Consider the following 115,343-nt stretch of genomic DNA (forward strand, 5'->3'; position numbering starts at 1 on the left):
GGCCGAGCGGCGCGCAATGGCTTCGAGGAAGTCCAGCAGCCGGCCCAGCGTGGCCAGCTGGCTGCCGCTGGATTCCTGCGACGCCTGGATGATCAGCGGCAGCGCCGTGTTGATCAGTCCCTGCAGGCGGTTGCGGCTGGCCTCGGGCATCGATTGCAGGCGCGGCGCCTGCCAGGTGGCGATCAGGCGCTTGGTGGCGTCCTCCGGCTGCTGGAAGCCGAGCGCGGTAAAGCGCGCGACCATCGCTTCGCGGTTGTCCGGATCGGCGCATTCATTGCTCGATTGCAGCGCGATATCGTTTTCGCCACTTTCGGTCTTGTCCGAGAACATTTCGTCGAACTGGCCGGCGACGAACTGGCGGTGCGCCTCCAGCTGCGCCAGCAGCGTCGCCACGTCGGCCAGGCCCATCATTTCGGCGACGGTCTGGCGGTCGGCGTCGTTGGCCGGCAGCGTGTGGGTCTGGGCGTCGTCGAGGTATTGCAGGCGGTGCTCCAGATTGCGCAGGAAGGTGTAGGAAGCCAGCAGTTGGTAGACGATGGCGTGGCTTAACAGGCCTTTTTCGGCGATGATGCGCAGCGTGGTGCGGGTCGAGCGGTCGCGCAGGGCGGCGTCGCGGCCGCCGCGGATCAGCTGGAACACCTGCGCCAGGAACTCGATCTCGCGGATGCCGCCGCGTCCCAGCTTGACGTTGTTGCTGCGGTCCGGGTGCAGGCGCTCCTGGCGGTTGACCTCGGCCCGGATCTGCGCGTGCATATTGCGGATGGCGTCGATCACGCCGAAGTCCAGGTAGCGGCGGAAGCAGAACGGCCGCACAATGCCGTCCAGCGCGGCGATATCCTCGGCCCGCCCGGTGACCGCGCGCGCCTTGACCCAGGCGTAGCGCTCCCACTCGCGGCCCTGCACGATCAGGTAGTTTTCCACCATGCCCAGGCTGGCGGCCAGCGGCCCCGAGTTGCCATTCGGCCGCAAGGCCATATCGACGCGGAACGTGTAGCCATCTTCTGTGATCTCCGCCAAAGCGGCAATCAGTTTCTTGCCCAGGCGGACAAAAAACTCGTGGTTCGACAGGCCGCGCTGGCCGGCGCCGGCGGCGGTGTCGCCATCCTCGCCGTAGACAAAGATCAGGTCGATGTCGGACGAGACATTCAGCTCGCCGCCGCCCTGCTTGCCCATCGCCAGCACAATCATCTGCTGCGGCGCGCCGGAATCGCGGCCGATCGGCTCGCCGTGCGCGGCCGCCATCTCCGCGTGCAGCTCGGCCATGTGTTTCTGGATGGCAAAGTCGGCGAAGCGCGTCATGGTGTCCACCACCTCGGCCAGATTGGCCAGGCCGGCCAGGTCGCGCCGGATCAGCGTGCAGACCAGCAGGTTGCGCAGGCGGCGCATGGCGCGCGCCAGCGGCAACTTACCAGCTGCTTCTTTTTGTAAATATTCTTCCAGGTCGATACGGGCAAGCGATAATTGCGACAATTCATCGGCCTTGGCGGCACGGTCGGGCGCGGCCGCGAGCCAGCGCTGGTAGAAGCGGGATGCCGAAGGCGGGACAGACGGTGAGACGGACGGTGAACTCATAGGGGGATAAGGTAGAATTGCTCCAAAAACCGAGTTTAGCTATTTATTTGACGCATGGCCTGATTTATTAGCGTATTAATGCAAAAACCAGAAGAGGAGACCGTGACAGGCGAAGGCCCGTTGGCCGCGCGCTGGCATCGGCTTCGTGCCGCCTATCGGTTCTGCAACCAGGCCACCCATCACGTGCTGGGCTTCACGCTGAAGCTGGCATTGCTGGCGTATTTCGCCTTCACCATTCTGTTCCTGACCCTGCGCTACGCGGTGCTGCCGAATATCGACCACTACAAGGACGATATCGAGCGCGCCGCCAGCCGCGCGGTCGGCAATCCGGTCACCATTTCCCGCGTGTATGCCTCGTGGAGCGGCTTCCGTCCCAACCTGTTCCTCGGCGACGTGGTGCTGCACGACCGCCAGGGCCGGCCGGCGCTGACGCTGCCGAGCGTCTCGGCCACGCTGTCGTGGTGGACGGCGATGACCGGCACCGTGCGCTTCCACGCGCTGGAATTGCACCGCCCAGACCTGAACATGCTGCGCGACCGCGACGGCAAGCTGTACGTGGCCGGCATCTTCATCGATCCCGACAAGCCGGGCGACGGCAAGGGACTGGACTGGCTGCTGACCCAGCGCCAGATCGTCATCCACGACGGCCGCGTGCAATGGACCGACCGCACCCGCGCGGCGCCGCCGCTGGCGCTCGACAAGCTGACGCTGGTGTTGCGCAACAACTGGCTGCACCATGAATTTTCCGCGCGCGCCACGCCGCCGGCCGGCCTGGCCGCGCCGCTGGACGTGCGCGCCGACTTCACCCACCCGGCCTTCGGCGCGCGCGTGTCGAATGTATCGATGTGGAAAGGCGAGCTGTACGCCGACGTGCGCCGCGCCGACCTGCTGGCATGGAAAGCCTGGATCGATTACCCGTTTGAGTTGAGCAAGGGCAGCGGCTCGCTGCGCGCCTGGATCGGCATCGACCAGTCGCGCCTGACCGAGGTGACCGCCGATGTCGGCCTGAACGACATCACCGCCGTGCTGGGCAAGGAATTGCCGCTGCTCGATTTGCAGCAGCTGAGCGGGCGCATCGCCGTGCGCGAGGACGTCCGGCCGCCGCTGGCGCGCAAGGGCGCCGTCACGCCGCGCTTCGGCGCCCTGGGCCACAGCCTGCAACTGAACAATCTGACGCTGACCACGCGCGACGGCCTGGTGATGGCACCGACCTCGCTGTCCGAAACCTATGTGGCAGCGGCCGGCGCGCGGCCGGAAAAAGTCGAGCTGCGCGCGCGCCAGCTGGATTTGCAAACGCTGGCCGGGCTGGCCGAGCGCCTGCCGCTGAGCGAGCACCAGCACAAGATGGTGGCCGGCTTCGCCCCGCGCGGCCTGCTGCGCAATTTCTCGGCCGAGTGGCAGGGCACGTTCCCGGCCTTGCAGACCTACCGCGTCAAGGGCGAGCTGGTGGCGCTGGGCCTGAAACCGCAGCCGCCGCGCCTGCCGCAGCCGAAGTCGGGCAAGACGCCGGCCATCGCCGGCATGCCGGCCATTCCCGGCTTCGACAATCTCAGCGGCGCAATCGACGCCACCGAGAAGGGCGGCAGCTTCAGCCTCAATTCGCAACAGCTGGTGTTGCAGATGCCGGATTACTTTGCCGAAGCGTCGATGCCGTTCGACCACCTCGACCTCAAGGCGCGCTGGTCGTTCGAGGCCGGCAACCAGCTGCTGTTCCAGATCGACGACCTCGATTTCGAGCAGGAAGGCCTGAAAGGCACGCTGCAAGGTTCGCACCTGCTGTCGCTGGAAGGCAAGGGACCGGGCAAGGCCGACCTGAGCGGAACGCTGACCGGCTTCCAGATCAACCGCATCGGCCGCTACCTGCCGATGCAGACGCCGCACGACCTGACCCGCTGGCTGACCGGCGCGCTCGAAGTCGGCGAGGCCAGCGACGTGACCATCCGCCTGCGCGGCGACCTGGCGCATTTCCCGTTCCATGGCGACAGCAAGGCGCAGGGCGAGTTCCGCGTCGCCGGCAAGCTGAGCGACGCCAGGCTGAACTACGAGCCGGGCTACTACCTGCACGACGGCAAGGAAATCGGCAAGGATGGCAAGCCGCTGCCGCTGTGGCCGCAGGCCGAGCACATCAACGGCAGCTTCGTGTTCGAGCGCGCGCGCATGGAAATTCGCGGCGACACCGCCACCACCGCCGGCGTTGCGCTGAGCAATGTGAAAGCCGTGATTCCGGACCTGACCATCCACGATTCGATGCTGGAGATTGACGGCAACGCGGCCGGGCCGATGCAGGAATTCCTCAAGTATGTGGCGATCAGCCCGGTGCTGGACTGGATTTCGCACTTCACCGACGAAACCCAGGCCAGCGGCAACGCCAGGCTGGCGCTGAGCCTGCGCATTCCGCTGGCGCACGCCATCGACACCAAGGTCAACGGCACGCTGCAACTGGCCAACAACGACATCACGTTGATGAACGATTTGCCGGTGGTGCAATCGGCGCAGGGCAAGATCGAATTCAACGAGCGCGGCGTCAATCTGAACCAGCTGTCGGGCAACTTCCTCGGCGGGCCGGTGTCGATCACCGGCGGCAGCCAGAAGGACAATGCCATCGTCGTCAAGCTCGGCGGTCTGATGACGGCCGACGGCTTCCGCCAGACCTACGCGATGCCTGCCATGCAGCGTCTCGGCGAGCGCTTCGCCGGCGCCACGCGCTACAGCGGCACGGTGACGGTGCGCGACCACCAGTTGCAGATCGCCGTTGATTCCAGCCTCAACGGCCTGGCGCTGGACTTGCCGGCGCCGCTGGCCAAGAGCGCCGGCGACAGCATGCCGGTGCGCTTCCTGCTGAGCGCGGGGCTGACGCCGGACGCGGGCGGCTACCTGCATGACGACATCCGCATCAGCCTTGGCGGCAGCGTGGCGGCGCGCTACCAGCGGCAGAAAATGCCGCGCCAGCACTGGAAGCTGGTGCGCGGCGGCATCGGCGTCAACGCGCCGGCGCCGGAGCCGGACAGCGGCATGGCCTTCAACATCAATATGCGCCAGTTCAACGTCGATACCTGGCTGGACTTCAGCGACGCTGTCGCCGGCGCCGGCGCCGGTGCGGCGGCTTCCGGCGCCTCCGCCACCACGGCCGAGGCCGCCGACTTCACGCAGTATGTCATGCCCGATACCATCGCCGCGCGCGCCAGCGAACTGATCGTTGGCGGCCGCAAGCTGGAAAACATCGTCATCGGCGTCAGCCACCAGAAGGGCAACTGGCAGGCCAGCATCGATTCGACCCAGGCCAACGGCTACATCACCTGGGTCGAGCCGTCCGGCGGCGCCGGCCTGGGCAAGGTGACGGCGCGGCTGTCATCGCTGGTGATTCCGGCCTCGGCCTCGACCGAGGTGCAGGATCTGCTCGACGGCAAGAGCGCCGCCGCCACCATCCCGGCGCTGGACGTGGTGGTCGAGCGTTTCGAGCTGTTCAACAAGCCGCTGGGGCGGCTGGAATTGCAGGCCAATAACGCCCAGCAGGGCAGCGCGCGCGAGTGGCGGGTCAGCAAGCTGGCGCTGGCCAACGCCGACGGCGAACTGAACGGTTCGGGCAAATGGGTCAGCAGGAACGGCCAGCACGACACCAGCCTCAACTTCAACCTGGCGATCCACGATTCCGGCAAGCTGCTGGAGCGCTTCGGCTTTGTCGACACGGTCAAGAACGGCAAGGGCACGCTGAAGGGCGATATCGCCTGGAAAGGCGTGCCGTATGCGCTCGACCTGCCTAGCCTGTCCGGCCAGATCACGCTGAACGTGGAAAAAGGCCAGTTCCTCAAGCAGGACCCGGGCGCCGCCAAGCTGCTCGGCGTGCTGAGCCTGCAAGCGTTGCCGCGCCTGCTCAAACTGGACTTCCACGACGTCTTCTCGGAAGGGCTGGCGTTCGACGGCATCACCGCCAACGCCAGCATCGCGCGCGGCATCGTCAAGACCGACAACTTGAAAATGCACGGCGTGTCCGCAACTGTGCTGATGGACGGCAGCGCCGACATCGCCAACGAAACCACCAACCTGCATGTGGTGGTGATACCGCAGGTCAACCTCGGCACGGCGCCGCTGGTGTATGCGCTGGCGGTCAACCCGGTCATCGGCCTCGGCAGTTTCCTGGCGCAACTGTTCCTCAGTGCACCGGTGATGAAGGCGCTGACATATCATATGCAGGTGTCGGGGCCATGGAAGGCGCCGGTCGTGACCAAGCTCGACGCTACAAAACCAGAACCTACCAAGGGAACGCCATGAACCATATTGTTGCCGCCATTCAAATGATTTCCTCGCCGACCGTCGACCAGAACATCGCCACCGCGCGCCGGCTGGTGACGCAGGCCGCGCAGGACGGCGCCGGGCTGGTGCTGCTGCCGGAATACTGGGCCATCATGGGCCTGACCGACAGCGACAAGGTGAAAGTGGCCGAGCCGCTCGGCAGCGGCCCGATCCAGGACTTCATGGCCGGCCTGGCGCGCGAGCTGAAAATCTGGCTGATCGGCGGCACGTTGCCGCTGGCCTCCGATGACGCGGAGAAAGTCATCAACACCACGCTGGTGTACAACCCGGACGGCGAGCACGCCAGCCGCTACGACAAGATCCACCTGTTCGGCTTCACCAAGGGCAGCGAGTCGTACAACGAATCGAAGACGATTGTGCCGGGCAAGCAGGTCGGCGTGTTCGAGGCGCCGTTCGGCAAGGTCGGCATGTCGGTGTGCTACGACCTGCGCTTCCCGGAGCTGTTCCGCGCCATGGGCCCGGTATCGCTGATCGTGGTGCCGGCCGCCTTCACCTACACCACCGGCATGGCGCACTGGGAGATCCTGCTGCGCGCGCGCGCCATCGAAAACCAGTGCTATGTGCTGGCCGCTGCGCAGGGCGGCATCCACCCGAACGGCCGCCGCACCTGGGGCCACAGCATGCTGATCGACCCGTGGGGCACGGTCAAGGCGGTGCAGGCCGAGGGCGAGGGCGTGGTGCGGGGCGAAATCGATCTCGAATACATGCAAGGCGTGCGCGACAGCTTGCCGGCCCTGAAACACCGGACCATGTGATATCCACTACAATGCCGGTAACACCTAACAGAAAGCATCACCATGAAGCCATTTGAACCGAATCTGTCCACCCTGGCCGTAGCGCGCGATATCCTGCTGACGCCGTTCGGGCTGGACGAGGCCAAGCTGCTCAAGACGCTGGGCGCGATGTTCACCCACAAGGTCGACTACGCCGACTTGTATTTCCAATTTACCAAAAACGAGGGCTGGAGCCTGGAAGAGGGCATCGTCAAGACCGGCAGCTTCTCGATCGACCAGGGCGTCGGCGTGCGCGCGGTGTCGGGCGACAAGACCGCGTTTTCGTATTCGGACGAAATCTCCGAGGCGGCGCTGCTCGACGCCGCCTCGGCCACGCGCACCATCGCCCGCGCCGGCGCCGGCAAGGTGAAGGTGGCGGGCGCCATGAACCATGTCGGCGGCCGCTCGCTGTACCTGCCGCACGATCCGCTGGTGTCGCTGGACGCCACCGCCAAGGTGGCGCTGCTGGAGCGCATCGAAAAGATGGCGCGCGCCAAGGACCCGCGCGTGGTGCAGGTGATGGCCAGCCTGGCCGGCGAATACGACGTGGTGCTGGTGGTGCGCAGCGATGGCGTGCTGGCGGCCGACATCCGGCCGCTGGTGCGCGTGTCGCTGACCGTCATCGTCGAACAGAACGGCCGCCGCGAAGTCGGCTCGTCGGGCGGCGGCGGCCGCTACGATTACGGCTACTTCAGCGACGCGCTGCTGGAGCAGTACGCGGATGACGCCGTGAAATCGGCGGTCGTCAACCTCGACGCGCGCCCGGCGCCGGCAGGCCCGATGACCGTGGTGCTGGGCCCTGGCTGGCCGGGCATCCTGCTGCACGAGGCGATTGGCCACGGCCTCGAAGGCGACTTCAACCGCAAAGGCTCGTCGACCTTTGCCGGCCGCATCGGCGACCGCGTGGCGGCCAAGGGCGTCACCGTGGTCGATGACGGCACGCTGGCCGACCGCCGCGGCTCGCTGAACATCGACGACGAAGGCAATCCGACCCAGTGCACCACGCTGATCGAAGATGGCATCCTGAAGGGCTACATCCAGGACACGATGAACGCGCGCCTGATGAAAATGCCGGTGACCGGCAACGCGCGGCGCGAATCGTTCGCGCACCTGCCGATGCCGCGCATGACCAACACCTACATGCTGGGCGGCGACAAGGACCCGGGCGAAATCCTGGCGTCGGTGAAGAACGGCCTGTACGCGGTGAACTTTGGCGGCGGCCAGGTCGACATCACCAACGGCAAGTTCGTGTTCTCGGCCAGCGAGGCTTACATGATCGAGAATGGCAAGATCACCTATCCGGTGAAGGGCGCTACGCTGATCGGCAATGGTCCCGAGGTGCTGAACCGGGTGTCGATGATCGGCAACGACATGAAGCTGGACCCGGGCGTGGGCGTATGCGGCAAGGAAGGGCAGAGCGTGCCGGTCGGCGTTGGCCAGCCGACGCTGCGCATCGACGGCGTCACCGTCGGCGGCACCGCCTGACCGTCGCTCCCGCGCAGGCGGGAGTCCATGGAACGCATGCTCGGCATGGACTCCCGCCTGCGCGGGAGTGACGGGGGCGGTGACGGGGCTTAGAACTTGTAGGTCGCCTTCACGTAGAAGGTACGGCCCAGCGGATCGGTGAAGCGGGGATCGTAACCGCTCTGGAACGTGGTGCCCTGGTTGGTGTACGGCGGCGCCGTGTCAAACAGGTTCTTGATGCCCACGGTCAGGTCGGTGTTCTTGATGCCGGTGTAGCTGGTCGACAGCGAGTAGGTCGAATACGCTTTAACCTTGTTGTAGTACTGCTCATCCACACCGTTCTCATCCTGGTAGCCGCTCAGGTACTTGTTGGCGAAGGTCGCGCCCCATGCACCTTTCTTCCAGCTGATGCTGGCGTTGTGCTTCCAGCGGAACACCGGCGCGTTGTCGCCGTACACGCCCACATTCTCCACGAACTCGCCGCCGGTTTCGTTCTGGTATTTGTAGCTGTGCACCCAGGTGCCGTCGAACTGGAAGACGAAGTCGCCGGCCGCGGTGCGCGGCAGCTTCCAGCGCAGGCTGGTGTCGATGCCCGAGGTCTTCACTTCACCCAGATTGTCCAGCACGGCGTTGACGTATTGCAGCGTCTTGCCGTCGGCCGAGTAGACGAAGTAGTCCTTGTACTTCTCGTAGTTGTCGAAGATGGTCGATTCGGCCACGGTGCCGATCGAATCCTTGATCTTGATGTTGAAGTAGTCGAACGAGACGCTGACCGCGTTGACCGGCTCGAACACCACGCCCAGCGCGAAGGTCTTGGATTTCTCCGGCTTCAGGTTGGCGTTGCCGCCGCTGCGGATGTATTGCTGCTGCGCGCAGGCGACGTTCGGGTTGGCGCCGGCCACCGCCGTGCCGCCAGGGCACAGCACCGGATCGTCATAGGCGTTGCTGGTGAAGGTCGAGGTGGCCGGGCCGTGCAGGTCGTACAGCGTCGGCGCGCGGAAGCCGGTGTTGTACGAGGTGCGGAACAGCACCTGCTTGCTGGCTTCCCAGCGCAGGCCGACTTTCGGATTGAAGCTGCCGCCGACGTCGTTGTAGTGGTCGTAGCGGGCGGCGATCGACAGTTCCAGCGGCTTGGCCAGCGGCACGCTCAGTTCCGAGTACACGGCCGAGATGTTGCGCTGACCAGCCTGGTCCTGCGCGTCGGCATAGCCGGAGCTCGACGCCTGCGACGCCAGCTCGCGGTTGACGCTGTAGGTGGCCTTGTCGTGGCGGAATTCGGTGCCGACCGCGAAGCCGACCGCTCCGGCCGGCAGCTGGAAGATTTCACGGCTGATCTTGCCGTCGACGCCGACGCTGGTCATCTTGGCGTTCAGGTATTCGCCGCGCAACTGCGCCGCGTCGATGTAGGCCGCGCCTTCCGACGATTGCTCGCCGAACGGATTGAGAATGCCGCTCAACACGCCCGCCTTCATCAGCGAGTCGTTGGTGTAGCCGCCGGCGAAGGCGCTGCTGGCCTTGTTGACCGCGTAGGTCAGGCCGACGTTGTAGTCCCAGCCGGCCACCAGGCCTTCCGACGCAAACACCAGGCGGTCCGAGATCGAGGTGTCGTAGCCCTGGCGCTTGCCGGCCGACACGGTGCGCCAGTTGATGGTCAGGTCTTCGCCGCTCAGGCCGGCGACTGCCGGCACGCCGGCGCTGCCGCCCGGATAGTAGGGGCTGGCCGAGGTCATGGTGATGCCGGTCAGCGGCGACGGCGCGATCGCGCTGCTGTTGGTCGAACGGCTGTGCAGGTATTCGATGGTGGCGATGTCGTCCTGGTTCAGCTTGAAGGTGGCCTTGCCGAGGAAGGATTCCTGCTTGGTCTTCGGAATCGCCTGGATGTAGGTGCTGGTGTCGGTGCGGCAGGTGCCGGTGCTGCTCTGGATCAGGCCTTTGCCGACGCAGCCGCTGGCGTAGTACGGGTTGCCGGTGATGCCGTTGTCCGAGTAGAAGTTGGCCGGCTGCGAGGTGCCGCTGCTGCCGTTGACGCCGCGGTCAGGACGCACGCTGGTGCTGGAGAAGTCGCGCTCGGAGGCGTCCAGCGCGGTCTGCTTGTGCAGGTCGATCACGCCGAAGACGTTCCAGCCATCTTTCTCCAGGTCGCCGTAGCCGCCCGAGATGTTGACGCGCGATTCCGCGCCCGAGCCGCTCGCCTGCGGCTGGAAGCGCTCGGCGCTGACGGTGACGCCGCTGACCGAACGCTTGGTGATGAAGTTGATGACGCCGCCGATGGCGTCGGTGCCATAGATGGCCGAGGCGCCGTCGCGCAGCACTTCGACCCGTTCCAGCGCCGACACCGGAATGATGTTCAGGTCGACCGAGGAACCGTTGAACGGGTGGTTGGCCAGGCGGCGGCCGTTCAGCAGCACCAGCGTCTTGTTGCTGCCCAGACCGCGCAGGTCGGCGGTGGCGATGCCGCCGGTGCCGGAGCCGACCGACTGGCTGCTGCCCTGGGCGCTCTGGTTCATCGACAGCGTGTTCATCACTTCGGCGGCGGTGGTCAGGCCTTGCTTTTCAAAGTCGGCCGCCTTGATGCTGGTGATCGGCAGCGCCGTCTCGGTGGCCAGGCGCTTGATGCTGGAACCGGTCACTTCCACGCGCTGGATCGGCGCCTCGTCGGTCTGCGCCACGGCGGCGTGCATGCCAACCGCCAGGCCGCCGGCAAACAGCACGCGCAAGCTGCGCGACATTGCTCTTTCAATCATCATTATTTTTAACTCCTGCATGGGTATGGGGATGGGTGTTTGCTTTTTGAGCAAAGCGATCAGACCATCGGCAGGAGGTGGAAACAATGACGCATGGATAAGTTTGCTGCAATGCCACAGCGCGCAAAGCGTTACTGCTGTTAAGACGGTTTTTTGCTGTGGACGCGCGCACGCGGCCGCAGGGCGCGGCCCGCCGCCGGACCGCGCCGCTTACATTTGGATACAGGCGCTAAGAACTTAACGCCAAGCCGCAAGGTGTAAATTTTTGTTCAGAATTTGTACGTCGCCCGCGCGTACCAGGTGCGGCCCAGCGGATCGGTGTAGCGCGGATCGTAACCCTGCTGGAAGGTGGTGCTCTGGTTGGTGTAGGGCGGGTCCTCGTCCAGCAGGTTGCGCACGCCCAGCGTCAGTTCCAGATTGCGCAAGCCAGTGTAGCTGCCCGACAGCGACCATGTCGAGTAAGCCTTCACCTGGTTGAAGAATGCCGGCTCAACGGCGTTCTGGTCGGTGTAGCCGGACATAGTGCGGTTGCTCAGCGTGGCGCCCCACGGCCCGAGTTGCCATTGCAGGCTGGCGTTGTGGCGCCAGCGGAACACTGGCGAGGCGTCGGCGTAGCGGCCGAGGTTGACGGTGAACGCGCCGCCGCGCTCGTTCTGGTAATCGTAGTTGCGCACCCAGGTGCCGTCGACCTGCAGCGACAGCGTACCGTAGCTGGCGCGCGGCGCACGCCACAGCACGCCGGCGTCGACGCCGCTGGTCTTCACCTCGCCGAGGTTGTTGGTGATCAGCGAGACCGATTCGAGCCGCGTGCCGGCGGCGTTGTAGGTGAACAGGCTTTGGTACCTGGCGTAGTCGTTGAACACGGTCTGCTCGGCCAGCGCGCTGATCTGGTCGCGCAGGCGGATGTTCCAGTAATCGAGCGACAGCGTCAGCGCGCGCATCGGCTCGAACACCACGCCGGCGCTGAAGGTCTTCGAGCGCTCGGGCCGCACGTCCGGGTTGCCGCCCTGGCGGATGTTCTGCTGCTGGTCGCACGACAGGTTGGGATTGGCGCCGGGCGCCGGCACGCCGCCCGGGCACAGCACCGGGTCGTTCCATGGATCGGAGGAGTTGGTCACCGTCTGCGGGCCGTGGATGTCGAACAGGGTCGGCGCGCGGAAGCCGCGGTTCCACGAGGCGCGCAACAGCAGCGGCGTGAGCGGCTGGTAGCGTGCGCTGATCTTTGGCGTGAAGCTGTGGCCGACATCGCTGTAATGGTCGTAGCGGGCGGCGGCGTTTAGTTCCAGGTCCTTGATCAGCGGCGCGTTGAGTTCGGCGAAGACGGCGTAGATGCGGCGCTGGCCGCTCTGGTCCTGGGCGTCGGCAAAGCCGGAGCTGGAGGCCTGCGACGCCAGCGCGCGGTTGATCTTGTACACGGCCTTTTCCTTGCGCGCCTCGACGCCCAGCGCGAAGCCGAGCGCGCCGCCGGCGAGCTGGTACAGTTCGCGGCTGGCGCGGGCGTCGAAGGCGCTGGCGCGCATGCGCGCGTTCAGGTATTCGCCCAGCAGCAGCGAGTCGTTCAGGTAGGCCCGGCCGGCCGCGCTTTGTTCGCCGAACGGATTCAGCAGGCCGCTGCCGACGCCCTCGACGATGCGCTGGTCGACCACGTAGCCGCCGGCAAAGGCGCTGGCGGCCTTGCTGACCGAGTGGCTCAGGCCGCTGCTGTAGTCCCAGCCGTACAGCACGCCCTCGGCGCTCAGCACCGCGCGGTCCGCCGTGCTGGTCGAATAGTCGATGCGGCGTCCCGTCACCAGGGGCCGCCAGCTGATGTCGAGGTCTTCGCCGCTCAGGCCTGCCACCGCCGGCACGCCGGCGCTGCCGCCCGGATAGTAGGGACTGTCGCCGTGCATGATCAGGCCGATGCCGGCCAGCGGCGGCGGCGCCACGCGCGCCTCGTTGGTGCTGCGCGCGTGCAGCGCTTCCAGCGCCAGCGTGTGGTCCTGGCTCAGCTTGTACGACAGCCGGCCCAGATACGATTCCTGCTTGGTGTAGGGGATGTTGTCGACCTCGCGCGTGAAGTCGTAGCGGCAGGTCGGCGAGCCGCCGACGTTGGGCACCGAGGCCGGCGGCTGGCAGCCGCTGGCGAAGCCTGGATTGCCGCTGATGCCGTTGTCGGAAAAGAAGTTGGCGGGGAAGGGCGTGCCGCTGGTCTGGCTGACGCCGCGGCTGGGTATCACCCCGGTGGCCGAGAACGGCCGCGCGGTGGCCGGCAGCGCCTGCTGCCGGTGCAGGTCCATCACACCGAACAGGTTGAAGCGCTCGGTGGCGAGGTCGCCGAAACCGCCGCTGAGGTTGAAGCGCCGCTCGGCGCCGCCTCCGGACGCCTGCGGCTGGTAGGCTTCCACCGTCACCGCGCCGCCGTTGACCTGGCGCCGCGTGATGAAATTGACCACGCCGCCGATGGCGTCGCTGCCGTACACCGCCGAAGCGCCGTCGCGCAGCACCTCCACCCGGTCCAGCGCCGACAGCGGAATCACGTTCAGGTCGACGCTGTCGCCGAGGATCGGATGGGCGGCGATGCGGCGGCCGTTGAGCAGCACCAGCGTGCGCTGGCCGCCCAGCCCGCGCAGGTCGGCCTGCGACTGGCCGCCGGTGCCGGCGCCGATCGATTGCGCGCTCGACACCGAGGTCTGGTTCATCGGAATGCTGTTGAGCACCTGCTGGGCCGTGGTCAGGCCCTGGCGCGCGAAGTCCTCGGCGCGGATCGAGGTCAGCGGCAGCGCGGTTTCGGCGGCCAGCCGGCGGATCGAGCTGCCGGTGATTTCAACGCGCTGCATCGGCGCGTTGTCGTCGGCCTGGGCCAGCGCCCCGGCGGCGTGGGCGGCCAGCAGCGCGGCCGCGATGGGCAAGAGGATGCGTGTGGTCATCGGGTTTCTCCCTTGAAGTGGGCGCGTGCGGTTGCATGCGCAGCAAGCCAGTCTTGCGGCGTTCAAGCGAGGCGCGTCTGATCTGCGTCAGACGTGCGCGATAAATTGCTTGCCAAATGGCGTAAAGTGTTGTTATAGTCTTCCGACACTTACGGACTTTACATGACCCACTTCTTCTTTACCGGCTGGTTTTACTTTAGCTTCCCAACCCCTCAGGCGGTGGAGTAGCGGCCGGTGCACACGTAGAAGCAAACCGAGTCCCACGAATTCCCGAAAAACCGCCTCCTGTCGAGGCGGTTTTTTTACCCTTTATTTTTTCAGCACACTTGGAGAACAGCATGCCCCGTACCGACGATTTGCGCATCCGCGAGATGAAGGAACTGACGCCACCGTCCCACCTGATCCGCGAGTTTGCCTGCACGGAGGCGGCCGAGCAGACTGCCGCCAACGCCCGCGTGGCGCTGCACCGCATCCTGCACGGCCAGGACGACCGCCTGATGGTGGTGATCGGCCCGTGCTCGATCCACGATCCGAAGGCGGCCATGGAGTACGCGCGCCGCCCGGCGCCGCTGCGCAAGGAGCTGGCCGGCGACCTGGAAATCGTCATGCGCGTGTACTTCGAGAAGCCGCGCACCACGGTCGGCTGGAAGGGCCTGATCAACGATCCTTACATGGATAACAGCTTCCGCATCAACGACGGCCTGCGCATGGCGCGCGAGCTGCTGCGCGACATCAACGAACTGGCCTGCCGGCCGGCACCGAGTTCCTCGACGTGATCTCGCCGCAATACATTGCCGACCTGATCTCGTGGGGCGCGATCGGCGCCCGCACCACCGAGTCCCAGGTGCACCGCGAGCTGGCGTCGGGCCTGTCGTGCCCGGTCGGCTTCAAGAACGGCACCGACGGCAATGTGCGCATCGCGGTCGATGCGATCAAGGCGGCGTCGCAGCCGCACCATTTCCTGTCGGTCACCAAGGGCGGCCACTCGGCCATCGTGTCGACCAACGGCAATGAGGATTGCCACATCATTCTGCGCGGCGGCAAGACGCCGAACTACGATGCGGCCAGCGTGGACGAGGCCTGCAAGGCGATCGCCGCGCAGGGGCTGGCGGCGCGTTTGATGATCGACGCGTCACACGCGAACAGCTCGAAGAAGCCGGAGAATCAGGTGCCGGTGTGCGCGGATATCGCCGGCCAGGTGGCGGGCGGCGAGCAGCGCATTGTTGGCGTGATGGTGGAGTCGCACCTGGTGGCCGGCCGCCAGGATCTGGTGCCGGGCAAGGAGCTGACCTATGGCCAGTCGATTACCGATGGCTGCATTGATTGGGACAGCAGCGTGCAGGTGCTGCAAGGTCTGGCCGCCGCCGTGCGCCAGCGCCGCATCGCGACCCAGGCGCGCGAGGCGGCCGCGAAGTAACACCCGTCATTCCCGCGCAGGCGGGAATCCATGGTCCGCTTGCTGCACACGCAGCATGGATTCCCGCCTGCGCGGGAATGACGGTAATACGCGGGAATGACGGTCAGAAGCTGTAGCTGCCGCGCAGGTACAGCGCGCGGCCGACCGGGTCGGTATAGCGCGGATCGTAACCCTTCTGGAACAGCGTGCCCTGGTTGGAGAACGGCGGCTCCTTGTCCAGCAGGTTCTTGACGCCGGCCGTCAGGGTCACGCCCTTGAAGCCGGTATAGCTGCCCGACAGATTCCACAGCTGGTACGACGGCACCTTGTTCAGGTACTGCTCCTCGACATCCAGATTCTGGTCGGTATAGCCGGTCTTGAACGACTGCGCCAGCGTGGCGTTCCAGTCGCCGAGGCGCCAGTTCAGCGCCAGGTTGTGCTTCCAGCGGAACACCGGATTGTTGGCGGCATAACGGCCAACGTTCTGGATGAACGGGCCGTCGCGCTCGTCCTGGTACTCATACTTGTGCACATACGTGCCGTCCAGCGTGACGGTGAAGCTGCCGGCCTGCGTGCCGCCCGAGCGCAAGGTCAGGCTGACGTCGACGCCATCGGTATGCACCTTGCCGAGGTTTTCCTTCAGGTCCAGGATCGCGAACGGCGAACCGTCCGGATTGCGCAGGAAGCGCGCCTTGTACTTCTCGTAGTCGCCAAAGATGGCTTCCTCCGGCAGCGCGTTGATCTTGTCCTTCAGCTTGATGTTCCAGTAGTCGAGCGCCAGCGTGACCTGCTGCACCGGCTCCAGCACCACGCCGACCGAGAAGGTCTTGGACTTTTCCGGGCTCAGGTTCTGGTTGCCGCCTTGCAGCTTGAACTGTTGCAGGTCGCAGTCGCGCAGCGGATTGGCGATCGGGTTCGACGACAGCACGCCGCCCGGGCACAGGATCGGGTCGTTGTACGAGTTGTTGGTGTCGTTCTTCGATTGCGGCGCGTTTTTCTCGAACAGCGTCGGCGCGCGGAAGCCGGTCGAGGCCGAGCCGCGCAGCAGCACCTGTTTGGCCGGCTGGTAGCGCACGGCCAGTTTCGGATTGGTGGTGCTGCCGACGTCGCTGTAATCGTCGTAGCGCGCCGCAAGGTTGACTTCCAGGTCCGGAATCAGCGGCAGGTTGACCTCGCCGAAGACGGCCTTGATGGTGCGCGCGCCATCGGTCGATTGCGAACCCGACAGGCCGGACGACGCGGCCTGGCCGGCGATGTCGCGGTTGACGATGAAGTCCGCCTCTTCCCGGCGCAACTCGCCGCCGATGGCGACCGCCAGCTTGCCGCCGCCGAGGTCCATCAGCTCGCGGCTGGCCTTGGCGTCGATGCCGGTGTTGCGGGTTTTGCCTTTCTGTACCTGGCCGCGCAGCGCGGTGCTTTCCAGGTAGGTCTTGCCGGCCGCGTCCTGCAGGCCGAAGGGATTGAGGATGCCGTTGAACACGCCGGCGGCGAACTTGGCGTCGTTGACGTAGCCGCCGGTGAAGTATTCCGCCGAGCGGCTTTCCGACAGCGTGAAGCCGGCCTTGTAGTCCCACTGCCTGAACAGGCCTTCGGCGGCGATCGACAGGCGGTCGGCCGCGCCCTTGGAATTGATCTCGCGCGGACCGGCCTCGGTCGGGCGCCAGTTGACCGACAGCGGATCGCCCGACAGCCCCGGCATGGCCGGCACGCCGCCGGCATTGCCCGGATAGTATTTGCTGGTGACCGGCAGCAGCAGGCCGGTCTGCGGCGGCGGCGCCGTGTGCGACACCACGTCGTTCTGCGAGTGCAGGTATTCGATGCTGGCCTGGTGGTCGCCGTTGAGCTTGAAGGTGGCCTTGCCGAAGAACGAGGTCTGCTTTTGCTGCGGCAGGTTGTCGATCTGGCGCGTGTAGTCCTGGCGGCAGGTGCCGTTGCTGGCGCGCGGCACCGACAGCGGCGCGTCGCAGCCGGTGGCGAAGTAGGGGTTGCCGGTGGCGCCCGAGGTCGGATCGAAGTAATTGCCGGGGAAGGTGGTGCCCGAGGTCAGGTTCAGGCCGCGCTCGGGGATGATGCCGGTCTTGGAGAATTCGCGCTGCTGCGAGGTCAGGATGTCGATCTTGTGGTAGTCGAACACGCCGAAGACGTTGTAGCCGTCCTGCTCCAGGTTGCCGAAGCCGCTCGACAGGTTGACCCGCTGTTCGTCGCCGCCGTCCTTGCGCGGCAGGATGGCTTCGGCCGTGATGGTGGTGGTCTGCACCGAGCGCTTGGTGATGAAGTTGATGACGCCGCCGATGGCGTCGGTGCCGTAGATGGCCGAGGCGCCGTCGCGCAGCACTTCGACCCGCTCCAGCGCGCTGACCGGAATGATGTTGAGGTCGACGCTGGCGCCGTCATACGGGTGGTTGGCGATGCGCCGGCCGTTCAGCAGCACCAGCGTCTTGTCGCCGCCGAGGCCGCGCAGGTCGGCGCTGGCCTGGCCGCCGGTCGGCAGGCCGGAACTGTTGCCGCCGACCACATTGCCGGAGCTGAAGCTGGAGCTGTTGGAGGGGATGCGGTCGAGCACTTCCTGCGCCGTGGTCAGGCCCTGCTTGACGAAGTCGTCGGCGCGTATCACCGTCAACGGATTGGCGGTTTCCGATACCAGGCGCTTGATCGAGGAACCGGTGATCTCCACGCGCTGCATGGGCGCGTCGGTTTGCGCTTGCGCCAGGGGCGCGATCAGCCCCAGGCCCAGCATGCCGCCGGTGCAGACCTGACGCACCGAACGGGACAACACAGTCTGTTTCATCATTGCTCATCTCCCTAAGCGATTTGAATCCCGATGATTCAGCAGGGCGATGAGGATGTCAATTATGAAAGGTTATATCTTTGTACAAAAACAACGAAACTACTTTATTACAGCATGTACGGGCCGTGCGAGTAGTGCTTGCCCAGGGTTTCAAACGCGCTGCGCAGGATTTGTTTCCAGGTGCGGCGGGTGGCGGCTGGCTTGGCGATCAGGGTGGCGGCGATGGTGGTCATGAGGTTCTCCTGTGTACTGCGGTGAATGTCGATGGGTGCAGATTACAGGAAACGCAGATATAAATATAATTCTATGTTTGGATATGCGCCATACGTAAAATGGATAACTTGGCGATATGAGATATGCTGGCGGTGAATGAGCCGCCCGTCGTCCCGCGCAGGCGGGAACCCATAGACAGCGTGCACGACGCTCAGCATGGGTTCCCGCCTGCGCGGGAACGACGGGGTTGGCGATCAGAAGCGGTACTGCGCGGTCACATAGTAGGTGCGGCCCAGCGGATCGGCGTAGCGGCCGTCGTAGCCGACCTGGTTGCCGCCGCCCGAGTTGCGGATCGAGAACGGCGGATCGCGGTCCAGCAGGTTGCGCACGCCGGCGGTGATGGTCAGGTTTTTCACATAGTTCAGCTTGGCCTGCCAGTCCAGCGTGGTGTACGAGCTGACGTCGCGCTCCATGCCGACCACGCCGCCGATGCTGCCATCGGCGTTGACCACGCGCACCGCCGCGTCGTCTTCCGTCAGCGGCTTGTCGTGGTAGCCGGAACGGTAGTTCAGCGTCAGCGCATTGCTCAGCTTCTCCGAGGTCTTGAGCGTGAAGATCATGCGGCTGACCACGCGGAACACCACGTCGTCGTAGGAGTTGAAGCGGCCGATCGATTTCTCGGTGCCGACGCCCGGCGTGTCCTGCTCAGCCTTGGTCATATACGTGCCGGTCCAGTTGAGGCTGGCCTTGCCGATCGGCGTCGCCGCGCGGAAGGTGGTGTCCCAGTCGATGCCCTGGAAGTGCGAGGCGGCCAGGTTCAGCGGCGAGCGCACGGCCACCAGCACATTGCTCTTCTGGATAGGGTCGGCGTAGACGGCGATCCACTGGTTGGCCAGCGTCGGGTTGCCGAACAGCTGATCTTGCGAGAAGGTGCGGATCTGGTTCTTCAGCTTGACGTCCCACCAGTCGAGGCCGACCGAGAAGGCGGCGGTCGGTTCCAGGCGGAAGCCCAGCGTCGCCTGTTTCGAGGTTTCCGCCTTCAGCGCCTTGTCGCCGGTGGCCGGGTTGCCGCTGTCGAGCAGGCCGTATTCCGACGAGCCCGGACGGCAGTACACCGCGCGCGGGTCCGGCGCCTTGACCGGGCAGGCGAAGGCGTTGGACGAGCCGGCGTTCTTCAGCGGGTCGGCGATGTTGTTCAGCGTCGGCGCCTTGAAGCCGGTGCCGTAGGAGCCGCGCAGCAGCAGCGCCTGGGTCGGCGTGTAGCGCAGCGACAGCTTGTAGGTGGCCTTGGCGACATCCTCGCCCAGCTTGCCGCCCGGCGCGGCGTTGCCGGCCGAGTCGTAGCTGACGTTGTGTTTCTTCACCGCGTCGTAGCTGTCGTAGCGCACGGCGGTGGTCGCTTCGAGTTCCTTGGTGACCGGCATCAGCAACTCGGCAAACGCGCCCCAGTTGTTGCGGCTGGCGTCGAGCGCCTGCGAGCCGGTGCCGCCGCCGATTTCGACGTCGGTCCAGCCCGGATTGCCGGGGCCGGGGCCCATGGCGATCTGCGACGGGTTGTCCTCGTATTTCTGCTTGGTGAAGTCGGCGCCCACGCCCAGCGCGGCGCTGCCGCCCGGCAGCTCGAACACCTCGCGCGAGGCGTGCGCGCTGACGATGTCGAGGCGCGACTTGATCTCGCCCAGGTCCTGGCGCAGCACGGCCGGCGCCAGGACGGCGGCGGCGCCGGTGGCCGAGACGAAGGGGTTGTATTTGCCGGTGCGCACCAGCTCTTCGAACTTGTCGGCGCTCATGTAGCCGGCCAGCGCCTTGTCGGTCTGCTTGTTCTGCGAGTGGGTGAACGAGGCGCCCACGTCCCAGCCGGCGTAATTGCTGTCGACGCCCAGCACGAAGTGGGCGGCGTCGGTGCGGTACTCGTCGGTGCGGCCGCCGGCGTCGGCGCCGCGGTAGTACAGGAAGGCGTCGGTGGCGTCGGCGGCGTTGATGCCCTGGCTGGCCAGCAGCGGCGCCACCGAGCTGTTATAGGCGCCGATGTAGCTGTTGTTGACGGTCTTGACGCCGGTGACCGGGTCGGTGCTGAACACCGTCAGCGGCTGCGCGGCCGCCGCGTAGCGCGCGGTGTTGGTGAACTTCGACAGTACCAGCTCGCTGTAGGCGGTGGTGTCCTTGCCCAGCTTCAGGCTGCCGTTGGCGAACACGCTGTCGCGCTTGAGTTCGGGCAGCAGCTGCACGGTGGCGGCGTAGTCGAAGCGGCAGGCGCCGCCGCGCGAGAAGGTGTTGGCCTGGGTGCAGCCGTTCTTGGTCAGCAGGTCGGTGTTGAGCACGACGTCGTCGCCGGCGGCGGTCAGCACCTCGACGTTGGCCGGGGTCGAGTTGATGCTGGTCTGCCAGGTCGCGTACTGCTTGCCGTTGTGGCTGAACTGGTGGACGCCGGACTTGGCGAAGTCGCGCTGGCTGGCGTTCAGCTCCTTCTGCTCGTCGTGGCTGTACGAGACCTGGACGTTGAAGCCGTCGGTGTCGAGGTTGCCCCAGCCCTTGCTGATCGAGAAGTTGCTGCTCTTGCCGCCTTTTCCTGCGGCGCGTTGTAGGTGCCTTCGACCACCAGGTCGGTCTGGTTTTTCTTCAGGATGAAGTTGATCACGCCGGCGATGGCGTCGGAGCCGTACAGCGTCGAGGCGCCGTCGGTCAGGATCTCGACGCGCTCGACCGCCGCCAGCGGGATGCTCGCCAGGTTGACCGCGCTGCCGGTGCCGTACGGCGCCATGCGGCGGCCGTTCAGCAGCACCAGCGTGTACTGGGTGCCGATGGCGTGGATGGAGGCGGTCTGCACGCCGCCGCCGCCGCCGTTGACCGAGGCCGACGAGGTGATGAAGCCCTGCATCGACGGCAGCTGCGCCACCAGGTCGGCGACGTTCTGCACGCCGCTTTGCTCGATGTCGGCGCGGCTCAGGGTCTGCACCGGCAGCGAGCCTTCCTTGGCGATGCGCTTGATCGACGAGCCGGTGATTTCCACGCGGGCGACGACGTCGGCGTCGGCCTGCTGGGCGAAGGCGGCGGCATGCATGCCGAGCATCAGACCGCCGGCGCACACCAGGCGCACCGACCGTGCCATAACTGTTTCAACCATCATTGTTTGTCGCTCCCTATCAGTGAAACCGTGGTTATGTTTTATTCCGGACGAGGCCGGTTGAGGGCCATCAAATCACCCGGCATGCCTGACTGTCAACGCGGAAGCTTCCAAAACGGTATTAATGTATGTTCATGGCGATACATTGCGTTACATCTGCGCCACAGGTGCACCAAAATGCGGCGCCCGGGTGCGGCGTGGATGAAAAAGGCCGGCCCCGCCTTGCGGCGGGTCCGGCCTTTGGACCGACTGGTCGGCGGCTCAGCTTAGAACTTGTACGAACCGCTCAGGTAGAAGGTGCGGCCCAGCGCGCTGGAGTACGACGGGTTGTAGCCGATCTGGTGCGAACCGGTATTGCGCAGCGAGAACGGCGGGTCGCGGTCGAACAGATTGTTGATGCCGAAGGTGATCTCCAGCGACTTCAGCGGACGGTAGGCCGTCTGCAGGTCGAAGGTGGTGTAGCTCGGCACGTCCAGCGTGATGTCGTAGCACGCTTGCGCGGCGTCGGCGGTGGTCACCGCGCAGTCGTCGGCGTTCTGGTGCTTGTCGACGTAGCCGTTGCGGTAGTTGGCGCTCAGCGTGTGGGTCCACTGCGCGTTGGCCCACGAGGTGCTGGCCTTGACGATGTTGCGGAAGCTGACCTTGTCATTCGAACCGTAACGGTTCAGGCTGGTTTCCCACTGGTCGTCGGTGCCCGGCGTGGTGTAGCGCGAGCGCAGCAGGTAGGTGCCGGCCAGGCGGTTGGTCAGGCGGCCGTCGAACAGCTTCATCTTCTGGCTGAAGTCGTAGTCGATGCCGCGGTTTTCCACCTTGCCGATGTTGATCGGCAGCAGTTTGATCGCCAGCACGTCCTGGCCGGTCGAGCCGATGTGCTTGGTGGTGAACAGGTTGGCGTACTTGGCCGGGTTCTGGAAGATCAGGCCTTCCGACACCGACGTCACCTGATCGCGGATTTCCACGTTCCACAGGTCGATGGCCAGGCTGGTGCCGCTGATCGGTTCCCACACGGCGCCGATCGACCATTGCTTGGATTTCTCCGGCTTCAGGTCGGGATTGCCGCCCTGGAACACCTCAAACTGGCCGCGGCCGCTTTCGCAGTAGCCGGCCAGCGGGTGGTTGCCGAGGCCGTTGGCGGCGGTCAGCGGGCAGGTGTAGGTGCCGCCCGTTACGCCGAACTCTTCCAGCGGACCGGCGATCTCGGTCATGCTGGCGGCGCGGAAGCCGGTGCCGGTGGCGGCGCGCAGCATCAGGTCGCGGTTGACCGTGTACTTGGTCGACAGCTTGAAGGTGCCGGCGCTGGCGGAATCGCCAACGTCCTTGCCGGCCAGCTTGTCCTTGACGGCGCCGATGTGGTCGAAGCGGCCGGAGGCGGTCACTTCCCACTGCTTGTTGATCGGCAGCAGCACCTCGGTGAAGGCGCCGGCGTTGTCACGCTCGTAGGAATTGTTGTACACCGGGCTGTCGAACAGGATCAGCGCCTGCGAGGCGACGTCTTCCTGGTCGGTCTTGAAGCTGGTGCGGCGGTAGTCGGCGCCGACGCTGATCATGGCGCTGCCGCCCGGCAGGTCGAACAGCGAACGCGAGGCGTGGGCGTCGGCGCCTTTGACGGTGACGGTCTGGGTGTTGTACAGGCCGCTGAAGCCGGTGGCGTTCAGCTGGTCGCGCATGGCCTGCGGCATGTCGCCCTGGGCGTAGGCGAACGGGTCGAAGTTGCCGCTGTCGAGCAGCGCCTGGAACTTGTCGGCCAGCGGGAAGCCGGACAGGTATTTCTGTTCCTGCTTGTTGCGCGACCAGGTCAGCGCGCCATTGACGTCCCAGCCGCCGATGGCGCCGTCGACGCCGGCCACTAGGTGGGTGGCCTTGGTGCCGTACTCGTAGCCGCGGTCGCCCATTTCGTACAGGCGGTACTTGACCGCCACCGACGACACGCCGGCACGCTGTTCAGGCGTCAGGTAAGGCGAGATGTACTTGTTGTACAGCGCGCTGTCGGACGACAGCGAGAAGTCGGCCGGGTACGGCGCGATGCGCGCGGTGATCTTGGCTTCGGTGTAGGCGGCGTCGAAGAAGCCCTTGAAGCCGCTGTTGCCGAGCTTGATGCTGCCCGAGCTGAAGATCGAGTCGCGGCTCGATTCCGGGTTGATCTCGATGGTCGAGGTGTAATCGTAGTAGCACTGGCCGTCGCCGAAGGCGTCGACGTTGACCGGCGCGCACTTGCCGTTGATCAGCGCGTACGGGTTCAGGTTGACGGTGCCGGTCTTGCCGTCGGCGCCGGTGTACTTGACCGAGGCGTTGGCCGGGATGGCGCGCGAGGAGCCGTTCAGGAACTGCAGCGCCTGGCCGGTTTTCGGGTCGGTGAAGTTGATCATGCCGGTCTTGGCGAAGTCGCGCTGCGAGGCCTTGAGCTGCTTCTGCTCGTCGTGGCTGAGGGAGACGAACACGCTGTAGCCGTCGTCGTCGATGTCGCCGAAGCCCTTGCTCAGGCTGACGGAGTTGCTCTTGCCGCCGGCTTTTTCAGGCGAAGCGTACTTGGCGTTGAATTCCCACGGCGCCGCGCCTTTTTCAGGATGAAGTTGACCACGCCGGCGATGGCGTCGGCGCCGTACAGCGCCGAGGCGCCGTCGGTCAGCACTTCGACGCGCTCGATGGCCGACAGCGGGATCGAATTCAGGTCGATGGTGGTGCCGGAGTTGGCCGGCGCGATGCGGCGGCCGTTCAGCAGCACCAGCGTGTAGGACGCGCCGATGTCGTGGATCGAGGCGGTGGTGACGCCGCCGCCGCCGCCGCCGACCGAGTCGGCCGCCACGGAGAAGCCCTGCATCGCCGGCAGTTGCTGGATGAAGTCGGTCACGGTGGACACGCCGGTCTGCTTGATGTCCTTGGCGCTGAAGGTCTGCACTGGCAGCGAGGTTTCGCCGTCGGCGCGCTTGATGCTCGAACCGGTGATTTCGACGCGCTGCATCGGCGCTTGCGCTTCCTGGGCGAAGGCATGGCCCAGGGTCATGGCCAGTCCGCCGGCAAACATTACACGCAGCGAACGGGACAGGATTGTTTCTTTAATCATGTTGCTAATGCTCTCTCTCTTGTTGACAACTTGTGAGGTGGAATCTCACCAATTCTCACAAGGGGCAACATCAGACCATTTTTAAAGCGGACTTGTCAAATTTAATGCGGCTTTTGGTAAAAACTTGTCGGTTTTGTGCTAAGAAGCCAGGCGGCGACGGTTAAGCGCTTTTTAAGTTAAGATAGCCGTATGGCGAATTTAATCCTCTTGCTACAAGAATATGGCGTACTGATCGTGTTCGGGATCGTGCTGATCGAACAACTCGGCATGCCGATTCCCGCGTTCCCGCTGCTGATCGTGGCGGGCGCGATGTCGGTTGACGGCGACACCCACTGGAGCGCCGTGCTGGCGGTGGCCATGCTGGCCTGCCTGATCAGCGACAGTTTCTGGTATCGCGCCGGCCGCTTCTACGGCAAGCGCATCCTCAAGCTGCTGTGCAAGATTTCGCTGTCGCCCGATTACTGCGTCAGCCAGACCGAGGACAACTTCAAGCGCTGGGGGCCGAAGGCGATGATCGTCGCCAAGTTCATTCCCGGCTTTAACGTCATTGCGCCGCCGCTGGCCGGCGCCATGGGCACCCGTCCGGGCACCTTCCTGTGCTTCAGCGTCATGGGCTCGACCTTGTGGGCCGGCACCGGCATCGCCATCGGCGCCTTCTTCCACACCAGTGTCGACCAGTTGCTGGACATCCTCAGCACCATGGGCACCACCGCGCTGATCGTGCTGGGCGTGCTGCTGGCGCTGTTCGTCGCCTTTAAATATGTGGAGCGCAAGCGCTTCCGCCAGTCGGTCGAGATCGAGCGCATCACCATCGACGACTTCAAGCAGATGATGGAGCAGGGGCACGAGCCGATCCTGGTCGACGCCCGCAGCGCCACCGCGCAGATGCTGGACCCGGCGGTGCCGGGCGCGGTGCTGTTCAACGGCGGCGAGCTGGGGCCGCAGATTATCGGGCTGGACAAGGGGCGCCACATCGTCGTCTATTGCAGCTGCCCCAATGATGTCACCGCCGCCCATGTGGCCAAGAGCCTGATCGGGCAGGGCTACCACCGCGCGCGTCCGCTGCATGGCGGGCTGGAGGCGTGGAACGCCGCGTTCCGCCGCGAGAGCTTGTCCGAAAACACCCCCGCCTCCGCCTGACCCCGTCATTCCCGCGCAGGCGGGAATCCATAGAACGCCTCCCCGCATGCGCGGCATGGATTCCCGCCTGCGCGGGAATGACGTGGGGATTGAGGTAGTCATACTACGTTCCAAATCCCATACATGGCGAACTCCTGTAGCAAACTGTACTAAAACTACAAACTTCCGCTTGCTAGTGATGGCAAAAATACCTTAAGCTTAAGCCTCAACTATTTTCGATCCATCATGACTGCTCAATCCGTACAAACGCCTCCTTCCCTGACCACGATTTTTCCGGGTGGCCCGCGTCTGCTGGCGGATGTCGGCGGCACCAACGCGCGTTTCGCGCTGGAAACCGCGCCGGGCAGAATCACCGCGATCGAAGTCCTGCCTTGCGCCGATTACCCGACCCTGGCCGCCGCGCTGGGGGCGTATCTGACCTCGCCGACGGTGGCCGAGGCGGGCGTCACCGGCATCCGCAACGGCGCTATCGCCATTGCCAATCCGGTCACCGGCGACATGGTGCGCATGACCAACCACCACTGGGAATTTTCCATCGAGGCGCTGCGCCGCGAGGTCAATTTCGACACCCTGCTGGTGGTCAACGATTTCACCGCGCTGGCCAGCTCGCTGCCGCAGCTGTCGGCAGCGCAGAAACACCAGGTCGGCGGCGGCGCCGGCGTGCCGGGCACCCCGCTGGGCCTGATCGGCGCCGGCACCGGCCTTGGCGTCTCGGGCCTGATTCCCGGCAAGAACGGCTGGACCGCGCTGCTCAGCGAAGGCGGTCACGTCACCTTTTCGCCGGCCAATCCGACCGAAGTGGCGATCCTGCAATTCGCCTGGAAAGAATTCGAGCACGTGTCGGCCGAGCGCCTGATGTCCGGCGCCGGTATCGAACTGATCTACCGCGCCCTGGCCGATCTCGGCAACGTGCCGGCTGAAAAGCTGAGCGCGGCCGAAATCTCGCGCCGCGCGCTGGCCGGCGAGTGCCCGCTGTGCGACGAAGTGATCGAAGTATTCTGCTGCATGCTGGGCACCATCGCCGGCAACGTCGCTGTCACGCTCGGCGCGCAGGGCGGCATTTATATTGGCGGCGGCATCGTGCCCAAGCTGGGCCAGCGCTTCGACCGCTCCGGTTTCCGCGCCCGTTTCGAGGCCAAGGGCCGTTTCAACAAATATCTATCGGCGGTGCCAACCTGGGTGATCACGGCAGAATACCCGGCGTTCGTTGGCGTTTCGGCAATTTTGTCGGAAAGACTTGCCGGCGCGTAAGCTCAGTTACATTTCGATGACGTCGAAATGCGCGTTTTGTGGTTTTATCAGGTACAATTCGCGTTGTTGGATGAAACGTCTGGCTTCCTGCCCACGTTTCACGTAGAAAGCAATGGTCTTGGCCGTTGCCGGCATGTCCCTCCTTCCCGCCAGGTGCGCATAGGCCTTGGCGTCGGAAAAGCAGCTTCAGCGAGTTACTCCCGCCAGCCTCACTGAATGTGATTGATTTCTTTCGATTTTGCTTATGGATAATCTTGAGGCTAAAAGAGTCCTCGAAACCGCCTTGCTATGCGCTCGTGAGCCGTTATCGATCCACAGTCTGAAAAAGCTGTTTGTCGAACTGGACGACCAGGAACGGCCGCGCGGACCCGGCGTGGGCGCCGACACGATCAAGGAATTGCTGGAAGAACTGCGGCTGGACTGGACCGGCAAGGGCGTCGAAGTCATCAGCCTGGCGAGCGGCTGGCGCTTCCAGAGCCGTCCCGAAATGAAGTTGTACCTGGATCGCCTGAGTCCGGAAAAGCCGCCCCGGTACTCGCGGGCGACGCTGGAAACGCTGGCGATCATCGCCTACCGCCAACCGGTGACCCGGGGCGATATTGAAGAAATACGCGGCGTAGCCGTCAATTCGCAGACGATCAAGATGTTGGAGGACCGTGGCTGGGTTGATGTCATCGGTTACCGCGACGTCGTCGGCCGCCCGGCATTGCTGGGCACGACCAAGCAGTTTTTGGATGATTTGGGCTTGAATTCGCTGTCCCAGTTGCCGCCGTTGCAGCAAATCAGTGATGGTCAGAACGCTATGGAAACGCTGGAAGCGGCTCTGCAAGAGAACTTTGAGAAGCAAGAACAAGGCCCTGCGCCAGATTTAACGGTTGACGCTGAGCACAACCAAGAAACGAATAATGAACAAACCTGATACCCCTGAGACGAACGACGCGGTAGCCGCCGACGTGGCCGCCAAACCTAAGCGCCGTACCAAAGCCCAGATCGAGGCTGACAAAGCAGTTGCGGCCGCAGCCGGCGAGGCGATTGCCAAGCCGAAAGCCAAGGCCGAGCCGAAGACCAAGGCGGAAGGCGAAAGCGCCGAGCCGGTAGCCGCCAACACGCTGGCGCCCGCAAAGAAATCGCGCGCCAAGAAGGCCGATGCCGCCGCCGCGCCGCTGGTGGCGGCCGACGGCGCCGTCGAGCCGGCCGCCAAGCCGGCCAAGCCGCGCGCCAAAAGCCTGCGCCAGCAGAGCAGGCCGCGGAGGCGGCCCCGGTCGCAGCGCCAGTGGCTGCCGCCGAAGCGCCGGCCGAGGCGGGCGAGCGCCAGCGCCCTCGCGGTCCGCGCCAGATGCGCGCGCAGCGCGCGCTGCGCCAGGCCAGCCGCCCGGAAGCGGAGCAGGCCGCCGAAGCCGCGCCAGCGGAAGAGGGCGCAGCCCCGGCCGCAGCCGGCGCGCCACGCGAAGCCAGGCCGCGCCATGAGCAGCGCAATGGCCAGCGCAACGGTAAAAACAACAAGGGCAAGAACGGCAAGCAGCGTGGCGGCCAGCAGAACGGCGCCGCCAAGGGCAATGATGCCGACGCCGCCTTCTCGTATGTCACCTCGGACGCTTTCGATAGCGACGACGGCAAGGGTCGCCAGCAGGCCAAGCCGGTTCGCCGCGACCTGACCTCGGACGACGACGCGCCGAAGCTGCACAAGGTGCTGGCCGAAGCCGGGCTGGGTTCGCGCCGCGACATGGAAGAGCTGATCGTCGCCGGCCGCGTGTCGGTCAATGGCGAGCCGGCCCATATCGGCCAGCGCATCCTGCCGACCGATGCGGTCCGCATCAACGGCAAGCTGATCCAGCGCCGCGTGAGCAAAAAGCCGCCGCGCGTGCTGATTTACCATAAGCCTGCCGGCGAAATCGTGTCGATGGATGATCCGGAAGGCCGCCCGTCGGTGTTCGACCGCCTGCCGACCATGAAGGCCGGCAAATGGCTGGCCGTTGGCCGCCTCGACTTCAACACCGAGGGCTTGCTCCTGTTCACCACCTCCGGTGACCTGGCCAACCGCCTGATGCACCCGCGCTACGGCATCGACCGCGAATACGCGGTGCGCACGCTGGGCGAGCTGGAAGAGGGTATGCGCCAGAAGTTGCTGGCCGGCGTCGAGCTGGAGGACGGCGTGGCGCAGTTCTCGAAAATCGCCGATGGCGGTGGCGAGGGCATCAACAAGTGGTATCGCGTGATCATCGGCGAAGGCCGTAACCGCGAGGTGCGCCGCATGTTCGAGGCGATCGGCCTGACCGTGTCGCGCCTGATCCGCACCCGCTACGGCGCGATGACGCTGCCAAGCAGCCTGAAGCGCGGCCGCTGGGAAGAGATGGAAGAGAACGCGGTGCGCGGCCTGATGGCTGCCTACAGCGTCGAGAAGAAGGTTGGCGACAAGCCGGCCGCCAAGCCGCAACAGCAAGCCAAGCCGGCGCAGAACAAGGGCCCGGAAAAGCGTGGCCGCAACGGCAACCGCGATCAGCACGCTGAGCGCGCCGAGCGTCGCGACGACCGTGATTTCTACGATGACGACGAGGACGACGAAGACGAGCCTAACTTCAACCGTGCCGACCTGAGCAACGCGAACGCGCTGCCGTTCGCCAAGCAGCCGCGCAACGGCGGCCGCGGCCAGGGCGGCGGTTTCGGTGGTGGCGGCGGCAATGGCAGCCGCGGCGGCAAGGGCCGTCAGGGGCAAGGCCAGGGCGGCGCTCAAACGTCCGGCCGTCCGGGCGGCCGCCCGCAGGGCATCGGCGCTTACGCCGGTGGCCGCCCGCTGGGCGAGGCGCCGGCGCCGCGCGCGCAGGGCCAGGGTGGCCGTGGCCAGGGCGGTCAGGGGCAGGGACAGGGGCGCGGCCAGCAGTCGAAGGGCCCGAACCGCGGTCCACGCCAGCCTGATCCGCTGCAAACCACCTTCGGTTTCGGCGCTGCCAGCGGTGCGCCGCGCCGTGGCCAGCAGCCGCGTGGCGGCGCCGCCGATCACGGCATGCCGCGTCGCCGCAAGGGTTGAGAAATACCGGTTTGCGCTGTTGTTTGCCTGTCATGCCGCCGGTGCGGCATTGCAGCGCAAACCAGATAAGGTTATAATGTCTAGCCTAGTAGAAGTTCAGGAATGCATAAATGCGCTGAACTCTTCATCTGGCTAGGTGTTTTAAGAAGATGGGCAGATGCCCATTTTTTTTGTTGAACCGTTTTAAATGGCTTGTTTATGCCTCATATAAACAAGTCTTGAACTGGAGAATTTCTTGCAGCTGCCGGATTTAATTGAAAAGACCGTCACCGGTCTGGGCTATGAGCTGGTTGATGTCGAACGGGCCGAGCGCGGACTGCTGCGCGTGTTTATCGATTTCAGCGCGGAAGATGCCGAAGAAAAAGGTCCGATCACCGTAGAAGATTGCGCCACGGTCAGCCATCAGCTGTCGCACGTGCTGACGGTCGAGAACATTCCTTACGAACGTCTCGAAATCTCGTCGCCGGGGCTGGACCGTCCGCTGCGCAAGCTGGCCGATTTTGCACGCTTTGCCGGCTGCGAAGTCGTCATCAAGCTGCGCGTGGCCATGCCGGGTACGAACAACCGGAAATCGTTCACGGGGGTCCTGCTGGAACCCGAGGGCGAGAATTTGTCGTTGGAATTTGAAAGCAATGAAGGTCCGGCGCAGTTGGATTTCACACTCGCCGATGTGGATAAGGCACGCTTGGTGCCACAGGTGGATTTTAAGGGACGCAAAGCATGAGTCGCGAAGTTTTGTTATTGGTAGACGCGCTGGCGCGCGAAAAGAACGTCGACAAGGACGTGGTCTTCGGCGCGCTGGAATTCGCGTTGGCGCAAGCCACGAAGAAACGCTATGAGGGTGAGGTAGACATCCGCGTTTCGATCGACCGCGAGTCGGGTGAGTTCGAATCCTTCCGTCGCTGGCACGTCGTGCCTGACGAGGCGGGCCTGCAATTGCCGGACCAGGAAATCCTGCACTTCGAAGCCAAGGAACAGATTCCCGACATCGAAGTCGACGACCACATCGAAGAGCCGATCGAGTCCGTTGAATTCGGCCGCCGCTTCGCGCAAGACACCAAGCAAGTGGTGCTGCAGCGCGTGCGCGACGCCGAGCGCGAACAGATTCTGGCCGACTTCCTGGAACGCGGCGATTCGCTGGTGACCGGCACCATCAAGCGCATGGAGCGCGGCGACGCCATCGTCGAGTCCGGCAAGATCGAAGCGCGCCTGCCGCGCGACCAGATGATCCCGAAAGAAAATCTGCGCATCGGCGACCGCGTGCGTGCCTACATCCTGCGCGTCGACCGCAATATGCGCGGCCCGCAAGTGATCCTGTCGCGCACCGCGCCGGAATTCATCGCCAAGCTGTTCGAGCTGGAAGTGCCGGAAATCGAACAGGGCATGCTGGAAATTAAATCGGCCGCGCGCGACGCCGGCGTGCGCGCCAAGATCGCCGTCTACACCGCCGACAAGCGCATCGACCCGATCGGCACCTGCGTCGGCATGCGCGGTTCGCGCGTGCAGGCCGTTACCGGCGAGCTGGGCGGCGAGCGCGTGGACATCGTGCTGTGGTCCGAAGATCCGGCCCAGTTCGTCATCGGCGCGCTGGCGCCGGCCAACGTGTCGTCGATCGTCGTCGACGAAGAGAAGCACGCGATGGATGTGGTGGTGGACGAGGAAAACTTGGCCATCGCCATCGGCCGCTCCGGCCAGAACGTGCGCCTGGCGTCCGACCTGACCGGCTGGAAGATCAACATCATGACGGCCGAGGAATCGGCCGACAAGGCAGCCCAGGAAACGGCCGCGATCCGCGCGCTGTTCATGGAAAAACTCGATGTCGACCAGGAAGTGGCCGACATCCTGGTGGAAGAAGGCTTTGCCAGCCTGGAAGAAATCGCGTACGTGCCGATCTCGGAAATGCTGGAGATCGAATCGTTCGACGAAGATACCGTCAACGAACTGCGCACCCGCGCCCGTGACGCCCTGGTCACCGAAGCCATCGCTTCGGAAGAAGGCCTGGAAGGCATGGACGAGGCGCTGGTCGGTCTGGAAGGCATGGACCGCATCACCGCCGGCAAGCTGGGCCTGGCTGGTATCAAAACGGTAGAAGCGTTTGCCGGCCTGGCTTATGACGAATTCGGCGCCATCCTGGCCCTGTCGTCTGACCGTGCACGCGCACTGATTACGAGTGAATTTGAAGATGTGACCGACGATGAGATGAAGTTGGTTGATGCGAAGTACGACGACCGCGCCAAAGGCTTGCAAGCCAAGGCCTGGAGTCTGACTGAATCTGCAAAGGCTTAATTTGATTATTTTTATCATCTCCGCGACACATAGAAAAGAGGACTGAATGGCGAGTAACAACGTAGCCCAATTTGCCACCGAACTGAAGATGCCTGCAGACCTGCTGCCGACGCAGCTGCGTTCTGCCGGCGTCGAGAAAAGTTCGACGTCAGATCCATTGTCGAAAGATGATAAGGATAAGCTGCTCGATCACCTGCGCCGCACCCACGGCGCCGGCGCTGAAGAGAAGAAGAAAATTACGCTGACGCGCAAGGAAACCACCGAGATCAAGCAGGCCGACGCCAACGGCAAGGCCCGCACCATCCAGGTCGCCGTCAAGAAAACGCGCACCTTCGTGCAGCGCGACGAACCGCTGACCACCACGCCGGCGCCCGCGCCTGCGCCGGTGATCGACGCGGCGGAAGTGGCGCGCCGCGAGGAAGAGGCCAAGAAACAAGCTGAACTGATCGCGCGTCAGGAAGCCGACCTGCGCGAGAAGCAAGAGCGCCTGGCCAAGCTGGAAGCGGACAAGGCCGCCCAGGAAAAAGCCAATGCCGAAGCGGAAGCGGCCGCCAGGAAGGAAGCCGAAGCCGAAGCCAAGGAAGAGGCCAAGCGGGCTGCCGCCGCCAAGGCCGCTACTGCGGCCACCGCTGCCGCTGCCGCGCCGGTAGTCGACAGCGCCGCCGAAGAGGCGAAGAAGAAAGCTGCCGCCGAAGAAGCCAAGAAAAAGGCTGCCGCTGCTGCCGAGCAAGCTGCCGCCACTGAGCGCGCACGCCGGGCCGTGGCCGACGAGGTTGCCCAGATCAAGGCGATGATGAACGCGCCGCGCCGCGCCATCAAGGCGCCGGAGCCGGCGCCGGCCCCGGTCAAGCCGAAAGTTGCCGAAGGCACGCTGCACAAGCCGGCCACCGCCGCCAATGCGGCCAAGCCGGGCGACAAGAAAGACGACAAGAAGCCGGCCGTGGGCGCCGACAAGAAATCGATCAAGTCGGCCAATGTGTCGTCGACCTGGCAGGATGACGCGAAAAACGCGGCGCCCCGGGCGGCAACAAAGGCCGTGGCGGCAACACCGGCCCGAGCACCGGCCGCGACAGCTGGCGCGGCGGCAAGGGCGGCGGCCGTCGTCACCACCAGTCGGATGACCGTGAGAGCAACTTCCAGGCGCCGACCGAAGCAGTGGTCAAGGACGTGCACGTGCCGGAAACCATCACCGTTGCCGAGCTGGCGCACAAAATGTCGGTCAAGGCTTCCGAAGTCATTAAACAGCTGATGAAGCTGGGCCAGATGTGCACCATCAACCAGGTGCTGGACCAGGAAACCGCGATGATCGTGGTGGAAGAAATGGGTCACAAGGCCCATGCCGCCGAAGTCGACGATCCGGAAGCGATCCTGGCCGACCAGGGCGAGCACGCGCACTTCGAAGCGAAGCCGCGCGCGCCGGTGGTGACCGTCATGGGTCACGTCGACCACGGTAAAACCTCGCTGCTGGACTACATCCGCCGCGCCAAGGTGGCGTCGGGCGAAGCCGGCGGCATTACCCAGCACATCGGCGCATACCACGTGGACACCCCGCGCGGCATGATCACCTTCCTCGATACGCCGGGCCACGAAGCCTTTACGGCGATGCGTGCCCGCGGTGCGAAAGCCACCGACATCGTGATCCTGGTGGTGGCGGCCGACGACGGCGTCATGCCGCAAACCAAGGAAGCTATCGCCCACGCGAAAGCGGCCGGCGTACCTCTGGTTGTCGCGATCAACAAGATCGACAAACCGGGCGGCAACGTTGACCGTGTGACGCAGGAGCTGGTGGCCGAAGGCGTGGTGCCGGAAGAATACGGTGGCGATTCGCCATTCGTGCCGGTGTCGGCGAAAACCGGTACCGGTATCGACGGCCTGCTGGAGCAAGTGCTGCTGCAAGCCGAGGTGCTGGAACTGAAGGCGCCGGTGGAATCGCCAGCGCGCGGCCTGGTGGTCGAAGGCCGCCTGGACAAGGGCAAGGGCCCGGTCGCCACCGTGCTGGTGCAGTCCGGCACGCTGAAGCGCGGCGACGTGATACTGGCGGGTTCGTCCTTCGGCCGCGTCCGCGCGATGCTCGACGAGAACGGCAAGCCGATCACCGAAGCCGGCCCGTCGATCCCGGTCGAAATCCAGGGCCTGACCGAAGTGCCGCAAGCCGGCGAGGAAGTCATGGTCATGGCGGACGAGCGTAAAGCCCGTGAGATCGGCCTGTTCCGTCAAGGTAAGTTCCGCGACGTCAAACTGGCGAAGCAGCAAGCGGCGAAACTGGAAAACATGTTCGACCAGATGGCCGAGGGCGAGGTGAAGAACCTGCCGCTGATCATCAAGACCGACGTCCAGGGTTCGCAGGAAGCGCTGGTTGGCTCGCTGCAGAAGCTGTCGACCTCGGAAGTGCGGGTGCAGGTGGTGCACGCGGCGGTCGGTGGCATCACCGAATCGGACGTCAACCTGGCGGTGGCCTCGAAAGCGGTCATCATCGGCTTCAACGCCCGTGCCGATGCGCAGGCGCGCAAGCTGGCCGAGTCGAACGGCGTGGATATCCGTTACTACAACATCATCTACGACGCGATCGAAGAGGTGAAAGCGGCGATGTCCGGCATGCTGGCGCCAGAGAAGCGCGAAACCGTCACCGGTCAGCTGGAAGTGCGCCAGGTCATCCTGGTGTCGAAGGTTGGCGCGATTGCCGGCTGCCTGGTTACCGATGGTGTCGTCAAGCGTTCGTCGTCGGTACGCCTGCTGCGCAACAACATCGTGGTGTGGACCGGCGAGATCGACTCGCTCAAACGCTTCAAGGATGACGCGAAAGAAGTCCGCGCCGGCCTGGAGTGCGGCCTGTCGCTGAAGAACTACAACGACATCCAGGTGGGTGACTCGCTGGAAGTGTTCGAGGTGCAGGAAATCGCGCGTACCCTGTAATCTGCGGGTAGCACAGCAGTATCTGGTAGAGTGGACGGGACCTCCCGTCCACTTGCCGTTTATGGAATCATCATGGCAAAACATAGCAAAAACATCCCACAGCGCGGTTTGCGCGTGGCCGATCAGATCCAGAAAGACCTGTCCGAGCTGATCGCCTTTGAATTGAAAGACCCGCGCGTCGGCATGATCACGCTGGCCGAGGTGCAGCTGACGCCGGACTATGCGCATGCGAAGATTTACTTCACCATGCTGAAGGACGATGCCGAGTCGGTGAAGAATACGCTGGCCGGTTTGAACGCGGCGTCCGGCTATTTGCGCAACCAGCTGGGCAAGCGCTTGCATATTCATACGCTGCCGCAGCTGCATTTTGTGCACGATACGTCGGCCGCGCGCGGCATGGCGATGTCGGCGCTGATTGATCAGGCCAATTCGACCCGCTCGCTTGACGACGGCGAGGAGTAATCAGGCGTTCCATGGATTCCCGCCTCCGCGGGAATGACGAGATTACGCGCCGCTCAGCCCTCCGCAAGCGCGGCGCGACGACTTTAACGTCGCTAAGTTTTCCGCTTACGCGGCAGACGACGACTTTTACGCCGCTCAGTTTTTTGCTTGCGCGGCAATGACGATTTGCATGCCGTCGTTCCCGCGCAGGCGGGAACCCATGCTGAAGTGACTATGAAGCAAACTCATCCAAAAAAATCCGCGACCTGGTGGACGGCGTACTGCTGCTCGACAAACCCGTCGGCCTGTCCAGCAACGACGCCCTGATCAAAGCCAAGCGCGTGCTCAACGCCAAGAAAGCCGGCCACACCGGCACGCTCGACCCGTTCGCCACCGGCCTGCTGCCGCTGTGCTTCGGCGAAGCCACCAAGTTCTCGCAAGACCTGCTGGAAGCCGATAAAACCTACGACACCACCGTCCACCTCGGCCAGACCACCGACACCGGCGACACCGAAGGCCAGGTGCTGGAAAACCGCGAGGTCAATGTCACGCTGGAGCAGATCCACGCCGTGCTGGCGCAGTTCCGCGGCCCGATCAAGCAGGTGCCGCCGATGTACTCGGCGCTCAAGCGCGACGGCAAGCCGCTGTACGAATACGCGCGCGTAGGCATCACGCTGGAGCGCGAGGCGCGCGACGTCATCATCCACAAGCTGGCACTGGTCGCCTACGAGGCGCCGTTCCTGAAGCTGTCGGTCACGTGCAGCAAGGGCACCTACATCCGCGTGCTGGGCGAGGACATCGGCAAGGCGCTGGGCTGCGGCGCGCACCTGAACGCGCTGCGCCGCACGCAAGTCGGCGCGCTGACCACCGAGCGCATGATCACGCTGGAAGAACTGGCCGCGCACGCCGCGCCGCTGACGCTGCTGTCGCCGGTGGACGCGCTGCTGTCGAGCTTCCCGGCAGTGCAACTGAACGCCGACCTCGCCAAGCGCTTCCTTAACGGCCAGCGCCTGCCGCTGGGCAAGGAACCCAGCATCGTTGTGCCGAAGGAACAGGGCAGGGTGCGCGTCTATCTGGACGACAAGCTGCTGGGCACGGCCATGCTCGGCGAGTACAGCATCCTGGCGCCGGAACGATTAATTGCCTTCACGCCGCAATAAAACGATAAAGTTGCAACGCAACATGCTATACTAGAGGGCTTAGCGTACGAATTGTACGCATCTCGCAGTTTTTCCCCAAGATAACTACCATGTCTACTACTAAACGCGCAATTCGCAATATTGCAATCATCGCCCACGTTGACCACGGCAAAACCACGCTGGTTGACCAACTGCTGCGCCAGTCCGGCACCTTCCGCGAAAACCAAGCGGTTGATACCCGCGTCATGGACTCGAACGACCTCGAAAAAGAGCGCGGCATTACGATTCTGTCGAAGAATTGCGCCGTTGAGTACGAAGGCACCCACATCAACATCGTCGACACCCCGGGCCACGCCGACTTCGGCGGCGAAGTGGAACGTGTGCTGTCGATGGTGGACTCGGTGCTGCTGCTGGTCGACGCCCAGGAAGGCCCGATGCCACAGACCCGTTTCGTGACCCGCAAGGCGCTGGCCCTGGGCCTGAAGCCGATCGTCGTGGTCAACAAAATCGACCGTCCGGGCGCGCGCGCCGACTGGGCCATCAACCAGACCTTCGAACTGTTCGACAAACTGGGCGCCACCGACGAGCAGCTGGACTTCCCTATCGTGTACGCATCGGGCCTGAACGGCTACGCCGGCATGGACGAGTCGGTGCGCGGCGGCGACATGAAGCCGCTGTTCGACGCCATCCTGAAATACGTGCCGGTGCGTGATGACAATCCGGACGGCCCGCTGCAGATGCAAATCACCTCGCTGGACTACTCGTCCTACGTCGGTAAAATCGGCATCGGCCGCGTGTCGCGCGGTCGCGTCAAAGCCGGTCAGGACGTCGTGTTCCTGAACGGTCCTGGCGACACCCCGACCAAAGGCCGCATCAACCAGGTGCTGAACTTCAAGGGCCTGGAGCGCGTGCTGGTGGATGAAGCCGTTGCCGGCGACATCATCCTGATCAACGGTATCGAAGAAATCGGCATCGGTTCGACCGTGTGCGCACCGGACACCCCGGAAGCGCTGCCGATGCTGACCGTCGACGAACCAACCCTGACCATGAACTTCATGGTCAACACCTCGCCGCTGGCTGGCCGCGAAGGCAAGTTCGTGACCTCGCGCCAGCTGCGCGACCGTCTGGAAAAAGAACTGAAATCGAACGTGGCGCTGCGCGTGCTGCCAACCGACGACGACACCATCTTCGAAGTGTCGGGCCGTGGCGAGCTGCACCTGACCATTCTGATCGAAAACATGCGTCGCGAAGGCTTCGAGCTGGCCGTCTCGCGTCCACGCGTGGTGTTCAAGATGGTCGACGGCGTGCGCGAAGAACCGTACGAGATGCTGTCGGTCGACGTGGAAGAAGCCAACCAGGGCGGCGTCATGGAAGAACTGGGCCGTCGTCGTGGCGACCTGCAAAACATGGAATCGGACGGCAAAGGCCGTGTGCGCCTGGAATACCGTATTCCTGCGCGTGGCCTGATCGGCTTCCAGGGCGAATTCATGACCCTGACCCGCGGCACCGGCCTGATGTCGCACGTGTTTGATGCGTACGCACCGGTTGACACCTCGAAAGGCGAACTGGCCGGCCGTCGCAACGGCGTGCTGATCTCGCAGGACGACGGCGCCGCCGTTGCCTACGCCCTGTGGAAACTGCAGGATCGCGGCCGCATGTTTGTTGAGCACAACACCCCGGTGTACGAAGGCATGATCATCGGCATCCACTCGCGCGACAACGACCTGGTGGTCAACCCGATCAAGGGCAAGCAGCTGACCAACGTGCGCGCCTCGGGTACCGACGAGGCCGTGCGCCTGGTTCCACCGATCAATATGTCGCTGGAATACGCGGTTGAGTTCATCGAAGACGACGAACTGGTGGAAATCACGCCAAAATCGATCCGTCTGCGCAAGCGCTTCCTGAAAGAGCACGAGCGTAAGAAAGCGTCGCGCGAAGGCGCGTAAGCAGCCTTGCTGCGTGAAATTCGCTAAGTCAAGAAGCCGCCCTCGGGCGGCTTTTTCATTTGCGTTTTCGCTCTTGGTGGGTTACTTTGGTGCGTGGCAGCAAAACCGCATGGAGGATGACCTTGAGTGACGACCAGCGTAATTCCTGGCTGAACAACTGGCCCGGCAATCCCTTGAACCTGGCCCAGCAGGCGACCGACTACTGGGTCGATGCGGTCCAGCGCAGCGTGCTGTTCATGGACGTGCTGCGCGACCGTGGCGACGAGCGCAACCACCGCGCCGAGCAGACCGCGCCCCATGTCCTGACGTTCCAGTTTGACGTCGTGATGGACGGTCGCAAGCTCGACCGCCCGGTCAACTACGGCTTGCTGAAAATCCTGCAGCCGGACGGCGTCGAGCCGCATCCGAGCAAGCGCCCGTTCATCGTGTTCGACCCGCGCGCCGGCCACGGCCCCGGCATTGGCGGCATGAAGCACGACAGTGAAATCGGCGTGGTGCTGAAGGCCGGCCATCCGTGCTACTTCGTCGGTTTTACGCCGCATCCGGTGCCCGGCCAGACCATCGAGGACGTGTGCCGCGCCGAAGCCAGATTCATCGAAAAGGTGGCGGCATTGCACCCGCAGTCGGACGGCAAGCCGGCCTTGATCGGCAACTGCCAGGCCGGCTGGCAGATCATGATGACCAGCGCGCTCAATCCCGACCTGGTCGGGCCGCTGGTGCTGGCCGGCGCGCCGCTGTCGTACTGGGCTGGCGTGCGCGGCAAGAATCCGCTGCGCTACCTCGGCGGCATCCTTGGCGGCACGTGGATGACGGCGCTTGCTGGCGACCTCGGCAATGGCGTCTTCGACGGCGCCGCGCTGGTGGCCAACTTCGAGAAGATGAATCCGTCCAACACCTTCTGGAGCAAGAACTACAACGTTTATTCGAAGATCGACACCGAGGCGCAGCGCTTCCTCGACTTTGAAAAATGGTGGGGCAACCCGGTGCTGCTGAACGCCGAGGAAATCCAGTACATCACCGATTCGCTGTTCGTCGGCAACCGCCTGAGCGACGCCGCCCTGCTCGACAGCGAGGGCCACCGCATCGACCTGCGCAACGTGAAGTCGCCGATCGTGGTGTTCTGCTCGTGGGGCGACGACATCACGCCGCCGCAGCAGGCGCTAGGCTGGGTGCTGGATTTGTACGAGGACGACAATGCGCTGGTGGCCGGCGGCCAGACCATTATTTATTCCATGCACCAGAGCATCGGCCACCTCGGCATCTTCGTCTCGGCCTCGGTGGCCAACAAGGAGCACGAGGAATTCACGGCGGCGATGGACATGATCGACATCATGCCGCCCGGCCTGTACGAGGCCGTGTTCCTCGACAAGGACGAGGAAATGCTTCAAGCCGAGATTGCCGCCGGCGACTTGGCGGCGGGCGATTATGTGATGCGCTTCGAGCGCCGCAACCTCGACGCGCTGCGCGCGCTGGGCGGCAACGATGTGGCCGACGAGCGCCGCTTTGCCACTGTCGCGCGCGTGTCGGAAATCAACAAGGGCCTGTACCAGACCTTCGCCAGTCCGCTCGTCAAGTCGCTGGTGACGGAGGCCAGCGCAGAAGCGTTGCGCGAGGCGCATCCGCTGCGCATGCGCTACACGGCGTTTTCCAGCAAGAATCCGCTGCTGAACGGCATTCCGGCGCTGGCCGAGAAGGTGCGCGCGCAACGCCGGCCAGTGGCCAAGGACAATATCTTCCTGCAGATGCAGGAGGCGTGGTCGAAGCAGATCGTCGATGCGCTCGACCGCTACAAGGAGTTCCGCGATCAGGCCACCGAGAATATCTTCCTCAGCGTGTACGGTTCGCCGGTGTTGCAGGCGCTGGTGGGGCTGAGCACGGACGGCGGCAAGCCGCGCCGCATCGGCCGCGATATTGCACGCGAGGCCGCCATCAACGCCAACCGGGCGGCGGCGGCGCTGCGCACCAAGGAGGGTGGCGTGACGGAGGCCATCATTCGCGGCTTGCTGTACATCTTCCGCAGCCCGGAGATGAGCGCGGCCGACGAGCGCGCGTTTGCGGCGATGCGCCAGCTGCGCTTGCGCACTTCGGATGACGAGGAGATGAGCGTCACCTTGCTGAAGCAGATATTGCGCGAGCAGTATCTGATCTTGCAGGTCGACGAAGAGGCGGCGCTGACCGATCTGCCATTGCTGCTACCGGAAGATCCGGAAGGCCGCGCCGCCGCGCTAGGCATCGTGCGCCAGGTGGCCGGCGCCACCGGCACGCTGACCGGCGAAGCCGCCACGCGGCTGGACCGCGTGGCAGCCATCTTCGGCCCGCAAGCGCCCAAGCTGGCGGTGGTGCGCAAGAAGAAGGGCGGCTAACGCCCGCGCGCCGGCCGGCTGTTGCGGCGGCGCGGTTGACCGCGGGCCGCGCACCCGCGCGGCGAGGCGGCTGGCGTGGACGGCTGGCTTAGCGGCGTAGCTGGCGCAACAGCGTGCCGCTGTCGATGTCGCCGATGGTGGCGCAGCCGGCCATCGCCATGCAGATTTCCAGTTCCTCGCGCAGCAGCTTGAGCATGTGCGCCACGCCCAGCGCGCCGGCCACGCTCAGCGCGTACAGTTGCAAGCGGCCGATGGCCACCGCGTCGGCGCCCAATGCCAGCGCCTTGAAGGCGTCGCTGCCGGACAGGATGCCGCCGTCGTACAGCACCGGGAACTGCGCGCCCACGGCGGCGCGTATCGCCGCCAGCACATCGAGGCCGGACGGCGCGCCGTCGAGGCTGCGGCCGCCATGATTGGAGACGGCGATGCCGCTCACGCCCGCATCGCGCAGCGCCACCGCATCGTCCGGATGCAGCACGCCCTTGACCCACACCGGCAGCCTGGTTGCGTCCATGATCCAGCGGATGTCGTCCCAGCTTGGCGCGCCGCGCATGGCGCCCTGGAAGAAGCGGCTCTCGCCCGGCCCATCGCCGGCAAAGCGCGGCGTCAGGTCATAGCCGCGCAGGTTGACGTTGACGCAGTCGGCCGGCAACTGGAATTGCGCCGCCAGCGCGCGCCGGTTGGCCACCTGGATAGGCGCATCCATCGTCAGCACGATGGCGCGGTAGCCGGCGGCCTCGGCGCGGCGCAGCAGGTGCAGCGTGTCCTCGCGGCGCGGCAGCAGGTAGAGCTGGAACCAGCCGCGCCGCGCGACGGTCTGTTCCAGCGGATACGACGATTGCGTGCTGGCGATCATGCAGGTCTCGGTGGCGTCGGCGGCGCGCGCGGTATCGACCTCGCCGTTGGCGTGCGCCAGCTTGTGGAAGGCCACCGGCGCCAGCAGCAGCGGATGCGCGTAGTCGTCGCCGGCCAATGTGATGCGCGTGTGGCCATGGCTAACATCGCGCAACAGGCGCGGATAGATCGCCCACTGCTCGAACGCCGCCACATTGGCCGCCACGCTCTGGCCGTAACCGCTGCCGCCAGCGATGTAAGCGTAATGCGACGGCGGCATGAAATGCGGCGCCAGCGCGGCGTAGTCCTGGGCGTTGCGGATGTCGGCGGGGATGGCGGTCAGCGGCGAAGAAACGGCTGGTGAGGAGGACATGTTCATCGATGGCGGGCTGCGGAAATCCGAGTATAGCGCGCTGCCCTGTTTTTCCATCGTTAAGCGCTTTTCCCCAGCGGCTTGCGCATGAAGACGCTGTGCGGATCGTCCGGATAATCGCCATACGGGCCGCAGCGCTCGAAACCGCTGCGGGCGTAGAAAGCCAGCGCCTCCGGCTGCTCGGGGCCGGCTTCCAGCAACAGTTCGGGGCAGCCGGCGCTGACAGCCGCCTGTTCCAGCAGCTTGATCAGCTGGCGCGCGGTGCCGGCGCCGCGCGCGGCCGGCCGCACATACATGCGCTTGATCTCGCCATACGCCGGCGTCAGCACCACGGCCGCGCAGCCGAGCGCGTTGCCGTCGAAATCGCGCGCCACGGCGAAGCGGATGTTCGGTTGCAGCAGCGCGCGGATGTCCAGCGCATACACCGAGTCGGCCGGGTAGAGGGCGTACAGGTAGGCGTCGAGCTCGCCGATCAGCGCGTGTACATCCGGCTGGTCCGGCGTTTCAAAAGTGATCATCATGGCAGCCATTATATGTCCGGCCCGTCAGGCCCGGCGGGCTTTTGCGCTATAATGTCGACCCTTCCCGACAACCGTAGTGGCCAATATGACCATCATCACCCCGCCGACCGCCGACCAAGCACCCGTAGTGCCGAGCCGCCGCCTGTCAGTCGCGCCGATGATGGACTGGACCGACCGCCACTGCCGCGTGTTCCACCGCCACATCAGCAAGCACACCTGGCTGTACACCGAGATGGTGACCACCGGCGCGCTGGTCTACGGCGACGTCGAGCGCCACCTGCGCTTCAACGAGGAAGAGCATCCGGTGGCGCTGCAACTGGGCGGCAGCGATCCGACCGACCTCGCCACCAGCGCCAGGCTGGGCGAGAAGTGGGGCTACGACGAGATCAACCTCAACTGCGGCTGCCCGTCGGAGCGCGTGCAGAAGGGCGCGTTCGGCGCCTGCCTGATGGCCGAGCCGCAACTGGTGGCCGATTGCGTCAAGGCCATGCGCGACGCGGTGTCGATCGACGTCACGGTCAAGCACCGCATCGGCATCGACGATGTGCAGAGCTACGACTTCGTCCGCGATTTTGTCGGCCAGGTGGCCGACGCCGGCTGCACCACCTTCATCGTCCACGCCCGCAACGCCATCCTGAAGGGCCTGTCGCCGAAGGAAAACCGCGAGGTCCCGCCGCTGAAGTACGACTACGCCTACCAGCTCAAGCGCGACTTCCCTGACTTCGAAATCATCATCAACGGCGGCATCAAGACCGAGGCCGAGATCGACCAACACCTGCAGCACCTAGATGGCGTGATGCTGGGCCGCGAGGCGTACCACAATCCCTTCGTCATGGCCAACTTCGACCAGCGCTACTACGGCGACGCCAGCGCGCCGAAAACGCGCGAGCAGGTGCTCGCAGCAATGGTGCCCTACATCCAGGCGCAACTGGCGCAATACGGCCCGCTCGGCCTGAAACTCAATTCCATCACCCGTCATATGCTCGGCATCATGACCGGCCTCCCCGGCGCCCGCGCCTTCCGTCGAGACTTTGTCCGACTCCAAAAAGCTCGCCAACGGCGACGCCAACCTGCTGCTCGAAGCCGCTTCCCGACTGCGCAACCGTACGTAAAACTACGTATCTTGAAAAATTTTCATCAGTTGTGGCGAAATTTCCACGCAGAAAATTAGATAGACCATTTTCCACTTAGCAATTGCTTGCTTTGAGGCAAAATTTGCATCTATAATTTCCGAATATACACACATATCCACCGACTTTCGTGCTGTATTGCGGTGAAAACTACATGCAAGCTGCTGGTGGAGCCGCAAATTTTGCATTCGCAGTCATTGTTTGCTACTGTCATAGCTTATTACTTAGCAGCAAGGGTTTTGTCTGGATGGCATCCTCGACGTTGATGCTGTACGGGCAGCTTCTATCAACAGTGTCCTAAAAAAGAAGACGAAATGAATTTAGCAAAAATGAAAGTCGGTACGCGTCTCGGCCTCGGCTTCGCCCTGGTGCTGGTGTTCCTGGTGGCGGTGACTGCCGTGGGCATCCTGCGCATGGCGCAGATCCAGAATCGCCTGGATCACGTCATCAGCGTCAACAATGTCGTCTCGCGCCTGGTGGTAGACATGCGCAACAACGTGTCCGAGCGCGTCAACTCGCTGCGCGTGCTGACCATGATCGCCGACCCGGCCGACATGGAAACCGATATGAACCGCATCAAAGAACTGGGCGCCAAGTACGCCGAGTTCCAGAACAAGCTGAGCGCGCAATTCGCGATCGAAGCCACGCCGGAAGAGAAAGCGCTGCTGGCCACCGTCAAGGAATCGGAAGCGCTGGCCATGCCGGCCATCGCCAAGGCGTCGGAACTGTGGCTGGCCGCCAAGCCGGAAGAGGCAACCCGCGTGCTGGTGAAAGAAATCCGCCCGGCGCAGAAAAAATGGATGACCGCGCTGGAGCAGCTGGGCGCGCTGGAAGATTCGATGAACGCGCAGATGCAGGTGGACGCGGCCAATGGCTTCTCCAGCGCCCGCACCTTCATGATCATCATGGGCCTGCTGGCCGTGGCGATCTCGGTGGCTGCCGCGCTGGTGATCACCCGCAGCCTGCAAAAGCAGCTGGGCGGCGAGCCGGACTACACCGCCTCGATCGCTGGCGCCATCGCTGGCGGCGACCTGTCGATCTCGATCAATACCACCGGCGCCGACAAGAACAGCCTGGTGGTGGAAATGCGTGAAATGCGCAACAGCCTGCGCGACATCGTCAGCCAGGTGCGCACCGGTACGGAAACCATCGGCACCGCCTCGCGCGAAATCGCCGCCGGCAACGTCGACCTGTCGTCGCGTACCGAAATGCAGGCCTCGTCGCTGGAGAAAACCGCGTCGGCCATGGACGAGCTGACCTCGACCGTGAAACAGAACGCCGACAACGCCCGCGAAGCCAACCAGCTGGCCTCGGCCGCGTCGGATGTGGCGGTCAAGGGCGGCCAGGTGGTGTCGGAAGTGGTGGACACCATGAGCTCGATCGACGCGTCGGCCAAGAAAATCGTGGACATCATCGGCGTGATCGATGGCATCGCTTTCCAGACCAACATCCTGGCGCTGAACGCCGCGGTTGAAGCGGCCCGCGCCGGCGAGCAAGGCCGCGGCTTCGCCGTGGTGGCGTCGGAAGTGCGCAACCTGGCCCAGCGCAGCGCTGCGGCGGCCAAGGAAATCAAAGCCCTGATCGACGACTCGGTGGAGAAAGTCGGCGCCGGCACCAAGCTGGTCGGCCAGGCCGGCGTGACGATGGACGAGGTGGTCAACTCGGTGCGCCGCGTGACCGACATCATGAGCGAAATCGCCAATGCCAGCCAGGAACAGAGCGCTGGTATTGCCCAGGTCAACCAGTCGATCATCGAGATGGACAGCATGACCCAACAGAATGCCGCGCTGGTGGAAGAGGCCGCCGCAGCAGCACAAAGCTTGCAAGATCAGGCCGGCGAATTGGCGCGCGTGGTCAGCATCTTCAAGCTGGTGGAAGGCGAGGAGCGCACCGTGGCCGTTGCCGCGCCAGCGCTGGCGCCAGCCGCCAAGGTAGCCGTGATCAAGCCGATCACCGCCGCCCGTCCGGTGAAGAAACTGGCTGCCAAGCCAGCGCCCGCACCGGCCCCAGCCGCCAAACCGAAAAAAGTCGCCTCGGCAGCCAGCACCGCCAGCAGCGATGAGTGGGAAGAGTTCTAAAAATTTGCCGCAGTCTGCCGTCCGCCCTTGCGGACGTATGGTCCGCTGCGGAGTTCGTTTAACCAGTATTTAAAAACAAATTGTTGGGAAATCGCATTATGAACAAATCTGTAATCGCCGCCGTCATCCTGTCCGCCGCCACCTCGGCCTTCGCCGCCGAAGTGCCTGCTTCGCTGAACGACAAGAACTGCAAGGCTGAATATCCGAAAGCCTCGCTGATGAACGAAGAGCAGGGCGATGTGACCATGGCCTTCCTGGTCGGCGCCGACGGCAACGTGATGGAGTCGAAAGTGGAAAAGTCGAGCGGTTACAAAAACCTCGACAAGGCCGCGCTGAAGGCGCTGAGCGCATGCAAGTTCAAGCCGGGCACCAAGGATGGCGCCGTGGCGCAGACCTGGACCAAGGTCGACTATAGCTGGAAGCTGTAATTAGTCTCAAACGGGCCATGCATGGGCATGGCCTGCACGCGTGATTCATACCACTTGGGGAAATCAGATGTCTAAAAATAAGCGTTGGTTGAGTGTGATTGCAGCAGTGCTCGTATCGAGCGCCCCGGCAGCGTTTGCCGCCGAAGTGCCAGCTGCGTTTGATGCGAAAAACTGCAAGGCAGAGTATCCGAAGGCGTCCCTGATGAACGAAGAGCAGGGCACGGTATCGATGTCGTTCCTGGTGAAGTCTGACGGCAGCGTGGCCGATTCCAAGGTCGACAAGAGCAGCGGTTTCAAGAACCTGGACAAGGCCGCCATCAAGGCCCTGAGCGCCTGCAAGTTCAAGCCGGGCACCAAGGACGGCGCGCCGGCCGAGACCTGGACCAAGGTGGATTACGCCTGGAAGCTGGACTGATCCGCGCGTGCAAAGAGGCAAAAAGGAACTGTTGCGGTTCCTTTTTTCGCCCGTATTGCGAGTGTAATAAACTGTAATCCTGCGCGAAACGCGCCATGCTTTCTTCTATAGTACCATCTGGATCGAGGAGAATCGCCATGAAAAGCCTAGTTGTCGCCCTTGCCGCGCTGGCGGCGCTGACCGGTTGCGCGACCCAGCGCCCGGCTTATTACACCGCCGCTCCGCGCGTGCACGACCCGTACCAGTGGCATACCGTGGAGGTGTTGCCGGCCGGCTCGCAAGTGCGTTCCGGCACCTGGACCGAGGAATTGCCGCCCCAACCGCAGTCGCGCGTGGTCTACACCACCGAGCCGGTCTACAGCACCTCGACCACCACCTATGTTGCGCCAGCGCCCGTGTATTACGCGCCGGCCCCGGTCTACTACGCGCCTGCGCCTGCGTATTACTACCCTCCGGTATCGCTGAGCCTGGGCTTCTCGTATGGCCGCTGGTGCTGCGGCGGCCGCTGGGGTGGACGCGGCGGCTACCGCCATCGTTGATTCCCGCGCGGACAATAAAAAGCCCGCTGTGCCTTGAGGCGCAGCGGGCTTTTTGCTTGCGGCTTTGATTAGCGCAGCGTGTAGATCGAAGCTTTGCTCAGCACATTCTCCGAGCACAGTTCGTAGGTCGACGCGCCGGCCAGCGTAATCAGCAAAGCGCCAAAGGCGATGTGTAGATAGCGTGCCATGACGGACTCCTGGAAGTGGGGACTGGAATGACTCCAGCATAATCCACGGCGCCAACGGCGGGCATCAGCAAACTGTCCGACGAAGTGTAGGACAAGCGCTCATCTCTATCTTTTCGCCAACTTTTAGCGGGATTTCCAGAGTGTGATCGGGCCGGCTGGCGCGGTATCCAATGCGTTCGAGCGTTCCAGCCAGTGTTGCAGGCGTTCCGGTTGCTTGAGGTGGATGCCCATGCCGTCGATGATGCCGACCTGCTCCAGCATGCTGGCGCTGAGCTTGGCCTTGGAGACGGTGGGCGCGCCCATCACCATGCGGTCGTAGGCTTTGCGGGCCTTGTTTTCCCACTTGTGCAGGCTGCTTTCGTCGAAACGGTTGCCTTCGAAGTAGACGGTCAGCGTGCCGTCCGGATTGCCGAAGCCGACGATGCCCGCGCCCATGCGGATGGCGGCGTTGGCGCCGGTATCAAAGGTGTCGGAGGGGACGAAAACGCCGGCGCGGCCATCGGTGTCCGGGCGGCCAATGGGCGTATCTTTGCTATACGTGCTGACTTCAGCAATAGGTTTTTCTTGAGACATAAACTTATGCGGGGTTAGGGGATAAGTAGCGCTAAGGCAGGCTTGCATGAGCATGCAAACGACCGTTCTATTGTAGCTTCAAACAAGTTCTGTCGGGAAATATATGTGGTCAAAATGTTGTAATCTTACGCAACTGTAAGGCGCTCATGCGTAACGCAGTAAAGCGGCCATGGCGCTGATGATGATCACGGCGAAGCCGGCCATACGCCAGGTCAGTTGATACACCGCGTCGGACAGCTCGGCCTTGGTAGCGAAGGTTTGCGTCGCGTGGGTTTGGAACGCCTGCAGGCTGGCCTGCAAGGCTTGCTGATTGCTGGCCAAAACATCGATCTTGCCGCTCAGGATCGCGAGCTCTTCCTTCGTGGCGTAGTTTGATTTGATGAGCTCAACTGCGGTGATGAGTTCATGCAGGGTGGGGTGATCTACGTCCGTCATGGCGCGTCGCTCAGAGGTAGCGAACAAACGCGGCCATGGTGCTGATGGTGACCACGGCGAAGCTGGCCATGTGCCAGGTCAGCTGATACACCGCGTCGGACAGCTCGGTCTTGGTGGCGAATGTTCCCACGGCGTGCGCCTGAAATGCTTGAAGATTACTGGCGAGGACATCGATTTTGCCGCCCAGAATTGCCAGCTCTTCCTTTGTGGCGTAATTGGTCTTGATGATGGCCAAGTCTTCCTTGGTGGCATAGTTTGATTTGATGACCTCAACCGCTGTGATGAGCTCTTGCATGGCCTTCGCCTCTGCGCGGGAAGTGGGGGAATCATCATCCGGCTGGTTCGATTCAGTGTCAAGCAAACTCCTGTGTGGCATGGCGGCCTCCTCGAGGTGATCGAGCCAGCGTAGCCGTTATCGGGCACGGCCAGGTAGAGCTGCGTCAAAAGGAGGGCTGAAACGCAAAAGCCCAGTCCGGGGACTGGGCTTTTCACTTAATTCTTGGGGTGGCTGATGGGGCTCGAACCCACGACAACAGGAATCACAATCCTGGACTCTACCAACTGAGCTACAGCCACCGCTGTTTTGTTATTCAACTAGTGCTGAACAACGAGCCAGAATTATACAAGCCAGTTTCGATTCCTGCAAATTTAATTTCAGCATTTTTTCGATGCCAGCCAGTTGGCTTAAACATCAATCTTTTCCACCGCCGGTTTCAAGTCCAGCAAATCGCCGAAGGCCTGCGCCAGCGCGGACGCGTCGCCAGTGGTGTAGCCGCGCAGCGTGGCGTCCGGCTTCAGTTCCGGACGCAGCAGTCCGGCCGCTTCCAGTAGCCGGCCCAGCTGGCGCGCCACGGCGTCGCCGGTGTCGATCAAGGTCACATCGTCGCGCGCATGGGCGTGCAGCACGCGTTCGATGCCGCCTTTCACGAAAGGGTAGTGGGTGCAGCCCAGCACCAGCGTATCGGCGCCCTGTTCGAGCAGCGGCGCCACGTATTTTTCCAGCATCGCATGGATGGCCGGCGCCTGCAGGTCGCCCTTTTCGATTTCGTCGACCAGGCCGACCGCCGGTTGCAGCAGGAACTCGGCCTGCGTGGCCGTGCTGATCTGTTCGCGCAGTTGCAAAAACTTTTCGCCCTTGAGCGTGCGCGCCGTCGCCAGCACGCCGACCTTGCCGTTGCGCGATGCGGCGGCGGCCGGCTTCAGGCCGGGCTCGACGCCGACCACCGGCAGTTCCGGATAGCGCATGCGCACCGCCTTGATGGCGGCCACGGTGGCGGTATTGCAGGCCACCACCAGCGCCTTGGCGCCGTGCGACAGCAGGAAGTCCGTCACCGCCAGCGCGCGCGCGACCACATATGCCTCGGTCTTGTCGCCGTAGGGCGCGTGGCCGGAGTCGGCTACATACATCAGGTGTTCGTTCGGATACTGCGCGCGGATATGGCGCAGCACCGACAGTCCGCCCACGCCGGAATCGAAGACGCCGATCGGTGCGCTGGGTGAGCGGACGATGGACATCAGGCAGTCACGACAGGCACGTTGAGCTGCTCGATGCGCGTCTTCCATTCCGCCGGGCCGGTGTTGTGCACCGACGTGCCTTGCGAATCGACGGCCACGGTGACCGGCATGTCGACCACTTCAAACTCGTAGATCGCTTCCATGCCCATGTCGGCAAAGCCCAGCACTTTCGATTGTTTGATCGCTTTCGATACCAGGTAAGCCGAGCCGCCCACCGCCATCAGATAGGCAGACTGGTGCTTCTTGATCGACTCGATCGCCGCAGGGCCGCGCTCGGCCTTGCCGATCATCGCGATCAGGCCGGTTTTCTCCAGCATCATGTCGGTGAACTTGTCCATGCGGGTGGCGGTGGTCGGGCCGGCCGGGCCGACCACTTCGTCGCGCACCGGATCGACCGGGCCGACGTAGTAGATGACGCGGTTCTTGAAGTCCACCGGCAGTTCCTCGCCCTTGGCCAGCATGTCCTGGATGCGCTTGTGCGCGGCGTCGCGGCCGGTCAGCATCTTGCCGTTCAACAGCAGGGTCTGGCCTGGCTTCCACGAGGCGACTTCTTCCTTGGTCAGCGTATCGAGGTTGACCCGTTGCGATTTCTCGGTGTCCGGCGCCCACGACACGTCAGGCCAGGTCGACAGCGGTGGCGGCGTCATGTAGGCAGGGCCCGAGCCGTCCAGCACGAAGTGGCCGTGGCGGGTGGCCGCGCAGTTCGGGATCATGGCCACAGGCTTGGAAGCGGCGTGGGTCGGGTGCATCATGATCTTCACGTCCAGCACCGTGGTCAGGCCGCCCAGGCCTTGCGCGCCGATGCCGAGCGCGTTGATCTTGTCGCACAGTTCGATACGCAGTTCTTCCAGCTTGTTCTGCGGGCCGCGCTGCTTGAGCTCGTACATGTCGATGTCTTCCATCAGCACTTCCTTGGCCATCAGCATGGCCTTCTCGGCGGTGCCGCCGATGCCGATGCCCAGCATGCCCGGCGGGCACCAGCCGGCGCCCATGGTCGGCACGGTTTTCAGTACCCAGTCGATCAGCGAATCGGATGGGTTCATCATGATCATCTTCGACTTGTTTTCCGAGCCGCCGCCTTTGGCCGCGACCTTGACGTCGACGGTGTTGCCTTCCACCAGTTCCATGTGCACCACGGCCGGTGTGTTGTCCTTGGTGTTCTTGCGGTCGAAGTGCGGGTCGGCCACGATCGAGGCGCGCAGCTTGTTGTCGTCGTAGTTGTAGGCGCGGCGCACGCCTTCGTTGACGGCGTCGGTGACGGTGCCGGTGAAGCCCTCGAAGCGCACACCCATGCCGATCTTCAGGAAGACGTTGACGATGCCGGTGTCCTGGCAGATCGGACGCTTGCCCTCGGCGCACATGCGCGAGTTGGTCAGGATCTGCGCGATGGCGTCCTTGGCGGCCGGGCTTTGCTCGTGCTCGTAGGCGCGGGCCAGGTGCTCGATGTAGTCAGCCGGATGGTAGTAGCTGATGTACTGCAGCGCGGCGGCAACGGATTCAATCAGGTCTTCTTGCTTTATGATGGTCATGATGTTCTCGCGAGGAATGGACTTAATGGTGCTTGCTATTGTGGTGCGTATGCGTGGTGATGCGGTCGGTGTAGGCAATCGCCAGCGCGGACAGCAGGAACACGATATGGATCACCGTCTGCGCGATCAGCGTCTTCGGATCGTAAGCGGCGGCATTGATAAAGGTCTTCAGCAAATGGATCGACGAGATGCCGATGATCGCCATCGCCAGCTTGGTCTTCAGCACCGAGGCGTTGACGTGCGACAGCCACTCCGGCTGGTCCGGATGGGTGTCGAGGTTCATGCGGGAGATAAAGGTCTCGTAGCCGCCGATGATGACCATCACCAGCAGGTTGGAAATCATCACCACGTCGATCAGGCCCAGCACGACCAGCATGATGGTGGTTTCATTGAGCTTGTCCGGCACCGGCGCGTTTGGCACGGCGACGGCCTGGATCAGATGCTGCAGCGACGCGTCGTTGCCGAAGGCGGCGCCGATCAGGTCTTTCAGCTCCACCCAGAAATGGAACACGTAGACGCACTGCGCCAGGATTAAGCCGAGGTACAGCGGCAGCTGCAACCAGCGGGTCATGAAAATAAAAGCGGGCAGAGGGCGCAGCTTTTGCTTAGGCTCGGTCATTATCGGCAAAACTCCTGGAAATAAGGCAGACTATAAAAACTGCCGACATTTTACACGCGCCGCCGGGCGGCCGCATCGGTGGCGGACATTGAATTATTGGTAAAATTGTCCGGCATGCCATCCTCCGCCGGGGATGGGCAGGCTGTAAGGGCGCAGTAAGCGATCACGTTTATGTTGGTAGCAAACGATTACTACATTGGAGACACCATGAGCAGCACTACTACCCAAGGTCCACAAGAAACCCGTATCTTCGCGCCACCGGCGGCGTTCGCGGCGCAAGCTGCCGTGTCCGGCATGGACGCCTACCACGCGCTGTGCGCGGAAGCGGCGGCCGACTACGAAGGCTTCTGGGCGCGTCTGGCCAAGGAGCACCTGGACTGGCAAACGCCGTTCACCCGCACCCTCAACGAAGACAACGCGCCGTTCTACAAATGGTTCGAGGACGGCAAGCTGAACGTCTCTTACAACTGCCTGGACCGCAACCTCAGCAACGGCAACGCCGACAAGACCGCCATCATCTTCGAGGCCGACGACGGCACGGCCACCCACGTCAGCTACCAGCAGCTGCACGGAAAAAGTCTGCAAATTCGCCAACGGCCTGAAGGCGCGCGGCATCAAGAAGGGCGACCGCGTCATCATCTACATGTCGATGTCGGTCGAAGGCGTGGCGGCAATGCAGGCCTGCGCGCGCATCGGCGCCACCCACTCGGTGGTGTTCGGCGGCTTCTCGGCCAAATCGCTGCAAGAGCGCATCATCGACGCCGGCGCGGTGGCCGTCATCACCGCCGACGAACAACTGCGCGGCGGCAAGCGCCTGCCGCTCAAAGCCATCGTCGACGAAGCGCTGGCGCTGGGCGGCTGCGACTCGGTCAAGGACGTCATTGTTTACCAGCGCACCGGCGGCGACATCGCCTTCAAGCCAGGCCGCGACCTGTGGCTGCACGAGCTGGTCGATGGCCAGTCGGCCGACTGCGAACCGGAATGGGTGGATGCCGAGCATCCGCTGTTCATCCTCTACACCTCCGGCTCGACCGGCACGCCGAAAGGCGTGCAGCACTCCAGCGGCGGCTACCTGCTGTGGGCGGCGCTGACGATGAAATGGTCGTTCGACCTGAAACCGTCGGACGTCTACTGGTGCACGGCCGACATCGGCTGGGTAACCGGCCACAGCTACATCGCCTACGGCCCGACCGCGGTGGGCGCGACGCAAGTGGTGTTTGAAGGCATCCCGACCTATCCGAATGCCGGCCGTTTCTGGGAAACCGTGGCCAAGCACAAGGTCAACATCTTCTACACCGCGCCGACGGCGATCCGTTCGCTGATCAAGGCCTCCGACGTCGACCCGAAAGTGCATCCGAAGAACTACGACCTGTCGTCGCTGCGCCTGTTGGGCACCGTCGGCGAGCCGATTAATCCGGAAGCGTGGATGTGGTACTACACGCAGGTAGGCGGCGAGCGCTGCCCGATCGTCGACACCTTCTGGCAGACCGAAACGGGCGGCCACATGATCACGCCGCTGCCGGGCGCGACGCCGATGGTGCCGGGTTCGTGCACCTTGCCGCTGCCGGGCATCATGGCGGCGATTGTCGACGAGGCGGGTGCGGACGTGCCGAACGGGCAGGGCGGCATTCTGGTCGTCAAGCGTCCGTGGCCATCGATGATCCGCACCATCTGGAACAACCCGGAGCGTTTCAAGACCTCGTACTTCCCTGAGGAACTGGGCGGCAAGATGTACCTGGCTGGCGACGGCGCCATCCGCAACAAGGACACCGGCTACTTCACCATCACCGGCCGCATCGATGACGTGCTGAACGTCTCGGGTCACCGCATGGGCACGATGGAAATCGAATCGGCGCTGGTGGCCAATCCGCTGGTGGCCGAGGCGGCGGTGGTTGGCAAGCCGGACGACACCACCGGCGAATCGATCTGCGCGTTCGTGGTGCTGAAGCAGGCGCGTCCGACTGGCGAAGAGGCCAAGAAGCTGGCGCTGGAGCTGCGCAACTGGGTCGGCAAGGAAATCGGTCCGATCGCCAAGCCGAAAGAAATCCGCTTCGGCGACAACCTGCCGAAGACGCGTTCGGGCAAGATCATGCGCCGCTTGCTGCGCGTGCTGGCCAAAGGCGAGACGATCACGCAGGACGTCTCGACGCTGGAAAATCCGGCGATTCTGGAGCAATTGAAAGAGACGTCCTAAGCTTGCGAACGGGACGTCGGAAAGCCCACGTCATTCCCGCGCAGGCGGGAACCCATGCGGCGATGATGACGTGCCAGCAAATAATCTTGGTACTCTCGGGAATCCTTGCTATAATTCGGCGCTTCCCGAAGTTTGGGAAATGCAGGAGAGGTGGATGAGTGGTTGAAGTCGCACGCCTGGAAAGCGTGTATAGGTTAATAGCCTATCGGGGGTTCGAATCCCCTCTCTCCGCCAGGAACACAAATGTAAAAAGGCCACCCTCGGGTGGCCTTTTACATTTGTTTCCTGGCGGAGAGAAGCAGAGCCCCTGCGGGCTCTGCGCGGGGATTCGAAGGGCTTCCCCTGCAGGGGAAGCCCTCTCCGAATCGTCCGACTGCCACCGCAACGCGGTGGCGCGCCGAAGGCGCCGCGCGGAGCGCCAGAAAAATTCCCACAAGCACTATCTTCCCATCAATGCCCGAATGTCGGCACTGACGCCGAGGGTTAGACTGGGCGTTTCGACTGGCCGATCACGCTGGCGACCTTGGTGGTAATCATATCCACCGCAGGACCGTTGGCGCCGTGCGGAATAATGATGTCGGCGTTGCGCTTGGTCGGTTCGATAAATTGTTTGTGCATCGGGCGCACGGTTTCCAGATATTGGTTGACCACGCTCTCCACCGAGCGGCCACGTTCGGTGATATCGCGTTGCATGCGGCGGATAAAGCGAATGTCGGAGGCGGTATCGACAAAGATCTTCAGTGACATCATGTCGCACAACTCCGGGTCATACAGCGCAAACAGGCCTTCGATGACGATGACCGGCGCCGGCTTGACCGGAATGGTGTGGCTGGACCGGTTGTGCAGCTTGAAGTCGTACTCCGGCATCTCGATCGCATGGCCGTTGCGCAAGGCTTGCACATGTTGCACCAGCAGAGACCATTCGAAAGCCTGTGGGTGGTCGTAATTGGTTCGAGGGCGGACTTCAGGGGAGAGGTGCGTCTGATCCAGGTAATAGTCGTCTTGCATCACGACGGAGACCATATCAGCGCCAAAGGCTGCCAGCACTTTTTGGGACACAGTGGACTTGCCACTGCCGCTACCGCCTGCGACCCCAATGATAAACGGTTGGAAGGAAATCGTATTCATGCCGAATGATACCGGAACTGCGACTAAATCGACAGTATCGGCAGCTAAAGTCGGGATTGCAAGCCGCCGACGCTCTCTGTACGTGCCCAGATGCGGCGCTGTGCAAAAGCGTAAGTTGTTTAGAGCTTGATGAAAATATCGTTGTTCTTTGCGTCGAGCCAAACTGAGTTAAGGTTTGGCAATAAACAATGTGGTTTTACTAGCTAGTTGTCCACTCCCGTCTGTTCATAAACCCGTTTTACAAATAGGTCGGGTTTCTGTTGCTGCCATAGTTTAAGAGCCTGAATCGGTGTTTTTGAACCGATGGCGCGCTGGGGAATGTGATGGTTGTACAGTTGGAGGTAATTTCTCAGCGTCGTCTCCAGCTCGGCCTGGCTGTCGAAGCGGGTTTGCTGAAGAAGCTCGTTGATACGGCCATTGAAGCGCTCGACCATGCCGTTGGTTTGTGGATGACGAGGTGGCGCCAGGCGGTGTTCAATATCCATGCCGGCGCAGACCTTATCGAACACATGCCGGCCGCTGGGTTTCTTGTCCTTGGTCGTGAAGCGGTCCGTAAACTGCGAGCCGTTGTCGGTCAGGATCTTGGCGATTTTGATTGGTGAGGCCTCCTTCAACCGCCGTAGAAAATCGATGCTGCTGGTGTCGCTCATGTCGTGATAGATGTGCAGGAAGACCCAGCGCGTGGCGCGGTCGATAGCCACGAACAAATAGCGGCGCGAAGTTTCATCGGGCATCTGCGGCAGGTACTTGATGTCGATGTGAACGAAGCCTGGTTCGTAGTCCTTGAAGGTCTTCTTGGACGAGATCGTTTCTCCCTCGGCCTTGGGAATGACGTCCTCCAGACGCGCCATGCCTTCGCGTTTGAGCAGGCGGGCGATGCCCGAGCGCGAGGCGTCGGCGTTGATGTACTGCTTGGTGATGTAGACCAGATCGTCGAGCGGCAAGTACAACGTTTGGCGCAGCGATAGCACAATGGCCTCCTGCGCTTCGCTCAAGGTCGTATGCAGGGTATGGGCACGATGGGAGCGGTCTTGAACATCGTCACGCTTAAGCCATTTGGCTGCCGTGGATCGCGTGACGTTGAAGACCTTCGCCGCCTGCCGGTCTGACAGTCCGGAGTCCTTGATCTCCTGGCGGATTTTGGGAGTGGTACGGGCTTGTGGATGAATGCGCATAGTCATGCTCTCGATGTCTCCAGTGCGATCTTGCGGGGGCGCGATGATCGCGGCGACAGGTCTGCGATCAGTTCCTCCAGTATGACCTTGGCGCGAAACAAAGGCCAGCTACGACGAGGGATATGATCGCACGGAACTAAACAGCTAGTTGAGGAGCTACCATGCCCCATGTTTATGCTAATGCGCTAAAACTGCAGAACAAGCCCAAGATAGGGCGCGGAGATTGTGTTGAGCTGGTTCAGCAGTTTACGCAGGTTGGGTGGACGGGGAAGTGGCGTCCATGGGTGTCAGTACTGGATGCGGGCTTTATCCGGACTGGTACAGTGATCGCGACTTTCGATAAGAACGGCAGATATCCTAATAAGGCAAGTGGCAACCATGCCGCGTTCTTCGTCGGCATGGGACCGCTCGATTCTCATACTGGACGGCCGGCCTACATTCTTGTGATGGACCAATGGAAACTGAAGCGCAATATTCATGAGCGCAAGATCTATTCCCGAGGTCGATCCAAGGCAGAGGGAAATATCTATGATGATTCGGACAATGCGGATATGTTTTATGTGGTCGAGTAAATCCTTAGCCCTTGGCTTGGTCCTGGTGAAAAGCGCAATAGCTGCGCCAGTCGACCTGCAATGCCCGGCACCCTATCCGGATCGGCAGCAGTGGACGAATTTGCAAAAGCAGGGCTGGCTCATGCTGAGTGACCACCAGGGACGTCCCGTACTGGTGGAGGCAGGCGTACTCGTTGGTGACGCAACAGGTAATGGCGAGCTGCGAGGTGCTGATCTGGCGATGGGGGCAGGTCGCCAGTTCGGCTTCGCCGGCACGGAAACGGATGGTGCGAAGTGGTTTTACTGTCACTATGGGACGGGAGCCGGTGTGCGACTGGCGTATCAGCTTCCGGTCAGCGTCAAGCATTGCCGAACCGTGGAGCGGCTGGCCGGACGGCAGCTGGTGCAGGCCAGCATCCGATGCGAATGAGCGATGGGTGGTTACCCGAAGCACGCAGTTGTGCGATGTACGGCTGTCGTATCGCTCACATATCGTAATAAGCCCACTTCCGGAACGCCTGCGAGACGCCAAAAACTTCACGATTGCGCAATCATTTCGGCCACATCCTGTGTTATGGTTGCACCCATTACAAAATGATTGCGCAATCATGTTCAATAAAAAAATACGGGGACTACGCTGGTGGATGATCAGCCTGATCATGCTGGGGGCGGTAATCAACTACCTCACCCGCAGCACACTGGCGGTGGCGGCGCCCACGCTGCTGGCTGAACTGAGCATCAGCACCAAGGAATATTCCTATATCACCGCCGCCTTCCAGGGTGCGATCATGTTGCAGCCGCTGGCCGGCTATGTGCTCGATGTAATCGGCCTGAAGTTCGGCTTTGCGATGTTCGCCACTGCCTGGTCGATCATTTGCATGTTGCACGGCATGGCCACCAACTGGCAGACGCTGGCCGTGCTGCGCGGCCTGCTGGGATTGGCCGAAGGCTCGGCCAATCCGGCCGGCATGAAGGCTGTGTCCGAATGGTTTCCGGCCAAGGAACGCGGCATGGCCGGCGGGATTTTCAATATCGGTGCGTCGTTCGGCTCGATGCTGGCGCCGCCGCTGGTGGTGTGGGCGATCTTGCATTACAACTGGCAGTCCGCGTTTGTCATCACCGGTGCGCTGGGCCTGATCTGGGTGGCGATGTGGCTGCTGCTGTACGACGCGCCGGCGCGCCATCGCCGCCTGTCGCAGCAGGAGAAGGAGCATATCGCCGCCGGCCAGGAGCAGCATCTGGAAGGCGATGGCAAGAAGCCGTCGATTCTCAGCATTCTGAAGATGCGCAATTTCTGGGGCATCGCGTTGCCGCGTTTTCTGGCGGACCCGGCCTGGGGAACGCTGTCGTTCTGGGTGCCGCTGTACCTGACCACGGTGCGCCATTTCGATCTGGCGCAGATCGCGATGTTTGCCTGGCTGCCGTTCCTTGCCGCCGACCTCGGCTGCCTGTTCGGCCCGATGGTGGTGCTGGCGCTGCAAAAGCGCGGCGTCCGCCTGATCAACGCCCGGCGCGCCGCGTTCACACTGGGCGCGATCATGATGATGGGCGTGGCCTTTGTCGGCTATGTCGATAGCCCGTACGCGGCGATTGCCTTGCTGAGCCTGGCGGGCTTCGCGCACCAGACGCTGTCGGTGACCGTGATTACGATGTCGTCCGACCTGTTCCGCCGCAACGAGGTGGCGACCGTGGCCGGCATGTGCGGCACTTTCGGCAACTTCGGCCTGCTGGTGTTTTCGCTGCTGATCGGCGGCCTGATGGCGACGGTCGGCTACACGCCGTTCTTCGTCAGCCTGGCGGTGCTGGACCTGGTGGCGGCGGTGCTGCTGTGGACTTTGGTGCGAGAGAAAACGTCATGATTCAAAACCCTATCCTGAAGGGATTCAATCCCGATCCGTCCATCGTGCGCGTGGGCGACGATTACTACATCGCGACGTCCACCTTCGAGTGGTTCCCCGGCGTGCAAATCCACCATTCGCGCGACCTGGTCAACTGGCGCTTGCTGACGCGTCCGCTCACGCGCGCCAGCCAGCTGAACATGCTGGGCGCGCCCGATTCGTGCGGCGTGTGGGCGCCGTGCCTGAGCTATGCGGATGGCCTGTTCTGGCTGATTTACACCGACGTCAAGCGCTACGGCCGCACGTCCACTGGCGGCGCCACCGGCAGTTCGTCCTTGCGCGACTTCCACAACTATCTGGTGACCAGCCCGGCGATCGAGGGGCCGTGGTCCGATCCGGTGTACCTCAACAGCAGCGGCTTCGATCCATCGTTGTTTCACGACGACGACGGCCGCAAGTATTTGCTCAACCAGTTGTGGGACCACCGTCCGGGCGGCAACCGCTTCAACGGCATCGTGGCGCAGGAGTTCTCGGTGGCCGAAGGCAAGCTGATCGGCAGGCGCGAGAATATTTTCAAAGGGACAGCGCATGGGCTGACCGAGGCGCCGCACTTGTACAAGCGTAACGGCTACTACTACCTGCTGACCGCCGAGGGCGGCACCGGCTGGAACCACGGCGTGACGATGGCGCGCTCGCGCAATCTGCACGGGCCGTATGAGTTGCATCCCGAGCAGACAATGCTGACCTCGCGCCACCGGCCCGATGCCGCGTTGCAGCGCGCAGGCCACGCGGATATTGTCGAGACGCAGTATGGCCAGACCTACATGGCCTATCTGTGCGGCCGGCCGCTGCGCAACCGCGGCGTCTGCACGCTGGGCCGCGAGACGGCGCTGCAGCCGGTTGTGTGGGACGAGGATGGCTGGCTGCGCACGCTGGACGGGCAGGGCACGCCGCAGTTGCAGGCCGCCGCGCCGGGCTTGCCGGAGCATCGTTTTGAACCGGCGCCGGTGCGCGAAGAGTTTGACGCGCCCGAGTTGCCGCTGGCGTTCCAGTGGCTGCGCTCGCCGTGGCCGGAGGAGTTGTTCAGTCTGACCGATCGTCCTGGCTTCCTGCGCCTGTACGGCCGCGAGAGCCTCGGCAGCACCTTCCGCCAGGCGCTGGTGGCGCGGCGTCAGCAGTCGCATTGCTACAGTGCGTCGACGCTGGTGGAGTTTGAGCCGGAGCATTATCAACAGCAGGCGGGGCTGGTGTGCTACTACAACGCGTCCAAGTTCCACTACCTGTACATCAGCAATGATGAGTTGATAGGCAAGCATTTGCGGGTGATGAGCAGCTTGCCCAACCATGTGCAGACCGATACGTTCACCGCGCCGATCGCCTTGCCGTCCGGCCCGGTCGAATTGCGCGTGGAGGTCGATGAGGAACGACTGTACTTCGGCTATCGCGTGCTGGGAGGCGAGTGGCAGTGGCTGCCGCAGATCTTCGACGCCAGCATCCTGTCGGACGAGGCCAACGCGCCGGGGCAGCCTAACTTTACCGGCGCGTTTGTCGGCGTGGCCTGCCAGGACATGGCCGGCACGGGGTTGCATGCGGATTTCGATTACTTCGAGTACCGCGAGCGGCCGTTTGTCCTTAATCCGAAGTAGGCGGATTCTTATCACGCCTGGCGGTATCGTTCTGGAGCTTTTCCAAAAGCGCTGCGGTCGCTTCCGCCTGCTTCCTGTTGGTTTCGGTCTGTTGCGTGATCTTCGATTGCAGGGCGCTCATCTCCTTGCCGAATGAGAGCGCGCCAAATATATTCGATTGCATGTTTGCGTTCAGCGCCGCGATGCAGAAGGCGGCAGCCAGCACGCTGCTGATGCCGCCGTCCGGACTTCCTGAACGGCGATCTGGGCTTCGAGATTGTTGGCGGGAGGCGTCGTAACCGTTTACGACCGCCAATCAGGTAGACAAGTTCAATATTATTGTGCCGGTTGGTGAATTTCGTAATTGCCGCGCGCGGCTGGCGACAGCACAATGGTGCGCATAAAAATACGCGAGACATCTCTATGAATATCCGCCTTGCCGCTACGCTGGCTGTACTGTCCTCGTCCGCCTTCGCGGCCGCTCCGAATGAACTGAATGTGTACGCCGGCAAGCCGCTGGACTCGTGGCACATTCAGGTGTCCGACTTTGAAACCAATAAAACCCTGCAAGGCGACTCGGTCGAGATTTCGCGCCAGGTCAAGGTGCCGGACAGCGTGGTCACGGTCAGCAAGTCCACCAAGTCGAAAAAGAACGATGCGTTGACGCTCAACTTCAACAAGGCCTGGTATGCCGCGCTGCGCGTCGATGGCGGCAAACCGGTCGATCTGCGTCCGTACCTGGCCAGGGGCGTGTTGGCGTTTGACCTTAATGTACAGGAGTTGTCCGACGGCGGCATCTCGTTCAAGGTGCGTTGCGGCGAGAACTGCGAACGCAGCGTGCCGTATCTGGTGCCGGGCCGCGAGATCGCCGGAAAAGGCTGGAAGCACCTGGTGTTTTCGATGAGCTGCTTCTACCGCGAGGGCGACGATTTCAGCGCCGTGACCCAGCCGTTTGCGCTGGACGGCAGCGGCATCGGCAAGGTGTCGATCGCCAACGTCAAGTACCTGTTGAACGGCAAGCCCAACGCCAGCTGCCCGGATTATAAAACCGTCTCGGTCACGCCGGACAAGCTGAACGAGTCGTGGTCGGTCAACTGGTGGACCAAGCGTCACGAGGACAAGCTGGCCGAGGCCCGCCAACTGGGCAAGAACGCGCAGATCCTGTTTATCGGTGATTCGATCACCCACAACTGGGAGAAGGACGGCTTGCCGGTGTGGAACCGCGTCTACAAGCCGCTGGGCGCGCTGGACCTGGGCTTCGGCGGCGACCGCACCGAGAACGTGCTGTGGCGCATCCAGCATGGCGCGGTGGATGGCCTCGATCCGAAGGTGGCGGTGCTGATGTTCGGCACCAACAATACCGGCCATCGCCAGGAAGATCCGAAGACCACGGCCGCCGGCATCAAGCGCAATATCGAGGAGTTGCAGAAGCGCCTGCCGAATACCAAAATCCTGCTGCTGGCCATCTTCCCGCGCGGCGAGAAGCCGGATGACAAGCTGCGCCAGATTAACGAGCAGGTCAATGCCATCATCGCCGGCTTTGCCGATCAGCAGAAGGTGTTCTTCGCCAATATCAACCAGTCCTTCCTGCAACTGGATGGCACCTTGTCCAAGGACATCATGCCGGACCTGCTGCACCCGAACGAACGCGGCTACGAGATATGGGCCAAGGCCATGGCGCCCGAGCTGAACAAGCTGCTGCCGCAGGCCGCGAACTATGTGTGGGATAACCTGCCGATCGGCGGCAGCGGCTTTGTCTCCGGCCTGGTGTTCAGCAAGACCGAGCCGGGGCTGCTGTACGCCCGCACCGATGTGGGCGGCGCTTATCGCTGGGACGTAAAAAAACGCTGGATTCCGCTGATGGATTGGGTGTCCGATAAGGACACCGGCCTGCTCGGCATCGAATCCCTGGCGCTCGATCCCTCGTCGCCAAACAAGCTCTACCTCACCGCTGGCATCGCTTATCACAACGGCGGCGCCAGCGCGATCCTCAAGTCCGACGACTACGGACAAACCTTCCGGCGCATCGACGTGACCAGCCAGTTTAAGTTCCATGGCAACGGCATGGGGCGCGGCAATGGCGAGAAGCTGCAAGTCGATCCTGCCAACGGCAAGATTTTGTACCTCGGCACGCGCGCCAACGGCCTGTTCCGCAGCGTCGATGAGGGCCAGACCTGGTCGCGCCTGGATGGACTGGACGTGACCACTACCGATAACGGCAACGGCATCAGCTTTGTGCTGCTGGACAGTGGGCGGATCTTCGTCGGCGTTTCGCGCTTTGGCGAGAATATGTATGTGTCTACCGACGGCGGCAAGACGTTCTCGCCGATGCGTGGCGGACCCACACGCCTGATGCCGCATCGCGCCGTGGTGGCCGATGGCAAGCTGGTGGCAACCTTCGCGCTGGGTGGCGGTCCGCATGCGGACAAGGCCAAGGGCGAGACGCTGGACGCGGGCGGCGTGTGGCAGTACGACATCGCCAGCGGCAAGTGGGCGGATATTTCGCCGCCGCTGAATCGTGCGTATGCCGGCATTACGGTGGCGCCGGACAATCCGCTGCGCATGGTGGTGTCGACGATTTCCTGGTATCAGATGCGCGGCGGCATCGGCGATCAGTTCTTCGAGACGCTGGATGGTGGCAAGAGCTGGAAGAGCATCGTTGCCAATGGCGTGCAGATCGATCCGAACGGCGTGAGCTGGATCGGCGGCAGCTTTATTCATTGGGCGGCCAGCATTGCATTCGATCCCTTCGATAGCAAGCGGCTGTGGACGGTGTCGGGCAATGGCGTGTTCGTGTCGGACGATATCCATGCGGAGAAACCGGTGTGGAAGTTCGAGGCGGCCGGGCTGGAGGAGTCGGTGCCGCTGAATCTGGTCAGCATTCCTGGCGGGCCGTTGATTTCGGCGATCGGCGATTATGACGGCTTCCGCCATACGGACTTTACGCGGTACGCGCCGATTCATGCGCCGACCATGGGCACGACCTGGGGCCTCGACTTTGCTGCGCGCAATCCGGCGGTGGTGGTGCGGGCGGGGAGCGCGATGTATATCTCGAAGGATACGGGCGTCAGTTGGCAGAAGACTGCCAGCATGAATGGCAAGCAGGGGCAGGTGGCGGTTAGCGCGGATGGGAAGGTGATTGTGCATTGTCCGGAGAAGTCGACGGTCTGCTATCGCTCGCAGGATGACGGCGCGGTGTGGTCGGAGGTGAAGGGCTTGCACGTCGAGCGCGGCCGGCCGGTCGCGGACCCGGTGAATGCGCGCAAGTTCTATGCGCTGGCCGGCGACCGGATGCTGTTGAGTGTGGACGGCGGCGCCAGCTTTGCTGCGCCAGCGGAGGACGTGGCTGCCACGGCGGAGGCCGGGATGGCGGGGCAGGCGGGGCAGGTGGGGCGGGCCGGGCAGGTGGGGCGGACGCCGCAGGCGGGACAGGCGGAGCGGGCAGCGGATGTCGCGGGGCGGCTGCCGTCTGCGCGCGGGTCGAAAGTGGTGCGGGCGGTGCCGGGCCGGGAGGGCGATGTCTGGGTGGCGCTGTATGACGGCGGCCTGGCCCGCTCAACTGACTCTGGCGCCAGTTTTGCGCTGCTGAAGGGCGTCAGCTATGCAGCGGCGGTCGGCTTCGGCAAGGCCGCGCCGGGGACGGACTTCCCTGCCGTCTACCTGTGGGGCGAAGTTGGCGGTGTGCGCGGCGCCTACCGTTCCACCGACGCCGGCGTCACATGGTTGCGAATTAACGACAATCAACACCAATACGGCGGTCCAGGCGACGCGCAATTCATTCTCGGCGACACGAATACCTTTGGCAACGTTTTCATGAGCACAGCAGGGCGGGGCATTGTTTTCGGCAAACCACGTGCCGAATAAGTATAAAAAACGTAATTTCTTAGGAGAATTTAGTGAATTTCGTTATGGAAAATACGAAATTTGTTATATCAGAGCGATCCGGCAAGCGTGTAACAATATCAAGATGGTCACGTTTGCCTGGAATCGGAGCAGTAGAAATGCAGATGAAGTCACACCGGATTGCATTGCTATTTAACGCAAATAAGATATTTGATCGGGAAGTTATTGCCGGCATTGCCGCCTACCTGAGTTCCACGCGCGCGACGTGGGACTTGTTTCTGGAAGAAGACTTTCGCCTGCGCCTGCCCGGCATCGAAAGCTGGCAGGGCGACGGCATCATCGCCGACTTTGACGACCCGGCGGTGGCCGCCGCGTTGACGCGCAGCCGCATTCCGGTGGTGGCGGTCGGCGGCTCGTATGAAAACCAGGCCGCCTATCCGGAGGACGTGCCCTACGTCGCCACCGACAACTTCAAACTCATCAAGATGGCCCGCGATCACCTGATCGAAGCGGGCCTGCGCCATTTCGCCATGTTCTCGCTGCCGGAGGCGCAGGAGAACCGCTGGGCGCAGGAGCGCGAATACGCCTTCCGCACGCTGATGGAGCAGGACAAGATGGAGCCGCACATCTATCGCGGCCTGGGCACCAGCGCGCCGTCGTGGGACGAGGCGGTGGATCAGCAGATCAAGTGGCTGCACAGTCTTCCTAAACCGGTCGGCATCATCGCCGTCACCGACGCGCGCGCGCGCCAGTTGATGCAGGCTTGTATCATGGCCGGCATCGCGGTGCCGGAGCAGGTGGCGCTGATCGGCATCGACAACGATCCGCTGGCGCGCATGCTCACGCGCATTCCACTCAGCTCGGTGATCCAGGGCGCGCAGGAAATGGGCCGTACCGCCGCGCACCTGCTGGACCAGATGCTGCACGGCGTGCGCATGAGCGGCACGCGTGTGCTGGTGCCGCCGGTCGGCATCAACGTGCTGGCCTCGACGCAGCACGAAGCGCCCAAGCATCCGCACGTGATGCGCGCGCGCCACTTCATCCGCCAGTACGCCTGCCAGGGCATCAAGACGCACCAGGTGGCGGAGTATGTTGGCATTTCGCGCTCGTCGCTGGAATCGTACTTCCGCCAGGAGCTCAATTGCAGCGTGCATGACGTGATCCTGCGCTTCAAGCTCGATGCGGCGACGTCGATGCTGGCGCGCGGTGAGCGCAGCATCGCCGAGGTGGCGCTGTGCTGCGGCTTCACATCGGTGCAGTACATGCACGCGGTGTTCAAGCGCGAGCTCGGATGCACGCCGCGCACCTATCAGGATCGCGCCATGATGGGCATCGTCGATGATGGCCTGGCGCTGCCGGCGCCGGAACTGGCGGCGTAAATAATCGTTGCCGCTGTTGGTGATTTTCGTAATTGCGGTTGACAAGTAGCCAAGTCAAAATCGTCCAGCTATTTTGGAGACAAGACTTGAATAAAAAACTCAACACGCCGCGCGAGCAGGCCATTTATCCCAGCCTCGCCGGCAAGCGCGTGGTCATCACCGGCGGCGGCAGCGGCATTGGCGCCGGCATCGTCGAGGCCTTTGCGCGCCAGGGCGCGCGGGTAACGTTCCTCGATATCGCCGAACAGGATTCGCGTGTGCTGCAAGCCAGCCTGGCCGCGCTGCCTGCACCGCCGGTGTTCGTGCCATGCGACCTGACCGACCTTGATACAGTGGCTGCGACCTTCGCCGACATCGGCGCCGTCGATATCCTCATCAACAACGCGGCCAACGACGACCGCCATGCTATCGGCGATGTCACGCCGGCGTACTGGGAGAACCGCATGGCGGTCAACCTGCGCCACCTGTACTTCTGCGCGCAGGCGGTGGTGCCTGGCATGAAAGCGGCGGGCGGCGGCGTGATCCTGAATTTCAGCTCCATCTCCTGGCATCTCGCGCTGCCCGAACTGACCTTGTACATGACGGCGAAAGCCGGCATCGAAGGCATGACGCGCGGCATGGCGCGTGACCTGGGCCGCGATAACATTCGCATCAACGCCATCATCCCCGGCGGCGTGCGCACGCCGCGCCAGGAAGCGCTGTGGCATACGCCGGAAGAGGAGGCGCGCATCCTGGCGGGCCAATGCCTGCCGCAGCGCGTGGAGATCGGCGATGTGGCGGCGCTGGCGCTGTTCCTCGCATCCGATAGTGCGGCGCGCTGTTCGGGGCGCGAATACTATGTGGACGCGGGATGGTACGGCGCCTGAGCTACTACGCGTGCAAGCGGCCGACGCCAGCGAGCAGCGCCAGATCGCGCAGGTCGCGAACCTGAGGGCGTCGCAAAAGCTGGATGCAAGGTGGCCGTCTTTTGATGTAAACGTTTTTCTTTCGGCGGCCTGCAAAGCCGGGCCGCATCCTCTGTTCTTCCAACGCTACGATTGCTCATAATCATTCGCCCGCTTGGTGATTTTCGCAATTGCGAGTGCGTTTAGTAAAACGCACAATGGCTCAAATTCGCGCGTAGTGGCACCCAGCCACCGGACAGCGGCGATAAAAAAATAGACGACGAGCGAGACGATATCAATGAACACCGGAATTCCGCGCTGTCCAGCGCCTGCGGGATAACTCACCCCGCATCCCTGCATGACCCCCACAGACGAAGACCTATAACAAATGGCCAAAGAGCTATGCAAAATTCGTATAACTTTGGAGAGCGTAAATGAAGCACTTAAAAAAACGGCCATCGCGCTGGGCCTGGCCCAGATGACGATGATGCTGAGCGGCGCAGCCGTAGCCCAGACGGAAGCACCTAAGACTACCGATGCACCGGCGGCGGAACCGGTTGCCGTGATCGTGACCGGCCAGCGCGCGGCGCTGCAATCGGCGCAGAAGATCAAGCAGAACTCCGACGAAATCGTCGATTCCATCGTCGCCGAAGACATGGGCAAGCTGCCTGACCGTTCGGTGACCGAGGTACTGCAGCGCGTGGTCGGCGTGACCATCGACCGGACCATGTCCAAGGGCGACCCGGAGCACTTCTCGGTGGAAGGTTCCGGCGTGTCGATCCGCGGCTTGAGCTACGTGCGCTCGGAGCTGAACGGCCGCGATTCGTTCTCGGCCAACGGCGGCCGCTCGCTGAACTTTGAAGACGTGCCGCCGGAACTGGTGGCCGGCGTCGACATCTACAAAAACCCTTCGGCGGAACAGGTCGAGGGCGCCGTCGGCGGCCTGGTGAACCTGCGCACCGCCATGCCGTTCGATTACAAGGGCTTCAAGGCCTCGGTGTCGGCCGACCGCACCTGGTCGGAACTGAAGCGCGGCAAAACCTCGCCGTCGGCTTCCGGCCTGGTGTCGAACCGCTGGAAAACCGACGCCGGCGAATTCGGCGCCTTGCTGGACCTGGCCTACTCGGAGAGCGGCACCCGCACCGACGCGTTCCAGGTCGAGCCTTACTATCCGCTCAAGGACGCCAACGGCAACAAGGTGTTCGTGCCGAAAGGCGCGCAATGGCGCACGCTGGAATTCAACCGCAAACGCGAAGGCGCGTACGGCGCGCTGCAATGGAAAAAGGACGAGTGGGCCAGCAGCCTGACCTACTTCAAGTCGAAGTACCAAATGCAGTGGGACGAGCAGGCGATTTTCGCCCAGTCCAGTCCTTACAATATCCGCGTTTCTCCCGACGCCACCTTCGGCTCGAACGGCCAACTGCTGACCGGCACCCTGACCGATTCGACCGGCGCCGGCATCAACTTCGGCGACGACACCCGCACCTCGAACCGCAAGTCCGACACCACCGACGTATCGTGGAACCTGCGCTGGCGCCGTAACAGCTGGACTGTTAGCACCGACCTGCAATACATCAAGGCCAAGACCAACAACCTGGACTCCACCGTCGCCACCGGCATCCAGATGCCGAAGGAGAAGCTGGACCTGACGGGCAATGTGCCGCGGATTATCTTCGACGACGCGGACCGCGCCTACCTGGCCAATCCAAACAACTACTACTGGGCCTTCACCCAGGAGCACCTGGACCGCAGCAAGGCGGATGAAAAAGCCTGGAAAACCGACGTCAAATATGACTTCGATAATCCGGTGCTGCGCGACGTGCGTTTCGGCGTGCGCCTGACCGACCGCGAGGCCGTTACCACCAACTCCAATCCAAGCTACCACTGGGCCGCCATCACCCAGCCATGGCAGGGCGAGATTTCGGGCCTGGCCTACCTTGGCGACCCGCGCTTCGCCGGCAACGTCAACCTGCACACCTTCGACAACTTCTTCAACGGCGGCGTGTCCGTGCCTTCCGTGGTGTTCCCGAACGTCTCGCTGGCGCAGGGCTTCCCTGGCACCTATACCGAGCTGCATAAGTACTACGAAATCCTGTGCAAGGAAAAAGGCACGAGCAATTGCGCCGCCTGGACGCCGGCCACTTTCGGCACCGACCCTGCCGGCACCAACCGCCAGAAGGAAAAGACCAAGGCGCTGTATGGCCAGTTGCGCTTCGGCTGGGACAACCTGAAGTATCCGGTGGACGGTAATGTCGGCCTGCGCTACGTGAAGACCGATTCGACCGCGTTCGGCTACACCGTCTTCAATTCGACCGCGCCGACCGGCACCCTGACCGGCGTGCCGATTCCTTCGATCGCGCCGTTCTCCAAGTCGCAGGACTACGATAACAGCTACCACAACGTGCTGCCTAGCCTGAACCTGCGCCTGAAGGCCAGCGACACGCTGCAGTTCCGCTTCGCTGCCGCCTCGGCGCTGTCGCGCCCTGACTTCTCGCAGCTGCAGGCCTACACCACCTTGTCGCAATCGGCGGACACCACCACCATCAACGGCGTGACCACCGTGAACAGCGTCAGCCACACCGGCTCCGGCGACGGCAACCCGATGCTGCGTCCAACCACCTCCAAGCAGGTCGACCTGACGATGGAATGGTACTTCGCGCCTACCGGCTCCTTCACCGCAGCGATCTTCAACAAGCGCCTGAAGGACGTGGTGGTCAAGCAGGTGTACAACTACCAGCTGCCCGACACCACCGGCCGCATGCAGGACTTCACCGTCACTGGTCCGATCAATGGCGCCCGTGGCCATGCGCGCGGTATCGAACTGGCTTACCAGCAGTACTTCGACCAACTGCCGGGCGCCTGGTCGGGCCTGGGCTTGCAAGCCAACTTCACCTTCGTGGACAGCGAGCGCAAACTGTATAACTCGGTCTATTCGAAGTACTGCACCGGCGGTAATAACGCGGCCAACCTGAATCTCAACCTGAACGGTTGCGACACCGACGGCACCACCTTCGGCAACCTGCCACTGGAAGGCCTGTCGCGCCAGTCGGCCAACGTGGCGCTGCTGTACGACAAAGGCCCGATCTCGGCGCGCCTGGCGTACAACTGGCGTTCGAAATCGCTGCAGGCGGTCAACGTCAACGGCACCAACGGCAGCGACGGCACGGACACCAATCCGGCCAGCCCGACCTATGGCCAGACCAACGTCGCCTGGGCGCTGCCTACCTGGTCGGATGCATACGGCCAGCTGGACGCAGCGTTCTTCTACAAGTTCAGCGACAAGATCCAACTGGGCCTGGAAGCGCAGAACCTGACCGACGCCACCTACAAGCAGCTGATGCAGCAAAACATCGGTATGATGGGGCGCGCATGGTTCAAGACCGGCCGCCGTGTAGTGGCAAAACTGAGCTACGACTTCTAATCTAACGAAAGGCATTTAACGATGAAGCAATCCGCCCGCCAGCTTGTTTTCTCCCTCAGTTTAATGATGGCCGCAGCTGGCGCGGCGGCCGCCTCGGATATTCCGCAGATCGTCAAGAAGGACGGCCGTTTCGCCTTGATGGTGGACGGTGCGCCCTTCGTCGTTCTCGGCGGCCAGGCGCAGAATTCCAGTAACTATCCGCTGGCCCTGGACAAGGTGTTCGCCGCCATCCGGGACATGAACGCCAACACCCTCGAAATCCCGGTCGCCTGGGAGCAGATCGAGCAGGTGGAAGGCAAGTTCGATTTCAGCTACGTCGATACCCTGGTGGCGGAAGCCCGCAAGAACAAGGTCAAACTGGTGCTGCTGTGGTTCGGCACCTGGAAGAACACCGGCCCAAGCTACACGCCGGAATGGGTCAAGTTCAACAACGCGCGCTTCCCGCGCATGCTGGACAAGAACGGCAAGATCACCTACTGCCTGTCGCCGCAGGGTGAGGAGACGCTGAAGGCCGACAAGAAGGCCTTCGTGGCGCTGATGACCCACATTAAGAAGATCGACGAGGCGCAGCGCACCGTGATAATGGTGCAGGTCGAAAACGAAGTGGGCACCTACGGTTTCGCGCGCGATTACGCGCCGAAGGCCGAGGCGCTGTTTAACAAGCCGGTGCCGCAGGCGGTGCTGGACTATAAAAAATCGCCGGTCGCGCTGGCGAAAACCGGCACCTGGAAGCAGGTCTATGGCGACTACGCCGACGAATACTTCCATGCCTATTCGATCGCCAGCTATATCGAGGAAATCGCCAAGGCCGGCCGCGCGGTCTACAACCTGCCGATGTTCGTCAATAACTCGCAGCGCGATTCGCTGGAAGATCCGGTCAAGCCGTGGAAAGAGAATTTCGCCAGCGGCGGCCCGACCTACGACGTGATCGACATCTACCGCGCGGCCGCGCCGCACATCGATTTTGCCGGCCCGGATATCTACGGCCCGGATTCGAAGAAGTTCACCGCGTCGCTGAACCTGTTTCAGCGCAAGGACAATCCGCTAATGGTGCCGGAGATGAGCAACGCGTCCGAATATGTGCGCTATACCTACCTGGTGCTGGGCCGCGGCGCCATCGGCTTCTCGCCGTTCGGCATCGACTACGCGGACTACAGCAATTTCCCGCTGGGTCACAAGGCCACCGACAAGACCATGGTGGAACCGTTCGGCAAAATCTACGCCGCCTTCCGCCCGATGGAGCGCCAGTGGGCCAAGTGGGCGTTTGAAGGCCGCACCTACGGTGTGGCCGAAGGCGACGACCGCCAGCCGCAGACGGTCGATATGAAAGGCTGGAAGGCGACCATCTCGTTCCGCGAGTGGCAGTTCGGCGAGCGTGAATATTTCAAGGACGTGAAGGATCTGCCGGCAGGCACCGAGAAGCCGAATGGCGGCGTGTCCATCGCGCAGATCAGCGACAACGAGTTTGTTATCATCGGCCAGCGCGCGCGCGTGAAGATCGATCACGCCGGCGGCAAGCCGACCATGTGGGCACGCGTGGAAGAAGGGCGCTACGACCCTTCCGGCAAGTGGATCATGGAACGCAACTGGAACGGCGACCAGACCGACTATGGCCTCAACCTGACCGGCAATCCGGTGGTGTTGAAGGTGAAGGTAGGCACATACTGATGCAACGCGTCCCGCGCACCGCGCGGGACAACCATTCAATACGGAGACAATATGCGTATCAAGACTATCGCTCACGCGGCCTCGTGCCTGGCCGTGATCGCCGCCGGCCAATCCGTCGCCGGCACCTTTGAAAAGACCGCCACCGGTGTGGTCATCAAGCCCGATACCGGCGCCGCCAAGGAAGTGCGCCTGGATGTCATGGCCGATAACATCATCCACGTGGTGAAGCTGGACCAGGCGGGCAAGCCGCTGAATCCATCGCTGATGACCGTGGCCGCTCCTGTTAGCGGTAACTTCAGCGTCGCCGCATCGGGCAAGGACAAGGTCACGCTGAAGGCGAAGAAGATTTCGGTGGCGGTGTCGCTGGCCACCGGCCAGGTGCAGTTCTTTAACGCCGCCGGCAAAGCCTTCCTGACGCAGAACGCCGAGAGCATGTCGCCGGTCGATATCGACGGCAAGCCGTTCCTGGCGGTGAAGCAGGGCTTCAACTACGGCACCAAGGACGCCTTCTATGGCCTGGGCCAGCATCAGAACCACCAGATGAACCTCAACGGCGAGGATGTGCTGCTGATGCAGCACAATATGGCGATTGCCGTGCCGTTCGTGGTGTCTGACAAAAACTACGGCGTCCTGTGGGATAACAATTCGATCTCGCGCTTCGGCGACAGCAAGCCGTATGCGTGGCTGAGCCGCGACCTGAAACTGACGGATGCCGACGGCAAAGCCGGCGGCCTTACCGCCCGCTACTACGTTGGCGACAAGCTGGTGTTCACGCGCCAGGAAAAGGACATCGCCTACCAGTACCTGAAGGACGTGGCGGAAAACTGGCCCAAGGAAGCCGGCGATCCGAAAGCCCCCAACCTGAAGGTGGTGTGGGAGGGCACGATGGCGTCCGACAAGCCGGGCGTGCACAAGATGCAGCTGTACTCGTCGGACTACGCCAAGCTGTCCATCGACGGCAAGGAAGTGATGGACGTGTGGCGCCAGGGCTGGAATCCGTGGTATCACAACTTTGAAGTGAAGTTCGAGGCCAACAAGCCCGTCAAGCTGCACCTGGAATGGAAGCCGAGCGGCGGCATGGTGGCGATCACCCACAACGATCCGCTGCCGCAGGACGAGCGCCATTCGCTGACCTTCTCGTCGGAAGTCGCGCAGAGCATCAACTACTACGTGGTGAGCGGCGAGAGCATCGACAACGTTATCGCCGGCTACCGTCACCTGACCGGCCAGGCGCCGATGATGCCTAAGTGGGCCTACGGCTTCTGGCAGTCGCGCCAGCGCTACGAGACGCAGGAGCAGCTGCTGGGCGTTCTGCGCGAGTACCGCAAGCAGGGCTGGCCGGTTGATAACATGGTGCAGGACTGGTTCTACTGGCCGCAGGACGGCTGGGGTTCGCACGACTTTGACAAGGCACGCTTCCCGGACGCGAAAGCGATGGTGGACGAAGTTCACAAGGCCAACGCCCGCATCATGATTTCGATCTGGGGCAAGTTCTACGCCAACACCGACAACTACAAGGAGCTGGCATCCAAAGGCTATATGTGGACCAAGAACGTCGAGAACGGCGATCTGGATTGGGTCGGCCCAGGCTACAAGAACAGCCACTACGACCCGTACACCAAGGAAGCGCGCGATATCTACTACCGCCAGATGAAGTCCAAGCTGGTGGACCTGGGCTTCGACGCCTGGTGGATGGATAACACCGAACCCGATGTGCTGTCGAACACCCGTCCGGCAGACTTCAAGAAGCTGATCGGCCCGACCGTGTATGGCGGCGGCGAGATCACCTTCAATCCGTATAGCCTGGTGCACACGGAGGGCTTCTACAATCACCTGAAGGCCGACCAGCCGGAGAAGCGCCAGTTCATCCTGTCGCGTTCCGGCTTCGCCGGCATCCAGCGCAACGGTACGGCGCTGTGGAGCGGCGACACCGCCAGCCGCTGGAACAATCTGTACGACCAGATTTCGGCCGGTGTGAGCATGTCGATGTCCGGCATTCCTAACTGGACGCACGATATCGGCGGCTATGCGCAGGAGACGCGCTTCCAGGTTGGCGAAGTCGGCTCGGCGCAGGAAAACCGCAGTACCGGCATCAAGGAAGGCAACCCGGAAGACCTGAAGGAATGGCGCGAGCTGAATCTGCGCTGGTTCCAGTTCGGCGCGTTCTCGCCGCTGTTCCGCTCCCACGGCGAAGTGGTGAAGCGCGAGATCCACGAAATTTCGCCGGCCGGTTCGCCGATGCGCGAGTCGATGGTCTGGTACGACCAGCTGCGTTATCGCCTGATGCCTTACATTTACTCGACCGCCGCCGAGACGCACTACGAGTCCGGCTCCATCATGCGCGGCCTGGTGATGGACTTCCCGCATGACGATGCGGTGAAGAACATCAACGACCAGTACCTGTTCGGCCGCAGCATGCTGGTGGCGCCGGTGTACGTGTACGGCGCGCGCGAGCGCAGCGTCTACATGCCGAAGGGCGCCGACTGGTATGACCTGTACACCGGTGAAGTGCACAAGGGCGGCACCAGGGCGACCATCAAGGCGCCTGAAACGCGCATGCCGGTGCTGGTCAAGGCCGGCGCCATCGTGCCGGTTGGTCCGGTGACGCAATATGTGGACGAGAAGCCGGATGCGCCGATCACGCTGTACGTGTACACCGGCGCCGATGGAAAATTCAGCCTGTACGAAGATGATGGCGTCAGCAACGCCTACCTGCGCGGTGAGGCCAGCCGTATTCCATTGAGCTACAATGACAAGACCGGCGTGGTCACCATTGGCGACCGCACCGGCCAGTACAAGGGCATGGTGGCCAAGCGCCAGTTCAAGGTACGCTTCATCAAACCTGGCGTTTCGAGCACCGATAACTTCGACGTGGCCGACAAGTCTGTCAGCTACGAGGGCAAGGCCGTTACCGTAAAGCGCTGATATGAAGACTTTGACCGCTGCCGTATTGTTTGCCTTGAGCGCTTCCGCCGCCGCCGCGCCGGCGGCGGAGCGTCACATCGCTGTCGATGCCGCATCCGCCGGCACGCCGCGCGACCGCTTCGCCGACCTGTCGGTCGGCTCGGATTATCCGGGCACGCTGATACGCGACGATAGCCTGGCGCAGCTCAAGATCGCCAAGGACGAACTGGGATTCCGCTACATTCGCTTCCATGCCATCTTCCACGACGTGCTGGGCACATACAAGGAAGTGGACGGCAAGCCAGTGTACGACTGGACCAAGATCGATTACCTGTACGACCGGCTGCTGAAGATGGGCGTGAAGCCTTTCGTGGAACTGGGCTTTACGCCGCTGGCGATGCGCAGCTCGGACCTGAGCATCTTCTACTGGAAGGGGAACACCTCGCATCCCGACCTGAAGAAGTGGGCGGGGCTGGTCGATGCCTTCGTGCGCCATATGCAGGAGCGTTACGGCAAGGACGAGGTGCGCACCTGGTTCTTCGAGGTGTGGAACGAGCCTAACCTGGACGGCTTCTGGGAGAAGGCGGACCAGAAGGTGTATTTCGAGCTGTTCGACATTACGTCGCGCACCATCAAGGCGATTGATCCGGCGCTGCGCGTCGGTGGCCCGTCGACGGCTGGTGCGGCGTGGGTGCCGGAGTTCCTGGCGCATACCAGGCAATCCGGTTCGGTGGTGGATTTCGTGACCACGCATACCTATGGCGTGGATGGCGGCTTCCTCGACGAGAATGGCAAGGACGATACCAAGCTGTCGCCATCGCCGGACGCCATCGTGGGCGATGTGCGCAAGGTGCGCAACGAGATGAAGGCAGCCGGCCATGGCGACATGCCGCTGTATTTCACCGAGTGGAGCACCAGCTATACGCCACGCGACCCGGTGCACGATTCGTATATCAGCGCGCCTTACATCCTGAGCAAGCTGAAAGCCACCGAAGGCCTGGTGCAGGGCATGAGCTACTGGACCTATAGCGATCTGTTCGAGGAACCGGGGCCGCCGACCGCGCCGTTCGAGGGCGGCTTTGGCTTGATGAATCCGCAGGGCGTGCGCAAGCCGGCGTGGTTCGCGTACAAGTATCTGAACCAGCTTGGCGATACGGCTTTGAAGACCGCCGATGCGCAGAGCTATGCGGCCAAGGATGGCCGTGGCGTGCAGGTGCTGGCGTGGGACTTCCAGACGCCGAAGCAGGGCCGCAGCAATCGCGGTTTCTTCACGACGGTGCAGCCGACGCGCGACGGCGCGCCGATCAGCATCGATCTCAAGGGCTTGAAGCCGGGGGCGTATTCGGTGCAGGTGTATCGCACCGGTTTTGAGGCGAATGACGCGCATACCGGATATCTGAAACTGGGTTCGCCGAAAACCCTGTCGCCGCGTCAGCTGGAGCGTTTGCAGGCGTTGACGACGGATCGTCCGCAGACCAGCACTGTGAAGGTGCCGGCTTCCGGCGCGGCCAGCGTGAAGGTGAAGATGCGCGTCAATGATGTGGTGCTGATCAAGATTAATCCTCAATGAAGCAGCTGGTTTTTGTCGCGGCGTTTGCCGTTGCCGGTGCGGCGTTTGCCGCGCCGGACCTCACCTTGCGTTATTCCCAGCCAGCGCCTGACACGGCGGCCGGCTGGGAGAAGGAAGCGCTCCCTATCGGTAACGGCCGTATCGGCGCGATGATTTTCGGGCAGCTGGCGCGCGAGCGCCTGCAGTTCAACGACATCACGCTGTGGACTGGCGATGCGCAGGCGATGGGCGCGTATCAGCCGTTTGGCGATGTGTATATCAACTTGCCGGGGCATGAGCGCGCCTCCGCGTATGGACGGCAGCTGGATATCGGTCGCAGTGTGCATACGGTGGCTTACACGCACAACGGTGTGCGGTTCAAGCGCGAGGCGCTGGCCAGTTATCCGGCGCAGGTGATTGCGGTGCGGCTGACGGCCAGCAAGCGCGGTCAGTACACCGGCTCCATCGAGCTGACCGACATGCATGATGCGAAGGTCAGCGCGCAGGGCGACCGCATCACCGCAATTGGCGCGCTGCCGAATGCGATGCAGTATGCGAGTCAGGTGCAGGTGCTGAACGAGGGCGGCAAGCTGGCGGTGGAGGGCGGCAAGATCACTTTCACCGGCAGCGATGCGATCACGCTGATCCTCGGCGCCGGCACCAGCTACGTCAACGACGCCGCGCGCCGCTTCCAGGGCGTAGCCCCGCTGCCGCGGGTGGCCGCACAGGTGGCCGGCGCCAGCGCGCGCTCCTCCGCGGCTTCCGTGGCCGCTGTGCCCCGCAGTAACGCCGCAACCGTGGCCGCTCGCGCATGGGCGCAGCTGATGGCGGCGCATGAGCGCGATTATGTGCGGCAGTTTGGACGCGTGGCGGTAGACTTCGGCGCGGCGCCGGCAGAGCGGCGCGCGTTGGCGACCGATAAACGTATCGAGGCCTACACCGCCGAGGGCAACGATCCGGAACTGGAGGCGCAGTTCTTCCAATTCGGCCGCTACCTGCTGATCTCCAGTTCGCGCGGCTCGCTGCCGGCCAACCTGCAAGGCCTGTGGAACAACAGCCTCACGCCGCCGTGGAACTCGGACTACCACACCAACATCAACGTCCAGATGAACTACTGGCCAGCCGAACCGGCCAACCTGTCCGAGCACCATAAGCCATTCCTTGACTTCGTGCAGGGCGTGGCGCCGGTCTACCGCAAGCTGATCGCCGACACCGCCGCCAAGGCCATCGCCGATCCATCGTCGGTAAAAATGTCGGCGCCGGACCTGAGCGGCGAAGCGGTGCAGCGCGAGGAAACCTTCGTCGGCAAAAACGGCAAGCCGGTGCGCGGCTGGACGCTGCGAACCGAATCGAATCCATTCGGCGCCATGGGCTACGTGTGGAACAAGACCGGCAACGCATGGTATATGCAGCACTTCTGGGAGCACTACGCCTACACGCAGGATAAAAACTACTTGCGCACCACGGCGTATCCGATGATGCAGGAAGCAGTCGCCTTTTGGGAGGACTACCTGAAGGAACTGCCGGACGGCCGCCTTGTCGCGCCGCTGGGTTGGTCGCCGGAGCACGGCCCGATCGAGGATGGCGTCAGCTACGACCAGGAGATCATCTGGGACCTGTTCAACAATACAGTGGAAGCCGCAGAGGCATTGGGCGACACGCAGTACCGCGACCGCATCGCCGCAATGCGCGACAAGCTGGCGGCACCGGGCATCGGCAGCTGGGGCCAACTGCTGGAGTGGATGGAAGAGAAGAAGGACAAGGTGCTTGACACGCCGGGCGACACGCACCGCCACGTCTCGCACTTGTTTGGCCTGTTCCCCGGCCGCCAGATCTCGCCGACGCACACCCCCGCACTGGCCGCCGCCGCGCGCAAGTCGCTGGAAGCGCGCGGTGACGCCGGCACCGGCTGGTCGATGGCATGGAAGACAGCCTACTGGGCGCGCCTGCTCGATGGCGATCACGCGCACAAGATGCTGCGTGGCCAATTAGCCAAGCCCGGCGCGCGCGCGGCGCAGCAGAGCACACAGGGCACGGAGTCGAACAACGCCGGCGGAACGTATCCGAACATGTTCGACGCACACCCGCCGTTCCAGATTGACGGTAACTTTGGCGCCACCGCCGCCATCTGCGAAATGCTGCTGCAATCGCAGACCGGCGAACTTCATTTGCTGCCAGCGTTGCCTTCCGCGTGGCCGACAGGCTCGGTCAAAGGCCTGCGTGCACGCGGCGGCTACGAAGTCGATCTGGCGTGGGCCAATGGCAGGCTGACTTCCGCCACCATCCGCCGCACGGCGGGCGAGGGTGACGGCAAGGTACGCTACGGCGACAAGGTTGTGCCGCTGCGTCTGAAGCCAGGACAAAGCAAGCAGCTCGGCGCCACTCTTTAAGGCCGGTGCAGCCGCCAGGCGCCGAGCAATGGCGCCTGCTACAGCGTGCGGGACAGCCAGTCCGCCGTGATGTCGATGACGCGCTGTGCGGCGCCGCTGTCTGGCGTGAAGACGTTGAAGATGTGATCCGCGCCGCCGATCAAGGCTGCTTCGGCGGGCTTGCCGGGGGCGAGCTTGATCATCTGCGCGTCGCGCTGCGGCAGGAAGTCGGCGCTGCCACGGATGGTCAGCAAGGCGCCGGGATACTTGGTCAGAGACTGGTCGAGATCCACGCCCCGGAAGCTCTCGTAGAACGCGCGCCTGGTGGTGATGCTTTTCCAGCCCGGCACCACGTCCGTCGCCACGCCGTCGCGCAAGGCCTTCTGCGCCACCGGCGAAGACCTCATTTGCTGCCACTGGTCGCCGCTCGGCGCGGACCACAGCACCATGCTGCTGAACCACTCAGGGTGGCGCGCGCTGGTGACAATCGCTGTGGTGGCCCCCAAGCTCCATCCCAGCACCGCACTGCGCGCGGCCCGCGCGCCCGCCTGCTTAAGCATGAAGGCGTATGCCGCCTCGGTATCGGCGATGCGCGTGTCCAGCGTGGATTCGATATCGCTGCGGTTGCGGTCACCCTCGCCGCGGAAGTTCACGCGCAGCGACGCGATGCCCATCTGCGCCAGCCGCGCGGACATGCGCTTGCTCAGGTCTCCGGCGCCGTTCATGTCATCGGCAAAGCCATGCAGGAACAGCACCGTGCGGCCGTCCCACTCGCCGTCCGGCGTGACCCACGCGCCGTTGACGTCCGGGGCGATGGCGACCTGCCGTTCGCCGGCTTGCGCCAGCAGCGTGGCGGCGCTGACGGCCATGGCGACGAGCGCGCGCCTCATTGCTGTTCGGCGGCGATTTCGGCGCCGCTGAGGAAGTTGACGATGGCCGGATTAACGATCTCGCCATGCGTGATCGGACCCATATGCGCTGTGCGCAGCGACAGCGCGGTGGCATTCGGCAGCGATACGCCCAACTGCTGCACCAGCAGCCGCGTCGACGGGGACTGCGCTCGCCCGCCATCACCAGTGCCGGCATGGTCAACATGGACAACTCATCCAACGTTGCCGGTTCGCCCAACAATGCCTGGAAGTCCAGTTTCACCTTGGCGATCTGCGACACCATTTTCTCCTGCGCGCCGGCCGGCGCGGCGTCGAAGGCGCCGGCGCGGTTCCAGTAGTCGATAAAGGTGCGGGTGGCGTCGCGGTCGCTGGCGCCAGCGTGTATGGCGCCGACCACGCCGACGATTTCTGCCTTGGCGGGATGCGTATCGGGCAGCAGGTGGAAGGCCACCGGCTCGAACAGCGTGAGCGACAGCACCCGTTGTGGCATGCGGCGCGCCATATGCAGCGCGCAGGCGCCGCCGAAGGAATGGCCGATCAAATGAAACGCTTCGCCCGGCTCCAGTTCCGAGGCGATGGACGCCACCACCGCGTCCACCTCGTGCGCCAGCGTGTGCACGTAATCCTCGCCGGCGTCGGCGGGGAAGGGAGAGGCGCCGTACCCTTGCAGGTCGACCGCGATGCAGCGGTAGCCATCGCCCAGTTGCGCTTTCAGGGAAGACCACTGGGATTTGGAACTCATGGAGCTATGCAGCAGGACGACGGCAGGTTTCATTATCAACGAGGCATGAAAAAAGCGAAGCGCAGATTATACCGGGTTGCGCGCGCGGCCTTGAGAAACAGACAAGCATCCCCATGTGTGCTGCATACCACGCTGCCTTCACTTTCAGAAGGCACGCGGGCAGGAAAAGAGTAGAGTAAGAGCTATGAATAATAATTCCAAAAAAGTGGCTGGCCTGGCTGGCATCGTCAGTGTGCTGTGGATGGGACTCACCGCAGCGGTGGCGGCAAACCAGAAACGGCTGCTGTTCAACCCACTGGGGAGCAAGCGCGAGGTGCTTAAGCCATACAGCACGGGGCACCGCACGCGTCCCATCGTAATCCGTTCCAAGGACGGAACGCGTTTATCCGGCTGGCTGATGACGCCGCGCGTGGCGGGTGCGCATCCGGGCGTGGTCTACTTCGGCGGCCGTTCGGAGGAAGTCTCCTGGGTGGCGCGCGACGCCGGCAAGCTGTTTCCCGGCATGGCGGTGCTGGCGGTGAACTATCGCGGCTACGGCGACTCGCATGGCGATCCGGCCGAAGAACACTTCGTCGAAGATGGCCGCATGCTGTACGACTGGCTGAGCGAACGCCATCACATCGATCCGAAACGCATCGCCGTGGTTGGCCGCAGCCTCGGTTCCGGCGTGGCGGTGCAGGTGGCGATGGAGCGCGACGCCAACTCCATCGTGCTGATTACGCCTTACGATTCCATCCTGGCCATCGCCAAGCGCAAGTTCAGGACGCTGCCGATCGACTATGTGCTGCGGCATAAATTCGAGTCGGTGAAGTACGCCGCGCAAATCAAGGCGCCGACCTACGTGTTGCGGGCGGCGGTGGACGACATCGTGCCGCACTCGCACACCGACCTGCTGGTGCAGCAACTGGGAACGCTGCATGCGGACGAAATCATTCCCGATTCGGACCACATCAACATTCCCTATCTGGAGTCGACGCAGGAGCGCATCGCCAACTTCCTGTCGAGCCGTTTCAATGCTTAGCGCCGGCCAGCTGGTGGTGCAGGCGGCGCAAGCCTAGCCACACGCCGCCGATCACCAGCGGCACGGCGATGCCGGTCATCAGGTCCGGATTCACCGGCACGCTGCCGGCCTTCATCGCCTTGCCGACGTAGCCGACCAGTCCCAGCGTGTAGTAGGAAATCGCCGCCACCGACAGGCCTTCGACCGCCTGTTGCAGGCGCAGTTGCTGCGCGGCGCGCGCGTCCAGCGATTGCAGGATGCGGCGATTCTGCTTTTCCTGTTCGATGCCGACGCGCGAACGCAGCAGGTCGTTGCTGCGGGCGATGCGCTGTGCCAGCGTTTCCTGGCGCTGCGCCACCGAGACGCAGGTGTTCATCGCCGGCGCCAGGCGGCGGCCCATGAATTCCGCCAGCGTCGGCGTGCCTTCGATCCGCACTTCGCGCAGTTCCTGGATGCGCGACTGCACCAGGTTGAAATACGCCTGCGAGGCGGCGAAGCGGTAGCTGTTGTTGACCGAGATTTTCTCCACGCGCGCGGCGAGGGCGGTAATCTGGTTCAGCAGGTCCTGGTCTTCATTGCCTTCTTCCTTGACCAGCTTTGCGGTCAGTGTCGCCAGCTCGCTTTCGATGCTGTTCAGGTCAGGCTGCGTGGCTTCGGCTTGCGGAAGACCGAGCAACGCCATCATGCGATAGGTTTCGATTTCCAGCAGTCGCCCCACCAGGCGGCCGGGCTGGAATTCGCGCAGGCGCTGGTCGCGCACCACGAAGCGGCTGAAGCCATCCGGCTGGATCAGGAAGTCGGTCCACACTTCGGCGTTGCCGCCGGCGCTGCTGCCCACCAGCGACTTGCCCTGGAACAGATCGCTGATGCCGGCGGCGAAGGAGGCGTCGTCCGCCTCGGCCTTGCACAGCAGGACGTGGGCGGCGACGATGATCTTGCCGTGCAGGCCGGCCAGCCATTCCTGCGGCACGTGCTGCAATGGCATGCGGTCGAACGAGGCGCGGCAATCCAGGCCTGGCTCGCCGCGTTCGACGAAGGTATAGGTGGCAAATTCGGTGTGGCATTCCCACTTCAGGCGGAAGCGACCGAAGTCATGGAAGAAGTAGCGCGCCTGCGGATGCGGCGTCGCCACGCCGTAGTGCACGCACAGCTGCTCCAGAATCTGATGCTGGCTGCTGCGGTGGTTCTGGCGCGACGGCTGGTCCTGTTGCAGGTACAGCGCGAAGTGGGTCAGGCTTTCCGGCGCTTGCAGTTGCAGGAAAGGGCGCGAGTGGATCTCCGCGGACAGCGGGACGCGCATCGGGTGATTCAGCTTGGCGAAATCGGCGTTGGCGCGATAGGCGAGCGACATGAACTTCCTTAAAAAACTATGTGTGAGGTAGCGCGTTGGCGCAAGGGGAACCCTGCATGTGGCAGGCGAGATTGGCGAACGTGACGGCGGCGATTTCGCGCATCGCTTCTATTGTGAAGAAGCCCTGGTGCCCGGTCACCAGTACGTTCGGGAAGGTCATCAGGCGCTGGAACACGTCGTCAGCGATGATGTCGCTGGAGTGGTCCTGGAAAAACAGGGTGCTTTCCTGTTCGTAGACATCGATGGCGAGCGCGCCCAGTTGGCCGCTCTTGAGCGCATCGATGACGGCGGCGGTGTCGATCAAGCCGCCGCGCGAGGTGTTGACCAGCATGGCGCCGCGCTTCATGCGCGCCAGGCTGTCGCTGTTGATCATGTGGCGCGTGGCCTCCAGCAGCGGGCAATGCAGCGAGACGATGTCCGACTGCGCCAGCACCGCTTCGAGGCTGGCGCGTTCGGCCACGCCGTCCAGCTGCGGCGTTGGCGCCGGATCGCTGACCAGCACCTTGCAGCCCATGCCATGGAAGATGCGCGCCGCACAGGCGCCGATCTGGCCGGCGCCGACGATGCCGACCGTCTTGCCGTGCAGCGTCATGCCGAGCAGGCCATCCAGCGCGAAATTGCCTTCGCGGACGCGCACATAGGCGCGGTGGGTGCGGCGGTTCAGCGTCATCACCAGCGCCAGCGCATGTTCGGCCACGGCCTGCGGCGCATAGGCTGGCACGCGCGCCATGAACAGGCCGAGACGCGCGCCGGCTTGCAGGTCGACGTTGTTAAAGCCGGCGCAGCGCAGCAGCACGGCGCGCACGCCCAGCGCGTGCAGCGCTTCCAGCACCGGCGCGTCGAGAATGTCGTTGACGAAGACGCAGACGGCGGCGCAGTCCTGCGCCAGCGGCACGGTGTCGAGTTCCAGCCGGTCGGAGAAGTATGAGGCCTCCACGCCCGGCAGCGCGGCGCGCGCTTCGTCGAGGAAGCGGCGGTCGTAGGGCTGCGCGCTGTAGACGGCGATTTTCATAAATCAGGCACCCATAAAAGCAGATCGGTGACGCCGAAATCGGCGCCGGCTTGCGTCAGCAGCGTGCTGGCCTGGCCGCGATGGTGGGTCTGGTGGTTGAAGAAGTGCAGCAGCACCAGGCCGAACTCCTTGCGATACACGTCGCCGCGCGTGCTGCGGTACTCGAAAGTGTGCGCCAGGTCGGCCGCCGTCAGTTGCGGAGTGAAGGCGCTGATGATGGCGTCCAGTTTTTCGCGGTAGGCGCGCAGCGGCGGCAGCCGGTCGCCAAAGGAGTGTGTCAGGCCGCTTGGTGGCGGCAGCTCTTGCGTCGCTTGCAGCGCCGGGAAGGCGGCGGGATGGGTGCTGAATCGCTTGAGCCAGATGGTATCGCCGGCCAGCAGGTGATTCAGCGTGCCGGCCAGCGAGCCGAAGAAGGCCTTGCGGTCGGCCGTCAGCTCTCCCGCCGGCAGCTGGGCCGCGGCGTCGTAGAGCTTTCGGTTCATGTCGGCGTTGTACCGGGAAAGCAGGATGAAGTGCTCAACCACGCTCATTCGGCAACGCGTCTGGATTCGATTTGAGGAAGATCTGGTCATTCAGGCTGGACAGCATCAGATCGCGCTCGGCGTCGTTCAGCTGCTCGCCGCCGTCGCGCTCCGGCTCCAGCGTGGAGATCAGGTCGCGCGACATCGATTTGCCGTGCGGCGTGGTGACGTCTTCCTGCAATTTGCCCAGCGTGTATTTCAGCACGCGCGAGGTCTGGCTGGCCTGCATCTCCATCGAGGCCTTGATCAGCACACCCTTGTCGTAAGCGATGTTGGTGCTGCTGCTGGCGGAATCGTCGATGGTCACATACTTGTAGTTCTGCGAATTCGGCGACAGGTCCAGCGCCAGGCGCGCGTCCGCCTTCACCGGCGCGTGGTAGTGCGCCTTCAGGTGCGACTGCTGCTGTTGCGAGATGCCGCGGTCCAGCTGCGAATGGCCGGTAATGGTGGTCTTCTGCGACAGCTCGTAGGCAAAGGTATCCTTTTCCGTCACGCGCGCCGGATTGGACGACACTTCCGCCTGCGAGAACGAGGCGTTGAAGTCGGCCAGGCCGGTGGTCAGCGCGCGATCCTGTTTGGTCAGCGCGATGCTGTTCGGGGCGGCCGCCGGCGGCGTTCCATAGTCCGCGTTCATGCCGGTGAAGGCGTCCTTGAACATCTTGATCATGGTGGCGTTGCCCTGGCCGCGCATGCCCGCTTCGTCCACCTGCTTCAAATAGTTGTTGAGGGCCTTGGCCTGCTGCTCCTTGCTGCCCCAGCTTGCCGGCTGGCTCAGGTCCACGCCGATTTTGGCGCTGCCGGCGGGACCGGCAAAGCTCACCGTGCGCTGCCCGGCGTCGGCGTGGAATTCCAGCCGCTGCGTTTCCTTCGGATTGATCTTGATCTCGCCTTTCAGATCCACCGATGACAGCACGTTGCTGTCGAACTGCGTCAGGCCTTCGAGATCCACGCGCGGCGGGTCTTCGGTCAGGCCGTCGATCGACTTCTGGAAGGCTTCGGACAATTTGCCGAGCGCCTTGCGTTCCACCTCCGTCAGTTCGCCATCGGCATGCGCCTCCACGGCGATGCTGTTTTCGCCGGCGTCCAGCTTCAGTTCCACTTTCACGCCGCTGCGGGTGGTAATGGTCAGGGCGATCTGGTTGTCGCCCATGCCGTGCTGCGACACCTGCGATGGCGACACCAGCATGTCGTAGGTATTGGCTTGCACGCCGCTAGGGGCCTGCTGCACGGTTTGCGAAAAATTCTGGCCGTCGTAGGCGACTTGCTTCAGCAGCTCGCCGCCCAGCCCTTTCAGGCGGCCGGAGACGGCGGCGTTGTTGAAGTTCTGCGCCATCAGCGTGGCCGAGGTGCTGCGGGTGCGGTTTTCCCACACCAGCGCCTTCTGGCCCGAGGCGTCGTTGGCGCCCGCGCCGAGCGATACTACGGTGGATGAGCCGTTGCCTGCGGTGCTGATGGCGCCGGGTGTGGACGTGTAGTTACCGCCAACCGCCTGGGTAGAGGTGGATGCGGTAGTCCGGTTCAGGGAGGTGATGGTTGTCATAGCCTCATTATAGGCCGGTCGCGGCGTCGGTCAACAACCTCGCGGCGCCATGATTCCGGCGCTTACGCCGCGCGGTGCTGCGGTTGCGGACGTTGCTGGTCCGGCGTGTAGGGGCTGGCCTGCAGTTCGTGCAGGGCGTCGAAGGTGATGAACTGGCGCGGGCGCACGACGTCCTTGCCGTAAGGGGCGACGGAGACGGTCCAGAGGCCGGTGTCGGCGGCGGCGCGCAATGCCGGCACGTCGGTGTCGATGGCGATGGCGTCCTGCGGCGCCACGCCCATGGCGTGCAGCGCGTGCGCGTAAGGGCCGGTGCCGGCCGGGCCGCTGAAAGCGACGCCGCCCGCGACCACCGTGAAGACGCTGTTGACGTCCGCGCCGAACTGGCTTTCCAGCAGCGCGGCGGTGGCCGGCGCCGGCAGGTCGGTCAGGATGCAGATTTTGCAGCCGGCGGCGGTGGCGTCTTCAATCAGCGCCAGCGCGGCCGATTGGGCCTTCGGCGGCTGCGCCAGGATGGCCTGGTGGAACTGGCGATGCTTGTCTTCGAATAGCTCGGCCACGCGCTGCTTGTCGCGCGACAGTGGCGGCACGGCGACGGCGGAACCGATGGCGCGGGCGTATCCGTGGGTGGCGGCGGCGGCGCGCAGCACCGGCAGGGTCCAGCGGATCGACAGCCCGGCATTGTCAAACGCCGCGTTGCAGGCTGCCAGATGCAGCGCCTCGGTATCGAATAGCACGCCGTCCAGGCCCAGGAAGATCACGTCTATGCTCATGTCATTCTCGCTCAACGATGTCAGATAAGTATCAATATTAGAGGTAGAATGAACAAAAGAAAAATTAAACATTTTGGATAATCGATAAGGAATACTTATGTATCACACCAGTTTTCGCCAACTGCAGTCGCTGGTGCTGGTCGCGCGCCACGAGAGCATTTCGCGCGCGGCGGACGCCATGCACCTGACGCAGCCGGCGGTGTCGCTGCAGATCCGCACGCTGGAGGAAATCGCCGGCATCGCGCTCACGCGCAAGGTCGGGCGCAATATCCAGCTGACGGCGGCGGGCGAGGTGATGGCCGAATTCTCCGAGCGCATCCTGCGCCTGTGGGAGCAGGCCACCGACGAACTGGCGGCGCTGCAAGGCGTCACGTCCGGCACGCTGCGTATCGGCGCGGTGACCACGGCGGAGCACTTGCTGCCGCCGTTGCTGGTGCCGTTCACGCTGAAGCGGCCGGACGTGCGGCTCAAGCTCCAGGTGGGCAACCGTACGGAGATCATCAACATGCTGGCGCGGCACGAGATCGAGCTGGCCATCATGGGTACGCCGCCGCGCGAGCTGCGCACCAACGCGGCCCGCTTCGCGCGGCATCCGATGGCCTTCGTCGCCAGTCCCAGGCACCCGTTGATGAAGAAGAAAAAGATCACGCTCAACGACGTGATGGCGGCCAACCTGCTGGTGCGCGAGCGCGGTTCCGGCACGCGCACGGCGGTGGAAAAGCTGCTGCGCGACGAGGGGCATGCGGCGGAATTCGGCTCCGAGGTATCGAGCAACGAGGCGATCAAGCGCATGGTGTCGGCCGGCCTGGGTGTCGGCTTCCTGTCGGAACACGCTTGCGCGCTGGAGTTCAAGGCCGGCCTGCTGGCCATCCTGCCGCTGAAGCACGAAGTGGAAGCGGACTGGCAGATCATGCACCTGACCGACCAGCCGATCCCCAAGGTGGCGGCGTCGTTCCAGGACTTCGTGATCGAAAACGGGCAGGACCTGGTGCGGCGCGAGCTGGAAAGCTCGTACAGGTGAAACCACCAATACAGTGGCGGCAAGTGTTTGCGAAAGTGTACTGGTCGCAACCAATACACTTTCCCGTACAATGCAAGCACACCTAACCAACGGATACTGTCATGTCACCCGAACTGCTGCTGTCGCTGTGCGCGTTTGCCGCCGTCAGCTCCATCACCCCCGGACCGAACAACACCATGATGCTGGCGTCGGGCCTGAACTACGGCTTCAAGCGCTCGCTGCCGCATCTGCTGGGCATCTGCTGCGGCTTTTCCTTCATGATGTTTGCCACAGGACTGGGCCTGCATGCGGTGTTCGAGCGCGTGCCGATGCTGCAGACCATCCTCAAGTACGGCGGCGCGCTCTACCTGTTATGGCTGGCGTGGAAGCTGGCGCACGCGGCGCCGATGAGCGGCGAGCAGGCCTCGCTGTCCAAGCCGATGGGCTTCTGGGGCGCGGCGGCCTTCCAGTGGATTAATCCGAAAGCGTGGGTGATGATCCTGAGCGCGTTGACCACTTATCTGCCGCATGGCTTCGAGGTGCACGATGTGCTGGTGCCGGCCGGCGTGTTCTGGGTGGTCGGTATTTTCTGCGTCGGTTCCTGGGTGGTGTTTGGCGTGGCGATGCGCCGCGTGTTGCAGGATCCGCGCTCGGTGCGCATCTTCAACCTGGTGATGGCGCTGGCGCTGGTGGCCACCCTGTATCCGCTGCTGGCCTGATACCATAGCGCTTTACCGGATATTGAAGGAATGCCCATGTATCGTCGTATCGCGCTGGCGCTGAGCGCCTCGCTGCTGGCCGCCGCCGCTGGCGCTGCCACCTTGCCGTCCCACCTGATGCTGCCGGAGCCGGAGCGCGCCGCGCGCGGCTACGTGGAGAGCTGGGTGTTGAATATCGAGCTGACCGGGGATGAACTGAGCGGCATGGAACCATGCCGCAAGATCCTCGCCGAGCGCGGCTTCGCGCCGGCGTTGTCGAAGACCGCCAATTCGGCGTCGCCGGCGCTGCACTTCAAGATCGCCGGCCACAAGGACTACGCGCAGGCCAGCACGGAAGCGGACGACACGCTGGCCGCGCTGCAGCAGGCCAGGTGCTCCGGCACGCTGGGTTGGACCGTCACCAACAAGACACGCCGTCCTTAATGCCGGGACTGCGGCAGCCGCAGCGCATGCAGGCGGCTGCGGATGTCGTCCAGGTCGGCGGATTGCGCGGCCTGCTGCGCCACCAGATAGCCGCGCGCGAACTGGGTCGCGGCGGCCGCTTGCGGATGCCGCAGCGCCAGTTCCCGCAGCAGCTCCGCAGCCACCACCAGATCGTTATGCTGGCCCAGTTCTTCCTGCACCGCCGCCAGCGTTTTCAGATAGGCGCGCGTGCCCTTGCGGCGATACAGCGCATGGAAGAACTCCAGCGCATAACGACCGCGCTTGGCGGCGATGCGCGTGCGGTGGGCGCTGGCCGGATCGTCGTCGCTCATGCGCCGGGCGCGCTTGAGCAGCGATTTGTGCTGATGGCGCAAGGTCTGGCGTGAAAAGTCCGCGGCCGCGCCGTTCAGCAGCGGCGCGGTTTGCAGCATCCACGCGCCGAGCGTCAGCATCAGTCTGGTGTAGCGCGGCGACAGCACGGCCTGCGCCGCCGCGCTGCGCCGGGCGTGCGCGGTATCGAGCGCCAGCGCCTGCAATTCCATCATGGCATTGCCGTCGCCCGGCTGCGCTGCCACGCGCGACAGCGTGGACGACACCAGCACGTCCCAGTCGCGCGCCGCGCCCAGTTGCTCGCCCAGCCAGCGGACATCTTCCAGCAACGCGGGCGGGCAGGGCGCCACCGGCTCAAACAGCTTCAGGGCCGAACGCAGCCGGCGCACGCCGACGCGCATCTGGTGCAGCGTTTCCGGATCGCTGCCTTCCACCACTGCCACCTCGTTGCGCTGGATCTGCTCCAGGCAGTTGCCGAGCACGGCCGGGAAGGCCGCGGCCAGGCTGGCGTCGGCGTCCAGAGCCAGCGCTTGCGCGCGGAACGGCGCGTGGCCGGTTTCGCGCACCAGCAGGTAGCCGCGCTGGGCCTTGTTGATGTTGCTGAGGCGCAGCGGCAGATCGTCCAGCAACTGCAAGGCGAACGTGTAGAGGCCGGCCGGATCGCCGTCCTTCAGCTCCAGCTCGATTTCATTGACGGCCAGCTGCCGGCCCTGGCGCTCGATATGGCCGATATCCAGCGCCACTTCGATGCGGTTGCCTTCGCTTTCCAGTTCCCACAGGTGACGCTGGACGTCGACCAGGAACAGCGGCTCCAGCCCTTCCTTGAGGTTGGCAGCGGCCAGCAGCGACAGCCAGTGCTCATCGTCGCCGATCAGCTTGCGCAGCTTGCCGAGCCGCGGCCAGGCGCGGTCGACCGGGCCTTCCCATTCGTTGCGGCTGTGCAGGCCGCTTTGCACGCTGCCGCCGGCCTTCATGGTCTGGATCCACTCGCCATCGACCTTGCGCACGCGCAGGCCGGCGCCATGGCGCAGCAGGTGCAGGTCCGGCGTATCGAAGTAGCGGGCGGCCAGGTGCTGCACGCGCGCCGGTTCGCCCAGCAGCGGGTGGCGCAGCACGTGCTCGTTGTGTTCGGGCGGCAGCAGGAGTTTGAGTTCGACTTCCATCGCGTCAGTGTAGGGAAAAGCCGCGCCGCGCGGCGCACGGTGTCATGCGCGGCGCGGCAGGGTGGTCAGAAGTTGCGCCCAGGCAGGCGTGGCGGCGCGCCAGAAGCCATCGATTGTTTCCGCCTGTATATCCAGGCCGAGGAAGCGGGCGGCCGGCAGCATCGCCTCGCGCAGCAGCACCTGCGGATCGGCGCCGGTGTCGAAAGCGCGCGCGCCGGTCTGCTTGGACATCTTGTCGCCGGCCTCGTTGACCACCACCGGCACATGCAGATAGCTGGGCCGCGGCAGGCCCAGCACCTGTTGCAGGTAGAGCTGGCGCGGCGTCGAATCGAGCAGGTCGGCGCCGCGCACGATATCGGTGATGGCCTGCGCGCCGTCATCGACCACCACGGCCAACTGATACGCCCAGTAACCGTCGGCGCGGCGGATGATGAAATCGCCGACCTCGTCGGTCAGGTCCTGGCTGTAGCGGCCGGCCCAGCGGTCCTCGAACGACAGCACGCAATGCGGCTGCTGCGGCACTTTCACGCGCAGCGCGCGCGCCACCTTGCCGGGCGCCAGGCCATGGCGGCAGGTGCCGGGATAGACCAGGTTGAGCAGTTGGCGGCCGCTGAGGTTGACTTGCGAATCGGCGATCTCGCGGCGCGTGCAGCCGCAGGGATAGACCAGCCCGCCCAGTTGCGCCAGTGCCTGCTCGTACAGCGCATAGCGCCGGGTTTGCCAGGTGACCTCGCCATCCCAACGCATGCCGCAGCGCAGGAGCGAGGCCAGGATGTGCTGGTCGGCGCCGTCCACATTGCGGGCGCCGTCGACGTCCTCGATGCGCACCAGCCACTGGCCGTGATGGGCCCTGGCGTCGAGATAGCTGGCCATGGCGGCCACCAGCGAGCCGAAGTGCAGAGGACCGGTGGGCGAGGGCGCAAAGCGGCCGATGTAAGGAGTGCGTGCAGTCATGCGCGTCATTTTAACGCGGCGGCGCGGCGCCTGGCGGGCGGGCGCGGCAAATCGCATACAATGTGCGCGCGGAAAAACCGCACCGACCACTTACCAACGGACATCACAACAATGAAGACATCCCTCGCCGTCACCGCGCTGGCCATGAGCCTGGCGCTGGCATTCCCGGCCCAGGCAGACGCCGGCAAAACCTCAGTCGTGCAAGAGGCGCCGTTGCGCGCGCATCTCCAGTTCCTCTCCAGCGATCTGCTTGAAGGGCGCGGCACCGGCCAGCGCGGCGGCGACCTGACGGTGGCCTATCTGGAAGCGCAGGCGCTGGCGCTGGGCCTCAAGCCGGGCAACGGCGACAGCTACCGCCAATCGGTACAGATCGCCGGCGTGAAAACGCTGCCGGCCGACAGCACGCTGAAGCTGCAAGCGGGCGGCAAGGCGCTCGACATCACCTTTGGCAAGGACTGGGTCTACTCGCCGGGCGACGCCACGGCTGCGCACAGCTTCGACGCCGGCCTGGTGTTCGTTGGCTACGGCATCACCGCGCCGGACGAGCAGTGGAACGACTACAAGGGGGCCGACCTGAAGGGCAAGATCCTGGTGATGATGGTCAACGACCCGCAGCCGACGGCCGAGCAGCCGGCCCGCTTCAACGGCAAAGGCCTGACCTACTACGGTCGCTGGACCTACAAATTCGAAGAAGCGCAGCGCCAGGGCGCGGCTGGCGTGCTGCTGATCCACACCACGCCGTCGGCCTCGTATGGCTGGAGCGTGATCCAGAACAGCTGGTCGGGCGTGGAGCGCTTCCAGCTGGCGGCCGGCACGCTGGGCACGCCGCTGCAAGGCTGGCTGACGGAAGACACGGCGCGCGCGCTGTGCGCCGCCGCCGGCCAGGATCTCGACACGCTGCGCGCGGCGGCCGAGCGGAAAGACTTCAAACCGGTCGCCTTGTCCGCCAGGCTGAACGGCGACATGAAAGCGGCGGTGCGCAAGGTCGAGCAATTCAACGTCGCGGCCGTGGTGCCGGGCACGGACCCCAAGCTCAAAGAAGAAGTCGTCATCTACAGCGCGCACTGGGACCACCTTGGCAAGCAGGGTGACAGCGGAGATACGATCTTCAACGGCGCGGTGGATAACGCTTCGGGCAGCGCAGCCTTGCTGGCGATGGCGGCCGAAGCCCGGCGCGTACCGGCCAAGCGCAGCCAGATGTTCCTGTGGGTCGCGGCCGAAGAGCAGGGCCTGCTGGGCAGCAGCGCCTACGCCGAAGCGCCGTTGTGGCCGTTAAAGAAAACCGCCGCCAACCTCAATCTGGACAGCCTCAACTTCATCGGCGCCACGCGCGACATCGGCGCGCAAGGCAGCGAGCGCACCGAGCTGGGCAAGCTGGCCGAAACGGCGGCCAGGCAGATGGGCATGCAGATCGCGGCGGCCAAGCCGGACCTGGCGGGCGGCTACTTCCGCAGCGACCACTTCAGCTTCGCCAAGAACGGCGTGCCGGCGTTCTCGATCACCTCGGGGCGCGACTACCTCAAGGACCCGGCCGGCGCGAAAGCCAAATCAGAAGCCTACGGCAAGCGCTACCACCAGGTCAGCGACGAATACGACGCGGGCTGGGACCTGTCGGGCATGGTGCAGACGGCGCAATACACGCTCAACCTGGGCCGCCTGATCGCCGACGGCGCCAAGCTGCCCGAATGGAAAGCCGGCGACGCCTTCGCCGTCCCGCGCAACTAAAACAAACTCGGGTCAGGTCTGACATTCGCACACGGGCTCAACTGCGTAGCAGTTGAGCCCGTGTGCGAATGTCAGACCTGACCCCGGGGTTATTCGGTGGCGAAGAGGCAGAGGGCGAGCAGCGGGAAGCAGAGGCCGGCCCAGAGCACGCCGGTCCAGCCGTGGGCCGCGAACATCCAGCCGCCCAGCGACGAGCCGAGCGCGCCGCCCATGAAGAAGAGTGCCATGTAGAGGCCGTTCAGGCGGCTGCGGATTTCGGCCGGCAGCGCGAAGATCGCCCGCTGCCCCGTCACCAGGTTGGCCGAGACGCCCATGTCGAGCAGGATCGAGGACAGCACCAGCACGCCCAGGTTGACCAGCGGCGTGCTGTCGATCATCAGCGGCAGCGCGAACGCCAGCGCACCGAGCGCCAGCGCGATCAGCGTGGTCGAGCGGCTTTTGCCCTGGTCGGCGCGGTGGCCGGCGATCGGCGACGCGATCGCACCGGCCACGCCGACCAGCGCGAAGATCGCCACGCCGGTCTGGCTGATCTGGAAGTGCGGCCCGGTCAGCTCCAGCGAGACGCAGGTCCAGAACAGGCTGAAGGCGCCGAACATGCAGGCCTGGTAGGCCGCGCGCCGGCGCAGCACCGGCGTGGTTTTCAGCAGGCGCCACATCGATCCCAGCAGTGCGAAGTAGTGCATGCCGCCGTGCGGCTGGCGCTGCGGCAGCCGGGCGCGCAGCAGCAGCGCCAGCCCCGCCGTGGCCACCGCCGAGAGCACGAAGATCGCGTGCCAGCCCAGCACGTCCGTGACCACGCTGGCCACCGGGCGCGCCAGCATGATGCCCATCAGCAGGCCGCTCATGACCTTGCCCACGGTTTTGCCGCGCCGGTCCGGATGCGACAGGTGGGCGGCAAACGGGACGACGATCTGCGCCGCCACCGAGCCGAGGCCGATGCACAGCGAGGCCAGCAGGAACAGCGCGGCGCTGCTGGTGACCGAGGCCGCCAGCAAGGCCAGCGCGGTGACGATCAGCGCGCTGACGATGAGGCGGCGGTTTTCCAGCAGGTCGCCCAGCGGCACGATGAACAGCAGGCCGAGGCAGTAGCCGATCTGCGTCAGCGTGACGATCAGGCCGGCGGCGCCGGGATCGAGGCCGGTGGCGCGGCTGATCGGGCCGATCAGCGTTTGCGCATAGTACAGGTTGGCGACGATCAGGCCGGTCGCGATGGCAAACAGCCAGACCATGCCGGGAGACAGGTCTGGATGGGCGTGGGGCTGGCTCACGTCAGGCTCCGGAAATTTTACAAGGCCGGTATTCTAACGGCCCCGGCAATTTGCTGCTGGGCGCGCGCCACGTGTTACAGCCCGGCCTGCGCGCGCGCCAGCGATTGGCGCACTTCGGCGGTGATTTCGTAGGAGCGCAGCCGTTGCGCGTGGTCGTAGATCTGCGAGGTGATCATCAGCTCGTTGGCGCCGGTGCGGGCGATGAAGTCCTGGATCTGCCCGCTGACCGTGGCCGCCGCGCCGATGGCGGTGCAGGACAGCACCGAGTCCAGCATCGCCCGTTCGGGCAGGCCCAGCGTGTCGAGGTAGCCGGCCTTCGGCGGCGGCAGCTGCGACGGCCGACCGGTGCGCAGGTTGACGAAGGCTTGCTGCATCGACGTGGCGCGGAAGTGCGCCTCTTCGTCGGTGTCGGCGGCAAACACGTTGAAGCCGAGCATGACGTAGGGCTTGGCCAACTGCGCCGACGGCTGGAAGTTGGCGCGGTACAGCGACAGCGCCTGCTGCATCATCTGCGGCGCGAAGTGCGAGGCGAAGGCGAACGGCAGGCCGAGGTGCGCGGCCAGCTGCGCGCCGAAGGTGCTGGAGCCGAGTATCCACAGCGGCACCTTGGCGCCCTTGCCGGGCACGGCCAGCACGCGCTGGCGCGGGGTGTCCGACATATAGTCCTGCAGTTCCAGCACGTCTTGCGGGAAGGCGTCGGCGTCGCTTTCGAGGTTGCGGCGCAAGGCGCGCGCGGTGGTCTGGTCGGAGCCGGGCGCGCGGCCCAGGCCGAGGTCGATACGGCCGGGATACAGCGCTTCCAGCGTGCCGAACTGTTCGGCGATGACCAGCGGCGCGTGGTTCGGCAGCATGATGCCGCCGGCGCCGACGCGGATGGTGCGGGTGCCGCCGGCCACGTGCGCCATCACCACCGCGGTGGCGGCGCTGGCGATGCCGGGCATGCCGTGGTGTTCGGCCAGCCAGTAGCGGTTGTAGCCCCAGCGTTCGCCGTGCTGGGCCAGGTCCAGCGTGTGGCGGAACGAGGCCGAGGGATTGCTGCCTTCGGCGATGGGGGACAGGTCGAGTATCGAGAATGGAATCATGGGTGGTTAATCTCTCTGGTGATTGCAAACCCATTGAAAGCGTGTGGGTATATGTCTTTCTAAATGGATAGGCAAGCATACACACATTGCGCCAAGCTTGCAGGCGAGGCCCGGGGCTGCCCGATGATAAATAGATTAAAGTTGGCGAGTTAATATTTTAACGCTGGAACTGTGATTAAAATATCCAGTAATTATCAAACTGCTCTCTGATAATGTCTTATTTCCCCGACGGTTGCTGGAAATAATATTTTCGCCGTGTGATTTTGATTTACGATTGGAAGCAATAAGGCGCTCGCCTTATTTCTCTTTTATTCCAATGTAAATATTAATTCGATGACACGCGCTATTCTATTCGCATTGATGCTGGCTTGCTGCCAGACGGTTTTTGCCGCCGGTCAGTTATACCGTGTGACCCACGAGGGGAAAACCAGTTATCTCTATGGCACGATTCACGTCGGCCGCGATGGCATGTATCCGCTGGACGCGGTGGCGTCGCGCGCGTTGCTCGATTCCAAGGCGCTGGTCATCGAGCTCGATATCCGCGAGGACAAGGCGTTCCAGCTGGCGCTGGCCCGCCATGCGCGATATCCGGACGGCGATGTGGTGCAGAATCACCTGACTCCCGCCACCTTGCAGAAAATGTCGCAGGCCCTGGCGCGTGCCGGTATTCCGCTGTCGTCGGTGCAACACTACAAGCCCTGGCTGATCGCCAATCTGCTGGTCGGCGCCGAACTGGACCGCAATGGCTATCAGCGCAGCCAGGCGGTGGAATACGCGCTGCTGGCCGCCGCGCAAAAGCAGGATAAGACGGTGCGTGAACTGGAAAGCGCGGATTATCAGCTGAGTTTGTTCGATAGCCTCGATGCGCGGCAGCAGGAGCAATATCTGCTGGAGAATCTGGCCGACCTGGACGATGGCGATTCGCTGAAAAAATCGCAGGCGCTGATCGAGGCCTGGCGCGCGGCCGATAAAACCGGCATTCACGCCGTCTGGCAGACAGCCACCACAGGCGACAGCATTTCCGCCGGCTTCATGAATCGCGTGCTACTGGGCAAGCGCAATCCGGAAATGGCGGCCAACATCGAGCGCATCATGCAGCAGGACCAGGTGGCGTTTGTCGGCGTCGGCCTGCTGCATCTGGTGGGCGATGACGGCTTGCCGCAGTTGCTCAAGCGGCGCGGCTATCAGGTCGAGCAGTTGTATTAATACGCGATAACCGTGCCGTTGCTGTAGCGCACGCGGTCGCCGGCTTTGTAGCTGGGCGCGGATTCCACCACCACCAGCTGGCTGCTGCCGTCGTCCATGCGCACGGTGACGCGGTAGACCTTGTCGGTCGGCGCGCCGGTGCTGCCGCCGGCCGCCGCCGCGCCCATCGCGCCCATGGCCGAGACGCCGACGTCCTGCCGCTGCATCTGGTCAATGGCTTGCACCACGCCGTAACCGGATTGCGCCTGCTGGGATGGCGTGTAGGCGCCGGTCATCGCGCCGGCGCGGCTGGCAGCGCTGCCGGTGCTGCCGGCCGAAGCGCCGCCGCCTGAGCCGGCCGAGCCGCTGGCGCCGCCCGAACTATTGCCCGAACTGCCGCTGGCATAAGCGCTGCCGCCGGGCGAGCCGTTGTTCATCCTGTCCGCGCAAGCCGTCAGTGCCAGCATGCACAGCGCCATCGTGCAAAGAGTCGTCTTCTTCATGTCTGCCTCCCTAAATATTCTCAGAGAGGCGCCTGGCCGCATCGTTCCCCGTGCCGCCGCCCCCATTGATGTACATCAATTGAAACATGCAAGCCTCACGCAATAATTGTCCGGTATCACTTTAAAGGACACCCATATGTTGACACGCGTGACAGATGCCATTATCGAAGAGCTAATAGATGCCACGTGCGGCGACACCCGCAGCCGGCATTTCTTCCTGCATGCGCTGCACGGCCTGGTACGGGTGGCCAAGGCCGAGCAGTTGCAGGAAATGCGGATGGACGTGGAGCTGGCGACCGGCGCGGTCAGTCAGCCCGGAAGACTGCGATAGCGATTCCAGAGAACCCACATGAAGCCGGCGGTGGCCATGGCCGCATAGCAATCGACCATCCAGTCCGACACGGCGCCGTGACGATACGGGAACATGCTCTGTACCAGTTCGTCGATGGCGCCCATGGCCGCGATGGTCAGCACCGCCTTGCCGGCGCGCTGCGACGGCGTGCCGCTGCCGCCGGTAAAGATCAGAAAGGTCAGGCCGGCATAGGCCAGCGAATGCAGGATGACGCCGGAGGCCACTGTGCCGATGTCCTGGCGCGCGCCCGGAATCGAGCCGACGATCAGTATCAGCACATACAGCGCAATGGCGGTCCAGTAGCGGAGGCGGGCGTGGGAGTCGGTCAGGAGGATTTGCTTGAGCATGAGGCAGACAATACCATGCACTGCAAACATTGGGGAGTGGTGCACCGGAGGACCGGTGCACCTTTTCTTCAGTCATGCCTATCGGTTGCATGTACCTAAGATGTGACCAGTATAAGTAGCGTTTGTGACGCTGTAATGACATTAAACAAAAAAAGCCCACTGACTTGAGCGGGCTTAAAACTATTTTCTTGGAGGAGAATAGTGGAGACAGGTGTAATTATGCTGCGTCGCCAGATATGTGTCTAATTGTTGTTTCAGATACCAGACATCAGGCTAGGGCATAACTGGCTTATTTGACCGGCACCGTGTAGTTCAGCGCCATGCGGCCGCCGTCGACGTACAAGGTCTGGCCGGTCATGTAGCTGGCGTCGTCGCTGGCCAGGAAGACGGCGATCGACGCCACTTCCTCCGGCTCGCCGCAGCGGCCCATCGGCGTGCGCGACAGGATGGTGTGGCGCGATTCCGGGCTCGACATCACCGCCTGCCTGGCCAGTTCGGTCAGGATGGTGCCGGGGCCGATGCCGTTCACGCGGATGCCGTGCTCGACCAGGTTGAGCGACATCACCTTGGTCAGCTGGTTGACGGCACCCTTGGACACGACGTACGGCACCTGGTTCGGAATGGCCAGCTCGGCGTTGACGCTGGACATATTGATGATCGCGCCGCCTTGCTGGCCGACCATCACGCGCGCCACCGCCTGGCCGCACAGGAACATCGACTTCAGGTTGATGCGCAGCACGCGGTCGAAATCCTCCTCGCTGACGTCGAGGAAGCTGGCGGCGTGGGTCACGCCGGCATTGTTGATCAGAATATCGATGCGGCCGAAGGCGGCGACGGTGGCGGCGACCATCGCGTCGACATCGGCCTTCTGGCTGACGTCGGCGGCGAAGAAGCGGGCGTTCGCGCCCAGCGCGGCGGCCGCTGTCGCGCCTTCCGGCTTGATGTCCACCAGCATGACTTTAGCGCCCTCGGCGATCATGCGCTGGGCGCAGGCCAGGCCGATGCCCTGGGTGGCGCCGGTGACGATGGCGACTTTGTTGTTCAGTTTCATGGAGTGTGCCCCGTGGTGGTGAGAGGGCAAATTTTAACAGCCCCTCCCGGGCGGGTTACAATAGAGGGTTTGCAATTTTCGATTAGGGAGCCGTCGTGACTTTTATCAACAAATTATCCGCCGCCTGGACGGCCAACGACTCCCTGCTGTGCGTCGGCCTGGACCCGGACCTGGCCAAGCTGCCGGCCCAGTTCCAGAACGATCCGCAGGGCATCTATCACTTCTGCCGCGAGATCATCGATGCGACCGCCGACCTGGCATGCTCGTTCAAGCCGCAGATCGCCTACTTCGCCGCGCTGCGCGCGGAGGACCAGTTGCAGCAGATCTGCGACTACGTGCGCGCCAACTACCCGCACATCCCGCTGATCCTCGACGCCAAGCGCGGCGACATCGGCGCCACCGCGCGCCAGTACGCGCGCGAAGCCTACGACCGCTACGGCGCGGACGCGGTGACGGTCAACCCGTACATGGGCTTCGACTCGGTCGAGCCGTACATGGAATGGAGCGAGCGCGGCGTCATCATCCTGTGCCGCACCTCGAACGCCGGCGGCTCCGACCTGCAATTCCTCGACGTCGGCGGCAAGCCGCTGTATCAGCACGTGGCCGGGCTGGTGGCGGAAAAATGGAATAGCAACGGCCAATGCGCGCTGGTGGTGGGCGCCACCTTCCCGGAAGAGCTGGCGCAGGTGCGCGCGATCGTCGGCGACATGCCGCTGCTGGTGCCGGGCATCGGCGCGCAAGGCGGCGACATCGCCGCCACCGTCAACTCGGGCCGCACGGCCAGCGGCACCGGCATGATGATCAACTCCTCGCGCGCGATCCTGTACGCGGCGCAGCAGCCGGGCGAAGATTTCGCCAGCGCCGCCCGTCGCGTCGCCGAAGAAACCCGCGACGCCATCAACCGCCACCGCTAAAACCGGGGCGGTCCTGCCCGACGGACAGCGGTTTTAGTTGGCGGGGGCGACTAGTTCGGCGTATTCGTACAGGTCGCCGAGGATCTGCTCGCTGCGCTCGTCCGCGCTTTGCTGCAGGTCGTCGATCTGCGCGAAGTAGTCGTCGATGGTGCGGGCGCCGCCGGCGCCTTCGTAGAGGCGCGCGGCGCGGTGCTGTTCCCAGTGCTCCAGCTCGGTTTCAGACAGGGTTTCCGGGAAATTGCGCGCGCGGTAGCGGAACAGCAGTTCGGCCAGGCGGCCGTCGCTGAACGCCGGCGAGGCCACCGCCAGCCGCGCCGGCGATTCGCGCCGCAGATTGTCCAGCAGGCGGCGGTCGTCCTTGCTGATGAAGCCGTTGTACAGGTCTTCGTCCACGTCCAGCGGCTCGCCCGGTGGCCGGTAGAATACTTCCTGCCAGATGGCGCCGAGGTCGCCGCCGGCTGCCGCGATCGCCGCGTGCGCCTTGCCCTGCTCGATGTCGATGCCCCATTTGGCCGCCATCGCCGGCGACAGCGTTTTCAGATTTGCCACCAGCATCGGCGACTTGTTCAGGTGCACGCTCTTGACCGGCAGCCGCGTCATGCCTTCCGGCAGCGCGTCGCTGCGCGTGAAGATGCGCGTGCGGATGGTGTCGGCGTCCAGCGTGAACAGCTCGCTCGGGTCGTAGGTGCAGTCCCAGACGATGACCTCGTTCTTGTTGGTTGGATGCGTGCCCAGCGGATAGACCAGCGCAATGCAGCCGCGCTCGGCCGGGAACATGCCGGACACGTGCAGGAACGGCTGGCGCAGATTGAGCGCCAGGTGCATGCCGATCTCGTCGGCCACGCGGTCTTTCTTGTGCAGCGCGAAGCAGAAGTCGAACAGCTTCGGCTGCTGTTGCTTGATCAGCCGCGCCAGCGCGATGGTGGCGCGCACGTCCGACAGCGCGTCGTGCGCGGCCTCGTGCAGCAGGCCGTTGGCCTTGGCCAGGTCTTCCAGCTTGAAGCTGGGCTTGCCGTCCGGTTTCAGCGGCCAGTTGATCCCTTCCGGCCGCAGCGCATAGGTCATGCGCACCACGTCCAGCAAGTCCCAGCGGCCGCAGCCGTTTTGCCATTCGCGCGCATACGGGTCGATCAGGTTGCGCCAAAACATGAAACGGGTGATTTCATCGTCGAAACGGATGGTGTTGTAGCCGACGCCGACCGTGCCCGGCTGCGAGAACGCCTGCTCGATCGTGGCGGCGAACTGGTGTTCCGCCACGCCCCATTCCAGGCATTGCTGCGGCGTGATGCCGGTGATCAGGCATGACTGCGGGTCCGGCAGGAAATCATTAGCAGGTTTGCAATAAAGCATGATCGGATCGCCGATCTCGTTGAGGTCGGCGTCGGTGCGGATCGCGGCAAATTGCGCCGGGCGGTCGCGGCGGGGAACGGCGCCAAAGGTTTCGTAGTCGTGCCAGAGAAAGGTCTGATTAGTCATAGGTGCTACAGAAATTTAAAAAACTGCCGATAATTTCAGCATGTTCAATGAGGAGCAATATTATGGCTACTCCCGTATCGCTTACTTCAAGCAACAATACTGGCGCCACGGCACAAGTGCAGGCCAAGGACGACAAGCCGCTTTCGCCGGCCGCGCGCGCCAAGGCGGAACTGAATGCCTCTATCGTACAGGCTTCCTTGTCGGTATCGATCAATTCGTCGAACGAGCCGATGTCGGTGGTGCTGAAAACCGCGCTGACCGGCATTAACGAGGCGCTCAAGAACGATTTCGGCGACAACGCCATCCAGAACGCCGCGTCGCAGGATAATACCCCGGAAGGCACGGCCGGCCGCATTGTATCCTTGTCGACCGCGTTTTTCGAAGCTTATAAGCAGCAGCATCCGGGCGAGGACGAGGGCGAGTTGCTGAACAAGTTCATGGATACCATCAAGGGCGGCGTCGAGCAGGGCTTCAAGGAGGCGCGCGAGGTGCTGGAAGGACTCAATGTGCTGAACGGCGAGCTGGCCAGCAATATCGACAAGACCTATGAGCTGGTGCAGAAGGGTTTTGATGACTTCCTGGCCGCCCAGCAGACGCGCATCAACGGCGCCAAAGACGGCGCCGAGGACGCCGCTGGCAAGGCCGAGAAGGCCGCCTGACGTCGCACCCGCGCAGGCGGGTGGCCATGCTGAGCAGCCATGCCGGCGTTCCATGGACTCCCGCCTGCGCGGGAGTGACGGTCAGACTGCGACCTGGTTGCGGCCGGCTTCCTTGGCGCGGTACAGCGCCGCGTCCGCTTCGGCGATCAAATCCTGTTCACTCTGCTGCGCCCGCAGCACCGCGACGCCGAACGAGGCCGTCATGTGCGGCAGTTCCCTGCGGCCATCGCTGAACACCTTGGCCTGGCGCATGCGCTCGCACAAACGCTCGGCCACCGACACCGCCACCTTGTCGCTGGTGTCCGGCAGCAACACCATCATTTCCTCGCCGCCGTAGCGCACCGCGAAGTCGGTCGGCCGCAGCGCGCCGCTGAGCACCTGCGCCGCCGCGCGCAAGGCTTCGTCGCCGGCCAGGTGGCCATGGGTGTCGTTGAATTGCTTGAAGTGGTCCAGGTCGATCATGATCAGCGCCAGCGGCGCGCTGGAGCCGTGCGCGGTGGCCACCATGGTCGGCAGCAAATCGTTGAGCCAGGCACGGTTGTAGAGCCCGGTCAGGCCGTCGATCATCGACAGCTGGCGGTAGAACTCGCCCAGCTTCTGGCGCCGGCGCAGTTGGGCGTTGGCGGCGCGGATGCGGAACGACAGCAGCCGCAGCAGGTTGCGCGCCAGCACATTCGATTCATCGATCAGCTGCCACACCAGGTCGGCCTCGACCACCAGCAGCTCGCTCTCCTCCAGCGCGGTAATGCTGGACAGATTGGTTTCCTCGTCCAGCACCGATTGCTCGCCGACGCTTTCGCCCGGCAGGATCTTGCTGACCGTGCCGTCGGCCATGCCGGTGCGCGTGTCGCTGGCCACCGACAGCGCGCCGCGCAGCAGCACGTACAGGCGCGCGCGGTTCGATTCGGTGACGGCTTCGCCGGCGTCCAGCAGCATAATGGGGCAGTTGGCCAGCAAGCGGGCCACGGCGGCATCGTCGTCGGAGTTGCGCAGCAGCTGCAAATCGCTGATCCGGTAGCTCGATGAGCCGAATGTACTGATCTGTTTCAAGGATGTCTCGCAGGATGCCAAAAGGCAATCAAAGTTCTTGAATTATCATATCCGAAAACGTTAGAGGCGTGGTTCAATAACGGCATTGCAACGAACTGGATACAACATGGCTTATACCGACGCGCTGGGCGTCGTGCACCAACCCGCGCCGAACGCGCGCATCGTTTCGCTGGTGCCGTCGATTACCGAGCTGCTGTGCGATCTTGGCCTGGCGGCGCAAGTCGTGGGGCGCACCGGCTTTTGCATCCATCCGTGGGACGTGGTGCAGGGCATTCCCAAGGTCGGCGGCACCAAGGACGTCAATCTCGACAAGATCCGCCAGCTGGCGCCGACCCACGTGGTGCTCAACATCGACGAAAACGAAAAGCCGACCGCCGACGCGCTGGCCGAATTCGTGCCCAACCTGGTCGTCACTCATCCGCTGCAGCCGCACGACAATGTCGCGCTGGCGCGGCTGATGGGCGGCGTGTTCGACCGCGAACCGCAGGCCGCCGCCTGGTGCGCCGAGTTCGAGGCCGAGTACGCGCTGCTGCGGGCCGCGCCCAAAGGGCCGCCGCAAACCATGTTGTATTGCGTGTGGCAGGACCCGTGGATGACGATTTCGCGCGACACCTACATCGCCCGCATGCTGGCCGAAATCGGCTGGAGCGTGCCCGAGCTGGGCGAGGCGCGTTACCCGGAGTTCCGCTGGTCGCGCGAGCTGATTGACGGCATCGATGGCGTGCTGCTGTCGAGCGAACCGTACCGGTTCACCGAGGCGCACGCGGATGTGCTGGAACGGCAGATCGGCAAGCCGGTGCTGCTGGTCGATGGGGAAATGATGTCGTGGTATGGCAGCCGTTCGCTGCAAGGCTTGAAATACTTGCGGGAACTGGCGCAGCGCTAGGCCGCGCCAGCCCCTGAGCGGGACTTACTCTGCTTCGCTGGCGACGACGGCGGCCGATGCGGCGGCAACCCCTTCCGCATGGCGCTTGTTGTCGTGCAGCTTGCCAACGGCGCTGTCGACGGCGCGTTTCAGCTTGTCGGTGGCGCCGCTGATCGCCTGGTGCAGCGTGGCAGCGTGATCGCTGACGGCAATCGGTTGCAGGCCGGTAACACGAGCTTCCATCAGGCAGCGGTTGTCGCCATCGGCCGATTTCTGGCCGAGGTTGTCGCTGAGATGGACTTCGACGCGGGTGATTTGTTCGCCGAAGCGGTGGAGGGCATTGCTCACGACCGACTGTACATGGTCGTCAAGGCCGGCATGATTAGTGATGGTTTTGTCGGTATTCACTTGGATTTGCATAGCTTGCTCCTGTTGTTTGACAGCGTAACCATATTACTCCTTGCAAGCTTAAGTGGGCGTTAATTGGCTCACTGTCGTGCGCAAACTTGATCTATCCGTTCATTCCACCGTTTTCAGAGCAGCGAGGCGGCGATGTTGATCGACAGGCCGAGAATCGCCAGGTTGTAGAAGAAACACAGCACCGATTGGCCCAGCACCACCTTGCGCAGGCGGCGCGTGCGCACCGTGACATCGGAGGTCTGCACCGCCACGCAGATGGTGAACGAGAAATACAGGAAGTCCCAGTAATTCGGCGCGAGGTCGCCGTCCGGGAAGCCGAGCGCCTTGTCGTCGCCGTCGTCCATGTAGTACAGGTGCGCGTAGTGCGAGCAAAACATGACGCCGACCATGAACCACGAGCCGATCAAGGTCAGCACGCTGAGCGTGAAGCGCAGCGCCAGCACGTCGTCCGGCAGCCCCTTGGTGCTGGCCAGTTGCGAGACGATGGCGGCCAGGCTGGCCAGCACCGCCAGCGACAGCACGGCCAGGATCACCGGTCCTTTCTCGTCCTGCCGGCAGGCGGCGCGCTTGATGTCGTGATGGTCGGCCCGCACCATCATCCTGACCATCGTTGCCAGGTACACCCAGACCACGATGTCCCAGCACGCCATCAGCCGCGTCATTGGCGGCCAGCCGTCAGGCAGCAGGGGCGCGGCGGCGGCGCCCAGCACGATCGCCAGGGTCAGGTGAGGGCGGCTGTGGATGAGGGCAGGCAGGCGCAGTGTCATTTTTTATCGTCGTGAGGGAAGCGGTCCATGCGCGACAGCACCGGGAACAGCACGGTCCACGCGCCGACCACGGCCAGCGTGGCGGCGCCGCCGAACAGGATCGCGCGCGTCAGTCCCAGCCAGCCGGCGGTGATGCCGGATTCGAACTCGCCCAGTTCATTGGAGGCGCCGATGAACACCGAGTTGACCGCGCTGACGCGGCCGCGGATTTCGTCCGGCGTTTCGTACTGCACCAGCAAGTGGCGCACATACACGCTGATCATGTCGCCGGCACCCATCAGGAACAGCACCACCAGCGCCACCACAAAGCTGGTGGTCGCGCCGAGGATGATGGTGCCGACCCCGAACAGCGCCACGCCGCCCAGCATCCACGCGCCGACGCGGCGGGTGATCGGGAAGAAGGCCAGCGCGATGGAGCACAGCGCCGCGCCGGCGCCCGGCATGGTGCGCAGCGCGCCCAGTCCGCTCGGGCCGATGTGCAGCACGTCGTGCGCCAGCGCCGGCAGCAACGCGGTGGCGCCGCCGAACAGCACCGCGAACAGGTCGAGCGAAATCGCGCCCAGCACCACCTTCTTGTTCCACACGAAGCGCAGGCCCTCGAGCACCGTGTGCCACGAGGCCGGGCCGCTGGCGCTGGCCTGCTTGACCGACTTCACCATGCACATCATGATTACCGCCAGCACCAGCAGCACCGAGGAAATCATATACACCGTTTTCGGCCCGGCCAGGTAGAACAGCCCGCCCAGCGTGGGGCCGACGATCACGGCGACGTGGAACGACGACGAACTCAGGGCCACCGCCTTGCTGAAGCTTTCCTGCGGCACCAGGTTGACCAGGATCGCTTGCGTGGCCGGGCCCATGAAGGCGCGCGCGCTGCCGTACACCACCAGCACGGCGAAGATCGGCCACACGGCCGGCAGGCCGGTGTAGGCGAACAGCAGCAGCATCAGGCCGCACAGCATCTGCGCGAACAGCGCGATGGCGATCAGGTTGCGGCGGTCGTAGCGGTCGGCGGCGTGGCCGGCGATCAGGATCAGCGCCAGGAACGGCAGGAACTGCGCCAGGCCGATCAGGCCCAGGTCGAACAGGTTGTGCGTCATCGAATAGACCTGCCAGCCGATGGCGACGTTTTGCATTTGCACGGCCAGCGTGGCCAGCGTGCGCGCGGAGAGATAGAGGGCGAAGTTGCGGTGACGCAGAACGCTGAAACCGTTGTGGGAAGGACTGTCTGACATTGGGTCTTTCGGGATGCGGAGCCCTGGGACTCTGCATCCCGAAGGGCCCCGGCGGGTGGATGCTGGTTACTGGTGGAGGTCGGCTTCGGTGGTGAAGGCGTCGGCGTAGAACTCTTCCTCCGGCAGCCCGCACCGGGCCACGAAGTCGGCCTTGGCCGATTCCACCATGACCGGCGCGCCGCAGGCGTACACCTGGTGGCCGGACAGGTCCGGCAGGTCTTCCATCACCGCCTGGTGCACATAGCCGGTGCGGCCGGCCCAGTGGTCTTCCGGTTGCAGGTTGGACAGCACCGGCACGTACTTGAAGTTCGGCAGTTGCTGCTCCCACGCGCGGCACAGCGCATCCATGTAAATGTCCTGCGGGCGGCGGCCGCCCCAGTACAGCGTCATCTGGCGCGACGAGCCCTGCGCGCGCAGGTGGTCGACAATCGCCTTGATCGGCGCGAAGCCGGTGCCCGAGGCCAGCAGCACCATCGGCTTGTCGCTGTCCTCGCGCACGAAGAAGGTGCCCATCGGCCCTTCGAAGCGCAGGATGTCGCGTTCCTTCATGGTGCTGAACACCTGGTCGGTGAACAGGCCGCCCGGCAGGTGGCGGATGTGCAGCGTCAGCGGCTGGTCCTGGTCCGGCGGCGAGGCCAGCGAATAGCTGCGGCGCTTGCCGTCCTTGAGCATGAATTCGATGTACTGGCCGGCGCGGAACTTCAGCGTTTCATTGGCCGGCAGTTGCAGCGTCATGATGATCACGTCCGACGCCACTTTTTCCATGGTGGCCACGCGCGACGGCATCTTGCGGATCGGATAGTCGTCGCTGCCGGCCACCTCGCGCGCCTCGATCACCAGGTCGCCCTGCGGCACGGCGCAACAGAACAGCGACACGCCGCGGGCGGCCTCGTCGGCTGGCAGCGCGCGTTCCTGGTGCGGCTTGTGTTTCACCTCGCCTTGCAGCACCTTGCCCTTGCACGAGCTGCAGGCGCCGTTTTTGCAGCCGTAGGGCAGGCCGACGCCGGCGCGCATGGCGGCCGCCAGGATGGTTTCGTCGTCCTCGCAGGCGAATTGGTGGCCGCTGGGCTGTACAGTTATTTGAAACGTCATACAATCTTTCAGATGAAAAACCTACATATTCAGAAATTCAAGCGGCCGCGCCTGCTGATCGTGGGCTGCGGCGACGTCGGCATGCGCCTGTTGCCGCTGCTGACGCCGTATTTCCGCGTGTTCGCCACCACCAGCCAGCAGGAACGCTGCGCCGAATTGCGTGCCGCCGGCGCCGTGCCGCTGGTCGCCGATCTGGACCGTCCGGCCAGCCTGCGCCGCCTGGCCGGGCTGGCGCCGTGGGTGGTCCACCTGGCGCCGCCGCCGGCCGAAGGCGTACTGGACAGCCGCACGCGCAATTTGACCGCCATTTTACCCGAGCAAGGGCGCTTGGTTTATGTCAGTACCACCGGCGTCTACGGCGATTGTGGCGGCGCCCTGTTCGACGAGAGCCGGCCGGTGGCGCCGCGCAACGCCCGCGCGCTGCGCCGGGTCGACGCCGAGTGCACGCTGCGGCGCTGGGCGCGCCGCAGCGGCGCCGCGCTGGCCATCCTGCGCGTGCCCGGCATCTACGGCGCCGACCGTCTGCCGATCAAGCGCTTGCAGCAGGGGACGCCCGCGCTGATCGAGGCCGACGACGTCTATACCAACCACATCCATGCCGACGACCTGGCCGCCATCATCGCCCGCGCGCTGTATCGTGCGCTGCCTAACCGTGTCTACCATGCGGTGGATGACAGCGATATGAAGATGGCGCAATATTTCGATGCGGTCGCCGACGCCTTCCAGCTGCCGCGCCCGCCGCGTTTGCCGCGTGCGCAATTGCAACAGGTAGTGACGCCGGCGCTGCTGTCGTTCATGTCGGAATCGCGGCGTTTGCGCAACGGCCGCATCAAGCGCGAGCTTGGCGTGCGCCTGCGTTACCCGACGGTGGCGGCGACATTGTTAAAATGTCGCCCTTAACCACAAGGACGCACCATGCCGAACATGACTTACGAAGAATACCTGGACGAAGTAACCACGCTGATCGTCGAGAAATACGATGTGGCCGACGAGGCCGCGATCAAGATGGTCGTGCAGGCGCAGGACGCCGAATTCTTTGTCCGGCACGATGAGGTGGCCAGCATGCGCAACCTCGACCAGGCGCACCAGGACGCCAAAACCATCTTCACCGCCGCGAGCAAGCCGAAGCGGTGATGTAAAGATAAGTAAAGCGGCGGCTTGCTTCAACTATCGCAAGTGAGCTGCCAGGTTTATGTGGAAAAATCACAAGGTGGGGCGTTTGATGCATATCAAACAATCCGCCGCATGGTAGGATATTGTTAGCATCTTTCACGAAGGAGCGCGCATGGTAGCGACATTGCAGCCAAGCAAGGAGCAAGTCCGCGCCTACATGCAGCAGCGGCAGCGCGAGTTTTGCCACCGCCCGCCTCCGGTCCCGGAAGAAATCCGCCGCCTGTTGGGCTGGCATTGCGGCGGTCACGACGCCGGGCCTTCCTCTTCCTCCACCCTGTTCCTCCCCGGAACCATCGCCCAATTGGCCACGCTGATGGCCGTCGAATGGTGCTTTCTGGCGGCCGGCGTCGGCCGCGCGAGCTGATCTTTACATACTTTGATACTTATTTTTACAACATAGATCGTCGCTAGCACACAATTTAGGGTTAGAATCTCACGAAATCTCACAGAAATTGCGCCTGAGTTAGCCGTTTTGTAACGAAAGCGTGTATTATCTCGGTTATGCACTAAAACGCGGCATAAATGTTCGTGTTTCGTAGTGCTTCTTAGGTAATTGAGCTAAAAATTTTTTCTTACCCATGTGTCGCTTTTTTGCAAATTTTGCTTAGGTGGCAACGAACCTACTTAAAACACTATGTCCGCTCTGAAAGAAATCACCGCCTCCCCGACCTATAACCCGAACCGTGTACTCGATGCCATCATCGAGAAGCTGCAACTGAAAAACGATGCGGCGCTGTCGCGCGCACTGGAAGTGGCCCCGCCGGTCATCTCCAAAATCCGCCACAACACGCTGCCGATCGGCGCCACCATCCTGATCCGCATGCACGAGATCAGCGACTTCAGCATCCGCGAACTGCGTGAAATGATGGCGTCCTGATAGCGGACGGCGAAGAAAACGGCGCGTACCTTGCGGTAACGCGCCGTTTTTTTGCCTGGCCCGGGTATCAGGCCGAGGTGCTGATGGTGGTGCCGATGCGCTGGCCGCTGGTGTTGACCGTTGGCGCCACAGCTGCCTGCGGTGGCGGCGGCGCCGCCTGTTCGACACGTTCCGCCGGACGGTCCACCGGTCTGACTTGCTCAGGCTGGCGGGTCGGCGCGGTTTGTTGCAGGGCGGTGCTGCCAGTCGCGGCAATGGATTCTAAGGCCATGATGAACTCCCATCGTCTTTCAGAGGTCCGAGTATGCCACTTTTTTAATCAGGCTGCCGATTTTTTATGTATCAGGCCGGCAGGCGCGGGCGCGTGCTGTAAAAACCCGGCTGCTGCGCCGCCGCGATGACGGCGCCGGCCTGGGCGCCGATCACGCCGGAATGCGCAAATTGCGCCGCCACGCCGGAATGGGCGAGGTCGCCGGCGGCCACGCCCGAATGCGCAAAGCGCGCCGCCACACCCGAGTGGGCAAACGATGCAGCAGCCACGCCCGAGTGGGCGAACGACGCAGCGGCCACGCCCGAGTGGGCGCGCTCGGCCGGCGCGGCGTCGCACCCGTAATCCTCGCCAAAGGTGTCCTCGTACAACTCCTTCATGCGCAGGCCGACGCGGATGTGGGCCGCTTCGTCGTCCTCGCCGCGCAGGCCGATGTAGGGGAAGTGGTGCAGGAAGTGGCCGAACACGGCCTCGCAATCGGCCGCGTAGCTGATCGTGTCGAGGATGTGGTAGTGCCAGAAGATGTCCACATCGACCAGCGGCGCGGTTTGTTCGTTGGGATATTTCTTCATCAGGTAGAGGAAGCGGCGATACTCGAACTCGACGGCGTTGGCGCGCTCCAGCGACCAGCCTTCGCCGGACTCCCGGTGCATCAGCTTGACCTTGATCGGTTCCAGGTCGAGGGCGTTGATGGCAAGCATTTCTTGAGCATTCATCAGATTTTCCTTTGCGGTATTGATGCGGGTTGAAAAAGGCTGCGAACGCCTTTGATTTTGCCGCCAGGGGATAAATGTTCCTTGAGGTTAATCAATGTTGCGAAGAAAATCAGTCGGCCGGGCCGCCCACCGGGACCGCGATGGCGACGATGGTGCCGCCGTTGGGGCTGCTGGTGATGGTGCAGGCGCCGCCCAGCAGGTGGATGCGCTCCTCGATGCCGACCAGGCCGAACGAGCCGATCTTGTTGCGGCTGCCGTCGCGCAGGCCGATGCCGTTGTCGGTGATGGTCATGCTCAGCATGCCGGCGGCGTGGCGCAGCTCCACCCGTACCAGGCTGGCGTGAGCGTGCTGCAGGATGTTGCTCAGGGATTCCTGCAGGATGCGGAAGATGGCGGTGGCGCCGTGGTCGTCGATGCGGATGTCGGTATCGTGGTCGACCAGCTCGCACATCATGCCGGAGCGCGCGCGGAACTGGGCGATCTGCCATTCCACCGCCGCGTTCAGGCCGAGGTCGAGCACCGTCGGGCGCAGGTCGTTGATGATGTGGCGCACGCTCTTGATGCTGCTGTCGATCTGCTCCAGCATATGCACGGCGCGCGCGTGCAGGCGCGGGTGGCGGTGGTGGGTGCGGTTGGTCAGCAGGTCGACGTCGATGCGCAGCACCAGCAGGTTCTGGCCGAGGTCGTCATGGATTTCGCGGGCGATGCGCTTGCGTTCCTCCTCCTTGATCTGGTCGGCGTGTGCGGCCAGGCGGCGCAGCTTCTGGTGCGACTGTTGCAGCCGCGCCTGGCTGGTGCGCAGTTCGCGCGTCATTTCCTTGGCCATCTTGACCGCCCGCATGCGCGACGACGACAGCGTGTGGAACAGCAGGAAGAATAGCAGCGAGCCGGTGAAGCCGCTGACCATCGCCGCCCACGGCAGCCAGGTGTCGAAGCGGCTGTACCAGCGTTCCCTCGGCGCGCTGAAGTGGGCCTGCCACTGGCGCTGGTGAAATTCGATCGGCAGCGTCACGCTGAACTGCTCGTGCGGCCGCAGCGTTTTGCACTCCGGCATGCTGTCGAACAGCGTCACCGGCGTGCGCGCCGGCTGGCTGCTGTCGTACAGCACCAGGCGGGCGTCGCGCACCTGCATCTGTTCCAGCGCCGCCTGCACCAGCCGCGGCACGCTGAAGCCGATGCCGACCGAGCCGAGATAGGCCTGCCGCCGCTGTTCCACCGAGCCCAGCGGCATGTCGCTGCGGTACACCGGCAGCCGCAGCGCCAGCCCGGCGCCCGCCGGCTGGTGCACGCTGTCGATCGGCGTGCCGGACGCGCTCAGCTCGCCGTTGTCGCGGCCCTGCGCCAGCGCCCGCGCCACTGGCGGCCGGAAGGCGATGTCGCGGCCGATTTTTTCGCGGAACTCGGCCAGCGGTTCGATCATCGTCAGCACCCAGTATTCGGCGCGCGGCGCGGACGGCGTGATGTGCAATTCCGGCGGATAGCCGAGCGCGGTGTCGCCGTTGTTGCGCAGCGCGCGCTCGAAGCGGTTGCGGCCGGCGTCGGTCACGTAGTGGGCGTAGTTGATATTGTCCAGCGCCGGGAACTGGTTGGCGATGTCGAGGCCGGCGACGTAGCGGTGGAAGCTGGCCCGGTCCACATGCTCGGACGCGTGGAAGAAGCTGGCCGCCCCGCGCAGCACGTCGGTGTAGGCGTTGATGCGCGAGCTGATGTTGTACTGCGCATTTTGCGCCTGGTGCAGGAAGCGCTCGCCGGCGTCATATTCGATGGTGCGGTGCGCCGCCAGGTAGAACAGCGTGCCGATCGCCAGCGATAGCAGCACACCGGCCCACCACACCGGGCGGGACGAGGAGAACAGCTGCTTGCTCGCCAAAACGATGGCCACCGCTTGCTCCTGAATCAATAATATTCTTTTGACTATAGGAAATAAGCGTTCGTTGCGTCAAGCAATTTTGTGTAAATGATATTTGTCCTAGACATTCTGTCATAAAAAACGGCGCCCGCAGGCGCCGTTGCAGCAAGGGCGGGGCGGCTTATTTGGCGGCCCAGCTGTCCTTCAGCGTGACGATGCGGTTGAACACCGGCTTGCCTGGCTGCGAATCGACGCGGTCGGCGACGAAGTAGCCGTGGCGCTCGAACTGGAAGCGCTGGTCCGGCTGCGCCGTGCTCATGCCCGGTTCCAGGTAGGCTTTCACCACTTCCTTGGCGTTCGGGTTCAGCAGCGCCAGGAAGTCCTTGCCGCCGGCGTCCGGCTGGGCGTCGGTGAACAGGCGGTCGTACAGGCGCACCTCGGCTTCCAGCGCGGCGGCGGCCGACACCCAGTGGATGTTGCCCTTGACCTTGTAGTTGTCCGAGCCGGGCGTGCCGGATTTCGAATCCTCGAAGTATTTGACGTGGACCGCCGTGACCTTGCCGTTTTCATCCTTGTCGTAGCCGACGCACTCGGTGACGAAGCCGTGGCGCAGGCGCACGCGGCTGCCCGGCTGGTCGCCGACCGGCGGCGTGTAGCGGAAATAGCCCTTGACCGGCGTTTCCATGAAGTCTTCTTCCTCGATCCACAGCTCGCGCGAGAACGGGAAGGTGCGCACGCCCATTTCCGGGTGGTGCGGGTGGACCGGCGAGCTGCACTCTTCGGTCTGGCCTTCAGGGTAGTTGTCGATGATTAGCTTGAGCGGGCGCAGCACGGCGGTGGCGCGCGGCGCTTTCGGGTCCAGGTCTTCGCGCACGCAGCCTTCCAGCGTGCTCATGTCGATCCAGCCGTCGGCCTTGGTCACGCCGATGCGTTCGCAGAACAGGTGGATCGCCTCCGGCGTGTAGCCGCGGCGGCGCAGGCCGACGATGGTCGGCATGCGCGGGTCGTCCCAGCCGTCGACGATCTTTTCTTCCACCAGCTGGCGCAGCTTGCGCTTGGAGGTGACCACATAGGTCAGGTTCAGGCGCGAGAACTCGTACTGGCGCGGCACCGGCAGCGTGAAGAAGCCGCCTTTCGACAGAGTTTCCAGCAGCCAGTCGTAGAACGGGCGGTGGTCCTGGAATTCCAGCGTGCAGATCGAGTGGGTGATGTTTTCCAGCGCGTCCGAAATCGGGTGCGTGTAGTCGTACATCGGGTAGATGCACCAGGCGTCGCCGGTGCGCACGTGGTGCGCGTGGCGGATGCGGTAGATGGCCGGGTCGCGCATATTCATGTTCGGCGATGACATGGCGTCTTCGCTGATTTTGGCGCGCAGGATGTGCTCGCCGTCGGCGTATTTGCCGGCCTTCATGTCGCGGAAAATTTGCAGCGATTCCGCCGCCGGGCGGTTGCGGAACGGCGAGTTGGTGCCGGGCGTATTGAAATTGCCGCGATTGGCCGCCATCTCGTCGGCCGACTGGCTGTCGACGTAGGCGTAGCCTTGTTCGATCAGCCATTCGGCCATCGCGTACAACTGGTCGAAGTAGTCCGACGCATAGTGCAGGTGATGCTCGACCGAGCCGTCGGCCTTCGGATAGTCGTAGTCGAAGCCCAGCCACTTGACGCTGTCGATGATGGTGTCGACGTATTCCTGCTCTTCCTTGGCCGGGTTGGTGTCGTCGAAGCGCAGGTTGCAGCGGCCCTGGTAGTCGCGCGCCAGGCCGAAGTTCAGGCAGATCGACTTGGCGTGGCCCACGTGCAGATAGCCGTTCGGTTCCGGCGGGAAGCGGGTGATCACGCTCGGCAAGCCGGCGCGGTCATGGGTGCCGGCCGCCAGGTCGTGTTCGACGATGGCGCGCAGGAAATTGGAGGGTAGGGCTGGCGCTGGGTTGTTTTTGTCGTTGCTCATCTGTAAAGGTGGCTATGCTCGAAAGTTCTATATAAATGCATTTTACCGTATTGCCGATAGGGATATGGCGGCGCGGTATAATGATCGATTAATTTGTTTCAGCACCACGGCCCGGAGTTTCCAAAATGGAAAATTATTACAACACACTGGGTATCGCGCCGAACGCCAGCGAAGATGAGATTAAAAAGGTCTATCGTTCGCTGGCCATGCGGTTCCACCCGGACCGCAATCCCGAACCCGGCGCGGATGCGCGCTTCAAGGCGGTCACCAAGGCCTACGAGATCCTGTCGGACCCGGTCAAGCGCGACGAGTACAACCAGAGCCTGAACCACCGCATCATCATCGACGCCGAGGCGGAGGCCTACCAGCTGTGGCGTTCGCTGTTCGCGCTGCACGGCACCACGCTGCCGGCCGCTTGATATCTGTTTAGAAAAGATAGAGAAAAATGAGAAAAGTACACCCTGAGTTCGCCTATCAATCGCGCGAGCTGGAAGGCCAGATCGAGGGCATCCTGGGCGATCCGCCCGATCACAAGAATTACCGCCGCATGGTCGACGCGCTGGTGGGCGAGTACGCCCAGGGCGGCGGCATCGAGGACGTCAACATGCTGGCCTTCGCGCTGGTCGACCACATCGAGTTCAACGACCCGAAAGGCCTGCTGGCCGAAGCCGAGGACTACGAGTTCGGCGACGCCGCGCGCGTGTTCGCGATGGCCTCGTGCAAGGGCGACGAGGCGGCCAAAATGTATGCATCCATCGCCGAATCGATGCCGGACCTGGCGCGCCAGGCCATCATTACCGCCTTCCTGCACAAGAACCCGCGCCGCTGGGACGACGACGACCAGTCGCTGGAGCAGCTGTCGCGCAACGACGATGGCGACGATATCGAAGACGAAGACGTGGCAAGCGAGGACTTTGCCCAGATGTTCGACAAGGATGGAGATTAAGCATGGCCGATGACAACAAAAGCGCCAATCTGCCGGCGCTGAGCAAGCAGGTCACCGAGCTGGTGCTGGCCGGTTCGCTGAGCCACGCCGAGGAAGCCTTCGCCGAAGCGGCCGACCAGTTCGGCGACCTGGCGGTGGTGGAAGTGCTCAACAACATCCCGCCGCAGGTGACCGCGCTGCACATGGCCGGCTTCGACGGCGGCAAGCTGTCGCTGACCACGCTGCTGGTGCCGCCGAAGGCCTGGGCCGACAGCCTGGCCTTCATCGCCGCCACCTGGCCGGACGACCAGATCGAGGACGATCCGGAGCGCATCGCCGAGTCGCTGTTCGCCCACATCCACGGCGTGGCCTTCGCCACCGACGACGAGGAGCGCCGCAACGAACTGCTCGCGGCCGCCTCGGCCACCGACCATGGCGCCACCATCTTCGCCATCCTGTTCTCGCTGGCGCCGAAGGAAATCCTGGAAGTGGCCGGCGAAGTCATTTCCAAAGGCCCGTACCTGACCGGCCAGACCTCGTCCGACAGCGACATCGTGCCGGTGGCGATCGCGCTGGCGCAGGCCTCGGAAGACGGCTGGGACCGCGCGTTGTTCGAGCTG

90 protein-coding genes, 2 tRNA genes and 5 pseudogenes (2 of these 97 running past the window's edge) are annotated in these 115,343 nt (G+C 63.7%); 51 read left to right on the forward strand and 46 right to left on the reverse strand.

The annotated features are described in order from the left end of the window. Positions 1-1,572: the 5' portion of a bifunctional [glutamate--ammonia ligase]-adenylyl-L-tyrosine phosphorylase/[glutamate--ammonia-ligase] adenylyltransferase gene (gene glnE, locus ACRQ5J_RS07495; RefSeq protein ID WP_432382257.1), read on the reverse strand. It extends 1,179 nt beyond the left edge of the window; the window shows 1,572 of its 2,751 coding nt (coding positions 1-1,572); it begins with the start codon at positions 1,570-1,572; its stop codon lies off the left edge, out of view. 78 nt (positions 1,573-1,650) lie between these two features. Here glnE and ACRQ5J_RS07500 point away from each other — a divergent pair, with 78 nt between their 5' ends. From ACRQ5J_RS07500 to tldD, 3 genes are read left to right on the forward strand one after another with little or no spacing between them, the layout of a single operon-like run. Then, positions 1,651-5,841 carry a YhdP family protein gene (locus ACRQ5J_RS07500; protein WP_432382259.1) on the forward strand — a complete coding sequence of 1,397 codons (4,191 nt, stop codon included), beginning with the start codon at positions 1,651-1,653 and terminating at the stop codon, positions 5,839-5,841. Continuing rightward, complete coding sequence (locus ACRQ5J_RS07505) at positions 5,838-6,638, forward strand: carbon-nitrogen hydrolase family protein (protein WP_432382261.1); 801 nt, start codon at positions 5,838-5,840, stop codon at positions 6,636-6,638. Before ACRQ5J_RS07500 ends, ACRQ5J_RS07505 begins: the two co-directional genes overlap by 4 nt. 42 nt (positions 6,639-6,680) lie before the next feature. Then, positions 6,681-8,141, forward strand: a complete 1,461-nt coding sequence (tldD, locus tag ACRQ5J_RS07510) for a metalloprotease TldD (RefSeq protein ID WP_432382263.1) — start codon at positions 6,681-6,683, stop codon at positions 8,139-8,141. An 89-nt stretch (positions 8,142-8,230) separates the two neighbouring features. On the opposite strand, the gene ACRQ5J_RS07515 is transcribed toward tldD, so the two are convergent. Then, positions 8,231-10,849 carry a TonB-dependent receptor gene (locus tag ACRQ5J_RS07515; RefSeq protein WP_432382265.1) on the reverse strand — a complete coding sequence of 873 codons (2,619 nt, stop codon included), beginning with the start codon at positions 10,847-10,849 and terminating at the stop codon, positions 8,231-8,233. A 284-nt stretch (positions 10,850-11,133) separates the two neighbouring features. Then, positions 11,134-13,770: a TonB-dependent receptor gene (locus tag ACRQ5J_RS07520; RefSeq protein ID WP_432382266.1), complete on the reverse strand. Its 2,637-nt coding sequence runs from the start codon at positions 13,768-13,770 to the stop codon at positions 11,134-11,136. A 338-nt stretch (positions 13,771-14,108) separates the two neighbouring features. Between ACRQ5J_RS07520 and aroG the strand changes: the two are divergent. Further along, positions 14,109-15,187, forward strand: a pseudogene (gene aroG, locus ACRQ5J_RS07525) (3-deoxy-7-phosphoheptulonate synthase AroG). A 103-nt stretch (positions 15,188-15,290) separates the two neighbouring features. Here the strand turns inward: aroG and ACRQ5J_RS07530 are convergent. From ACRQ5J_RS07530 to ACRQ5J_RS07555, 6 genes are all read right to left on the reverse strand, one after another. Next, positions 15,291-17,957 carry a TonB-dependent receptor gene (locus tag ACRQ5J_RS07530; RefSeq protein WP_432382267.1) on the reverse strand — a complete coding sequence of 889 codons (2,667 nt, stop codon included), beginning with the start codon at positions 17,955-17,957 and terminating at the stop codon, positions 15,291-15,293. Between the two features lie 104 nt (positions 17,958-18,061). Further along, complete coding sequence (locus ACRQ5J_RS07535) at positions 18,062-18,187, reverse strand: hypothetical protein (protein WP_432382268.1); 126 nt, start codon at positions 18,185-18,187, stop codon at positions 18,062-18,064. A gap of 234 nt (positions 18,188-18,421) precedes the next feature. Continuing rightward, on the reverse strand, positions 18,422-20,515 hold the full coding sequence (locus ACRQ5J_RS07540) for a TonB-dependent receptor domain-containing protein (protein WP_432382269.1): 2,094 nt from the start codon (positions 20,513-20,515) through the stop codon (positions 18,422-18,424). A gap of 110 nt (positions 20,516-20,625) precedes the next feature. Next, the gene (locus tag ACRQ5J_RS07545; protein ID WP_432382270.1) at positions 20,626-21,276 is read right to left on the reverse strand and encodes a TonB-dependent receptor plug domain-containing protein; all 651 of its coding nucleotides are present in this window, start codon (positions 21,274-21,276) and stop codon (positions 20,626-20,628) included. A 281-nt stretch (positions 21,277-21,557) separates the two neighbouring features. Continuing rightward, a complete protein-coding gene (locus ACRQ5J_RS07550) occupies positions 21,558-23,729 on the reverse strand; it encodes a TonB-dependent receptor domain-containing protein (protein WP_432382271.1) in 2,172 nt (723 codons plus the stop codon). Positions 23,730-23,767: 38 nt separating this feature from the next. Beyond that, positions 23,768-24,352: a TonB-dependent receptor plug domain-containing protein gene (locus ACRQ5J_RS07555; protein ID WP_432382272.1), complete on the reverse strand. Its 585-nt coding sequence runs from the start codon at positions 24,350-24,352 to the stop codon at positions 23,768-23,770. 189 nt (positions 24,353-24,541) lie between these two features. Here ACRQ5J_RS07555 and ACRQ5J_RS07560 point away from each other — a divergent pair, with 189 nt between their 5' ends. From ACRQ5J_RS07560 to scpB, 3 genes are all read left to right on the forward strand, one after another. Next, a complete protein-coding gene (locus ACRQ5J_RS07560; protein ID WP_432382273.1) occupies positions 24,542-25,492 on the forward strand; it encodes a VTT domain-containing protein in 951 nt (316 codons plus the stop codon). A gap of 225 nt (positions 25,493-25,717) precedes the next feature. Then, positions 25,718-26,743 (forward strand): glucokinase, encoded by a 1,026-nt coding sequence (locus ACRQ5J_RS07565; protein ID WP_432382275.1) that lies wholly within the window; start codon positions 25,718-25,720, stop codon positions 26,741-26,743. A 244-nt stretch (positions 26,744-26,987) separates the two neighbouring features. Continuing rightward, on the forward strand, positions 26,988-27,662 hold the full coding sequence (gene scpB / locus ACRQ5J_RS07570) for an SMC-Scp complex subunit ScpB (protein ID WP_432382276.1): 675 nt from the start codon (positions 26,988-26,990) through the stop codon (positions 27,660-27,662). Here the strand turns inward: scpB and ACRQ5J_RS07575 are convergent. Further along, positions 27,612-27,953, reverse strand: a complete 342-nt coding sequence (locus tag ACRQ5J_RS07575) for a hypothetical protein (protein WP_432383733.1) — start codon at positions 27,951-27,953, stop codon at positions 27,612-27,614. The genes scpB and ACRQ5J_RS07575 overlap by 51 nt on opposite strands. On the opposite strand from ACRQ5J_RS07575, the pseudogene rluB reads away from it, so the two are divergent. The 8 genes and pseudogenes from rluB to ACRQ5J_RS07615 all read left to right on the forward strand — a co-directional run bounded on the left by rluB (position 27,910) and on the right by ACRQ5J_RS07615 (position 40,856). Further along, positions 27,910-29,768 (forward strand): annotated as a pseudogene (gene rluB, locus ACRQ5J_RS07580) (23S rRNA pseudouridine(2605) synthase RluB). The gene ACRQ5J_RS07575 and the pseudogene rluB overlap by 44 nt on opposite strands. Before the next feature lie 235 nt (positions 29,769-30,003). Continuing rightward, positions 30,004-30,492: a ribosome maturation factor RimP gene (gene rimP, locus ACRQ5J_RS07585; RefSeq protein WP_432382277.1), complete on the forward strand. Its 489-nt coding sequence runs from the start codon at positions 30,004-30,006 to the stop codon at positions 30,490-30,492. Continuing rightward, complete coding sequence (gene nusA / locus ACRQ5J_RS07590; RefSeq protein WP_432382279.1) at positions 30,489-32,054, forward strand: transcription termination factor NusA; 1,566 nt, start codon at positions 30,489-30,491, stop codon at positions 32,052-32,054. Before rimP ends, nusA begins: the two co-directional genes overlap by 4 nt. A gap of 46 nt (positions 32,055-32,100) precedes the next feature. After that, positions 32,101-34,967 (forward strand): annotated as a pseudogene (gene infB, locus ACRQ5J_RS07595) (translation initiation factor IF-2). 72 nt (positions 34,968-35,039) lie between these two features. Beyond that, positions 35,040-35,429 carry a 30S ribosome-binding factor RbfA gene (gene rbfA / locus ACRQ5J_RS07600; RefSeq protein WP_432382281.1) on the forward strand — a complete coding sequence of 130 codons (390 nt, stop codon included), beginning with the start codon at positions 35,040-35,042 and terminating at the stop codon, positions 35,427-35,429. 236 nt (positions 35,430-35,665) lie between these two features. Further along, entirely contained in the window at positions 35,666-36,568 is a 903-nt protein-coding gene (gene truB / locus ACRQ5J_RS07605) for a tRNA pseudouridine(55) synthase TruB (RefSeq protein ID WP_432383605.1), read from the forward strand. A gap of 89 nt (positions 36,569-36,657) precedes the next feature. Next, complete coding sequence (gene typA / locus ACRQ5J_RS07610) at positions 36,658-38,493, forward strand: translational GTPase TypA (protein WP_432382283.1); 1,836 nt, start codon at positions 36,658-36,660, stop codon at positions 38,491-38,493. A 122-nt stretch (positions 38,494-38,615) separates the two neighbouring features. Further along, on the forward strand, positions 38,616-40,856 hold the full coding sequence (locus tag ACRQ5J_RS07615) for a DUF3141 domain-containing protein (RefSeq protein ID WP_432382285.1): 2,241 nt from the start codon (positions 38,616-38,618) through the stop codon (positions 40,854-40,856). 88 nt (positions 40,857-40,944) lie between these two features. On the opposite strand, the gene ACRQ5J_RS07620 is transcribed toward ACRQ5J_RS07615, so the two are convergent. Together ACRQ5J_RS07620 and ACRQ5J_RS07625 are read right to left on the reverse strand one after the other, a co-directional pair. Then, entirely contained in the window at positions 40,945-42,069 is a 1,125-nt protein-coding gene (locus ACRQ5J_RS07620; protein WP_432382287.1) for an alpha-hydroxy acid oxidase, read from the reverse strand. A 53-nt stretch (positions 42,070-42,122) separates the two neighbouring features. Beyond that, positions 42,123-42,584 (reverse strand): GNAT family N-acetyltransferase, encoded by a 462-nt coding sequence (locus ACRQ5J_RS07625; protein ID WP_432382289.1) that lies wholly within the window; start codon positions 42,582-42,584, stop codon positions 42,123-42,125. 85 nt (positions 42,585-42,669) lie between these two features. Here ACRQ5J_RS07625 and dusA point away from each other — a divergent pair. From dusA to ACRQ5J_RS07650, 5 genes and pseudogenes are all read left to right on the forward strand, one after another. Beyond that, a pseudogene (gene dusA / locus ACRQ5J_RS07630) lies at positions 42,670-43,696 on the forward strand (tRNA dihydrouridine(20/20a) synthase DusA). Positions 43,697-44,028: 332 nt separating this feature from the next. Further along, positions 44,029-45,792, forward strand: coding sequence for a methyl-accepting chemotaxis protein (locus ACRQ5J_RS07635; protein ID WP_432382291.1), 1,764 nt, complete (start codon positions 44,029-44,031; stop codon positions 45,790-45,792). 98 nt (positions 45,793-45,890) lie between these two features. Then, complete coding sequence (locus tag ACRQ5J_RS07640; RefSeq protein ID WP_432382293.1) at positions 45,891-46,220, forward strand: energy transducer TonB; 330 nt, start codon at positions 45,891-45,893, stop codon at positions 46,218-46,220. Between the two features lie 67 nt (positions 46,221-46,287). Beyond that, positions 46,288-46,635: an energy transducer TonB gene (locus ACRQ5J_RS07645; protein WP_432382295.1), complete on the forward strand. Its 348-nt coding sequence runs from the start codon at positions 46,288-46,290 to the stop codon at positions 46,633-46,635. A 137-nt stretch (positions 46,636-46,772) separates the two neighbouring features. Then, positions 46,773-47,174, forward strand: a complete 402-nt coding sequence (locus ACRQ5J_RS07650) for a hypothetical protein (protein ID WP_432382296.1) — start codon at positions 46,773-46,775, stop codon at positions 47,172-47,174. 311 nt (positions 47,175-47,485) lie between these two features. Here ACRQ5J_RS07650 and ACRQ5J_RS07655 read toward each other — a convergent pair whose 3' ends face one another. The 7 genes from ACRQ5J_RS07655 to ACRQ5J_RS07685 form a co-directional block, all read right to left on the reverse strand. Next, positions 47,486-47,935 (reverse strand): hypothetical protein, encoded by a 450-nt coding sequence (locus ACRQ5J_RS07655; protein WP_432382297.1) that lies wholly within the window; start codon positions 47,933-47,935, stop codon positions 47,486-47,488. Between the two features lie 144 nt (positions 47,936-48,079). After that, positions 48,080-48,370: a hypothetical protein gene (locus tag ACRQ5J_RS07660; RefSeq protein WP_432382299.1), complete on the reverse strand. Its 291-nt coding sequence runs from the start codon at positions 48,368-48,370 to the stop codon at positions 48,080-48,082. A gap of 10 nt (positions 48,371-48,380) precedes the next feature. Then, positions 48,381-48,746 (reverse strand): hypothetical protein, encoded by a 366-nt coding sequence (locus ACRQ5J_RS07665; RefSeq protein WP_432382301.1) that lies wholly within the window; start codon positions 48,744-48,746, stop codon positions 48,381-48,383. A 124-nt stretch (positions 48,747-48,870) separates the two neighbouring features. After that, positions 48,871-48,946: transfer RNA gene (locus ACRQ5J_RS07670), tRNA-His, on the reverse strand. 108 nt (positions 48,947-49,054) lie between these two features. After that, on the reverse strand, positions 49,055-49,885 hold the full coding sequence (gene murI / locus ACRQ5J_RS07675) for a glutamate racemase (RefSeq protein ID WP_432382303.1): 831 nt from the start codon (positions 49,883-49,885) through the stop codon (positions 49,055-49,057). Then, positions 49,885-51,414: a fumarate hydratase gene (locus tag ACRQ5J_RS07680; RefSeq protein WP_432382304.1), complete on the reverse strand. Its 1,530-nt coding sequence runs from the start codon at positions 51,412-51,414 to the stop codon at positions 49,885-49,887. Before ACRQ5J_RS07680 ends, murI begins: the two co-directional genes overlap by 1 nt. 22 nt (positions 51,415-51,436) lie before the next feature. After that, the gene (locus tag ACRQ5J_RS07685; RefSeq protein WP_432382306.1) at positions 51,437-52,033 is read right to left on the reverse strand and encodes a TIGR00645 family protein; all 597 of its coding nucleotides are present in this window, start codon (positions 52,031-52,033) and stop codon (positions 51,437-51,439) included. Positions 52,034-52,240: 207 nt separating this feature from the next. On the opposite strand from ACRQ5J_RS07685, the pseudogene acs reads away from it, so the two are divergent. Both acs and ACRQ5J_RS07695 read left to right on the forward strand, forming a co-directional pair. Next, positions 52,241-54,227 (forward strand): annotated as a pseudogene (gene acs, locus ACRQ5J_RS07690) (acetate--CoA ligase). Positions 54,228-54,371: 144 nt separating this feature from the next. Further along, a tRNA-Ser gene (locus ACRQ5J_RS07695) sits at positions 54,372-54,461 on the forward strand. A gap of 249 nt (positions 54,462-54,710) precedes the next feature. On the opposite strand, the gene udk is transcribed toward ACRQ5J_RS07695, so the two are convergent. Continuing rightward, positions 54,711-55,355 carry a uridine kinase gene (gene udk / locus ACRQ5J_RS07700; RefSeq protein ID WP_432382308.1) on the reverse strand — a complete coding sequence of 215 codons (645 nt, stop codon included), beginning with the start codon at positions 55,353-55,355 and terminating at the stop codon, positions 54,711-54,713. A 203-nt stretch (positions 55,356-55,558) separates the two neighbouring features. After that, positions 55,559-56,536 (reverse strand): IS481 family transposase, encoded by a 978-nt coding sequence (locus ACRQ5J_RS07705; protein ID WP_432382310.1) that lies wholly within the window; start codon positions 56,534-56,536, stop codon positions 55,559-55,561. A gap of 155 nt (positions 56,537-56,691) precedes the next feature. Here ACRQ5J_RS07705 and ACRQ5J_RS07710 point away from each other — a divergent pair, with 155 nt between their 5' ends. From ACRQ5J_RS07710 to ACRQ5J_RS07725, 4 genes are all read left to right on the forward strand, one after another. Continuing rightward, positions 56,692-57,102: a BPSL0067 family protein gene (locus ACRQ5J_RS07710; protein ID WP_432382312.1), complete on the forward strand. Its 411-nt coding sequence runs from the start codon at positions 56,692-56,694 to the stop codon at positions 57,100-57,102. Beyond that, positions 57,089-57,511, forward strand: a complete 423-nt coding sequence (locus tag ACRQ5J_RS07715; RefSeq protein WP_432382314.1) for an STY0301 family protein — start codon at positions 57,089-57,091, stop codon at positions 57,509-57,511. Before ACRQ5J_RS07710 ends, ACRQ5J_RS07715 begins: the two co-directional genes overlap by 14 nt. Positions 57,512-57,689: 178 nt before the next feature. Beyond that, entirely contained in the window at positions 57,690-58,940 is a 1,251-nt protein-coding gene (locus ACRQ5J_RS07720) for an MFS transporter (RefSeq protein ID WP_432382316.1), read from the forward strand. Continuing rightward, positions 58,937-60,565 carry a glycoside hydrolase family 43 protein gene (locus ACRQ5J_RS07725; protein WP_432382318.1) on the forward strand — a complete coding sequence of 543 codons (1,629 nt, stop codon included), beginning with the start codon at positions 58,937-58,939 and terminating at the stop codon, positions 60,563-60,565. The genes ACRQ5J_RS07720 and ACRQ5J_RS07725 overlap by 4 nt, the downstream gene beginning before the upstream one ends. Here ACRQ5J_RS07725 and ACRQ5J_RS07730 read toward each other — a convergent pair. Beyond that, positions 60,552-60,860 (reverse strand): hypothetical protein, encoded by a 309-nt coding sequence (locus tag ACRQ5J_RS07730; protein ID WP_432382320.1) that lies wholly within the window; start codon positions 60,858-60,860, stop codon positions 60,552-60,554. The genes ACRQ5J_RS07725 and ACRQ5J_RS07730 overlap by 14 nt on opposite strands. A gap of 107 nt (positions 60,861-60,967) precedes the next feature. Here ACRQ5J_RS07730 and ACRQ5J_RS07735 point away from each other — a divergent pair, with 107 nt between their 5' ends. The 8 genes from ACRQ5J_RS07735 to ACRQ5J_RS07770 all read left to right on the forward strand — a co-directional run bounded on the left by ACRQ5J_RS07735 (position 60,968) and on the right by ACRQ5J_RS07770 (position 78,582). Then, positions 60,968-64,408, forward strand: coding sequence for a GDSL-type esterase/lipase family protein (locus tag ACRQ5J_RS07735; RefSeq protein ID WP_432382322.1), 3,441 nt, complete (start codon positions 60,968-60,970; stop codon positions 64,406-64,408). Between the two features lie 143 nt (positions 64,409-64,551). Continuing rightward, positions 64,552-65,766 carry a XylR family transcriptional regulator gene (locus ACRQ5J_RS07740; protein WP_432383606.1) on the forward strand — a complete coding sequence of 405 codons (1,215 nt, stop codon included), beginning with the start codon at positions 64,552-64,554 and terminating at the stop codon, positions 65,764-65,766. An 86-nt stretch (positions 65,767-65,852) separates the two neighbouring features. Next, on the forward strand, positions 65,853-66,632 hold the full coding sequence (locus ACRQ5J_RS07745) for an SDR family NAD(P)-dependent oxidoreductase (protein WP_432382324.1): 780 nt from the start codon (positions 65,853-65,855) through the stop codon (positions 66,630-66,632). A gap of 496 nt (positions 66,633-67,128) precedes the next feature. Beyond that, a complete protein-coding gene (locus ACRQ5J_RS07750) occupies positions 67,129-70,071 on the forward strand; it encodes a TonB-dependent receptor (protein ID WP_432382326.1) in 2,943 nt (980 codons plus the stop codon). Positions 70,072-70,092: 21 nt separating this feature from the next. After that, positions 70,093-71,739, forward strand: a complete 1,647-nt coding sequence (locus ACRQ5J_RS07755; RefSeq protein ID WP_432382327.1) for a DUF5597 domain-containing protein — start codon at positions 70,093-70,095, stop codon at positions 71,737-71,739. A 51-nt stretch (positions 71,740-71,790) separates the two neighbouring features. Further along, positions 71,791-74,664, forward strand: a complete 2,874-nt coding sequence (locus ACRQ5J_RS07760) for a TIM-barrel domain-containing protein (RefSeq protein WP_432382329.1) — start codon at positions 71,791-71,793, stop codon at positions 74,662-74,664. 1 nt (position 74,665) lies between these two features. Next, complete coding sequence (locus tag ACRQ5J_RS07765; RefSeq protein WP_432382331.1) at positions 74,666-76,213, forward strand: GH39 family glycosyl hydrolase; 1,548 nt, start codon at positions 74,666-74,668, stop codon at positions 76,211-76,213. Continuing rightward, the gene (locus ACRQ5J_RS07770) at positions 76,210-78,582 is read left to right on the forward strand and encodes a glycoside hydrolase family 95 protein (RefSeq protein WP_432382333.1); all 2,373 of its coding nucleotides are present in this window, start codon (positions 76,210-76,212) and stop codon (positions 78,580-78,582) included. Before ACRQ5J_RS07765 ends, ACRQ5J_RS07770 begins: the two co-directional genes overlap by 4 nt. Before the next feature lie 38 nt (positions 78,583-78,620). Here ACRQ5J_RS07770 and ACRQ5J_RS07775 read toward each other — a convergent pair whose 3' ends face one another. Together ACRQ5J_RS07775 and ACRQ5J_RS07780 are read right to left on the reverse strand one after the other, a co-directional pair. Next, positions 78,621-79,286, reverse strand: a complete 666-nt coding sequence (locus ACRQ5J_RS07775; RefSeq protein WP_432383607.1) for an alpha/beta hydrolase family protein — start codon at positions 79,284-79,286, stop codon at positions 78,621-78,623. A 1-nt stretch (position 79,287) separates the two neighbouring features. Then, entirely contained in the window at positions 79,288-80,193 is a 906-nt protein-coding gene (locus tag ACRQ5J_RS07780) for an alpha/beta fold hydrolase (protein ID WP_432382335.1), read from the reverse strand. 184 nt (positions 80,194-80,377) lie between these two features. On the opposite strand from ACRQ5J_RS07780, the gene ACRQ5J_RS07785 reads away from it, so the two are divergent. Then, on the forward strand, positions 80,378-81,214 hold the full coding sequence (locus ACRQ5J_RS07785) for an alpha/beta hydrolase (RefSeq protein ID WP_432382337.1): 837 nt from the start codon (positions 80,378-80,380) through the stop codon (positions 81,212-81,214). Here ACRQ5J_RS07785 and ACRQ5J_RS07790 read toward each other — a convergent pair. The 5 genes from ACRQ5J_RS07790 to ACRQ5J_RS07810 all read right to left on the reverse strand — a co-directional run bounded on the left by ACRQ5J_RS07790 (position 81,204) and on the right by ACRQ5J_RS07810 (position 86,387). Next, the gene (locus ACRQ5J_RS07790) at positions 81,204-82,544 is read right to left on the reverse strand and encodes a DUF3422 family protein (protein WP_432382339.1); all 1,341 of its coding nucleotides are present in this window, start codon (positions 82,542-82,544) and stop codon (positions 81,204-81,206) included. The two genes, ACRQ5J_RS07785 and ACRQ5J_RS07790, sit on opposite strands and share 11 nt — an antisense overlap. A 16-nt stretch (positions 82,545-82,560) precedes the next feature. Beyond that, the gene (locus tag ACRQ5J_RS07795) at positions 82,561-83,556 is read right to left on the reverse strand and encodes a 2-hydroxyacid dehydrogenase (protein WP_432382341.1); all 996 of its coding nucleotides are present in this window, start codon (positions 83,554-83,556) and stop codon (positions 82,561-82,563) included. Continuing rightward, positions 83,553-84,128, reverse strand: a complete 576-nt coding sequence (locus ACRQ5J_RS07800) for a DinB family protein (protein WP_432382342.1) — start codon at positions 84,126-84,128, stop codon at positions 83,553-83,555. Before ACRQ5J_RS07800 ends, ACRQ5J_RS07795 begins: the two co-directional genes overlap by 4 nt. Next, positions 84,073-85,617, reverse strand: a complete 1,545-nt coding sequence (locus tag ACRQ5J_RS07805) for a hypothetical protein (protein WP_432382344.1) — start codon at positions 85,615-85,617, stop codon at positions 84,073-84,075. Before ACRQ5J_RS07805 ends, ACRQ5J_RS07800 begins: the two co-directional genes overlap by 56 nt. Positions 85,618-85,679: 62 nt before the next feature. Next, positions 85,680-86,387: an HAD family hydrolase gene (locus tag ACRQ5J_RS07810; RefSeq protein WP_432382346.1), complete on the reverse strand. Its 708-nt coding sequence runs from the start codon at positions 86,385-86,387 to the stop codon at positions 85,680-85,682. Between the two features lie 97 nt (positions 86,388-86,484). On the opposite strand from ACRQ5J_RS07810, the gene ACRQ5J_RS07815 reads away from it, so the two are divergent. From ACRQ5J_RS07815 to ACRQ5J_RS07825, 3 genes are all read left to right on the forward strand, one after another. Beyond that, positions 86,485-87,408, forward strand: coding sequence for a LysR family transcriptional regulator (locus ACRQ5J_RS07815; RefSeq protein ID WP_432382348.1), 924 nt, complete (start codon positions 86,485-86,487; stop codon positions 87,406-87,408). A gap of 101 nt (positions 87,409-87,509) precedes the next feature. Beyond that, positions 87,510-88,106 carry a LysE family translocator gene (locus ACRQ5J_RS07820; RefSeq protein WP_432382350.1) on the forward strand — a complete coding sequence of 199 codons (597 nt, stop codon included), beginning with the start codon at positions 87,510-87,512 and terminating at the stop codon, positions 88,104-88,106. A 36-nt stretch (positions 88,107-88,142) separates the two neighbouring features. Further along, positions 88,143-88,529 carry a hypothetical protein gene (locus ACRQ5J_RS07825; RefSeq protein WP_432382351.1) on the forward strand — a complete coding sequence of 129 codons (387 nt, stop codon included), beginning with the start codon at positions 88,143-88,145 and terminating at the stop codon, positions 88,527-88,529. Here the strand turns inward: ACRQ5J_RS07825 and ACRQ5J_RS07830 are convergent. Both ACRQ5J_RS07830 and gluQRS read right to left on the reverse strand, forming a co-directional pair. Further along, positions 88,526-90,022 (reverse strand): CHAD domain-containing protein, encoded by a 1,497-nt coding sequence (locus ACRQ5J_RS07830; protein WP_432382354.1) that lies wholly within the window; start codon positions 90,020-90,022, stop codon positions 88,526-88,528. The genes ACRQ5J_RS07825 and ACRQ5J_RS07830 overlap by 4 nt on opposite strands. 42 nt (positions 90,023-90,064) lie before the next feature. Then, on the reverse strand, positions 90,065-90,976 hold the full coding sequence (gluQRS, locus tag ACRQ5J_RS07835) for a tRNA glutamyl-Q(34) synthetase GluQRS (RefSeq protein ID WP_432382355.1): 912 nt from the start codon (positions 90,974-90,976) through the stop codon (positions 90,065-90,067). Positions 90,977-91,087: 111 nt separating this feature from the next. Here gluQRS and ACRQ5J_RS07840 point away from each other — a divergent pair, with 111 nt between their 5' ends. Then, a complete protein-coding gene (locus ACRQ5J_RS07840; protein WP_432382357.1) occupies positions 91,088-92,701 on the forward strand; it encodes a M28 family peptidase in 1,614 nt (537 codons plus the stop codon). Between the two features lie 89 nt (positions 92,702-92,790). Here ACRQ5J_RS07840 and ACRQ5J_RS07845 read toward each other — a convergent pair whose 3' ends face one another. Both ACRQ5J_RS07845 and ACRQ5J_RS07850 read right to left on the reverse strand, forming a co-directional pair. Next, a complete protein-coding gene (locus ACRQ5J_RS07845; protein ID WP_432383608.1) occupies positions 92,791-93,930 on the reverse strand; it encodes an MFS transporter in 1,140 nt (379 codons plus the stop codon). 113 nt (positions 93,931-94,043) lie between these two features. Then, positions 94,044-95,051, reverse strand: a complete 1,008-nt coding sequence (locus ACRQ5J_RS07850; RefSeq protein ID WP_432382359.1) for an LLM class flavin-dependent oxidoreductase — start codon at positions 95,049-95,051, stop codon at positions 94,044-94,046. A gap of 333 nt (positions 95,052-95,384) precedes the next feature. Between ACRQ5J_RS07850 and ACRQ5J_RS07855 the strand changes: the two genes are divergently transcribed. Further along, the gene (locus ACRQ5J_RS07855) at positions 95,385-96,257 is read left to right on the forward strand and encodes a TraB/GumN family protein (protein ID WP_432382361.1); all 873 of its coding nucleotides are present in this window, start codon (positions 95,385-95,387) and stop codon (positions 96,255-96,257) included. Here ACRQ5J_RS07855 and ACRQ5J_RS07860 read toward each other — a convergent pair. Then, positions 96,254-96,739 carry a hypothetical protein gene (locus ACRQ5J_RS07860; protein ID WP_432382363.1) on the reverse strand — a complete coding sequence of 162 codons (486 nt, stop codon included), beginning with the start codon at positions 96,737-96,739 and terminating at the stop codon, positions 96,254-96,256. The two genes, ACRQ5J_RS07855 and ACRQ5J_RS07860, sit on opposite strands and share 4 nt — an antisense overlap. Positions 96,740-96,875: 136 nt before the next feature. Between ACRQ5J_RS07860 and ACRQ5J_RS07865 the strand changes: the two genes are divergently transcribed. Continuing rightward, positions 96,876-97,070 (forward strand): hypothetical protein, encoded by a 195-nt coding sequence (locus tag ACRQ5J_RS07865; protein WP_432382365.1) that lies wholly within the window; start codon positions 96,876-96,878, stop codon positions 97,068-97,070. Here ACRQ5J_RS07865 and ACRQ5J_RS07870 read toward each other — a convergent pair. Next, a complete protein-coding gene (locus tag ACRQ5J_RS07870) occupies positions 97,049-97,438 on the reverse strand; it encodes a VanZ family protein (RefSeq protein WP_432382366.1) in 390 nt (129 codons plus the stop codon). The two genes, ACRQ5J_RS07865 and ACRQ5J_RS07870, sit on opposite strands and share 22 nt — an antisense overlap. A 289-nt stretch (positions 97,439-97,727) precedes the next feature. Then, positions 97,728-98,489 carry an SDR family NAD(P)-dependent oxidoreductase gene (locus ACRQ5J_RS07875; protein ID WP_432382368.1) on the reverse strand — a complete coding sequence of 254 codons (762 nt, stop codon included), beginning with the start codon at positions 98,487-98,489 and terminating at the stop codon, positions 97,728-97,730. A gap of 95 nt (positions 98,490-98,584) precedes the next feature. On the opposite strand from ACRQ5J_RS07875, the gene pyrF reads away from it, so the two are divergent. After that, entirely contained in the window at positions 98,585-99,403 is an 819-nt protein-coding gene (gene pyrF, locus ACRQ5J_RS07880; protein ID WP_432382371.1) for an orotidine-5'-phosphate decarboxylase, read from the forward strand. A gap of 33 nt (positions 99,404-99,436) precedes the next feature. Here pyrF and sbcB read toward each other — a convergent pair whose 3' ends face one another. Next, a complete protein-coding gene (gene sbcB, locus ACRQ5J_RS07885) occupies positions 99,437-100,879 on the reverse strand; it encodes an exodeoxyribonuclease I (protein WP_432382373.1) in 1,443 nt (480 codons plus the stop codon). 62 nt (positions 100,880-100,941) lie between these two features. Here sbcB and ACRQ5J_RS07890 point away from each other — a divergent pair, with 62 nt between their 5' ends. Beyond that, a complete protein-coding gene (locus ACRQ5J_RS07890; protein WP_432382375.1) occupies positions 100,942-101,538 on the forward strand; it encodes a DUF5610 domain-containing protein in 597 nt (198 codons plus the stop codon). 81 nt (positions 101,539-101,619) lie between these two features. Here ACRQ5J_RS07890 and ACRQ5J_RS07895 read toward each other — a convergent pair whose 3' ends face one another. Continuing rightward, entirely contained in the window at positions 101,620-102,588 is a 969-nt protein-coding gene (locus tag ACRQ5J_RS07895; protein ID WP_432382377.1) for a GGDEF domain-containing protein, read from the reverse strand. Positions 102,589-102,694: 106 nt separating this feature from the next. On the opposite strand from ACRQ5J_RS07895, the gene ACRQ5J_RS07900 reads away from it, so the two are divergent. Next, a complete protein-coding gene (locus ACRQ5J_RS07900; protein WP_432382379.1) occupies positions 102,695-103,474 on the forward strand; it encodes a helical backbone metal receptor in 780 nt (259 codons plus the stop codon). Between the two features lie 24 nt (positions 103,475-103,498). On the opposite strand, the gene ACRQ5J_RS07905 is transcribed toward ACRQ5J_RS07900, so the two are convergent. From ACRQ5J_RS07905 to ACRQ5J_RS07920, 4 genes are all read right to left on the reverse strand, one after another. Next, positions 103,499-103,873: an HPF/RaiA family ribosome-associated protein gene (locus ACRQ5J_RS07905; protein ID WP_432382380.1), complete on the reverse strand. Its 375-nt coding sequence runs from the start codon at positions 103,871-103,873 to the stop codon at positions 103,499-103,501. Positions 103,874-103,986: 113 nt separating this feature from the next. After that, the gene (locus ACRQ5J_RS07910; protein ID WP_432382382.1) at positions 103,987-104,640 is read right to left on the reverse strand and encodes a DUF1345 domain-containing protein; all 654 of its coding nucleotides are present in this window, start codon (positions 104,638-104,640) and stop codon (positions 103,987-103,989) included. After that, a complete protein-coding gene (locus tag ACRQ5J_RS07915; RefSeq protein ID WP_432382384.1) occupies positions 104,637-105,875 on the reverse strand; it encodes an MFS transporter in 1,239 nt (412 codons plus the stop codon). Before ACRQ5J_RS07915 ends, ACRQ5J_RS07910 begins: the two co-directional genes overlap by 4 nt. Positions 105,876-105,941: 66 nt before the next feature. After that, the gene (locus ACRQ5J_RS07920) at positions 105,942-106,967 is read right to left on the reverse strand and encodes a CDP-6-deoxy-delta-3,4-glucoseen reductase (protein ID WP_432382386.1); all 1,026 of its coding nucleotides are present in this window, start codon (positions 106,965-106,967) and stop codon (positions 105,942-105,944) included. Positions 106,968-106,979: 12 nt separating this feature from the next. Here ACRQ5J_RS07920 and ACRQ5J_RS07925 point away from each other — a divergent pair, with 12 nt between their 5' ends. The 4 genes from ACRQ5J_RS07925 (at position 106,980) to ACRQ5J_RS07940 (ending at position 109,017) form a co-directional block, all read left to right on the forward strand. Then, positions 106,980-107,867 (forward strand): SDR family oxidoreductase, encoded by an 888-nt coding sequence (locus ACRQ5J_RS07925; RefSeq protein WP_432382388.1) that lies wholly within the window; start codon positions 106,980-106,982, stop codon positions 107,865-107,867. A 15-nt stretch (positions 107,868-107,882) separates the two neighbouring features. After that, positions 107,883-108,101, forward strand: coding sequence for a hypothetical protein (locus tag ACRQ5J_RS07930; RefSeq protein WP_432382390.1), 219 nt, complete (start codon positions 107,883-107,885; stop codon positions 108,099-108,101). 151 nt (positions 108,102-108,252) lie between these two features. Next, on the forward strand, positions 108,253-108,504 hold the full coding sequence (locus ACRQ5J_RS07935) for a hypothetical protein (RefSeq protein ID WP_432382392.1): 252 nt from the start codon (positions 108,253-108,255) through the stop codon (positions 108,502-108,504). Between the two features lie 270 nt (positions 108,505-108,774). Continuing rightward, positions 108,775-109,017: a hypothetical protein gene (locus tag ACRQ5J_RS07940; RefSeq protein ID WP_135203922.1), complete on the forward strand. Its 243-nt coding sequence runs from the start codon at positions 108,775-108,777 to the stop codon at positions 109,015-109,017. 67 nt (positions 109,018-109,084) lie between these two features. Here the strand turns inward: ACRQ5J_RS07940 and ACRQ5J_RS07945 are convergent, their stop codons facing one another. From ACRQ5J_RS07945 to ACRQ5J_RS07960, 4 genes are all read right to left on the reverse strand, one after another. Beyond that, the gene (locus tag ACRQ5J_RS07945; RefSeq protein WP_432382395.1) at positions 109,085-109,288 is read right to left on the reverse strand and encodes a hypothetical protein; all 204 of its coding nucleotides are present in this window, start codon (positions 109,286-109,288) and stop codon (positions 109,085-109,087) included. A gap of 71 nt (positions 109,289-109,359) precedes the next feature. Then, a complete protein-coding gene (locus tag ACRQ5J_RS07950; protein WP_432382397.1) occupies positions 109,360-110,001 on the reverse strand; it encodes a glycine-rich domain-containing protein in 642 nt (213 codons plus the stop codon). 109 nt (positions 110,002-110,110) lie between these two features. Then, positions 110,111-111,883 carry a CHASE domain-containing protein gene (locus tag ACRQ5J_RS07955; RefSeq protein ID WP_432382399.1) on the reverse strand — a complete coding sequence of 591 codons (1,773 nt, stop codon included), beginning with the start codon at positions 111,881-111,883 and terminating at the stop codon, positions 110,111-110,113. 148 nt (positions 111,884-112,031) lie between these two features. Next, complete coding sequence (locus ACRQ5J_RS07960; protein WP_432382401.1) at positions 112,032-113,798, reverse strand: glutamine--tRNA ligase/YqeY domain fusion protein; 1,767 nt, start codon at positions 113,796-113,798, stop codon at positions 112,032-112,034. Between the two features lie 125 nt (positions 113,799-113,923). On the opposite strand from ACRQ5J_RS07960, the gene ACRQ5J_RS07965 reads away from it, so the two are divergent. The 3 genes in view from ACRQ5J_RS07965 to ACRQ5J_RS07975 are tightly spaced (at most 26 nt apart) and all read left to right on the forward strand, a layout consistent with a single transcriptional unit that may run on beyond the window. Then, positions 113,924-114,217, forward strand: coding sequence for a DnaJ domain-containing protein (locus tag ACRQ5J_RS07965; protein WP_432382403.1), 294 nt, complete (start codon positions 113,924-113,926; stop codon positions 114,215-114,217). A gap of 26 nt (positions 114,218-114,243) precedes the next feature. Continuing rightward, entirely contained in the window at positions 114,244-114,744 is a 501-nt protein-coding gene (locus ACRQ5J_RS07970; protein WP_432382405.1) for a hypothetical protein, read from the forward strand. A 2-nt stretch (positions 114,745-114,746) separates the two neighbouring features. Next, positions 114,747-115,343: the 5' portion of a hypothetical protein gene (locus tag ACRQ5J_RS07975; protein ID WP_432382407.1), read on the forward strand. It continues 183 nt past the right edge of the window; only the first 597 of its 780 coding nucleotides appear in the window; the start codon lies at positions 114,747-114,749; its stop codon lies beyond the right edge, outside the window.

Source organism: Duganella sp. P38 (assembly GCF_050859475.1).
Lineage (GTDB): Bacteria > Pseudomonadota > Gammaproteobacteria > Burkholderiales > Burkholderiaceae_D > Rugamonas.

Bases quoted from the DNA above. Each gene is read 5' to 3' on its own strand.
- ACRQ5J_RS07725 (WP_432382318.1), top strand. From the start codon at position 58,937: ATGATTCAAAACCCTATCCTGAAGGGATTCAATCCCGATCCGTCCATC.
- ACRQ5J_RS07760 (WP_432382329.1), top strand. From the start codon at position 71,791: ATGCGTATCAAGACTATCGCTCACGCGGCCTCGTGCCTGGCCGTGATC.
- murI (WP_432382303.1), bottom strand. From the start codon at position 49,885: ATGTCCATCGTCCGCTCACCCAGCGCACCGATCGGCGTCTTCGATTCC.
- ACRQ5J_RS07845 (WP_432383608.1), bottom strand. From the start codon at position 93,930: ATGGTCTGGCTGTTTGCCATCGCGACCGGCCTGATCGTCGCCAACCTG.
- ACRQ5J_RS07965 (WP_432382403.1), top strand. From the start codon at position 113,924: ATGGAAAATTATTACAACACACTGGGTATCGCGCCGAACGCCAGCGAA.
- ACRQ5J_RS07545 (WP_432382270.1), bottom strand. From the start codon at position 21,276: ATGGCACGGTCGGTGCGCCTGGTGTGCGCCGGCGGTCTGATGCTCGGC.
- ACRQ5J_RS07925 (WP_432382388.1), top strand. From the start codon at position 106,980: ATGAAAAACCTACATATTCAGAAATTCAAGCGGCCGCGCCTGCTGATC.
- ACRQ5J_RS07805 (WP_432382344.1), bottom strand. From the start codon at position 85,617: ATGACAACCATCACCTCCCTGAACCGGACTACCGCATCCACCTCTACC.
- ACRQ5J_RS07765 (WP_432382331.1), top strand. From the start codon at position 74,666: ATGAAGACTTTGACCGCTGCCGTATTGTTTGCCTTGAGCGCTTCCGCC.
- ACRQ5J_RS07775 (WP_432383607.1), bottom strand. From the start codon at position 79,286: ATGAACGGCGCCGGAGACCTGAGCAAGCGCATGTCCGCGCGGCTGGCG.
- ACRQ5J_RS07735 (WP_432382322.1), top strand. From the start codon at position 60,968: ATGAATATCCGCCTTGCCGCTACGCTGGCTGTACTGTCCTCGTCCGCC.
- udk (WP_432382308.1), bottom strand. From the start codon at position 55,355: ATGAATACGATTTCCTTCCAACCGTTTATCATTGGGGTCGCAGGCGGT.
- ACRQ5J_RS07705 (WP_432382310.1), bottom strand. From the start codon at position 56,536: ATGACTATGCGCATTCATCCACAAGCCCGTACCACTCCCAAAATCCGC.
- tldD (WP_432382263.1), top strand. From the start codon at position 6,681: ATGAAGCCATTTGAACCGAATCTGTCCACCCTGGCCGTAGCGCGCGAT.
- ACRQ5J_RS07820 (WP_432382350.1), top strand. From the start codon at position 87,510: ATGTCACCCGAACTGCTGCTGTCGCTGTGCGCGTTTGCCGCCGTCAGC.
- ACRQ5J_RS07875 (WP_432382368.1), bottom strand. From the start codon at position 98,489: ATGAAACTGAACAACAAAGTCGCCATCGTCACCGGCGCCACCCAGGGC.
- ACRQ5J_RS07755 (WP_432382327.1), top strand. From the start codon at position 70,093: ATGAAGCAATCCGCCCGCCAGCTTGTTTTCTCCCTCAGTTTAATGATG.
- ACRQ5J_RS07855 (WP_432382361.1), top strand. From the start codon at position 95,385: ATGACACGCGCTATTCTATTCGCATTGATGCTGGCTTGCTGCCAGACG.
- ACRQ5J_RS07500 (WP_432382259.1), top strand. From the start codon at position 1,651: ATGCAAAAACCAGAAGAGGAGACCGTGACAGGCGAAGGCCCGTTGGCC.
- ACRQ5J_RS07890 (WP_432382375.1), top strand. From the start codon at position 100,942: ATGGCTACTCCCGTATCGCTTACTTCAAGCAACAATACTGGCGCCACG.
- ACRQ5J_RS07660 (WP_432382299.1), bottom strand. From the start codon at position 48,370: ATGACGGACGTAGATCACCCCACCCTGCATGAACTCATCACCGCAGTT.
- ACRQ5J_RS07795 (WP_432382341.1), bottom strand. From the start codon at position 83,556: ATGAAAATCGCCGTCTACAGCGCGCAGCCCTACGACCGCCGCTTCCTC.
- sbcB (WP_432382373.1), bottom strand. From the start codon at position 100,879: ATGACTAATCAGACCTTTCTCTGGCACGACTACGAAACCTTTGGCGCC.
- ACRQ5J_RS07555 (WP_432382272.1), bottom strand. From the start codon at position 24,352: ATGATTAAAGAAACAATCCTGTCCCGTTCGCTGCGTGTAATGTTTGCC.
- ACRQ5J_RS07620 (WP_432382287.1), bottom strand. From the start codon at position 42,069: ATGAACATGTCCTCCTCACCAGCCGTTTCTTCGCCGCTGACCGCCATC.
- ACRQ5J_RS07655 (WP_432382297.1), bottom strand. From the start codon at position 47,935: ATGTCTCAAGAAAAACCTATTGCTGAAGTCAGCACGTATAGCAAAGAT.
- ACRQ5J_RS07710 (WP_432382312.1), top strand. From the start codon at position 56,692: ATGCCCCATGTTTATGCTAATGCGCTAAAACTGCAGAACAAGCCCAAG.
- ACRQ5J_RS07950 (WP_432382397.1), bottom strand. From the start codon at position 110,001: ATGAATGCTCAAGAAATGCTTGCCATCAACGCCCTCGACCTGGAACCG.
- ACRQ5J_RS07530 (WP_432382267.1), bottom strand. From the start codon at position 17,957: ATGATGAAACAGACTGTGTTGTCCCGTTCGGTGCGTCAGGTCTGCACC.
- ACRQ5J_RS07645 (WP_432382295.1), top strand. From the start codon at position 46,288: ATGTCTAAAAATAAGCGTTGGTTGAGTGTGATTGCAGCAGTGCTCGTA.
- ACRQ5J_RS07770 (WP_432382333.1), top strand. From the start codon at position 76,210: ATGAAGCAGCTGGTTTTTGTCGCGGCGTTTGCCGTTGCCGGTGCGGCG.
- ACRQ5J_RS07905 (WP_432382380.1), bottom strand. From the start codon at position 103,873: ATGCAAATCCAAGTGAATACCGACAAAACCATCACTAATCATGCCGGC.
- ACRQ5J_RS07720 (WP_432382316.1), top strand. From the start codon at position 57,690: ATGTTCAATAAAAAAATACGGGGACTACGCTGGTGGATGATCAGCCTG.
- ACRQ5J_RS07900 (WP_432382379.1), top strand. From the start codon at position 102,695: ATGGCTTATACCGACGCGCTGGGCGTCGTGCACCAACCCGCGCCGAAC.
- ACRQ5J_RS07815 (WP_432382348.1), top strand. From the start codon at position 86,485: ATGTATCACACCAGTTTTCGCCAACTGCAGTCGCTGGTGCTGGTCGCG.
- ACRQ5J_RS07940 (WP_135203922.1), top strand. From the start codon at position 108,775: ATGTCCGCTCTGAAAGAAATCACCGCCTCCCCGACCTATAACCCGAAC.
- ACRQ5J_RS07970 (WP_432382405.1), top strand. From the start codon at position 114,244: ATGAGAAAAGTACACCCTGAGTTCGCCTATCAATCGCGCGAGCTGGAA.
- ACRQ5J_RS07830 (WP_432382354.1), bottom strand. From the start codon at position 90,022: ATGGAAGTCGAACTCAAACTCCTGCTGCCGCCCGAACACAACGAGCAC.
- ACRQ5J_RS07680 (WP_432382304.1), bottom strand. From the start codon at position 51,414: ATGACCATCATAAAGCAAGAAGACCTGATTGAATCCGTTGCCGCCGCG.
- ACRQ5J_RS07860 (WP_432382363.1), bottom strand. From the start codon at position 96,739: ATGAAGAAGACGACTCTTTGCACGATGGCGCTGTGCATGCTGGCACTG.
- ACRQ5J_RS07640 (WP_432382293.1), top strand. From the start codon at position 45,891: ATGAACAAATCTGTAATCGCCGCCGTCATCCTGTCCGCCGCCACCTCG.
- ACRQ5J_RS07560 (WP_432382273.1), top strand. From the start codon at position 24,542: ATGGCGAATTTAATCCTCTTGCTACAAGAATATGGCGTACTGATCGTG.
- ACRQ5J_RS07505 (WP_432382261.1), top strand. From the start codon at position 5,838: ATGAACCATATTGTTGCCGCCATTCAAATGATTTCCTCGCCGACCGTC.
- ACRQ5J_RS07715 (WP_432382314.1), top strand. From the start codon at position 57,089: ATGTGGTCGAGTAAATCCTTAGCCCTTGGCTTGGTCCTGGTGAAAAGC.
- ACRQ5J_RS07790 (WP_432382339.1), bottom strand. From the start codon at position 82,544: ATGTCGCTCGCCTATCGCGCCAACGCCGATTTCGCCAAGCTGAATCAC.
- ACRQ5J_RS07515 (WP_432382265.1), bottom strand. From the start codon at position 10,849: ATGTCGCGCAGCTTGCGCGTGCTGTTTGCCGGCGGCCTGGCGGTTGGC.
- ACRQ5J_RS07915 (WP_432382384.1), bottom strand. From the start codon at position 105,875: ATGTCAGACAGTCCTTCCCACAACGGTTTCAGCGTTCTGCGTCACCGC.
- ACRQ5J_RS07930 (WP_432382390.1), top strand. From the start codon at position 107,883: ATGCCGAACATGACTTACGAAGAATACCTGGACGAAGTAACCACGCTG.
- scpB (WP_432382276.1), top strand. From the start codon at position 26,988: ATGGATAATCTTGAGGCTAAAAGAGTCCTCGAAACCGCCTTGCTATGC.
- ACRQ5J_RS07565 (WP_432382275.1), top strand. From the start codon at position 25,718: ATGACTGCTCAATCCGTACAAACGCCTCCTTCCCTGACCACGATTTTT.
- rbfA (WP_432382281.1), top strand. From the start codon at position 35,040: ATGGCAAAACATAGCAAAAACATCCCACAGCGCGGTTTGCGCGTGGCC.
- ACRQ5J_RS07750 (WP_432382326.1), top strand. From the start codon at position 67,129: ATGACGATGATGCTGAGCGGCGCAGCCGTAGCCCAGACGGAAGCACCT.
- ACRQ5J_RS07520 (WP_432382266.1), bottom strand. From the start codon at position 13,770: ATGACCACACGCATCCTCTTGCCCATCGCGGCCGCGCTGCTGGCCGCC.
- ACRQ5J_RS07865 (WP_432382365.1), top strand. From the start codon at position 96,876: ATGTTGACACGCGTGACAGATGCCATTATCGAAGAGCTAATAGATGCC.
- gluQRS (WP_432382355.1), bottom strand. From the start codon at position 90,976: ATGACTGCACGCACTCCTTACATCGGCCGCTTTGCGCCCTCGCCCACC.
- ACRQ5J_RS07945 (WP_432382395.1), bottom strand. From the start codon at position 109,288: ATGGCCTTAGAATCCATTGCCGCGACTGGCAGCACCGCCCTGCAACAA.
- ACRQ5J_RS07810 (WP_432382346.1), bottom strand. From the start codon at position 86,387: ATGAGCATAGACGTGATCTTCCTGGGCCTGGACGGCGTGCTATTCGAT.
- typA (WP_432382283.1), top strand. From the start codon at position 36,658: ATGTCTACTACTAAACGCGCAATTCGCAATATTGCAATCATCGCCCAC.
- ACRQ5J_RS07535 (WP_432382268.1), bottom strand. From the start codon at position 18,187: ATGACCACCATCGCCGCCACCCTGATCGCCAAGCCAGCCGCCACCCGC.
- ACRQ5J_RS07935 (WP_432382392.1), top strand. From the start codon at position 108,253: ATGGTAGCGACATTGCAGCCAAGCAAGGAGCAAGTCCGCGCCTACATG.
- ACRQ5J_RS07825 (WP_432382351.1), top strand. From the start codon at position 88,143: ATGTATCGTCGTATCGCGCTGGCGCTGAGCGCCTCGCTGCTGGCCGCC.
- ACRQ5J_RS07850 (WP_432382359.1), bottom strand. From the start codon at position 95,051: ATGATTCCATTCTCGATACTCGACCTGTCCCCCATCGCCGAAGGCAGC.
- ACRQ5J_RS07685 (WP_432382306.1), bottom strand. From the start codon at position 52,033: ATGACCGAGCCTAAGCAAAAGCTGCGCCCTCTGCCCGCTTTTATTTTC.
- ACRQ5J_RS07740 (WP_432383606.1), top strand. From the start codon at position 64,552: ATGAAGTCACACCGGATTGCATTGCTATTTAACGCAAATAAGATATTT.
- ACRQ5J_RS07650 (WP_432382296.1), top strand. From the start codon at position 46,773: ATGAAAAGCCTAGTTGTCGCCCTTGCCGCGCTGGCGGCGCTGACCGGT.
- ACRQ5J_RS07800 (WP_432382342.1), bottom strand. From the start codon at position 84,128: ATGACCAGATCTTCCTCAAATCGAATCCAGACGCGTTGCCGAATGAGC.
- ACRQ5J_RS07665 (WP_432382301.1), bottom strand. From the start codon at position 48,746: ATGCCACACAGGAGTTTGCTTGACACTGAATCGAACCAGCCGGATGAT.
- ACRQ5J_RS07785 (WP_432382337.1), top strand. From the start codon at position 80,378: ATGAATAATAATTCCAAAAAAGTGGCTGGCCTGGCTGGCATCGTCAGT.
- ACRQ5J_RS07625 (WP_432382289.1), bottom strand. From the start codon at position 42,584: ATGATGATCACTTTTGAAACGCCGGACCAGCCGGATGTACACGCGCTG.
- ACRQ5J_RS07635 (WP_432382291.1), top strand. From the start codon at position 44,029: ATGAATTTAGCAAAAATGAAAGTCGGTACGCGTCTCGGCCTCGGCTTC.
- ACRQ5J_RS07870 (WP_432382366.1), bottom strand. From the start codon at position 97,438: ATGCTCAAGCAAATCCTCCTGACCGACTCCCACGCCCGCCTCCGCTAC.
- nusA (WP_432382279.1), top strand. From the start codon at position 30,489: ATGAGTCGCGAAGTTTTGTTATTGGTAGACGCGCTGGCGCGCGAAAAG.
- ACRQ5J_RS07840 (WP_432382357.1), top strand. From the start codon at position 91,088: ATGAAGACATCCCTCGCCGTCACCGCGCTGGCCATGAGCCTGGCGCTG.
- ACRQ5J_RS07910 (WP_432382382.1), bottom strand. From the start codon at position 104,640: ATGACACTGCGCCTGCCTGCCCTCATCCACAGCCGCCCTCACCTGACC.
- ACRQ5J_RS07920 (WP_432382386.1), bottom strand. From the start codon at position 106,967: ATGACGTTTCAAATAACTGTACAGCCCAGCGGCCACCAATTCGCCTGC.
- ACRQ5J_RS07960 (WP_432382401.1), bottom strand. From the start codon at position 113,798: ATGAGCAACGACAAAAACAACCCAGCGCCAGCCCTACCCTCCAATTTC.
- ACRQ5J_RS07780 (WP_432382335.1), bottom strand. From the start codon at position 80,193: ATGAGTTCCAAATCCCAGTGGTCTTCCCTGAAAGCGCAACTGGGCGAT.